Below are 111,394 nucleotides of genomic sequence, written 5' to 3'. Positions count from 1 at the left end.
CCGCATCCACCGCCGTCATTCCCGCCAAGCCATCCGGCGTGAGCATAATATGTCGGGAATCCAGATGGGACTATCGGCACACCTCATCATAAAGGTCATTCCAATTCGGATTGCCTTTTTCAATGAGGTTCAACTTCCACTTGCGGTTCCACTTCTTCAGCGCCTTCTCACGGGTGATGGCGCTTTCGAAATTGTCGTGTTGCTCGTAGTGGACGAGCATTTTCACACCATGCTGCTTTGTGAAGCCATCCACTTGACCTTGGCGATGCTCCCACACGCGCCGCACCAGATCATTGGTCACGCCCACATATAATGTGCCGTTTCTCTGGCTGGCCATGATGTACACAAACGCGCTCATGCCTTGATTTGCGCTTAACTGGATCCCCGGGTCAAGCCCGAGGATGACGGGGAGGGTAAGGGGGCCCGCAACCACTAACCCCGCAACCACTAACACTGCCTGTAAGGCACTATCGTCGCAACGGCCATGCGCACCAATTGCTTTCCTCAGCCCCCACGCCACCCACCACCGTCATTCCCGCGAAGGCGGGAATCCAGATGAGGCCGAACACGACAGGGATGACCACGGCGGCGATGTGGTTGATGGTGGAGGCGACTTGCCGGAACTGGTAGTTTTGGTTGTGTCTGAAACTTATGGTTGCTAATATCTAATCCTATATTTTGGCGGTATAATTAGGTGATTTCTTGCTTGGTATCAGAGATATTGTCTTGATAATCGGGGCCTTTTTGGTGTTCGTCCCGTTTGTATATCTTATCTTTTTCGATAGATATTGGACAAATATGTATAAGTACAGATATCCCTTTACAAAGATATTCTTCGATCAAAGTAGGGCTGATGAGGAGTTGGGTAAGGAGGAAGAGTACTCAAAAAAGAGAGCTAAGGCTGACTATCTCGCGTTCTTTTGTGTTGGCATTGGTTTTTGTATTGTGTTTTTTCTCTGAACCGAAATCTAGCAAATGAAGTAATTAAATCTCCGCTAGAAATTGTAATTTGAGTTTTAGTCTCCAAATCGAAGACAGGGGCTATGAAGACTCAGCTCGTCTCTACTCCCCCACAACAACTGCCTTCTTTCCCAAAACCGTCTCATGCCCTTCCATCGGATGACGCGGGATGAGCCGGGCCAGCAAAAGCGAGATAAACGCAAAGCCTGCGCCAGCGAGGAACACCGCTGCTGGGTTGGTGATCCAGATGAGGCCGAAGACGACCGGGATGACCACGGCGGCGATGTGGTTGATGGTGAAGGCGACGGAGGCGGTGGGGGCCATGTCGCGGGGGTCGGCGATTTTTTGGAAATAGGTTTTCAGCGCAATGGCCAGTGCGAAGAAGAAATGGTCGATCACATAAAGGCTGGCGCCAAGGATCGGGTCATTCACGAACGCATAGGCGGTGAACACCAAAATCAGGCCGATATATTCAATGGTGAGGGCGGTGCGTTCGCCAAAGCGGATGATGGCCGCGCCGATTTTGGGGGCGAAATACATGTTGAACGCCACATTGATGAGGAAGAGGATGGAGACCTCGTGTACCTCAAAGCCGAATTTTTCCACCATCATCCAGGCGGCAAACACCACAAAGATTTGGCGGCGGGCGCCGGACATGAAGGTGAGCGCGTAATAAAGCCAATAGCGTTTGCGCAGCACGATCTTGTTGATCTGCGGCACTTCTTCCTTAAATTGCGGGAACCAGAACACCATAAAGGCCACCAGCGCCAGCGTGAGGCCGCCAAAAATGGCGAACAGGGTCGTATATGGCAGTTCGGCCCATTGATAGAGCCAGATGATCAGGCCAAACACCATCAATTGCCCGAACGAACCGACCGCGAGAATAACGCCCAATTGGCGCGGGGCGGTTTCTTTGGGCAGCCATTGCAGCTGCAAAGACTGGTTCATGGTCTCATAATAATGAAAGCCGACGGACATGATGAAGGTGGTGATCAACAGGCCCGTGAGGCTGGGGAAATAGCCGGTGACGGCAACGCCCAGGCCCAGAAGGGCCAGCGAGATCAGGGCAAAGGTTTGTTCGCGCAAAAGGAGCAACACAAACACCGCGGTGAAGGCGAGGAAGCCCGGAATTTCCCGAATGGATTGCAACAGGCCCATATCGGCGCCGGTGAAGGCGGCCCTGTCGTGGGCGAAATTGTTGAGGAAATTTTGCCAGGAGGCAAAGCTGAGCTGCATGGCGATGGCCATGAGGATCAGCATAAAATAGGGCGAGCGCAGGAAGGCGCGATGCTTGACAAAGATGCTCATTGATTTGGAGTAGGCGCACTGGTCCAACCAGTCAAGCGCAAAAGCGGGCAAAAGGGTTCTGCGCCTATTGGCCTTTGGTCTGATCCTGCTCTTTGGCCAGCTTGGTGAGGGCGGGGAGGAAATCGCTGACCGCGGGGCCTTTTTTCAGCATATAGGGCAGCGGGCGGATCACCGCGATGGCGGCAATGCCGACGCGCACGGTCATCAAGCCATTGATCACCCCTTCGCCCAGCTTTGCGGACAGGCGGGCGGCGAGGCCGTGGCCCAGCAGTTGCTGCACCACGCTGTCGCCCAAGGCAATGCCGCCGGTGAGCGCCAGATGGGCCATGACCGATTTCGACATTTCAATAAAGCCGAAAAAGGAAGGCCGGGCGCCATACAGCTGGGCAATGCGGCGCGTGAGGCGCGCGGCCTCATAGAGCACGAACATAATGTCAAAAAAGGCGCGGGGGCTGACCGCGGTGACCAGCGATATGCGCTGGGCCGAATTGGCGATGATGGCTTTGGCCTTTTCATCGAGCGGGACGAGCAGGGTGCGTTCGGCAAATTCCAGCAATTGGTCGCCATCCAGAATGTCTTTGGCGTGGCGGTCAAAATCGGCCAGTTGCCGGGCCATGGCCGGGTTGCCCTCATAAATGGTGCGGAGCTGCTGCACTGCCTTTTGCGCCTCGGGCAGGTTTTTGCCAGTGTGGGCGGCGCTGGCCTCATGTTTCAGCTTGGCAAGGGTTTTAAGGCGGCGGAGGCCGAGAAACTCGCGGATGATGAGGGCCAATAAGGCGACCACCATCAGCGCCACGAGGCCAAGGCCGACATAGCCGAGGGCCGGATAGGCGCTGAACAGATCACGCACCAGTCGCTCGAGCGCCAGGCCGATGCCGAGGGTGACCAGCAAGGTAAGGCTGCCCCAGAACAGGCGCGGCCAAAAGGAGCGCTTTGGCGCGGTGGCGAGGTCTGCTTCCGGCTCAATCTCAGTGCTGACATTGATGGCCTGATCGACCTCAAAGGCAAGCGGGCCAAGCTCGTCTTGTTCGGGCTTTTTCTTCTCGTCCTTGGGGGAGAGATCGACGGCAAAAGGATCGGTCATTGCAATTTATCTCCCAAGAGGAAATTCAGCGCGCGGTCTAGCCGGATATGCGGCAGGCCGGATTTTTGCCGGGTGGCATTGTCGAGTACAGGTGGGCGGAAGCGCAGGAATTTCAGCTTGCCCTTATAGCTTTGCTCATCCTCAAAAATTGAGTCCGGGTTTTCCGGTAAGTTGCCGGGATATAGAGCGATTTCGCTGGTGCCGTCATAATTTTTGTCGCCCAGGCTTTCGCCTTTTTGCGGCGTGCCGATGATGGTTTTGAGCATTTTGCCTTCATGCTCCACCTCGCCCTCGTGGGTGGCGCGGATGGCAGCGAGGGCCATGGATTGGGTTTCGGCCCCCTGATAATGGGCGCGTTGGCGCGCACCTTTGACCAGCAGGCCGAGCACATCGCCCAACCGATCATGATTGGTGTGGGGCATATGGTCTGCCTTGGTGGCGGCGAACAGGATCTTGTCGATATGGGTGGAGAAAAAGCGGGTCCAAAGCGGATTGTTGCCGGTTTTAAAACAGGTCAAAATTTCGCTGAGGGCCTTTTCCAAATCTTTGACCGCATCGCTGCCGGCATTGAGCGCGGTGAGGGCGTCGACCAGAATGATTTGGCGGTCCAGCCGGGCGAAATGATCACGGAAGAAGGGGCGCACGACGATGTTTTTATACGCCTCATAGCGGCGCTCCATCTGCGCATAAAGGCTGTCGCTTTTCGGCGTCGCGTCGGGCGCGGGCAATGGCGCAAAGGTGAGGGCGGGCGAGCCGTCCATATCGCCGGGCATCAGAAAGCGGCCGGGCGGCAGGGCGCTCAAGGCATGTTCATCAGCGCGGCAGGCTTGCAAATAGGCTTTAAAGGCGTTGGAGAGGCGCGTGGCCATCTCTTCATCCAGCGGGGCGGTGGCGTCTGCCTTCAGGGTCAGATTGAGCCAGTCTTCCGCGATATTGGCGCGGGCGGGGGCGTGGGCTTTCTGCAACGCATCGTCGGACCATTCGCGATAGTTTTTGTCGAGCAGGGGCAAATCGAGTAGCCACTCGCCGGGGTAATCGACAATATCCAGATGCACTTCGCGCGGTCCGGCCCAGGCGGTGGCCCAATGGTCGGGCTGGAATTTGAGCATCAGCCGCACTTGCGAAATCTGCCGGGTGGATTGCGGCCAGTGGCGATCTTCACCTTTGAGGGCTTTCAAATGCTCCTCATAAGCAAAGCGCGGCATGGCGGCGTTTGGGTGCGGACTGAGCTGCGCGCCAATCAGCCGCCCCTCGGCCAGCGGTGCAAACAGCGAGAGATTGTCGCCCTCGATCAGATTTTGAATCATCGAGGTGATGAACACGGTTTTGCCCGCGCGGGATAGACCAGTCACCCCTAGCCTGATTGTGGGCACAAACAGGCCGGTGACGCTGTCGCGCATATTATCCAGGGCGATGCGGGTCTCATCGGTCCAATTGGCCATCAGGCAGGATTCCTCAACTTAAGTGCTGCCTTTAAGGTAGGGATTTTATTTTATGGGGCAAGGGGTTGGGGGCGCAATTGAATGTTCCCTATTTTCGTTTTCCGTTTCCAGAGCTGACTAACTTCGATTTACCCAACTCCTTATGATGCTGCCAACAAATATTGTTGGAACCACTAAGGTAGACCAAAGACCGATTACGGCGAATAGATACATCAATATTGTCGGCATGGGTCCCTTTGGATTATGTCTAAAATCGTCAACTCTACCTTCTGCGCTAACTGGGTCTACCGAATAAAAAAGTATCCAAATGCACATAAATGATATTGGCACAAAGATGTATAACAAATGGATTTTCTTAAACTTCGCGACGTTTATCAAAATTGCTCGAATGTTTATCATAATAATCGGGCTAAAGCTGACTATGCCGATTAAAAATAAATATTGATATATTGCACGAATTTGTGACATTTCCCGCGCAAGTTCGTACCCCAAAAGTTTAGTGTAAAGTTGCTCAGTGCTTGTGCCCACACTCAAAGAATGAGAGGGGACAACTATTTTAATGGAGGGCTCAAAGAAGTCGTGGATGGGATCAATGAAGCTCGGGAATAGGAGTTGGACAATAAATATTGGGAAAAGATAGGCTAGGATCAGGAAATATATAACGTTCCAGATTGGATGCATTGTCTCTTCGAGTTTCATTTTTATAGCTATACTTCTTGTAAATATGTACTCAGATTACAGTAAGAAGTAATGTGATGACAATGATTTGCGCCCTAGGTTTCGTGATTTGATTCACTTGTTTTGCGCCAATGTTTGCGCTAGCATTGCCCATGGTTGGCAGAATGCCAAGGCGTCGCTGCTCCGGGTTTGGAGTGCTAAATCTGCTTTAATTCACGCAATGCATTTGGGTTTTATATTCAATGCCGCGTCGTTAAGTCAGCGACCAACGACATTCGATGCGGCAGCTAGGAATGTAAAATGATAAAGCAATCTATTCCGCTTTATGCAGCGGATATTTCTCAATTTTCTCGCAGTTTAGCCAAGCAATTGAGCCAGGATGTGGCGGTGCCGAGCCATCTCAGCTTGATGAATATGCTGGCGCGTGCGGCGGGGTTTCGTAATTTCCAACATATGCGGGCGGCGCATAAGTCCGGCCAGAAAATGGCGGATAGCGCAGAAACCGCGCAGATGGATCATGCGTTGGTGTCGCGCTGTTTGCAGCATATTGATGCCGCTGGGGAGATGCACCGCTGGCCCTCGCGCCGACGGGTGCAGGAGAATTGCATTTGGCTGTTTTGGGCAGCTTTGCCTAAAGGCGAGCATTTGCATGAGCGCGAGGTGAATGCGCTTCTGGATCAGGTACACAGCTTTGGCGATGCAGCGCTGTTGCGGCGGATGATGGTTGGGCTGGGTTTGCTGACCCGCAATCGGGATGGATCGGATTATTTGCGGGTGGAGCAGAAGCCGCCTGCGGAGGCGGTGGAGTTGATCCGGCGGGTTAAGGCGCGGCGGGGGGCTCAGCGGTAGTGCTTGGGTACTGGCGGTGATTTGGCCGCGGATCTAGTCCGGGGCGGTCGCGGGGTAGGCTTATTGCCCCACCCCACCCCACCCCACCCTTTATCCCTCCCCATCGAGGGGAGGGAATTCTATTCTCTGCATTGAGGGCCTGCGTTCTGTTATTCTCAGCGTCATTGTCGGGCTTGACCCGACAATCCATGCCGCTGCTCCGCTTGTCGCAGTGGGCGTGCACTTGGCGCGTGCTTCCCATGTTGCCAACTCTTCATGGACCCTCGGGTCAGGCCCTAGGGTGACGTTGGGGGAGGCGGCGCTGGCGTTGAATAGGCTCTTTCGTGCCGTGGGTTGTCGTGAAATGGATTGCAAGATTACGTCTTGCAATGACGGTGGGAGATGTCTTCCTACAAAACTGCTGCATGAGGAAGCTCTAGGGCAATACTGCCATAACTGCCGTTGCTGCTCGGGCCATCCCGGCCTTGAGCCGGGATCAAATTGCCAAGGAATGGTGGAGTTGGCCCCGGATCAGGTCCGGAGCGGCCAAAAGCATAATCTGGAGATTAGCGTCTACTCAAACCCCTGCGCCTTATAATCCTCCAGCAATTGCTCATACCAGCCTTTGCTGAATTTGATCACGTCGAGGCCGTAGCGCATAGTGGCGAATTGGAAGAAGGCCATTTTTTGGAACTCGGTGGGGACCTTTGAGAGGTCTTGGGTGCGGAGTAGGGTTTCCAGCGCGGCGATCCAATTGTTCGCTTCGTCGATATAGAGTTGGATGTGTGGGGCGACGTCGCCTTCGATGTGGCCGAAATAGAAGAGGCGCAGCATGCTTTCGTCTTTGGTTTTGAAGACGGCGACGGGCTCGCTAATCCAGTCTTGAAAGGTTTTCGCGCCTTTGGCTGTGCGCGAATAGATTTTGCGCACGCGCTTGCCGTTGGCCTCCTGCCGCACAGTGACCAGATTTTCCCGCTCCAGCTTTTGCAGGGCCGGGTGGATGGAGCCAAACGATGTGTTGTAAAACATCGTGGTGGACCGCTCCATCGTCTTTTTCAGATCGTATAATGTGGCGTCTTGAAAGGCCAACAGGCCAAGAATGATCTTATCTTGAATTGGATTTAACCCTTCAAATCGTGCTGAACGAGTGTGGTACCTTCAACTTCGGTCATTTCTCCTTGGTTGCGCAAGGTGGAATTGAAGAACTCAACAAGGGATTGATTGAGGCTGTTACGCATCACGTGATGATCAACTGGCCCCAACATGCCGAAGAATTTCAGGAATGAGATTTCATTCAAATCGCTGAAATTCATGTGGGCTGCGCCATCAAACACCAGTTCGCAGCCATTGGTGGCTTTTGCGATTTGCTGGTTGACCCACGACATATCTGACTTGATGCCCGCCTGGTTGTTGGCATTGCCATAGGCGAAACAGAACGCACCGTTGGGGGCGTCCGCGATTGACCAGGTGAAGGCGGGGCCGTCTAAGCTATAAGAGGCGCTGACGCGGTCATCTTGCATGTTCATGTGCGTTGCGACTGCGCCGCCGAAGGAGTGGCCGAAATAGCCGATTTTATCGAGGTCCAGGGTGCCTGCTATGGCGGTGGTGACGGTGCCAGCTTGCAGCGCAGGGAGTTGATCCAGCAATAGAGTGTTGTTGTCGATCCAGTCTTGGAATTGGCCGCTGATTTGGCCAAAGGCTTCGGTTTCGAGGGCGGCCATGGCGGTGGTCCATTCGTCCATTGTGGCGGCTTCGCGCAGTTGGTCATAGCCTTCGGCTTGGCGGGTGAGCAGAGCCTTTGCGACTTCCGGCGGATAGTTGGCCACATCTTCGGATTTCAGCGTTGGCTCTACCCCTTTGAATGCAACAAGGCTGTGGCCCGGGTGGCTGATGGCCATGACGACATAGCCGTGGCTGGCCAATTCGATCACCTGGTGGCTGTTTTGCCCTGCATACATACCATGGCCATGGTTGAAGATGATCACCGGATGAGGCCCGGCAACGGCTTCGGCACCGATATAGACGGGCAGCGGTCGGTCATCTTGCATTGCTGCCTCTGGCGCACCAAAGCTTTTCGCCATTTGGGCAGCGAGCACGGGGGGCATGGCCGCAGGTTGCTGGTCGGTCTTTTCTGTCGCGGGGTAGAAGATTTGTATGTCCACCCAACGGTCGCCCTGTTCGAGATTGGTGCGCTGGTAGCCGACGAGGTTCGGGCCGGAAGGGTTCGGCAGCGCGGGCTGCAGCATATTGAGGATTAGGACGACGCCGCCGACGAGCAAAATTAGGGGGGGCGCGATAAACCAAAACCGTTTCATGAGGGGACTCCAAAAAGCAAAACTGCGTCTTATATATATCTAGTAGATATATTTGCAATAGGGGTGTGTGGTTTTGTCTTGATCATCGGAACTTTATTTTGCGCTCGCGCGCCGCAGGCTGGGGATGGCTGTGGGTGAATGATTTAACTAGGTGCCGTGTGGCTGGTTGCAAATGGATTGCAAGATCAAGTCTTGCAATGACGCGGTGGGTGGGGAGATGTAGGTGCAAACATTTCGGGTGCTGCATGGATTACCGGGGCAAGCCCGGTAATGACGTCGGGAGAACGCGGATTGTCCTAACGTCAACTTGGGGTGCCAATGGCGGGGGTGCCGGGGTAGCGAACGTAGTGAGCGACGGCGGCAAGAAAAAGAGCCGGGGGTGCCGGGGACGGGGGCGACAGCGACCGGTGGCGGCGAGAAAAGTGGCGGGGGTGCCGGGGAAGGGAGCGACAAGCGGCCGGTGGCGGCAAGAAAAGTGGCGGGGGTGCCGGGGACGGGAGCGACAGCGACCGGTGGCGGCGAGAAAAGTGGCGCGGGTGCCGGGGACGGGAGCGAAAGCGACCGGTGGCGGCAGGAAAAGTGGCGCGGGTGCCGGGGACGGGAGCGGAAGCGACCGGTGGCGGCGGGAAAAGTGGCGGGGGTGCCGGGGACGGGAGGCTGCCTGCGTGGCGTGAGCGCTGCAAATGAGCGACCGGTGGCGGCTAAAAAGAGAGCCAAGCGAATGCTGTTAAAACAATTGCTTGGCTCATGTGTTTCGCGAGTTGATCCAGCTTATTTGGTGCCGATTTTATTCAGATCATATTCGGTATTTTGATACATCTGGTTGATCCAATTGCCGAATAGCAAATAGGCGTGGGAGCGCCAGCGGTTGAGGGGTTCCTGGGTGATGTCGTCATTGGGGAAGGTGTTGACCGGGGGTGGCGTGTCGAGGCCAGCCTCCTTGTCCCGCAAATATTCTTCCACCAGTGATTTGTGATCATATTCCAGATGGTTCAGCATGAAGAGCTGGCGGTGTTTTGGCTCGTTGAGCAGGCAAAGACCCACTTCCTTGGAGTTGATCAGCACTTCCAGATCGTTTGGCACCGAGGCGTGGTCGATATCGTTGATGCGCGAAACGGGAATGGCGAAATCGTCTGAAAAGCCCAGCAGATAGGGCGAGGCGTGGGTGGCCGCCTGGTGGCGGTAGACGCCGAAGGCTTTCTTCGGGCGACGGAAGCGCTGCACATTGTAGAAATGGTGCAGTGCGGCCTGCGCCCCCCAGCACACAAACATGGTGGTGTGCACATTGGTGCGGGTCCAGTTCATGATATCCACCATTTCGTCCCAATAGCCGACGTCGGTGAATTCAAGATGGGCGATGGGGGCGCCAGTGACGATAAAGCCGTCGAACTTGCGGTCCTTCACCTCGTCCCAGGTCTGATAAAAGGCTTCCAGATGGTCCTGCGCCACATTCTTAGACTGATGGTTTGAAATGCGCACGAGTGTCAAATCCACCTGCAGCGGGGTGGCACCGATCAGACGGGCGAACTGGGTTTCCGTGCGCTCCTTGTTGGGCATCAGATTGAGCAGGCCGATTTGCAGCGGGCGAATATCCTGGGTGGCGGCGCGGGTCTCGTCCATCACCATAATGCCCTCATCTTCCAAAATTTGACGCGCGGGCAAATGGTTAGGAATCTTGATGGGCATTAGAGTTCTCCAATGGATTTTAGATGGTGGTTTGGTTTAGGCGGTAATGAGAGATTGTTCAAGCTTTGTTGCGACGGGCGATGGCATCCGCCATCATCGCGTCGAAATCAGCTTCGTCTCGCATGGTCGCCAAATCCGCGGCTTCAATGATGTAGCCGTGTTGATCAGCGATTTGCTGATAAAGGGGAAGGCGGTGGCGCAAGAGAGAGGAAAAGCCCCACACCATAAAGGCGTCTGGGTCAACGTCTTTATCGTGGGTAATCTTATTCTCTTGCTTGAATTGGGCCCATTTCCGGTCGAGCAGATCGGGGGCATAATACATTGGCTTGGGCGCTTTTTTAAACCGGGCGATGAGCTTTTCCTCATCTTCTTCCGTGCCGCGAATATAGAGCACTGCCGATGACCCGGTTACCGCTTCCAAAACCGGGTCATTTGGATTTTCGAGGTCAACTACCTCACAGAATGAGCCTGAGCTGTCAGCAATAAAATGATCATAATCATAGATACGCTTGGCGCGGTCGATGAAATAGGGGGTGTCCAGCATGGCCGAGATTTCGGCCTGACGGTGCTGGGCCTGACGGCGCTTATATTCTTCAAACGGGATGCCGCCCAGTTCAGGATTGCCCGGCTTGCCCAAATAGGTGGAGAGCGGCGAGAGATTGTTGAAGGTGATGTTTGAGCCAATATAGATGCTGTCTGTGCGCAGCAATTTGGCCAGAAACGGGTCCTTCATCGCGATCTGTTTGAAATTGTCGACAATATGCTCGCCCATATAGCGGGTGCCAATGCGATAATCGACGGAGTAGTGGAACCAGTTCTGATCGCGCAAATTGTTGGCGAAATGGGTTTTGCCCACGCCAGACATGCCAAATGCAGTGATGCACTTGCGCGGCATTTTCAAAAACTCTTCTGGCGTTTCAAAAATCATGGCTCGGTTCCTGTGTTCCAAAGGCGTCTTAGCGGGTTTCGCGCTGTCTCTCAAGTCACCGATGGCTTTGACAGTTCGGCAATTTTGGCGTGGATGGGCAAAAATTGCCCCTATGCTGGCAAAAGATTCCGTGTCTTGGTCTTATAGTGAGGGTGGTTCGTATAAAAGATTAATGAAGTCAAGGGCTTAAAAGTTGGCACTCCTTTTGCATTACTTTGGGTGGATTTCGGTGTCCGCATCGACAGTAAGGAGAAACAAATGGGTATCTATGGGGCGCTTTCGACGGCTGTAACTGGGCTTCAGGCTCAGTCTTTCGCGTTGGAACATATCTCTGGCAATATCGCCAACTCGCAAACAACGGCCTATAAACGGATTGAAACGGACTTTGTGGATTTGATCCCGGATGCACCAGTGCCGCGTCAAGTTGCTGGGGCGGTGATGGCACAATCCCGTGCAACCAACGATATACAGGGCGATGTGACCACCGCGGGTCGCAACACTTATATGGCGATCAATGGCGACGGCTTCTTCGTGGTGGAGCAAAAGATCGGCACCAATGATGGCAACGCAGTTTTTGGCGGTACAGACTTTTACACAAGACGCGGCGATTTTGACGTCGATAAAGAGGGCTATCTGGTTAATGGATCAAACGCTTTTCTGAAAGGCTTGCCCATTGATACAGTGACCGGCAACGTTGCTGGTTCCGTGCCTGAAGTGATCCAGTTGGACAATGCGTTTTTGCCCGCGCAACGGACCGGGGTGTTCAACTATCAATTGAACTTGCCGCAATTGCCCAAGAATGCTGGTTATGATCCGGTAAACGTCAACTCTGAGCTATTGGACTCGGCTGATTACACCGCCGACCCAACCACTGGCGGTGGCGGCGTTGTTACTGCCAACGAGAGCGATAAGTTTTTGCAAGACTCAATCGCAGGTGGCGCAATAACTGTTTATGCGGAAAATGGTGCTCCGGCCAACGTGCAGTTGCGCTGGGCGAAAACCGACAGTTATGCCAATGGCGGCGCTGACACGTGGAACCTGTTCTACCAAGTGGATGGAGATGCCACAGGCACTGACCCACAATGGCAGAATGTGGGCACGGATTATGTGTTTGGCACAAACGGCTCACTTTCGCCTTCCATTTCCTCAGTGAACCTAACTGGCCTGACGATTGATGGGATCTCTATTGGCGATGTGATCTTGCAGCATGGCAGCAATGGCGTGACCCAGTTTGCGGATGCGAACGGCACGACCGAAGTAACCAAATTGTCGCAAAATGGTTATCCTGCCGGTGAATTTGTCTCTGTTGAGGTGAGCCGGGAAGGCCGGATTGTGGCCAACTATTCTAACGGCAAAAAGGTGGAAATCGCGCAGGTGGTAACCGCCAACTTCAACTCGGTCAATGAACTCAAGCGCTATGATGGCGGGCTTTATTCGGCAACTTCAGAATCGGGCACGCCCATTTTGGATATTGACGGGCAGGTCACCGGCGCAGCGCTGGAACAGTCAAATACTGACATATCAGAAGAATTCACCAAGTTGATTGTGACGCAGCAGGCTTATGCGGCGGGGACACGGATCGTGACCAGTTCGGATGAGATGTTGCAAGAAGCGCTGAACATGGTTCGGTAGTTGGACTTTTGGGGCGGTTTTGCGCCGCCCCTTATTTTGATGCACTAAAGGGTGACCTATGGGCCTTTCTGTTACATTGAGTAATGCTTTATCGGGGATGGATGTTAACCAGCGCAGCCTGGACATCGTTTCGCGTAACGTTGCCAATGCGGGCACGCCTGGCTATCACCGACAAAGTGTTGAACTGGTTGACGGCTTTCGCGGATCAAGTGCCAGCGTGCATGTCGCCAAAATTCAACGGGCCTATGTGCAGGCGTTGGAAACCCAGACCCAACGCGAAACCAGCCTTATGGGTGCGTTGGATGTACGTGCCGAATATATGGGGCGATTAGAGTTGCTGTTGGGAAAGCCGGGTGACATCAACTCGATGGACACACAGCTGTCCAATTTAAAGAGTGCGCTGGAAACGCTAGCCACCAGCCCGGAAGATTTTGTGGGTCGTGCCGATGTGGTGGATCGCGCCCAGACCATGGCAGAGTCATTGAACTTTCTCTCCCGCTCCGTGCAGGGCATGCGGCAGGAAACAGAAAGCCAGATGACAGTTCATGTGGCCAACCTCAACCAGGATCTGGCAACTCTGGCCAAGATCAACCAAGAGTTGATGGACACCACCAAGGTCGACGACACACGGCTGGGCATTTTGGATGAACGGGATCGATTGCTTGCTGAGATGAGCGAGTTGGTCGATATTCATGTCCAATATAACGATAATGGCACAATCAATGTTGCCACAAAGACAGGCATTGGCCTGTTGGATGGCGAGAAGTTTTCCACCTTCCAGTTTGAAAATGCCGGCAGTCTGTCGCCAACCTCGCTATATAATGTCGATCCAGTTGAAAGCGGTGTCGGCAGCTTAAAAATTGTTACCCCGGCCAACCTTGGGATTGACGTGGTTGCGCATGATGTTTTGACCTCGGGGCGGCTTTCCGCCCTGTTGGACCTGCGCGACAACCGGTTGGTGACCGCACAGGACCAGCTGGATGAAATTGCGGCAGGGCTAGCGCAAGCCATGTCCACGATTGATACAGATGGAACAGCTGTGTCAGCGGCTGGCGCCGAGGGGCTTGAGGCCGATCTAAGCAATATGTTGCCGGGCAACAGCTTTACTGTGACTTATGAGGTGGGCGGCGCGCAACAAAAGGTCCGGGTTGTGAGGGTGGATGATGCCTCCAAGCTGCCAATGGACTCTACCGATGAAAACGGTTTGCGCACCATTGGGCTGGATTTTTCAGGTGGCATTGGCGCGGTTGCGTCTAGTCTCGACAGCGCTTTGGGGGCGGCGGTAACCGTTTCAAATCCGTCAGGCAGCGTGTTGCGCATTATGGATGATGGGGCGTCAAACACCTCTGATATCCACTCCATGCTGGTTCAAACCACGGCGACCGGCACCCAGAACCAGGGGCTGGGGATGTCACTGTTTGTTGATAGTTCAGGCGCGTTCACCAACTCGCTTGACGGCACGCCGCAAAAGCGCGGCTTTGCTCTGCGCATTGGTGTCAATCAAGATGTGGTGGCCGATAATACATTGTTGGTGAAGCACTCTACCTCACCGGCCACGCCAATTGGTGATGCGGATCGACCCAATTATTTGATCGACCGGCTCGGCTCCATGACCTTCCGGGCTGAAAGTGCCGCGCAAGGGCAAGGGGCGTTTCGTCTGAATGGCAATGTGGAGGAGATTGTCCGCCAAACACTCAACTATCAGGGCAATGAGATTTCCACGACCAAACAAGCGCATGCGCATCAGGGCAAGTTGATTGAGACGCTGGAAATGCGGGCAGAAGATGCCTACGGCGTAGATATCGACAAGGAAATGGGCAAGCTTTTGCAACTGCAAAATGCCTATTCGGCAAATGCGCGGGTGATGACCATCGTGCAAGAGCTGCTCGACCGTTTGATGCAAGCCTTTTAAGGGATTGAGAGATGATCGTAAATAACTCGCTATTCCCCGCAAAATTCAGCTTCCGCGCCATTTCAGATATGCGCGATCAGCTGGACAAGCTAAACCAGCAATTGGCCACCGGCCAGCGGGCGCAATCACTTTCCGAGTTGGGCGCTGATCGCGTTGTGGATATGACGTTACGTGCCCGTATAGCATCGTTGGGAACCTATCAGCAAAATCTGGACAATGTGGATGTTCGACTGAACTATCTAGATGATGTGATGAAGCGGATCGACGAGATTGAGGACAACACACGCTCATCTGCACAACAGGGATCGTTTGAGATCAATGGCGTGAACATGACCGCCGCACAATATTTGGCAGAAAACCGGATGAAAGAGGTGGTCGACCTGCTCAACGCAGATTTGAACGGGCGACATCTTTTGGCCGGCAATGCGACGGAAAATGATCCGGTGCCCAGTTATGATGCCCTGATGAATGGCGCTGATGGCAAAGACGGGTTTCGCACGATAATGTCCCAGCGTCGTGATGCGGACTTGGGTGCATCCGGACAAGGACGGATGACCAATGGCGTTGTCGGGTCCACTGTTTCCATTGCCGAAGATGGTGCCCATCCGTTCGGGTTTAAGCTAGACAGTTTGTCGTCGGATGGCAGTTCGACCACTCTAACCGGTCCTAGCGGCGCACCGGGCAGCGCCAGCATAGAATTCACCAGCCAGCCAGCAGATAATGAGCGGATTATGATCGGGCTGGATTTGCCCGATGGGACCACATTTACACTTGAACTTAAAGCCGTAGCGGGCGCGCCTCAAAGTCCAAACGAGTTTCAGATTGGCGGCTCAACAGCCGATACAGCGGCCTATATGCAGGCGGCGCTAAACGAGCGCCTTGGTTATTACGCAGATACAAAACTGTCGGCAGCTTCGGCCTATGCGGCGGCGGAGGACTTTTTCAATTCCAATGGCGAGCCAGCCATGCGGGTGGATGGGCCTCCCTATGACAGCGCAACCGCACTAGTAGCTGCTACAGATGCAGATACGGTGATCTGGTATCAGGGCGAAAGTGCCACAAACCCGCGTCTGACATCGCGGGCGCGTGTGGATGAAAGTACGCGGGTGAATTATGGCGTACAGGCCAACGAAAAGGGATTTGCGACATTAATGCAATCACTTGCAGTTTTCGCGGCCGAAGGATTTCCAGCATCTGACCCGAATTCAAGCGCGCGTTATGAGGCGATGAACAGTGTGGTGCGGCAGAGATTGGCGGAGACCAATAATTCTCAGAAGGGGTCTATTGAGGTTGTGCAAATGGAGTTAGGCCTGGCCAAGACCTCAGCGGCCCGCGTCGCAGAGCGGCATGGTCAGCAAAAGGCGACACTGGAATCGATGCTCAGTGAAATTGAATCGGTTTCAATGGAAGAGGTCGCCGTGCAGATCATGCAGCTTAAAACCCGCATGGAAGCGAGCTATCAGACCACTTCGATCGTCAACCAGCTCTCCATGGTCAACTATATGCGATAAGTCGCGTATCGACGGTATCTAGGGAGAAATTCAATAGGATAGGGCGCCGCTGGCGCCCATTTTTATTGTGCGGGAGTAGGTTGCGCTTCGTTTTCTTTCGCCTGCTGTGTCCGCAGACCAGCAGCCAATTCTTTGTTGATATTGATCAAAACATCCAACTTGCGGGCTTCCGGGTTCGCAAGGGTGGCAATTGTGTGGTTCATGACAAAAATGCCCAGATTGGCCACATTCTGTTTGATCAATGTGGGCAAAGGATTGTCATCACCGGTGACCGACGTCATAAACACCGTCCACAATTTGCGATTATAGGTGAGGGCACCATCCAGCTCGGACTTTTTGCCCTCCCAATCATCACGAATGCGCTGCAATTGCGCTGCGGATTTGGACAGCAAAGAAGCTTCCAGTTCGCGTGGACTAGCTGTTTTCTTGGCTGTTTGTTGGTACGCCAAAGCCGCCTGTTGTTGCATCGCCGATCAGCTCCCGTTCGTATTCGATCAGTTTTTTAGCCTTCTTCAGAGCTTTATAAAGTGAACCGGTTAATATCTCATTATTAATTTCATCGACAATTGGAGTCATAGAAGGAGCGGCTTTTACTAAATCATTGACAAGACTGAAATATTCCTCTTGCACTTTATCAACGTCATCATCCAGATACATTAATTGCACAGCAAAATAGACTCGCTTTGCGGGCGAGGATGCATCCTCGATGCGCATAATGTCTTTTTCGCGCAGAATCGGTGATCTGCCAGAGACATAGAGCCGGGTGCGTTGATCGGAATTGGTGATGACACAATCACCGACGATCAGCCGTTCCTTCGGCTTTAGTTCAACTTTTAGGGCCATGTCGTCCTCATGATGTTACGCAGAACTATGCTCTGCCAAACCTATTGGAAGAGTCTCAATACGTTCTGGTCTGCCTGGGATGCCATGGACAGGGCTGTCGATGACAATTGCTGCCGTGTTTGCAAGGCCAGCAGGTTTGCGCCCTCTTCGTTGGTATCCGCCAGTGTCAGTTTATCCGCACCCGTCGCCAATGTCGAAATCATTTGTTTGGTGAAATTGGTGCGGTTTTCGACCACGGTCATGTTGGTGCCAAAAGTGGACGCCTGGTCGCGCAGCAGATTTAAGGCTTCCGTTATGCTGTTCAGCACCGCATTGACGGAGGTTTCTGTATCAAAGCTACCTTGGACATAGCCGTTGCCGGTGACCGTGGCCATATCAGAAGTTGTGTCCGTGTCATCCAGGGTGAAGTTGCCGGCTGCGGTCGTGATGGTGACCGTTGTACCGTCTGTTGAGGCCGATACATCTGGAATTGCATCCAGGGCGTTGATGATGTCAGTCGCCGTAGTGGTGGCACCATAGTCTATTGTGTAGGTGTCAGTGCCGATTGTAAGGGTCAACTGATCTCCAGCCTCGCGCCCGGCAATCAAATTGGCCTCGGTAACTGTGGCGGTGGAGGATGAGCCCACGGTGACGTCATCCAAGCCAAGGAAGCCGGAAGTGTCTGTTAAATCAACAGCTTGAATGATGAGTTTTGAGGTGCTGTCTTCGTTGAAGGTGACTTGTAGATCATTGCCAGCGCCGGCCAACAGGTTCTTGCCATTATAGCCTGAATCTTTGGCGAGATCCTCGATCTGCTGCAATAGGCTATTATATTCGCTGGCAAACACGCGACGATCGGCGATTTTGTTCGTTTGATTGGCCTGATTGGCCTTGGCTTTTGCCGCTTCCACTAAATTTACAATATTGGTGATGCCGTTGTCGGCGGCTTTGAGGGTTTGTACGCCTTGGCCCATTGAATCAAGCAGGCTGCCTAAGTCGTTGGCGCGGCTGTTTAATCCCTGCGCGGTGAAAAATGAATTTGGATTGTCCAGTGCCGAATTGACCTTCAGGCCCGTGGCCAGACGGTTTTGCGTGCGGCCCATCATGTCAGCAGTACGCTGCAGCGATAAGAGATTTTGGCGAACTGATTGTGAAAGTGTGATGTCGGTCATCGCAAACCATCCTTCCTGGAAGTGTTAATAAAGTTTTGCCACGATTCTTCGTGACAATGAATTGTTAACCTTACTGAAAGGTTAACGCGGATTAACAGAATGGTTCAAATCGGGTCATTATGGGCGATTATCCACAAAACGGGCGGAAAAAATTGCCGACTGGATTTAGACATAAAAAAAGACGTCGAGAATATCGACGCCTTTTTTTGAAGAAATAGCTCTATGAGCCAGGGCGTGTTGAGTCTTATCCGAAGAGACGCAACACTGCTTGGTCGGCCTGAGAGGCGAAGGAGAGGGAGGTTGAAGCCAATTGCTGCCGCGTCTGCAAGGCCAGCAAGTTTGCACCTTCCTCGTTGGTGTCGGCCAAGGTCAATTTGCCCGCGCCTTCTTCCAGCGTATTGATCAAACGCTTGGTAAAATTCTGACGGTTTTCAACCACTGTCAGATTTGTACCAAATGTTGAGGCCTGAGAACGCAGGGTGTTCAATGCTGTATTCAGCGATGCAAGTGACGTGTTCACGCTGGTGTCAGTGTCGAACGAACCTTGCGCATAGCCTGAACCGGTTTGTGTGGCCAAGTCAGCGGTTGTGTTACTGTCGTCGATAACGATGTCGCCGTTCTCGGACGTGATACTGATGGTCGTGCCATCAGTAGAGGCGGTCACACCGTCAATCGCGTTCAGCGCGGTGATGACATCTTCAGCTGTAGTGCCTGCGCCGTAGTCGATTGTTGCTACGGTAGAGCCGCCGACCTGCACATCCAATGTATCGCCCGCTTCATCGCCTGCTTCCAGCGCAGATTCCGTGATGCTCAAGGTGCCGCTGGTGCCCACAGTCAAGTCTGCCAACCCAAGAGCGCCAGAAGTGTCGGTGTAATCGACCGCGCTGATTGTGACGGATGATGTGCCGTCCTCATTGAACGTAACTTGCAGATCATTCCCGGCGCCTGCCAAAAGGTTTTTACCTTTGTAGCCCGCGTCTTTGGCGAGATCTTCGATTTGGCCCAGCAGATCGTTATATTCCTGTGCGAAGCGACGACGATCAGCAACTTTGTTGGATTGTAGCGCCTGGTTGGCTTTACCTTTGGCGGCTTCAACAAGCTTGGTGATCGCCTGGATACCGTCATCGGCAGCTTTAAGGGTTTGAACGCCTTGTCCCATATCATCCAACAACCCACCTAGATCTGAAGCGCGGTTGTTCAACGCAGAGGCGGTGAAGAAAGAGTTTGGGTTATCAAGGGCTGAGTTTACTTTAAGACCTGTTGCCAAACGATTCTGCGTTTTTGACATCAAGTCTGCTGTGCCTTGCAGTGAAAGGAGGTTTTGCCGCACTGCAGCGGACAAGTGGATCATTGTCAAAGTTCTATTCCTTCATGGTTTCTAAGGCCCGATTCTGGGGCACTTTCAATCATGCTGGAACATGGTTAATTGAAACTTAATGGCCGTTGCAAAATGCGGTTTTTGTTGCAAAGTGCGAAAAATCATTTGGGCATTAAAAAAGGCGAACCGAAGTCCGCCTTGTGAATAGCATATATATTTCAGTATTTTAGAAGAGTCGGAGAACGTTCTGATCCGCTTGGGAGGCGAAGGAGAGGGAGGTTGACGACAATTGCTGGCGCGTTTGCAAGGCCAACAGATTTGCACCTTCCTCGTTGGTGTCTGCCAATGTCAGCTTGCCTGCACCTTCTTCCAACGTGTTGATCAAGGATTTTGTGAAGCTTTGGCGATTCTCAACGACGGTAAGATTGGTGCCAAATGTGGAGGCTTGTGAGCGCAATGTGTTGAGGGCGGTGTTCAGCTTATCTAATGCTGCGTTGATTTGCGCATCAGTTTCGAAGCCACTTGTGCTTCCTGCGACGAAGTTTGAAGATGTCGTCTTTGGCAGATCATCCGTCGTAACAGAATCGTCTATTGAGACGTTGCCCTCGGTGTAGGACACCGTTAGTGAGCCTGTCATCATGCCGGGTGTAAAAGTAGCAGACAAGCCGGGGACACCTGCTGTATTGATCTCATTTGCAATATATTCAGAGAAACTGGTGCCACCGGGACCGGGGTCACCAGCCGCAATCAAGGTGTTTCCATCACCATCCTCAATAATAAAGGTGTCACCGGTATTCATATTATTGGCTAGATCGGCATCACTGATGGTAAATGAGCCGGGGGTGTTGGCAGATACGCCTTCGATATCAGCCAGCCCTAAAGATGATGCCACATCGGTATAGTCAACTGCCCCAATGCCAAGCTTGCTCGTCCCGTCCTCATTGAACACAACGTCCAAATCATTGCCAGTGCCCGCAAGCAAATTCTTGCCGTTATAGCCTGCATCTTTGGCGAGTTGTTCTATTTGGCCGAGCAATTCGTTATATTCAGTCGCAAATTTTGCCCGGTCGGCTGTGCTGGATGATTGCAGCGCCTGATTGGCTTTGCCTTTGGCTGCCTCGACCAGTTTGGTGATCGTTTTGATGCCCTCATCGGCCGCTTTGAGCGTTTGGATCGACTGGCCCATATCATCAAGCAGATTGCCCAGATCGCTCGAGCGATCATTGAGCGCGGATGCCGTGAAGAACGAGCTAGGATTGTCCATAGCAGAATTCACCTTCAAGCCGGTGGCGAGGCGATTTTGCGTTTTGGACATCATGTCTGCGGTGGATTGGAGCGACAGGAGATTTTGCCGGACCGCCGAGGAAAGCTGGATGTTCATAAACTAACTTCTGGTTTGCACAATTGTCCATCCTGGACAAATTACCATTAGCAAATGGGCGGTTAATCAAAAGTTAATGCTGCGGTAAGGGGTTGAAAAATTTCAAAAAAATGGGCGGTGCATGATCCGCACACCGCCCATTGCGATAAAGTACGCAATACTAAATTCTTTATCCTTAGAACAAACGCAACACGTTCTGATCGGCCTGTGAGGCGAAGGAAAGTGAAGTCGAGGAGAGCTGTTGACGTGTTTGCAACGCCAGCAAGTTCGCGCCTTCTTCGTTGGTGTCTGCAAGGGTGAGCTTGCCTGCACCTTCTTCCAAAGTGTTGATCAAACGAGTGGTAAAATTCTGGCGGTTTTCAACAACAGTCAGGTTTGTACCGAATGTTGAAGCTTGAGACCGCAAGGTGTTCAACGCTGTGTTCAACGATGTTAGTGAATCGTTGATGCTTGAATCTGTGTCAAACGAACCTTGAGCATAGCCTGAACCAGTTTGGGTAGCCAGGTCAGCAGTTGTGTTGCTGTCGTCGATGGTGATGTCACCATTTTCGGATGTGATGCTGACTGTGGTGCCGTCGGTTGAAGCTGTTACGCCGTCAATCGCGTTCAACGCTGTTACAACGTCTTCTGTTGTTGTGCCCGTGCCATAGTCAATGGTTGCTACGGTCGAGCCGCCAACCTGAACATCCAATGTGTCACCGGCTTCGTCACCGCCTTCCAGAGCGGATTCGGTGATCGACAATGTGCCGTTTGTGCCCACAGTCAAATCTGATAGGCCAAGCGCACCAGAGGTGTCGGTATAGTCTACAGCTGATACACTCAGGTTTGAGGTGCCATCTTCATTGAACACGACTGACAAATCGTTGCCCGTGCCCGCCAAAAGGTTCTTGCCAGAATAGCCAGCATCTTTTGCCAAATCTTCAATTTGCGACAGGAGTTCGTTGTACTCGCCCGCAAATTTACGACGGTCGGCAGTCGATGATGATTGCAAGGCCTGATTGGCTTTACCTTTAGCAGCTTCCACCAATTTGGTGATGGACTGAATACCTTCGTCCGCCGCTTTGAGGGTCTGCACAGACTGCCCCATATCGTCCAACAGGTTGGTGAGGTCACCAGCGCGGTTGTTCAAGGATGAGGCGGTGAAGAAAGAACCGGGATTGTCAAGGGCCGAGTTAACCTTGAGACCAGTGGCAAGACGGTTCTGCGTTTTAGACATGAGATCAGCAGTGTTTTGCAATGACAGTAGGTTCTGCCGCACGGCTGAAGAGAGTTGAATACTCATATAACTTCCTTTTCTAGGTACTGATATTCCTTCCTGGAACAGCTAGAAAATGAATGAATATGCCTAATGAACCATTAATGCTGAAAATCGAATATAAAAAAGGCGGGCCGAAGCCCGCCTTTCCAAATGATAAGTGTTGGCCTTGACTACAGCAAGCGCAATACGTTCTGGTCGGCCTGCGATGCAAAAGACAATGATGTTGATGCAAGTGTCTGACGTGTTTGCAATGCCAGCAAGTTCGCGCCTTCTTCGTTCGTGTCAGCCAATGTCAGCTTGCCTGAACCTTCTTGCAATGTATTGATCATTGACTTGGTGAAATCCTGGCGGTTTTCAACAACGGTCAAATTTGTACCGAATGTTGAAGCTTGCGACCGCAAGGTGCCCAGCGCGCTGGTCAAGCTGTCCAAAGTGGAGTTGATGGATGCATCAGTGTCAAATGAACCTTGAGCATATCCTGAACCAGTTTGGGTGGCCAAATCAGCAGTTGTGTTGCTGTCGTCGATGGTGATGTCACCATTTTCGGATGTGATGCTAACTGTGGTGCCGTCGGTTGAAGCTGTTACGCCGTCAATCGCGTTCAATGCCGTTACAACGTCTTCTGTTGTTGTGCCCGTGCCATAGTCAATGGTTGCTACGGTCGAGCCGCCAACCTGAACATCCAATGTGTCACCGGCTTCGTCACCGCCTTCCAGAGCGGATTCGGTGATTGACAATGTGCCGTTTGTGCCTACGGTCAAATCTGAAAGACCAAGAGAGCCGGATGTGTCGGTATAGTCTACCGCAGAGATGTCCAACTTAGATGTACCATCTTCGTTAAACACCACTGACAAATCGTTGCCTGTACCCGCCAACAGGTTCTTACCTGAGTAGCCAGAGTCTTTGGCCAATGTTTCGATTTGGTTGAGCAGTTCGTTATATTCGCCGGCAAATTTACGACGGTCAGCTGTAGAAGATGACTGCAGCGCTTGGTTCGCCTTCGCCTTTGCCGCTTCTGCGAGCTTGGTGATGGCTTGGATACCTTCATCCGCGGCTTTCAATGTTTGAACGGCCTGGCCTTGGTCATCCAACAAAGATGACAGGTCTGATGCACGAGAGTTCAAGGATTGAGCGGTGAAGAATGAACCTGGGTTGTCCAACGCAGAGTTCACTTTCAAGCCAGTTGAAAGGCGGTTCTGCGTTTTGCTGAGCATGTCAGCCGTGCCCTGAAGGGCGGTAAGGTTCTGACGGACAGCTGATGATAGTTGAATAGCCATGATACTAAATACTCCATTCTGGCTTTACCAACGGGCCTTTCTGGCCCGCGCTTTCGATTGAAAAGTTTCAGTCAATTCTTTGACCGCCACTTCCCGCGATATCCCTCTTAAACCATCGATCAAGTGAACTAACTCTTAATCGCACAGGGCGAGGAACTCCTATGGTAAATCGCTGTTTAACTGGCATGGTTAACAGCGATTTTACAGATACTTAGCCCTTAATTGATTGCAACTGACGCAACAGATCGGGAGAGGGGACCCATCGGCGATTGATCATTCGGGGAAAATCAATATGACCCGGTTCTCCTTCTTCCGCATTTGCGGCCAGGGAGGCTTCAAATAAAAGGCTTGCTGGTGCTGCCGGTCCCACCAATTTGGGGATGTCTGGCAGCCCGTCGTCGGCGACTGGATTGACACGCTGGGGGTTTGCAGGTGGCGCTGCTTGGGCGCTGCCTACCTGTGGCTTCGTCGAGGCCGCATCCTGCGGTTTGTAATCCTGTTGAGGGCGTGCGTTCCCGCTTTGAGCGGCGCCACCTTGAAAACCGGCGGCAGAGTCTATTCTGACGGTCACGGCTCTTCTCCATGAAAATTTCGGCACTTCTTGCCTGGGTGCATCTTGGAGAAAAGAGATTGCGTATGTGTAATGTGGTGAGTTGTTATTTAAATAAAAATTGAATAAATAGCAGGCGACACTTCTGCCGCCTGCGAAGCAATTCTAATTAGCTGGTTTTGTTGATGGAAACGCCTTGCAGGCTTTCGCTTTTTTGCGCTGTTACGCCGTTGCCGCCATAAGTTTTTGGCTTTTGGGCGCGTCCCAATTGCGCCGCAACATCGCCTACAATTTCCTCAGACAGGGATTTTGCAGTGGCCAGCACCCTCATATTCTCAGCCATTTGGGTGGCGAGGGCAGTTTGGCTCTTTTGCAGCTCTTCCAGCAAATGCGGGGCTGTTTGTTTTAAGCTGTCCACATTGTGTTGGATGGCCCGGGCCAACCCCACATATTTTTGCGCCAGTTCCGCCTTGGGGGCGGCGAGTTCGCTTGCCTGCAGCAGACGCCCGGCGCGTAAAAGGGTGGTTTCATTATTCATGATATCCACCAATCGGGTCAGCGTGTCCCGCGCCGCAATGCAAACCTCTTCTGGCTCACCCGGCAGGGGAATCGGAGGCTTTTTGGCCAGCGTCTGGGCTCTTAACTGATGTGGGGTCATTGTTGGTACGCTCCTGATACATAAGCAGGGTTAGGCTGCGCCGCTGGTCGCGGTGCATTGATTGATTGTTGTGACAAGATAAGATCGCGCAAAATATCGTCGGCCAGGCCAATGCCGCCATTGCCGGCCATGTTTTTGGCATATTCCTCACCAAGCATGCCGCGCCATGTTTCTTCGGCATAGCCGCCGCCAAACATGCCTTCGGAATCGCTGGCTTTGGTCATTTCGCTCATCAAGGTGTTCAAAAACACGCCTTCAAGCTCAACCGATTTTTCCTTGAGGGAGGCAAATTGTGCCTCTGTCATATTGAATGGTTTTTGAACCGGGTAATAAACGTTTGCCATCGACATCAGATCACCTCGATTTCAGCTTGCAAGGCGCCAGCGGCCTTGATTGCCTGCAGAATGGAGATCAGATCGCGCGGCGAAATACCCAGCGAGTTCAGCCCATCAACCAGTTCTTGAAGGGTAACGGTTTCATTGAGTGTCGCGAGATTGCTGTCAACCTGATCAACTTGAATCTCTGTGCGCGGCACGACTACGGTTTGTCCGTTTGCCAGCGGGTTGGGCTGTTCAACCTGGGGATCTTCGGTGATGGTGACGGTCAAGTTGGACTGCGCAATGGCGACGGTGGAGACACGCACGTCGCGCCCCATCACCACAATGCCGGAATTTTCGTCAATCACAATCTTCGCCGGCAGGTCCGGGGTGATGACCAATTGTTCAATATCGGTGATCAGATCGACAATATTGCCGTTAAACCCGCGGGGCAGGGTTAGGTTGACCGTCGCATTGTCCAGCGGCACGGCTGTCGGCATGCCAATCAGATTATTGATGGCCAGTGCAATACGGCGGGCGGTGGTGAAATCTGGGTTACGCAAGGCCAAACGGACGGCGCGGCGGGCCCCCAGATCGAAATCAACTTCGCGTTCAATCAAGGCGCCATCGGAAATGCGACCAGTGGTGGGGACACCTGAAACGATCGTGGCGCCGTCACCTTCAGCCTGAAAACCATTGATGGCGATTGGGCCTTGCGCGATCGCATAGACTTCGCCATCGGCGCCCATCAGCGGGGTCACCAACAAGGTGCCGCCCTGCAGGCTTTTGGCGTCTCCCAATGCCGACACAGCGACGTCAAGCCGGGAGCCTTGGGTGGCAAAGGCGGGCAAATTGGCCGTGACCATGACGGCGGCCACATTGGCGGTGCGCATATTGGTGCCGCGGGTATTGACCCCCATGCGCTCCAGCATGGCCACGAGGCTTTGCCGGGTGAATGGCGCGTTGTTGAGGCCATCGCCCGTGCCGTTAAGGCCGACCACAAGGCCGTACCCGACCAATTGGTTTTCGCGCACACCTTCAATGGTGACAATATCTTTGATGCGCGCGGCATTGGCCTCGGCCGCCAGCAGCGCAATGGCCATTATGGCCATCATCCATTTTGTCGTTCTTGCAAAAACAGTTCTCATCATTTTCCCCATTTAACTTGCCGACCTCATTCCCCAATCAGGTGCGGCGTGTCCTCATAAAAGCGAAAACCGTGCCAGTTGATGAGTAAAGTGATTAAAGTGCTGAGTTATTTGAATAAAATTGAGTTTGCGTGGCTTTTGCTTTTGTTTTTGGTTTGAAAATGCTAGTTTCTCTAGGTAAATAATGCCCATTGTCAGGAATTGGCAAAAGGGGCTGGGCATAAATTGCCGGTCGCAAAAAACGGAATTTTTAATGCGCATCACAGATACCAATAGAACCAGCCGAACCGCGCCTAACAAAACGGCGAAAGGGCGTGGCCAAGGTGAGACATTTTCGGTGGAACAGGAAAAGAGCGCCGGGCAAGCGCGGCACTCTGCCGGTGTGGAGCATGTGGGCAGTGTTGATGCGCTTTTGGCGCTACAAAGCGTTGAAGATCCAACTCTGGCCAAAAAGAAAAGCGTAAAGCGAGGTCACCAGTTGCTGGATGGTCTTGAGCGGTTGAAAACCGATCTACTGGTTGGGCGGGTGAGTGAAGCCCGACTGCAAAACATGCATAAAATTTTGAAAAATGCGCCCACCACTGACGATCCCGCGCTAAAAGCAGTGATAGATGATATCGAATTGCGCGTGCAGGTGGAGCTGGCCAAGCTTGGCCGTCTTTGACCGAAACTCCCCAAATTTTGTGGATAAGTCTTCGTCATTTTACCGTCATGAATAACGCTTAGACCGCAATGAAATTAGCGGCTTGTCGCAACGGCGTTTGGCGATTATATATGGCCCACATTAGTTGAGGGAGTAAGACTCAATGTCGATGGACTTGGAAAGCGAAATTACTGCACCCGAGTTGGATAAGCAGGAAATTGATAACTATCGTCCCAGCGAGGACGAAGAGTTTATGAATCCAAAGCAATTGGCCTATTTCCGCCGCAAGTTGCTGGCGTGGAAAAATGATATTTTGCGTGAAAGCAAGGAAACATTGGATGCCTTGCAGGAAGAAAGCCAGAACCACCCGGACATTGCTGACCGGGCGTCTTCTGAGAGTGATCGGGCGTTGGAACTGCGGACACGGGACCGTCAACGCAAGCTGATTTCAAAAATTGATGCGGCGCTGAAGCGCGTGGATGATGGCACCTATGGCTATTGCGAAGAAACTGGCGAGCCGATTGGTCTTGCGCGTCTCGATGCGCGGCCGATTGCAACCCTATCTCTTGAAGCGCAGGAAAAACACGAGCGGCGCGAGAAGGTTTATCGCGACGACTAGATGTGCCTTTTAATGGTTTGATTTGACTTATAGTTATAAGTTGGGACAAACTATGTTTGTGTCTTGGCGGCGGGCGAGAGTTGGCACATCTGGTTGAATGAGGGCGTTGTTTCAAGGGTGGGCGCTATGACAGCACAGGCTGGGCGAGAGATGGAGGTGGAACGGCCGACGGCCGGGAAGCCGCAACGAGTTTCGCCCGAAAGCTGGCCCGTATCCCAACCTTATGATGTGGTTTTTTATCGCTCACGCGGTCCAAAATCTCGTGTAAATGTCACCTTTCAGCACGCCTTTGATCTGGATGCTTTCAAGTCCTCGCGGAAATTCACCCATTGTGCTCTTGTGGGGTCTGAACTGACGGCTGTTGAGGCCTATCCGAGGGCGGTCAAGGGCTATTATACCGACATGCTGCATCCGGGCGGGGTGCGGTTCGTGCCGGTGATTGACCTTTGCTATGACAGCAAAAAACGATATCGCGATTTTTTGGTATTGCGTTGTCCGGACTTGCGCTCGCCGGATACTTTTTTCGGGGCCGAGAGCATGATGCGTGCGTGGCGCTATATTGAATCAAAATATAGTTTGCGGCGCTTTATCGGCTTTGGTCGCGGGCCCAAGGACAATCAGAACGCCAAGCAGATCAAGGAATGGCTATCCTGTTCGGATCTGGTGATCAAGATTCTGGCCGATTCTGAACGTTTTGGCATTAAATTTCGCGAGCGCACAACCCCTTCGGGCCTGGTGGCTCAGCTGAAAATGCGGGGCTGGCAGGATGTGACGGCTGATTATGCGCCGGAACGGTTTGAAATCAAATCCCGCCAATATATGCAGCGCTTTGGCCTTTCTGGTGCAAACAGGGCAGGCGTAGACATTTTCGCCCTGAAAATGGCCTGGAATCTGGGCACCTTTGGTCAATCCATTCAGCGCCAGCAATATCTGGTGGAAGAATATATCAATCGCCGCCTGTCTAATTTGTGGCACCACGACGCTGACGCCAAGAGCTTTTTAGAGCGGTTTACCGCGGATCACGCCATGGGCGTGCTCAAGCAAATCCGACAGATGCGCGCGGATGATTTTGGCGATCATATCGATCCACTTCTCGCTGAGTTGTCGCAAAAACGGCATTTCCTGAAATAGTCTATTTTCAGATTTTCCTCTTTACATGCAACTTTATTGGGGGTGTTCGCGTTATACCTTCAAATCAAAGCCCTATGGCCCTTGCGCTGCTGTCACGCTATGGCAGCGTGCGGGCCACAGAGCAGAAATGGAGGCAATCATGTCCGATAAAGATATTTATATCCAGAAAACTCAAGCCAAACTTGACCAATGGGATGCCGAAATTAAAAAAATGAAGGCCAAAGTTGAAGAGGCCGACGCTGACGCCAAGATGGAATATCAAAAAGAGCTGGATGAAATGCGCGCCCAGCGCGAAGATGCGCAAGAGCGGTTGGAAGAGCTCCGCAACGCAAGCGATGATGCTTGGAAGGACATGAAGGGCGGCTTTGAACAGGCTTGGACAAACATCACCAGTGCATTTGATCGGGCCCGCGATCGGTTTAATTAAGCGCTCGTTTATCGTTCGCTATCATCCAAAACGGCGCCATTTTTGGCGCCGTTTTTTGTGGTGGTTGCAGCGGGGGCAGTGCGCCTTGCCGCTGCTTCGGTATGAGAAATTGTCAAAAGGTATGTCGGCCGATTGCTTGAGATGGTGAGTCGGATTTATCTGCTAGCGCGTTGATGTATAAAAAGGTTTCTATTTCTGGAGCGGCGGGGGAGAGGGGCCGCCCATATTGATTGGCTCAAATGACATGATTGTATGCGCCAGGTACGGACGACGCCTTTCGTGACTGGGCTGATCCGCGGTTTGGCGGATATCGCTATTGGGACCCCTCATTTTGTTCGAGCTGATCAAGGTGGACTAACAGTTTTCGGGTCAAGTGATTGAGCTGGGTGATTTCATCAGCACTGAGGGCCGCGAGCAAACTGGCTTCGTTGGCGACATGTTCTGGCACCATTTCATCGATTTTGGCGCGGCCTGCGGCGGTGAGCGCCACCAGATTTGAGCGGCGATCATTGGGGTTGGGGCGGCGTTCGATCAGCCCGGCTTTTTCCAGCTTGTCGATGCGGTTGGTCATGCCGCCGGAGGAGACCATGGTGGCTTCATAAAGCGCGGTTGGCGACAGGGCAAAGGGCGCCCCGGCGCGGCGCAGTGTGGCCAGCACATCAAATTCGCCTGGTTGCAATCCGTAGCGTGCAAAGAGTGGCTCGATGTGATCGCGCTGGGCCCGCAAGGATAATTCGGCGATGCGCCCCAGGGTTTCCATGGGGACGGGGTCCAGTTCCGGACGTTCTTTTTGCCATTGTTTGGCGGCCAACGCTGCGCGATCCATATTTTTTCCTTTATCTTAATGTCAAGATACTTTATGGTAAGATAAATTGAAGTCCAAACAGAATATGAGTATGACCAACCTGTCACAAAATCCAACCATCAATCTTGGCGCGTCCCCAATGCGGCGCTTTTGGCATCAATTTGATTTCGGCATGTTGCTCTTGTTGCTGATTGTGGGGTTCTTTCTGGGCGTCACCGCCGTTTTGGGCAAAGTGGCAATCAATACGGGCTGGACGCCGACCATTTATCTGGCCCACACCACGCTGGGGGGCGGGCTGTTGATGCTCGCGGGAACCAGCCTTTTTGGTCAGCGAGCCCGATTTGATGCAGGTGTTTGGCGCTATAATTTTATGTCCGGCCTGTTGTTTGTGGTGCCCAATCTGATGTTCTTTTTTGCCGTGCGGTATGTGGGGGCGGGCTTTATTGCTTTTGCCACCGCTTTTGCGCCGGTGCTGACCTTTTTTGTTGCTGTGGCGATTGGTGATGACCGCTTTTCGTTAGGCAAAATCTTTGGCGTCGCCATGGCGCTGTTGGGGGCGATGTTGCTGGCGTTTGGCAAATTGACGGACACCAGCATTGCGCCGCTCTGGATCATTGTCAGTCTGATGGGGCCAGTGTTTTTGGCGTTGGGTAATATTTTCCGCTCGCGCTTTTGGCCCAAAGATGCGGCACCCTTGGCGCTGGCGCCCTGGATGCTGATCATGGCCGGGCTCTATAGCTATTTATTTGCGCTGCTCACTGGTGAGTTGAGCCATGAAACAGTCAGCAAGGCGGGCCTTGTGGTGATGGGCGCGCAAATGCTGTGTTTTGCTGCCGGGTTCGGCTTCTATTTTGTGCTGCAAAAGCGCGGCGGGCCCGTCTATTTGAGCCAGATCGGACCGGTTATTGCGCTGGTTGGCGCAATTTTGGCCGCGACCTTTTTGCGCGAAGACCTGACCTTGATGGTGGTGCTGGGCGGTGCGGCTGTGATCGCCGGGGTGGTGATTTTCAATGGGGCCAATTTTGGCCGGAAAGGCTAGGTCCTGACCGTAGCGCTTTAAAAACAAAAAGGGCGCGACCAATTGGGGAAAGTCGCGCCCTTTGGGGAAGGGCTGATCACAAATTGGGGAAAGCGATCAGCCAATATATGGACACCTTAGAAGGGGAGAATGGCGTCCATAAATTGCTGGCCATAACGTGGCTGTTGTACATCGGTGATCTGGCCGCGGCCGCCATATGAGATGCGGGCCTGGGCAATCTTTTCTGACGGGATGGTGTTGTTGGCGCCGATATCTTCGGGCCGGACCACACCAGCGATGATCAGGTCGCGGACTTCAAAGTTTACCCGCACTTCCTGACGTCCTTCGATTACCAGGTTGCCATTGGGCAGTACCTGTACCACCACGGCTGCAACAGATGTGTCTAGGGTTTCAGAGCGGTTCACCGAACCATCGCCTGTGTCGGCAGAACCAGAGCTGAGTTCGATCGCGCCATTTGCTGAAACGTCGGGCACGACGGAGTTAAAGATGGAGCCGACCACCCCACCAGCGCCTGCATCATTTGTGCTGGTGCGGGAGCGTGATGTTTTGTTGGCAATCTGGGCTTTGTCAGCAATGGTCACATCCACGGTGAGAATATCGCCCACCTTGCTGGCGCGTTGGTCTTTGAAGAAGCCACGCTTGCCAGAGATAAACAATGAGTTTGGCTGATAGGAGACCTTTTCAGGCTCCGGCATCGGCATCGACACTGGCTTGTAGCCTGCTCTGGCCTGCGGGTTTTCGATGGCGGTCAAGGACGGTGCCTTGCCGATGCTGGCAATCCGGTTGGCGGTGGTGCAGGCAGTCAATGAGATGCCCATGGCGATCAATATGACGAGTTGAATAAGTTTCATCTTCGCGCTCCTAATTCGCTGTCGCGATTTTGGCGGGACCGGTTGGGATGGCCACGGCGCCTGCGCCAGTAACGATGCCCTGAATTGGTTTGTTGGACATCAGATTGAGAACAGTGACCGGCTCATCGATGGCAGCTGATTGCAATGCCTTGGCCTTCACGGTGAGGGTGAGGGCACCCTTTTTGAAATAAAGCGTAACCAGATCATTGCGGTTGATCACATCGGGCTCGGTTACATCGGACATCCGGATTGGGCTGCCACCTCGCAGGGAGCGGGTGAGGCTTTTGCCCACCAGATCTTCGATTTGAACTGAACCTTGTGCACGCACCACTTGCTCTGAGGCGGGCCGCATTTCAATATCGCTCAGTTTCAAGATTTCGCCCTTAGCTTTGGATGTGGCCACAAAAGGCGCCTCGATCAAAATGTCGATCCGGCCGTTAATTTGCAGCGGTTGTCTATGGCCGGCGAGGGCCAGGCGCGCCGTGAAGGTGCGCGTTTGAGGGCCAACTTCAAAATCAAGTACCATGACCGGATTGTCCGAAGCGCTATCGGCAAACAGCTTGTTCAAACCGGTGTTCAAACGCACCTGGGCGGTTTCCCCCGCCAGCAACAATTGCCGGGCCGCCAGTTCTTCATTGACCAATTGTGCAACAAAATTGTTGTCGATTTTGATGCCAGCGCGCTCAACCCGCACTTGGGACAGGCCCGCCGTATCGTAGTTTTCCAGTCCGGCCCGCTGGGCAGCCAATTGTACAGATGCAAGTGGGACCGCGCCGACAGTCCCCGGCGCAGGGCTGCGAAAAAGGGCGGTTTCGGCGTGAATACCGGCATTGTCGAACATGTCTCCGACGGTGACGATTTTGGTGTCCACAATGATGGACGGCTTGAGCACAGGGGTGGCCCACGCATTTTGCGCCAGAAGGGAAGTGGCAAGCACCAGTGCAGTTTTTGTGAGTGTTTTAAACATGTTCTCAACCTACCCCTAGCGGATCTGCGATGTAGCTTGCAGCATCTGGTCAGCCCCAGAAATGACACGTGCGTTCATTTCATAGGCACGCTGCGCAGCAATCAGATCTGCAATTTCTGTTACCGCATTGACGTTGGCGAGTTCCAAATGTTTTTGCAGCATATTGCCGAACCCATCCTGATTGGCGACGCCGTTTTGCGCTGGCCCGGAAGCGGCGGTTTCCACATAGGCGTTGTCGCCAATGCTTTCGAGGCCCGCCTTGTTGGCAAAACGACTGAGCTGGATTTGCCCGAGGGCGGTTGGCGTTGATTCATTGTCCAGAAACGCTTCGACTGTGCCGTCGGCTGAGATCGATACTGCGCGGGCATTTGCAGGAATGTTGATGCCCGGCTGCACGATGTAGCCCTCGATGGTCACCAGATCGCCGTTGGAATCACGTTCAAATGAGCCGTCGCGGGTGTACCCTGTGCGGCCATCCGGCAGGTTGATCGAGAAAAAGCCTTCGCCGCGAATGGCGATATCTAGCTCTTTTTCTGTCGGCTGGATATTGCCTTGGCTCATCACGCGAGGTGTGGCACCGGTTTTTACACCTGAGCCAATTTCAACGCCTGTAGGCAACTGGGTGCCAGCGGCGGAAGTTTGCGAGCCGGCGCGTCGATAGACTTGATAGAGCAAATCCTGAAAGTCGGCACGTTGGCGTTTGAAGCCGGTGGTGCGCATGTTGGCGATGTTGTTGGAGATAATCTCCACATTGCGTTCCTGCGCTGACATGCCTGTGGAAGCGATATAGAGTGCCTTCATAATTCTGTTCCTTTCGCTTTCACTTAAGCTTTGGTGTCGCCAAGTTTGCGGATCGCTGTGCGGCGCAATTCGTCCTGGCGTTGTTGCATGCCCGAAATGGATTCATAGGCCTTTGTGACGCGGATCATCTCGGTCATTTCAGAAACGCCAGAGACATTGGAGCGCTCAATAGCCATTTGCACAAAGCGGGATGGGTTGTCGTAAATTGGGTTTTCGCCTGAGAACATGGTGTCGCCCTCGCGCCGCAAGCTTTGCGGATTATCAAACTCGGCAACACGCAGAATACCTTTGTCGCCAGCGGAGGAGGTCACGCGGCCCTCTGCGGTGATGGTTATGCCGGTTTCTTCCGGGCCGAAAGTTACAAAGCCACCATCGGCCAACACGTTATAGCCCTCGGATGTGACCAGTTCGCCCCGCTCGTTCAACTGAAATGAACCGTTGCGGGTGTAACGCTCGCCGCCCGGCGTATCAATAACAAAGAAGCCCTTGCCCTGGATGGCGACATCCAGCGGGTTGCCTGTTTGCGTGATGCTGCCGGAAGAAAAGTCGTGAACTGTCGCCCAATCCTGTGTGTAAGAAAGCGGCTGGTCCAGCATTTCAAAATCTTTATGACGGGCGACCGGCATGACATATTCTTCGAAAAGAATGTCCATATTTTTGTAACCGACAGTGTTCAAGTTAGCCATATTGTTGGCCACGACATCCATTTGCCGCCGCAGTGCGATTTGTCTTGATAAGCCGATGAGCTGTGCGTTTTCCATGGCACCTGTCTCCCCAATTTAATGTTTGACCGTTCGACTTCCCCAAGTCGGCGGGTCTGCCATCAGTAATGCGAGGATCGTGCCAGTTTTTTAAGTGTATGATTTTATTCAATTTTTATGAAAATGCGAACCGAATAGTGCAATGGCATATCTGCAGGGTGGAAAAATTTACCGGGCAAAAATTGCCGCAAAATGCAAAAAGTAACCCTTCGTTAACCTTCTCGACCTTACCACTAGTATGTATAGGCAATGTGCGCGCAGCGCCTATGATTCTAAGGACTATTGAGGACCGGCATGGCCAACGAAGATGCAAATATCGACCCCATCGATGGGGAAGAAGGTGAAGCCAAAAAGAAAAAGCCGCCCATGATGATCATCATCGGGGGGGCTGTGTTGCTTTTGGCGGCGATCGGCGCGGCTGTCTACTTCTTTATGTTTGCCAATGCGGAACAGGACAATGCCGAGCTGCAAGATGTGCGCGCGGCCATTTTTTATGACCTGCCCACCATCACGGTCAATCTGAACGATGATGCGGACAATGATGAAGTGTTTTTGAAGCTTGCGATTGCGCTTGAGCTCTCTGATGAGTCCCTTATTGAGATTGTTGAGCCGCGTATGCCTCGGGTGTTGGACACGTTCCAAGTCTATCTACGCGAACTTCGGCGATCTGATTTGGAAGGTTCTGCCGGGATTTATCGGTTGAAGGAGGAATTGCGTCGCCGGGTCAATCTTGCAGTGTTTCCCGCGCAGGTGGACAGCATTCTGTTTAAAGAAATTCTGGTTCAATAGGTTTACATCATGGCTGATGAAAAAGACGATCTGATGAGTGCTCTGGACGAAGAACAGTCCAAAAATGACGACGATATGGCGTCTGAATGGGCCTCGATGATCGAAGGTGCGGACGATGGTGATAATGAATCCCAAGCCGACCGCATCCTTAATCAGGATGAGATTGATAATCTGCTTGGTTTTGACCAGGCGGACTTGAATGAAGGCGAGATGTCCGGGGTGCAGGCGCTGATCAATTCGGCTCTTGTCTCCTATGAACGTTTGCCGATGTTGGAGATTGTATTTGACCGTCTGGTGCGGTTAACAACAACCTCCTTGCGCAATTTCACTTCGGACAATGTGGAAGTGTCCCTCGACAGCATCACCTCGGTGCGGTTTGGCGACTATTTGAACTCGGTGCCTTTGCCAGCAATACTGACCGTGCTTAAAGCTGAAGAGTGGGACAATTTTGGCCTGATGACGGTCGAGAGTAATCTGATTTACTCCATGATCGATGTGTTGTTGGGCGGGCGTCGCGGCAACAATACGATCCGGGTGGAAGGGCGGCCCTATACCACCATCGAGATGAGCCTGACCAAGCGTATGATCGAGTTGATCCTCGATGATATGATGAAGGCCTTTGAGCCGCTGACACCTGTCACGTTCAATGTGGAGCGCATGGAAACCAATCCGCGCTTTGCCGCGATTGCGCGGCCTGCCAACGCGGCGATTTTGATCGAGTTGCGCATTGATATGGATGACCGGGGCGGTAAGGTCGAGATCCTGTTGCCCTATGCGACGATTGAACCGATCCGTGAACAATTGCTGCAAATGTTCATGGGGGAAAAGTTCGGCCGTGACCCGATTTGGGAAGGGCACTTGGCCTCGGAAATTTACGCCGCGGAAACGGAGCTGGAAGCGGTGCTGCACGAATGGGAAATTCCACTCTCGCAAGCGATGAATATCGAACAGGGCGATACGCTGATGTTTGAGCGCACGCCTAATGATCCGGTGTCCCTGCGTTGTGGCGATGTGAAATTGACCGAAGCCCAGATGGGTCATATCGGCAAATATGTTTCTGTAAGGGTAACCCGTCCGCTCAACCCACCGAAAGTGAATATGTCGGTGTTTGAGGCGATGGACGAGCAGGGGAGTGATTAATATGGGCGGACTGGCATTTGGATTGATCGTTGAAGGGGCTGTGGCCATCTTGTTGATGCTGACCATTGGCTATTGCTATGTGCTCAATGTGCGCCTGAAACGGCTACACGCCGATCGCGATGCCCTGCGGGCCATGATCACCGATTTGGTGCGGGCCACGGATATGGCCAATGGCGCTATTCAGGGTATGAAGCAGACCGCCGCTGAGAGCGACGCGCAGTTGCGGGCGCGGCTTCAACAGGCTGAGGGCTTCTCCCGCGAAATGAATGAACAAGTACAAGCGGGGCAAGAGCTGCTGCATAAGATTGGTCAGATCGCAAAGACGGCACGTGACGCTGAAGCGCAAAAAGGAGGTGCGGGCTATCGGCCAGTGCCGCCTGCTGCGGAACGGCCTGTTGAACCAAGCACGCCCCGGGCGCGCAATGCCTTGTCGCAGCTCGATAAATACACCCGTTCTAAAGGTGAAGCCGCATGAATTCAGTTCGCTTGTTGCCGGTGGTCATGGTGGCTGCAGGAGCGCTGTTCTTGTTTAAAGTACTCGGAATCGTATCTGGCGAGGGCTACAGCCTGAGCGGGGCACAAATGGTGAGTGCGCAAGAGGCACCAGCCAAGCCGCAGGACGCGCAGGTGCAAGTCGACAATACCCCAAAGCCAACCGGCAACAGCCTTGCGGATAGTGCGACAAAATCTGAAGGCGACATGGCTGCTGAGGAATCAAATACTGACGCCTCGCCGATTAAACTCACCAAGAGTGGCGAGATTGTTGGGCTTGATGAGGGCCAGCTGGCAGATACCGAACGGGCGATTTTGGCGCGGCTGAGTGAACGGCGGAAAGAACTGGACGCGCTGGAAGAGCAGCTCAGAGTACAGGAGGACATTGTGCGGGCGGCGGAAAAGCGGCTGGAAACCCGCGCAGCCGAATTGCAGCAGATTGAAGCGCGTATTCAAGAGCTGGTAGATCGCAAGCAGGGCCTGGAAGATGAGCAGTTCAAATCACTTGTGTCCATGTATGAGAATATGAAATCCCAAGATGCCGCTCGCATCTTTGATCGGCTTGATATGATGGTTCTGGTGCGTATGGTGGAGCAAATGAATCCGCGCAAGATGGCGGCGATTCTGGCGGATATGAATGCTGAAAAAGCAGAAGCCTTGACCATCAATCTGGCCAACCCAAACTTGCAGAACAATGAGAACGCTGACGAGCAGACACAAGACGGCCTGCCGCAAATTGTTGGGCAGTAAGCGGCTTTGCGGCTTGTGGTAAGTAAAGTGTTAATTGCTAGGCGTTAGATTGATCCCAACGATTGATCGCAAAGAGGCCCACCCATAAATGGTGTTGTTTAAAGCCCTGCAAAAAGGATTGTGCCGCACGCTGGTTATGGCAGCGTGCGCGGCTGGCTTTGCGATGTCCACAATACCGCAAGTGGCAGTGGCCCAAAATCAGACCGAGCGTCAGCGCCTGGAGGTGGTGGCTCAGGGGCAAGAAGGTTTTGGCCGGATCATCCTGACATTTGTCGACCGGTTGAATCTGCCATCCTATTCCATTTCCACCAGCGGCGGGGTTATGAGCATTGAGTTTTCTCAGCCGATAGACGTTCAGTTGCCGGATGTGACCGAGCAGTTGGGCGAGTATGTGGCGGTCGCGCGGGTTGACCCTGACTATAAAGGCATCCGTTTCGGGTTGAAACGCGACTACCGCATCAATCGAATTGAGGCCGGTGAACGGCTGTTTGTTGATTTTATTCCCCGAGACTGGCAGGGGCTGGACCCTGCTTTGCCCGAAGATGTGGTGGCTGAATTGGCATTGCGCGCTGAGCGGGCGGCAAAGCTGGCTGAACAAAGGCGAAAAGAGCGAATCGCCCGGGAATCCAAGCCAAACGCTATTGTACGCGTGGGCCGTCACCCCACCTTCACGCGGGTTAAGTTTCAATGGACTATTGATACAGAGGCCAGTTGGACAGAGACGCCAAAAGGCGGCACGTTGCGATTTGAATGGCCGATCGATGTTGATCTTTACGCCATCCAGTCTGAGTTGCCCGAGGAGATTGAAAAGGTTGAGAAAGAGGTGACACCAGACGGGTTGATGGTGCGCTTTGAATTGAGTGAGAATGTTGAGCCGCGCTTTTTCAAGGAAGACAAGCGCAACTATACACTGGATCTCGACTTTTCTACGCGAGAAGATGTGGGCGTGCCCATTACCGAGATTGCCCCGGAGCAATTGCCTGAGGAGATTGCCGATCGCGAAGTGGTTGAGGATGTCGTCGAAGAAATTGATCCGTTGTTGCGCAAAACGCCTGCCTTATCGCGACAAACGCGGATCACACCCTTTGTGAATAAAATCGGCGGAACGGTTCGCCTGATTTTTCCGTTTGAGCAAGACACACCGGCCGCTGTGTTCAAGCGCGGTGAAACCGTGTGGATGGTCTTCGATACCCATGTAGCGATCGATTCCCCTGCTGATATGGACTTGCTGGGCGGCATCACCAGCGACATCAAGGTCAACCGGGCGGGCGAGACCCAGATTGTCGAGATGAAAATGAATGCGGACCGACTTGCTACGTTAGGGTCTGAGGGGCGATCCTGGGTGCTGTCTTTGGGCGATATTCTGATCGCACCGACTGAGCCTATGACTTTGACCCAGCAAGCTCAAAGCGATGGGCGCACGGTTTTGGTGGCGGACATTCTGCGTCCGGCCCGCGTCCATCAAATGCGTGACCCAAATGTGGGGGATTTGCTTCAGGTGGTAACGGCCTATCCGCCCTCTCGCGCCATTGTGCGGGATTTGGAATATGTGGATTTCAAAGCACTGCGGGCGGTTCACGGTCTCGTCGTACAGCCGCACCATTCTGACCTCGAATTGCGGATTGAAGGGGCAGAAGTGGTCATTGATGCCAAAGACGGTCTGTTGCTGTCCTCTTCTACCGATATCAACCGCGATGAGCCAGTGGAGGTGGGTGAGCGCGTGGGCTATTTGGACCTGTCGGGGGCCAGCCTTTCTCGCCCGAATGAATTTGTCGCCGAACGTGAAGAGATTATGGTGCGTGCTGCAGAGGCTGAAGGCAAGGCCCGCGAGAGCGCGCGGGTGGAGTTGGCACGCTATTATCTGGCCAACAAGTTGATGCACGAAGCCTTGGGTGTTCTGCGCGTTTGGGAAGAGGACACCAAGCGACCGCAATTGGCTGATGAGGGCAATATGCTCAAGGCAGCGGCCAGTGTGTTGGCCAACCGCCATGATGATGCGTTGGAAATATTGCTGGAAGAACCGTTTGTGGAGGCGGCAGATGCAATTATCTGGCGCACAATTTCCCGGTCGCGGCGCGGTGAGTATGAAATTGCGCGCAACGATGCATTATTAGCTGAAGAGGCTGTGGAGGTTTACCCTCTTTGGGTTGCCAATGAATTCTATTTTGCGGCTGCACGCGCAGCGGTGGAGACGGGCGATTCCGCGGCAGCAATTCGCTATTTGGGCGGGATCGATTTTGGGTCGCTCAACAAAGAAGATCTCAGCCGGTATGACCTGCTCGCCGGACGCGTGGACGAGGTGGACGAGCAATATGATGAAGCGCTGGAAACATATGGCAGCGTGCTGAACATGGATGTGCGCCCAACCTATGCCGAGGCGGTTTATCGGACGCTTCTGGTTCTAGAAAAGAAGGGCAATATCGATCTCGACAAAGCGGTGGACACGTTGTCGATCCAATCCTTGACTTGGCGGGGCGGCGAACTTGGTGCCAACATCCAGGAACTCTATGGCCGCCTACAATTTAAGAATCATGACTATCGCGGCGGATTTGAGACATTGCAGCGTATGCAAGTTGCGCATCAGGATACACCACAAGAAACAAGACATTACGAATTGGCTCGTAAAATTTTCGAAGACTTGTTCCTGAATGGCGAGGCAGACCGGCTGGAGCCGGTGCGGGCACTTGGGCTTTACTACGACTTCCGCAAATTGACACCTTCAGGCGCTAAGGGCGATGAGATGATCCGCAATCTGGCGCGCCGTTTGGTGCGGGTAGATTTGTTGGATCAAGCCGCAGAATTGTTGGACTATCAGATTGAAAATCGCTTGGAAGGGGTCGCGCGTTCGAAGATTGCTGCCGATCTTGCAGTGATTCAGATTGCCAATCGTCGGCCTGACCTTGCGCTGAAAACGCTCTATAAGTCGCGGTTGGCCAATTTGGTGCCGCAACTGGAGCGGCAGCGGCGCATTCTGGAGGCCAAAGCGTTGATTGATGCAGGGCGTGACGAGCTGGCCGTGGACATTTTGCGCAACATTGAAGGGTTTGATGCCCGGTTGTTGGAAGTGGATGCGCATTGGTCTGGTCGCCGCTATCGCGAGGCTGGAGAGCTGATTGAACGCATTTATGCCGATCAATATACCGGGGGTGAATCATTGCCCACCAGCGTGCGCAACGATCTGGTGAAAGCTGCGGTTGCGTACACGTTGGGCAATGATGAGATTGGACTGACCCGGTTGCGGGCGAAATTTTCGAACCGCATGGCATCGACACCGGAATGGCCCGTCTTTGAATTTGTGACGAGCAAAACGGCCTTCGGTACAAAAGAGTTTAAGGCGCTTGCCCGGCAAATTGCTGACGTGGATTCACTCAATTCATTCTTGGCCGCCTATCGGGAGCGCTATGGCACCCAAGGCGCATTGTCGCCAGATCAGGATATCTTATAGGTCGCCTGTTTATCCGATGTAACTTCGGATCAGTGAGCCAGCCACCAGGTTCCACCCGTCAACCAGCACAAAAAAGATCAGTTTAAACGGCAGTGAAATCACGATGGGCGGTAGCATCATCATGCCCATCGACATAAGGACCGAGGCGACCACCATATCGATGACAATGAACGGTACAAACAGCAAAAAGCCAATTTCAAAGGCGCGCCGTAATTCCGAGATCATAAAGGCCGGAACAAGGATTGTGATGTCCAGCTCTTCGGGATTCTCCGGGATCGGGGTTTCAGTTAGATCGAGAAACAGTTGAACATCTTTGTCGCGCACATGGGCGCGCATAAATTCGTGTAAGGGCGCGATGGCTTGTGGCACAGCCTCTTCGATTTGCAAGTCGCCTGCGACAAGCGGCGCAATGCCCTGATCGTAGGAATCTTGCAAGGTCGGGGCCATGATAAAGGCGGTGAGAAACAGGGCCAACGAAATCATGACCGAGTTTGGGGGCGCGGTTTGCAAGCCAATGGCTGTGCGCAGCAATGAGAGCACCACAACGATGCGCGTGAACGAAGTCACCATCACCAGAATCGAGGGGGCGAGCGACAGGATCGTGATGATCCCGATCAACTGCACCGCCCGCTCTGTCAAAGTGGTTTGGTCTTCAAAATCAATTGAAATATCTTGCGCAAAGCCGGGAAAGGCGAGTAACGCCCCCGCCATCAGGATTACAAAGCAAAAGCTAAATGATTTGACGCTGAACCAGGCAACTGATTTTAGCCGATCAGAGGTAAACCGGGGCACTGACGGCGACGCCGCCAGCGCATGGCGCAAACTAATCCTGTTTGGCTTTGTCTTTCCCATGTGCGGTCGTGTCAGCTCCTTGATGCTCAACTTCTGGAGCATTCTTGCCCGCCAATTTATCTGAGTCGGCATTCGCTTCCTCGTTTTTGTTGGCAGAAACAGGGCTATCCACGTCTTTTTGCTTATTGCCGCCGCGCAACAGGCCCGGATATTTCAAGGTTTGGGCCTGAGAATCGGGTCTGGACCGAGCCAGTTCCTGAAGTTTTTCCATCGGGGCAAGATTTGGCATCGGGGTGACGTTGCTTTCCGATTTATGGTTGCTCTCACCCAATTTGGGTTCAACCCTCTCTTCCAGAGGGGACACTGGAGTGGTGCGTGATGGGCCCGCGGGGCGGGGTTTGGCCACCAGCGGTGCAGAAGGTTTGGCGCCCTCCGTCGGTTCCATTTTGGCCTGCATGGATTCGGATTGTGGCGGTTCAGTTTTGGCAGCGGGGACCTGCTGATAGGGCTCTTGCGGGTTTTGGAACCCGGTTTCGATCACCACATCATTGGGGCCACCGATCATAAGCAAATGTTCCTGATTGTCTCGACGTATAATCACGAGCTGGCGTTTGTTATCTACCGGTGCGGACTGTAAAACGGCGAGGCGACGCATGCGATTACGCACCCCATCGCGGCTGGCCCGAAACGCAATTTTGATAAGCCAGACCACCAGAATGATGGCCAAAATCGTGATGAATAGCCCGCCAATTACAATGGCAATATTGCCCAGATCGTCGCCCAATAGTTCAGTTAAAAAACCCATTATCGCCTCTATGTTCGTCTCTTACTTCGGTGTGGCATATGCAATATATCTGGTCAAAATGTGGTGAACGCGTTTTGCCATCGCAAAATGATGATGGCAAAAAATGCCTAGTGCAAGTCCGCAGTTTCAAATTGGTGCTTTTTGGAACACCAACTGATGGCATTTATTGAAAATTGCAAAGATTATTAACGCCGCATTAACCATTTGCCCGGCAATATCTGCCTACTGAAGCTATGAGGTTGGTATGACGATTGCGAAGTTGCCGCTTTTTGACGCGTTAACGCAAAAAATGAAGTGGCACCAGACACGGCAAACCTTGCTGGCGGAGAATATCGCCAACGCTGATACCCCAGACTATCGCGGGCGGGATTTGAAGCAGTTCGACTTTGCCCAGCATCAAAGAGATTTGAAAATGAGCACCGTTTCGACTCGGGTGACGAACGCTCGGCACATCTCGGTGGTCGGTCAGGGCGCGGACGGATTCGGGCCGCGCCAAATGAACAATTTCGAAATTACGCCAGAAGGCAATGGTGTGGTGCTGGAAGATGAAATGATGAAGGTCTCCAGCAACCAGATGGACTACCAAGCGGCGACAGCCGTTTACAAACGCTCCCTGCGGTTGATCAGGACCGCTTTGGGCAAACAGTAATTTGACGAGGTGAGTGATGTCTTCTGACTTTATGAATTCGCTGAAAATTGCGGCAACCGGCCTGCACGCGCAATCAGCGCGGATGCGGATCATTGCCGAAAACATGGCGAACTCCAGTTCAGCTGCGAAAGAGCCAGGGGCCGACCCATATCGGCGGAAAGTGCCGACATTTGAGGCGGTCTATAACAATGAGCTGATGGCCAATGAAGTGAAGATTGGCCGCGTCGCCTATGACCAGAGCGATTTTCAATCACGCTATGAGCCGGGTCACCCGGCAGCGGATGAGCGCGGCTATGTGCTTTATCCCAACGTAAATAGCCTAGTGGAAACCATGGATATGCGCGAAGCCCAGCGCACTTATGAAGCGAACTTGAATGTGGTGACCGTGACCCGGCAGATGCTGGGCGGCACGCTGGACATTCTACGCGGATAGATCGGGAAGGGCTGTGCAGCGCAAAATTGGGGAATGGCGCGCTGGACTAGGCCAAAATTAATTGGGGAATTTTTATGAGCGTACCATTTGCAGCTGCGTCCAATGCCTATGCCAGCGCTGCCCAGTTGGGCAATGTTGGCCAACAAGGAGCACAATTGGCCCAAAAGCCAACCGCTGGTCCAGATTTTGGTGAGATGCTGACCCAAAGTCTGACTGATGTGGTGGAAACAGGTCGTGTCGCCGATCAGAAGGCGATGGATCTTGTGAATGGCGAGTCGAACGTGGTTGATGTTGTGACCGCGATCTCGGAAACTGAGATTGCGATGGAAACGGTGGTGACGATTCGTGACCGGGTGATCACCGCCTATGAATCAATCATGCAGATGCCGATCTAACAAACGGCACAACTAGGAGGCGTTGTTGACCGGCGCACAAGTTCTCGACGTAGCTCAGGATGGTATTTGGACGCTGATTTATATATCCGCGCCGTTGATGATTGTTGGGCTTGTGGTCGGCGTTGTGATTGCGCTGTTTCAGGCCCTGACCCAAATTCAGGAAATGACTTTGGTGTTTGTGCCCAAGATTTTGGCGATCTTTATCACCATGCTGCTGACACTGCCGTTTATGGGCGCGCAAATGGCTGGCTATATGGACCGGATGGTTGATCTGATCATCACCGGCGGCTAGCCATGAACTTAAGCATCAATTGGCTGCCACAAACGGTGTTGCTCTATTTCCTGATCTTTGCCCGTTTGGGCACGCTGATCATGTTGATGCCGGGGTTCTCGTCCAGCCGATTGTCGGTGCGCATGCGTTTGGCGCTGGCACTCACCTTCACCTTCATCATGTACCCGCTGATCTCGCAGACTTACCCGCAGGGCAATCTGGCCTTTTATCCGGTGATTGCCTTGTTGGCCTCTGAGCTGGCGGTGGGCTTTGTGTTGGGCGGCACGGCAAGGTTGTTGACATCGGCGGCGCAGGTGGCCGGTTCGACCATCGCGTTTCAGACCGGTTTGTCCTTTGCGCAAACCTCTGACCCGACACAGGGCGGTTTGCAGGGGGCGATTTTCGGCAACTTTATTGCGGTGCTTGGGGTGACGTTGATCTTCTCGATGGATCTGCATCATCTGGTGCTGGCGGGGATTTATCACAGCTATGAGATTTTCACCCCCGGTGCGCCGATTATGTTGGAAGATGCGGGCACCATGGCGCTGGAGGTAATTTCCTCGAGCTTTGTGGTGGGCGTGCAAATGGCAGCACCCTTTATTGTGTTTGGTCTGGTGTTTTATTTTGGCTTGGGCCTCTTGGCCCGCCTGATGCCGCAATTGCAGGTGTTCTTTATCGCCATGCCGGCCAATATTGCTTTGGGGCTATTGCTGTTTGCCTTGTTGCTGAGCGTAATGATGGCACTTTATGTCGGCCATCTTGAAGCATTCTTTATGGCGCTTGTTGGAGTGAGATAATGGCTGACGAACCGGATAAGTCCGAGAAAACCGAGGACCCCTCCGAGAAAAAGCTGCAGGATGCGCACAAAAGAGGGGACGTGGCCAAAAGCCAGGAACTGACCACCTGGTTTATGATGCTGGGCACGGCGCTGATTTTCTCATTGATGGCGCCAATTACGGCCGGGTCACTGACCGACATGTTGAAAAATGTGATGGCCAATGCTGACCAATATGAAATTGGTGAATCCGGCTTTGCCGGTTTCTGGTATGAATTGGCGGGCACGGTGCTGCTGGTGGCGCTGGTGCCCTTGCTGATTTTGGCCGGGTTTGCTTTGGCGGCCAATTTGGTGCAGCACAAGCCGGTTTGGTCGCTGGATCCGCTAAAGCCAAAATGGTCAAAAGTGTCGCCGCTGAGCGGTGCGAAGCGCTTGTTTTCCAAAGATGCGCTGGTGAACTTTGCCAAGGGTTTGGCCAAGCTTTCGATCGTGTCGATCATCATGTTTCTGGTGATGTGGCCCGAACGTGACCGACTGGACACGTTGGTGACCGCTGATCCCACCACCCTGATGCTGACCTTTCAGGAAATGGGCATCAAGATCATTCTCGCAACTTTGGCGGTTGTGACCGTGGTGGCAGGGCTTGATTTTATGTATCAGCGCAACAAATGGTTTGAAAAACAAAAAATGACCATCAAGGAAGTGCGCGACGAATATAAGCAGATGGAGGGTGACCCGAAGGTCAAAGCCAAATTGCGGCAAATCCGATCGGAACGCGGCCGCCAGCGCATGATGCAAAATGTGCCTGATGCCAGTGTGATCATCACCAACCCGACCCACTATGCGGTGGCGCTGAAATATGAAGCGGGCATGTCTGCCCCGGTTTGCCTGGCCAAGGGCGTTGACAAGGTGGCGCTTAAAATTCGTGAAATGGCGAATGAACACGAAATTCCGATTGTGGAAAATCCGCCCCTGGCCCGGGCACTTTATGCTACAGTGGAGCTTGAAGAGCCGATACCGCCGACCCACTTCAAAGCGGTGGCTGAGGTGATTGGCTATGTGATGCGGTTGCGTCGTGTCCGCTCCTGGAGTGCAAAATCCTCATAGGCTGTTGGCGACCGGGCAAAAAGAGAAAATAATTCCCCCTTTCCCTTGTGGTTGGACGTAATTGGCGCAAAGATTTATGAAGGGTTAATTTTGGTGATTCTCAACGCCAATCAAGAGTAGTGTGAGAGGGCATAGACTATGGCGGTGACCCCGCTTCAAGAGGACACATATCCGCAACCTGCCGTGAAAAAGTCTCTGGGCAATCCCGGGCTTTGGCGCGTGGTGGTGCTGACTTTATTTTTCGTTGGCCTTGCGGTGGTTTATGCCTTTTATGGCGATCAGATTTCCGCTGATATATTGATGCTTGTGCTCGGCTTGCTGGCTGTTTTGGGCGTTTTCAGCCTATTCGGCATGGCAGCGGGGCTGTTTCGATTGGCCCATAGTGATGATGGCCCAGCACTGCAAAACGCAATTGTTGACAGTCTTGATTATGGCGCTGTGGTTGCCGATCGGGATGGGCGTATCGTTTATGCCAATGCCGCTTATGGCGAGCTGGTGGCGGGGTTGGACCGAACGGCGTTGGCCAGTGTGCCGCGCTTGTTCGCGAGCGCGCCTGAAGCGGCCGAGCCGATTTATCGCTTGTCGCGGGCGGCGCAGGAAGGTCGTCGCGGGGTCGAGGATATTCGCCTGACCACATCTTTGACCGGCGAAACGCCGGATATGCCGATCTGGTATCGGGTGCGGGTGCAACCTTTACCTGCTGTGGAGCAAGCCGGGGGCAAACCGTTGGTGATGTGGAGCGTGGAAGATATTTCGCGCGATCGGGCCAAGCAGGAAAATATCTTTTTGGAGCTTCAGCGCGCGATCGACTATCTCGATCATGCACCCGCCGGTTTCTTTTCCACCAATGGCAGTGGGCAGATCCAATATCTCAACGCCACATTGGCCAATTGGTTGGGATATGATTTGGCAGAATTTGAAACCGGGTCGATCCATCTTTCAGAAATTGTGCGCGGTGATGGGTCTGGCCTGTTGCTAGGCGGTTCAGCCGATGGGCAGATCAAAACCGAAATCATCGATATTGATTTTGTGAAACGTGACGGCACCAATTTGCCAGTGCGCTTGTTGCATCGGGCAGCGCGGCTGGCCGAAGGCGATTTGGGCGAGACGCGCACACTGGTGTTGGACCGCTCAAAAGGCGCAGACTTGTCTGAAGAATTACGCACGGCAGAGGTCAAATTCTCCCGCTTCTTTAATGATACGCCGTTTGCGATAGCGGCGGTGGATTCTGAGGGCCGGATTTTGCGTACCAACGCGCCCTTTATGCGCACTTTTGATAATGAGCGCGGCGAGCGGGCCACTGATCACTTGCCGCTAGCCGATTTTGTGGCTGATGACGCCAAGGGCAAATTGCTGACTGCGCTGGAACAGGCCAATGCCAACCAATCCTCGATTGATCCGGTGGATGCGGTGCTTAAGAGCGATAATGAGCGCAGTGTGCGGCTCTATGTGTCTGGCATTGAGGACCCTGATGAACAGGGTGAAAGTGCCATTGTTTACGCGCTGGACACGACGCAGCAGCGGATTTTGGAACAGCAATTTGCGCAGAGCCAGAAAATGCAGGCCGTGGGGCAATTGGCCGGCGGCATTGCCCATGATTTGAACAATATTTTGACGGCGGTCATCGGTTTTTCTGATCTGTTGCTGCTCAATTTGCGGCCCAACGACCCGTCCTTTAAGGACACGATGGAGATCAAGCAGAACGCCAACCGCGCTGCCGGTTTGGTGCGGCAATTGCTGGCTTTCTCTCGGCGGCAGACTTTGCGGCTGGAAGTGTTGGAAGTCTCTTTGCTTGTGGATGATCTGACTGTTCTGTTCAAGCGGCTGATTGGTGACAGCATCAGTTTGAGTGTGGAACATGCGGCCGAGCTCTGGCCGGTGCGGGCCGACCATGTGCAGCTTGAGCAGGTGGTGATCAATCTGGTGGTGAATGCGCGCGATGCGATGCCGGACGGCGGGTCAGTGAATATTCGTACCCGCAATGTGGGTGAAGCCGAAGCCGCTACCTTCAATTATCGCGGTATGCCAGCGGCAGATTATGTGCTGATCGAGGTGGAGGACACCGGCACGGGCATGACCCAAGAGGTGATGGAGAAAATCTTTGAACCCTTCTTTACCACCAAAGATATTGGCAAGGGCACTGGGCTGGGGCTCTCTACAGTATATGGGATTGTGAAACAAACGGGCGGCTTCATTTATGCCGATAGCGAGTTGGGCAAAGGCACTACTTTCCGGATATTCCTGCCGCGTTATGCCCAGGTGACAAAAGAGGTGACGGAGCGTGCGGCCCACCAGCGGCGCGATTTGACGGGCAAGGAGCGCATTCTGATTGTTGAGGATGAGGATAGCGTACGGGCCTTCTCTGCCCGGGCGCTCGCCTCTGCCGGTTATGAGGTGCATGAAGCGGATAGTGGCGTGGAAGCTCTTGAGGTGCTCGAGGATATTGACGGCGAGATCGATTTGCTGATCTCCGACGTGGTGATGCCGGAAATGGACGGCCCGACCTTGTTGGGCGAAATGCGTGAAAAATATCCAGACATTAAGGTGATCTTTGTTTCCGGCTATGCGGAAGAAAATGTCCGTAAAGGTCTAGAAGACGATGTCAGTGTTGAATTTTTGCCCAAGCCGTTCTCGCTAAAACAGTTGGCAGCGAAGGTGAAAAATGTGCTGTCTGGGGAAACTGACGGCGAGGATGACCAGGACTAGGCGACGCGCCTGATTCTCTTCAACTGGCCCCTTGGCGTGACAATCCTAAGTTGCGCGGGGACAGGACGCTGAACTTGGTTAATTTGCATGTGTTTTGGATCAAAAAAAGAACAAATTTAAATTTCGCATATATTTCAGATGTTTATTTGGATTGACATATGGGTGAAAATATGAGAACAAATATAGTACAAATTATATATCACCCCGGGTCCGAATAAATTTGCAAGGGCCCTTGGACTTTGGAATAAGGAGAGGGCATATGGCAAATTCACAGCTTCGCGTGGTCGAAGGGGGATCTATGGATAAGAATAAAGCTCTTGAAGCTGCGCTCTCCCAGATTGAGCGCAATTTCGGCAAGGGCTCTGTGATGCGGTTGGGCGAGAACTCCGCCGTAGAAGTTGAAACTGTGCCGACAGGGTCTTTGGGCCTGGACATTGCGCTGGGTATCGGTGGCTTGCCACGGGGACGGATCGTGGAAGTGTTTGGACCTGAAAGTTCCGGTAAAACCACGCTGACGCTGCACGCGATTGCGGAAGCGCAAAAAGCAGGTGGTATTTGTGCCTTTGTGGATGCTGAACACGCGCTGGATCCGGTCTACGCCCGCAAACTTGGCGTGAATATTGATGATTTACTCATTTCACAGCCGGACACAGGCGAGCAGGCGCTGGAAATTGCGGATACGCTGGTGCGTTCCGGGGCGATTGATTTGCTTGTGGTGGACTCGGTGGCGGCATTGACGCCGAAGGCCGAACTGGAAGGTGAGATGGGCGACAGTCTGCCTGGCTTGCAAGCCCGCTTGATGAGCCAAGCTATGCGCAAGCTGACCGCCTCTATTTCCCGCTCCAAAACAATGGTGATTTTCATCAACCAGATCCGGATGAAGATTGGTGTGATGTTTGGTTCGCCTGAGACCACAACCGGTGGTAATGCGCTCAAATTCTACTCGTCTGTGCGCTTGGACATTCGCCGGATTGGATCCATCAAGGACCGTGATGAGGTGGTGGGCAACCAGACGCGGGTGAAGGTGGTGAAGAACAAGCTTGCCCCACCATTCCGTCAGGTTGAATTTGATATTATGTATGGCGAAGGCATTTCCAAAACCGGTGAATTGCTGGATCTTGGGGTGAAGGCCGGGCTGGTTGAGAAATCAGGCTCCTGGTTCTCTTACGACAGCCAGCGTTTGGGGCAGGGGCGTGAGAATGCGCGTCAGTTCCTTAAAGATAACCCACAAATCGCCTATGAGATTGAAAGTGGTGTGCGCGAGAGTGCCGGGCTTTTGACCGACAATATGATTGCGCCGCCGCAAGAAGAGAAGGCGGAGCTTGACGATAAGTCGGACAAGTAGATCCTCACCATGGTCTGATTTTAGACTTTATCCTTGCTGACCATTTGGGCGCTGATTTGATCGGCGCCCTTTTTGTTGTCAGGACGGGCTTTGCGCCCGATTGAAGCGCTAGACAGGGCGGGTTGTGGCGTGTAAAACCGCCTCAAGTTCTGACCATTTGTGCAAGGCCAATAGAGATTTATGACCAGCGTAAACGATATTCGTTCCAAGTTTCTTGATTATTTCAGCTCGCATGATCACGAATTGGTCGAAAGCGCGCCTTTGGTGCCGCGCAATGATCCAACCCTGATGTTTGTGAATTCGGGCATGGTGCCATTCAAAAATGTGTTCACCGGTGTGGAAAAACGCGACTATAGCCGCGCCACCAGTGCCCAAAAATGTGTGCGCGCCGGGGGCAAGCACAATGATTTGGACAATGTAGGTTTCACAGCGCGTCACCACACATTTTTTGAAATGTTGGGCAATTTCTCGTTCGGCGACTATTTCAAGGAGCAGGCGATCGAACATGCCTGGGAGATGGTCAATAAGGAGCTTGGCCTGCCCAAAGACAAGCTGCTGGTCACTGTCTATCACGAGGATGATGAGGCGTTTGACCTTTGGAAAAAGATCGCTGGCTTGAACGATGACAAAATCATCCGTATCGCCACCAATGACAATTTCTGGATGATGGGCGATACCGGCCCGTGCGGTCCGTCGTCTGAAATCTTTTACGATCATGGGGAGCATATTTGGGGTGGGCCTCCAGGCAGTCCCGAAGAAGATGGCGATCGTTTCATTGAGATTTGGAACCTGGTGTTCATGCAATATGAACAGCACGCCAATGGTGACCGTACAAATCTGCCCCGTCCGTCCATCGATACGGGCATGGGTTTGGAGCGCATCGCCGCGGTGTTGCAAGGCACCCATGACAATTATGAAACCGACATGTTCAAATCACTGTTGGCCGGCGTCGCCGATGTCACCAACACCGATATTGGCGATAAGGGCGACCAGAGCCGCCGTGTGATTGCCGACCATTTGAGGTCTATGTCTTTCCTGATTTCTGAGGGCGTGCTGCCCTCCAATGAGGGCCGGGGCTATGTGCTGCGCCGGATCATGCGCCGCGCCATGCGTCACGCGACTTTGCTGGGCACTAATGAGCCGGTGATCAACAAGCTGGTGGGCAGCTTGGTGCGAGAGATGGGCCAAGCCTATCCGGAACTGTCGCGCGGTGAAGCGATGATCAAGGAAACCATCAAGCTTGAGGAAGAGCGCTTCCTTAAAACCTTGAGCCGCGGCTTGCAGATCCTTGAGGACGAAACCGAAAATTTGAGCAAAGGGGCGACGCTGGACGGTGCCACCGCATTCAAGCTTTATGATACCTATGGTTTCCCGCTTGATTTAACCCAGGATGCATTGCGCCAGCGGGGCATTGAGGTCGACCAGAAGGGCTTTGATGAAGCCATGGCGGCCCAAAAGGCCGAAGCCCGCAAAAACTGGTCCGGGTCTGGCGACGCTGCATCTGAAGCCATCTGGTTCAAGATTGCCGATGAGAAGGGCACGACAGAGTTTTTAGGCTATGAAACCGAGCAGGCGGATGGCGAGTTGGTGGCCATTGTCAAAGATGGCGCCGAAGTCGATCAGCTGAGCGCGGGTGAGAGCGGCATTCTGGTGTTCAACCAGACCCCGTTTTATGGGGAAAGCGGCGGCCAGGTGGGTGATACTGGTCGGGCACATGAAGAAGATGTGGCTGTGGAGATTTCCAATACCACCAAAATGGCTGGTGTTTTTGCCCATCATGCGAAAGTGGCAAATGGCACCGTGAAGGTGGGCGATGCGCTGCATTTGAGCGTGGATGCCTCCCGTCGGCAAGCCATTCGGGCCAACCACTCTGCAACGCACCTTCTGCACGAAGCGCTGCGCGAGACATTGGGCGACCATGTGGCACAAAAAGGCTCGCTGGTGGCGCCGGATCGGTTGCGCTTTGACTTTTCCCACACCAAAGCGGTGGGGCAGGCTGAAATGCAAAAAATTGAGCAAATGGCCAATGCAGTGGTGCTGCAGAACAGCCCAGTTGAGACCCGCCTGATGGAAGTGGATGACGCCATTGAGGCCGGGGCCATGGCGCTGTTTGGCGAAAAATATGGCGACGAAGTGCGCGTGGTTTCCATGGGCAAGCCGCTGAACGACAATAAGGGCAACAAGCCTTATTCTATGGAATTGTGTGGTGGCACCCATGTGAAAGCCACTGGCGAAATTGGCGTGGTGGCCGTTGTGGGCGAAAGTGCCGTGGCCTCCGGTGTGCGCCGGATTGAGGCGCTGACCGGTGACGCGGCGCGCGCTTATTTTGCCGAGCAGGAAGCCCGGGTGCGGCAGCTGGCCGACCGGCTGAAAGTGTCGCCCAAAGATGTGGTGAGCCGCGTGGACGCGCTGATTGAAGAGCGCAAGCAGCTTGAAAAACAATTGGCCGATGCGCGGCAAAAATTGGCCATGGGCGGCGGTGCCGGGGGCGGCAGCGAAGTGGAAAAAGTCGGCGAGATCAGTTTTATGGGTCGCGTGGCCGAGGGCCTGCCGAGCAAGGAATTACGCGGGCTGGTGGATCAGGGCAAAGACCAGATCAAATCCGGCGTGGTGGCCATTGTGGGCATTGGCGATGATGGCAAAGTTGGCGTTGCTGTCGGGGTCACCGATGATTTGACCGACAAGCTGAGCGCTGTGGACTTTGTGAAGCTCGCCGTTGAAAAGCTGGGCGGCAAGGGCGGCGGTGGCCGGCCCGATATGGCGCAAGGCGGCGGCCCGAATGCGGACAAGGCACAAGACGCGATTGACGCTGTGCGGGCGAAACTCGCGGAGTAACGCGCGTTTATCATTGATTGAGAAAGGCCGCCTTGTGGGCGGCCTTTTTTATGTGCTGTTTAACTGGTGCAGCCAGGGCATCAGATGGCTTTCGAGCGGTGCGAGCTGCGCCCGATAGCGCTTGAATTTGCCATCGCTTTCCACAGTCAGCAATTCCGCGCTGACCAGCACACTGATATGTTTCATAATCGCGAAGCGCGACATGGGGAAAAAGCTGCAAAGATCGGTGAGATTGATCTCAGGCTGATCCACTACAGCTTGCAAAATCATGCGGCGGTTATAGTCGGCCAATGCCTTGAACAGCAAGTCGCATTTCAGCTCCTCTGGGGACAGATTGGCGGCGTCAAATCTAGGTGAAGACACTGAGAATGCCTCCGGCCAGCAGAAACGCGGCCAATTCTTGGCCTTCACTGATCAAGAAAATGGGCAGCGTCCGTCCTTCAAACAGGCTGGTCTTGGTTTTAACGCTAAGCGCAAAGGCAAGCCACGTGCCCGCAGCCCACAGGAGCGCCATGATCAGCCCAGCAGGGGACACAAGAGCAAACAGAACCGCCAGGCCGATGGCGATCAGCAGGTTCGCGTTAAACGCTCCCGCATAGGCCAATCCGGTGGGCACACCGCTGAGCGACAGATCATGCTGGGTGACACCCATGGCCCGCATCCATGGCTTGCCGAACATAAAGGGCATCCACCACAAGGCGCCCAATATCTGCATGCCGATGGCAGCGCCGATAATCGCAATCCAGTTCAAATCCATTATCATCTCCTTGACCTGTAATTTAACATGTGACTAAATAGTAACGTGATCATATCGTCACATACATGAGTTGGCAAGGAGCGAATGATGGGACAGACAGGGCGTATCCTGACGCAGCACCCGGAAGGGCGCGCGGGGGGAAACATTGAGCAGCACAAATATGAGGCCATGCGCACCGCTATTCTCGAGACTTTGCGGGCGCGGGGGCCGCTGCGGTTTAAAGAGTTGACAGTGGCGGTGAAGGACCAGTTGCAGGGCAAATTTGACGGGTCAGTAAGCTGGTATCTCACTACAGTCAAGCTGGATTTGGAAGCGCGCGGGGAGGTGATTTGTAACCGCAAAGCGGGTGGGCAGATGGTTGAGTTAGTTTCGTAGGCAGGCAGAGTGGTGCGACGAAAATATCTGCAATTGGGCAATCATTGCAGCTTTTTTAGCCGCGCCAAAAGGTCCTGCTTTTCGTCATTCAATAACGATCCGGCTTCAATATAGTCAATATGTTTGCGAATAAGCGGTTGAAGCGGCTCAAAGAACAAATGTTTGTTGGCCGCCAATAAATCTTCGATGCAGCGCACGATGGTGGCCTGGACCTCAAATACTTCAGCACCATCGCGCATGATTGCGGTAAAAAGCGATTTCAATATCTTTTCCAAGGGCACCGGAGAAATCCAGAGATGTTCGTAGTCAGGCGAATCAAAGCCCTCGGGCTCAAATTGAAGCAAAATACGCTGACCACGATTGAGGCAATCAATTGCGGTCCCTGGGTCATTGATCGCAGCTGAAAGGGCGCGGGCACCTGTCTCTGCTAAGATGATGAACCCCAACTCTGGGTCCTGTGCAAATGTGCGTTCATTGGCCAAATGAAAACGGCTCAGGATCTTATCGACCTCGTCGTTTTCCAGCTTTTTTGAACTCCAAGCAAGCGGCATTGTGGGGCAAGCAAAGGCACCGGGCTGGGCGGCAACCAGAATGCGTGCATTATGTTCTTGGGCGAATTCATTCAACGCCTTGAGATCGACATGCTGCACAAATTGGGAGTTGGGTGCGTGAATTGGAGTCCAATCCGCGGTTTTCAGTTCACCTTCGCGATAAGGATTGCACCCCAAATGAGGATCGACTTGCCAATTTTCCAGGGTTGTAAGCGTGGCTTTTTCCACCCGGTCGAGCGTATCCGGAATTCGGCCAAATACACGTAGCAAGTCAATCCAACGAATAAACGAGGCCAAAATAATCACCAAAATGATGATCGTGGTGACCAGCAGGACCATACGGCCCCCTTCGTCATAAACGCCCATATGCAAAGCGATAATACCGACCAAAGCAAATATAAAAGCCCCAAGAAACGTAGTGAGTACGTTTTGCGAGGTTTTGTCGCCCAGTAGTAGCTGGGTAGCTCGTGGCGTGGTCGATTGGGCTGCGCCAGTCATTGCGTTTGCCATTATGCCCAATGAAAAGGTTGAAACCGCCAGCATTGAGGATGCGATAATGTTCAAGATGGTTTCCACCGATTGGCCACTGAGTCCCCACAACCACGATTCAGGCAGAAAGGGCCGCAAAGCGATGGCGGCCAGCGCGGTCATGACGGCCAATAATGAGAAGGCTGTCAGACGCACCCAAATTTCAGACAAGAGTTGTTTTAGCAGAAAGAAAAACTTGGATACGAACATGATTTGCCGCCACGTGAGAAAACAGGCTTATCATAGCTCGCAACGTCGCATGTGCAAATATGATATTTTTAATCTGCTGAACTGCCTAGTGAGCAGGGTATCCCATACTTATGGATATCGATCGTCTTGCGTCACAAACCCATCAATTGACTCCGAAATTTCGATTTTAGTGAAGCCGGAGAAATCATAAACCTGACTCTCGTCAGCCCAGCCCGGATTAGCGCTGACCAATATGGCACCGAGCGCCAGTCCAACAGCGCTGAATTTTGCAAATTGCGTCAAGCTGGTGGTCTGTTTCACAGCCGCGACGGCTTTGGCGGGGTAATTCGCATAAAGTCACCATTTGTTGTTGCTAAGACACATATTGGTGATGAAATAAGCGATGCAGGGGGCGTTGCAAAGTTATGATTGTTCAATCAGTGTGCTTCAAACAGAAAAAGCCGCGAAGACAATATCTTCGCGGCTTTTCTTGACTCAAACTCTTAGCTTATTTGCTCAGGGCTTTTTGCAGGTTCTGGTCAATCGCTTCCAAGAAGCCGATGGTGGAGAGCCATTCCTGATCCGGGCCAACCAACAGCGCCAAATCTTTGGTCATTTGGCCGCCTTCGATGGTGTCGATGACGGTTTTTTCCAAAGTGGCAGCGAAATTGGCCAGTTCTTCATTGTCGTCCAGCTTGGCGCGGTGGGCAAGACCACGTGACCAAGCAAAGATTGACGCTGTAGAGTTGGTTGATGTGGCTTCGCCTTTTTGGTGTTGACGGTAGTGGCGTGTCACAGTGCCGTGCGCCGCTTCGGCTTCAACAGTCTTGCCATCAGGTGACATCAACACAGAGGTCATCAGGCCGAGTGAGCCAAAGCCCTGGGCCACGGTGTCAGACTGCACGTCGCCATCATAGTTTTTACAGGCCCAAACATAGCCGCCTGACCATTTAAGGGCAGAGGCCACCATATCGTCGATCAAGCGGTGCTCGTACCAGATTTTGGCTTCTTCGAACTTGTCTTTAAACTCAGCTTCATAGACTTCCTGGAAGAGGTCTTTGAAGCGGCCATCATAAGCTTTCAAAATGGTGTTTTTGGTGGACAAGTAGCACGGCACTTTGCGGTTCAGCGCATAGTTCATGCTGGCGCGGGCGAAATCACGGATGGAATCGTCCAGATTGTACATGGCCATCGCCACGCCTGAACTTGGCGCATCGTACACTTCGTGCTCGATTTCCTGGCCATCTTCACCAACAAATTTGATGGACAATTTGCCTTTGCCGGGGAATTTGAAGTCTGTCGCGCGATATTGGTCACCAAAAGCGTGACGGCCAACGATGATCGGCTGGGTCCAGCCGGGAACCAAGCGCGGCACGTTGCGACAAATGATGGGCTCGCGGAAAATAACGCCGCCCAAAATGTTGCGGATGGTGCCGTTTGGCGAGCGATACATGCGCTTCAAGCCAAACTCTTCAACGCGGTCTTCATCCGGGGTGATTGTGGCACATTTAACGCCTACGCCGTGTTTTTTGATGGCGTTTGCTGCGTCTACAGTGATCTGGTCATCGGTCGCGTCCCGCGCCTCAATGCCCAAGTCGTAATATTCAAGATCAATATCGAGATAGGGGTGGATCAGCTTATCTTTAATGAATTGCCAGATGATCCGTGTCATCTCGTCGCCATCGAGTTCGACGACCGGATTGGTAACCTTAATTTTGCTCATGAGAACTCCGCAAAGCTAAAATGTTGGGAGGCCCGCCATAAGTGAGGCGGGAGTTCGTCCGCCCCTATAGCATTTGTGGCGAAAAAGGCAAAGGCTGATTGGTGCACAAATGACATGATCAAATGCGCTTGACGTATGTGTAAATACACGGCAAAAGGGCGGTATGAATAAAAACGTCAAAAATTGGGATGCGCAAAGCCAGGAAGCGCAAAAAGAATTGGAAAGATGCGTGTTGCGCAACACGCGCGCGGCATCGCGCATGATGACACGCAGCTTTGCCAAGCGGTTGGGCCGATTTGAGATCACGACAGAGCAGTTCTCGCTGATCGCCTCGCTGGCCGGGGCGGAGCATGATTCCGTGTCGGCGCTGGCGGACTATCTGGCGATTGAGCGTTCCACCCTGTCGCGCAATTTGGCGTTGCTGGAGCGGAAAGGCGTGGTGCAGAAGCGCCGGGCCGACAAGGGCAATGGCGTGGTTTATAGCCTGACGCCGAAAGGGCAGGCGCTGTTTGAAGAGATGGTGCCCCATTGGCGGGCAGCGCAGGAGGCGATTTTGCAGGTGGTGAGCCGGGAAGAACTGGATGCGGCGCTGAATGTGCTGCGGCGGGTGGCCAAATGCTGAGCCTATTATTTGCCTAATTTTGTGTATATACACAAAGAGTGGAATATGTTGTCTTAGGGGCGTGATGGCACGTTGTATTCGGTGATTGGCAATGGATTTGGTTATTGGCCATGTATTCAGCAGCTTGGTGCGATGAGTGTCAGTGAGCTGTAGCGCCCGGTGAGTATGGAATGATGTAGACGCGAAGGCGTTTGGTGAATGCGGTTGACCTGAGGGGCAGCCCGGGATGGTGCGCCTTAATGGGTGTAACTTAGTGTATATACACGAGAATGGAGAGCGATATGCGACCAAAATTTGAAGATCCGATTGTGGTGACCGGCATGGGTGCTGTGTCGCCGCTGGGTGTGGGTGTTGAGACCAACTGGACGCGATTGTTGGCGGGGCAGAGCGGCATTGTGAAAAATGACCGGTTTGACGTGAGCGACTATAGCGCAAAAGTGGCCGGGCTGGTGCCCAGCAAAGAAAATGATCCACAAGGGTTTGATGCCAATGATTTTATTGATCCCAAAGATCAAAAGAAGATGGATTTGTTTATTCAATATGCCATGGCCGCAACGGTTGAAGCGTTGAAACAGGCGAACTGGGTGGCCGAAACCGTGGAACAGCAAGAGCGCACCGCCACGGTGATCGCCACCGGGGTTGGCGGTTTTCCGGCCATTACAAAAGCCACCGAAGTGATCCGCGAGAAGGGGCCGCGCCGCCTGTCACCGTTCACGGTACCGTCCTTCTTGGGCAACATGGCGGCAGGTCATATTTCCATCCGCTATGGGTTTAAAGGCACGATTGGTTCGCCGATCACGGCGTGCGCTGCCTCGGCCCAGGCGATTGGTGACGGGGTGCGCCTGTTGCGATCCGGTGAGGCGGATGTGGCTGTGTGCGGTGGTTCGGATGCCTGCGTTGATCCTGTCTCGATTGGCGGGTTTGGCGCGGCGCGGGCGCTTTGCACCAAATATAATGATGAGCCAGCGAAAGCCTCACGGCCCTTTGATGAGGACCATGCGGGGTTTGTGCTTTCGGAAGGGGCAGCCACGCTGGTTTTGGAGCGCGAGAGCCATGCGCGGGCGCGTGGGGCGAAGATTCTGGGTACGGTGTTGGGTTATGGCACTTGTGCTGATGCCTATCATTTGACGGCGTTGGCCCCCGGCGGCGCGGGCGGCGTGCGGGCCATGAAACTGGCCTTTGAGGATGCTGGCATGGTGCCGGACCAGATCGATTATGTGAACGCCCACAGCACGTCCACGCCAGTGGGAGATGAGGCCGAGATTGCGGCGATCAATACGGTGTTTGGCGATCGCGGAACCTCATTGGCGGTGAACTCGACCAAAGCGTCTGTGGGCCATTTGTTGGGCGCCGCCGGGGCAATTGAGGCTGTCTATTCGCTGCTGGCCCTGCGGGAGCAAACGGTGCCGCCCGGCATCAATATCGACAATCCGATTGAGCCCGCGGCGCAATATGAGCTGGCCAAGGATAGGCCGGTGAAAAGGGATATTGATTATGTGTTGTCGAACGGGTTTGGCTTTGGTGGGGTGAATGCCACGCTTATTTTCGGGCGTGCATAGCACTTAAGTCTTTGGCCACCTGATCGAAATGCTGAATGGCGGTGAGGTGGCCAGCCTGTTCAAATATATACAGTTTGCTCTCCGGTATTTGCGTGTGCAGCGTTTGGACAAAGGCAAGGGGCACAAACTTGTCCTGCTCGGCGGCATAAAGGTGCACCGGGCAGGCGATGTCTGACAGTTCAAAGCCCCACGGTTGATAGCGTAAATAAGCGTCTTGCGCGGGGCCCTTTGCCCCTTGTGCGAAGGCGAGGCGGAGGTCTTCTAAAAAGAAGTCGCTGAATTCGGCGGTATTGAGCGCTTCCTTATCCGTTGCGCTAAGCGAGCCTGCTATGAGCTTGAGAATAGACTCTTTATCACGTTGAAGGTGGTGCCCGAGATAGGCACAGCCGAAGCGGAACAGCCACGGCATATAGCGGGCTAGACGCAGAAAGAGGCGGTCTGCCGGCGCGAGGTGTTGGTGCAATTGCGGATTGTCATGAACGGGAGCCCAGCCTACCATGCTGGCGCAAAAGTGCAGCCGTTTTGGCATATGAAATGCCGTGGCGAGCGCGGTGGCCCCACCACCGGACAGGCCGATAATGCTGAACTTTTTCAGTTGCAACCTGTTGGCCAATGCTTCAACCAGTCCCGCTTCACTGTGCACATTCGTCAATTTTTGGAACGGGCTTTTACCCAGACCGGGCCGATCAAAGGCGATAATGCGTATTTTGTGATCGAGGGCTGTTTGGTGCAGCCAACGGGCTTCCAGATGGCTGCCGGGGCTGCCATGGCAATAGATCAGCGGGTACCCGCTGGGTCGCCATAGGCTTCATAATATAGACTGTCCATCGTCATTGCTGCCTCCTAAACTTAAACAATCTATAACTGACGAGTAAGTTATTTTAATGTGGGGTGAGCAGTTTGTTGTTTTGAAGGGGGAGGTCTTGATGGGTGCGGGGATAGAGATTTGCTTGCGGTAAAACTTCTACGTGGGAGGAACACTGCTTGAGGGGCGCCAATGTTTAGACGATCAGATTGATCGGTTCGGCCAGTCTTTTGGGAGCCAGATTCGGGGTGCTTAGAACGCTATTTAGGCAAGCGGCCGGTGAGAACGGCCATGAGCGTGCCCCAACCGGTGAAGGATTTTTGCCCTTTGTCCGCAAGGGCATAGTGATCTGGTTGATCGTCGGCGCAGATTTCGCGGGTGAGTGTCCAGCCATTCTGGTCGTCAAACAAGCCTTGGCCGAAAGTGAACTTTTCCGATTGTTTCGGCTTGTGCCAGACGGACGCGCCGCATTGAGCGCAAAAGGCGCGGCTGGCGATGTTAGAGGAGTTCCATTCCTGTACCGGGCCATTGAGTTCGACAATCTCATCGCACACCAGGCCCATCCAAAGGCCGCCACACCAGCGGCGGCACATTTCACAATGGCAGGCCCCATAGGTGTAGGGTGCCTTGACTTTAAAGGTGACGGCGCCGCAGGCGCATTTTCCGGCTTTAATGTGTTGATCTCTCATTTTGGTCTCTTTGCAACTCTTTGAGCAGATTAGCCAAATCTGATGTCCGCACAAGCTAAGTTGATGCGGCAGATGGTGTTCAGCTTGTGGATCAGCGTAATGTGTAGATGACAGGGGCGTTCCGCCTGTTTAAATTGCGCCTGAAGGTGAGGGCTTATGGACCATTCTAACTATGTGATCGACCAGATGATTTCCGCCAAATCCATTGCGGCGCGGGTGGAAGCGCTGGCGGAAGAGATTTCGGCCAATTTTGCAGACACCAATAAGCTGATTGTGGTCGGCCTGTTGCGCGGCTCTTTTGTGTTTATTTCCGATCTGGTGCGTGAGCTTGATCTGCCGGTGGAAGTGGATTTTCTGGAAACGTCCTCCTATGGCGACAGCATGCATTCCTCGCGCGAAGTGCGGATATTAAAGGATTTGCGCGGCGAGATTGAAGGGCGTGATGTTTTGGTGGTGGAAGATATTGTGGATACGGGCCACACGCTCAACCATGTGCTGCATATGCTACAATCGCGCGAGCCCAAGCGGCTTGAGGTGTGCGCACTTCTGGATAAGCCATCGCGGCGCGAAGTGGACATCAGCGCCACCTGGACCGGGTTTGAAATTCCGGATGAGTTTGTGGTGGGTTATGGCATCGATTATGCTCAACGCAACCGCAATCTGCCCTATATCGGCAAGGTGCGGTTTATCGAGTAGCTTCAAGAGACGCTTTTTTCGGACGCTGGCCATATTCCTTAAGATAGGCACGAGAGAAGGCGTCCGGCGCCTTATATCCATATTTTCTCGAGATTTTGTCGACCCGTTCCCCACTCTCGATGTCCGCTTTGGCCAGCATCAACCGCCAGCGGCGTAGATAAGTGCCTGGAGATTCACCGACCAAATCGGCAAAAAGAGTTTTAAAACGGCTCTGTGAAAGCCCCGCGACATCTGCCAGATCAGCCGTGCGCCAAAATTGCTCCGGTTGTTCGTGGATGGACACAAGCGCGCGGCTAATCCGATCATCCGACAAGCCTGCCAATAGGCCTGGTGTCGCAACACCCTTGTCCAGTTGCATGCGCAAAATGCGCACAATCAAAATCTCGCCTAGTCGCTCAATCACGGCTTTTGCGCCACATCTTTGTTGGTTCGTCTCGGCGGTGATCAATTCAACAAGCATCGCCAGATCGCTGTTGGGTTTGACGGTTTCCTGCAAGCCGTTTGGCAGCGCAGAGGCGAGGGAACGGGTTAATTGCCCAAAGTCCACATAGAGGGTGAAGAGCGGTTTGGCGCCACCAATTTCTGAAATACATTGGCCGGGTTGAAACACCAACTGCGTTGAGCTGTTGCCTTGATAAGCCACCAAATTTGCGTCGCAAATGTATGTTGAACGCACTGAAAAGCGAAATCTGTCAAAGAGCGCTGTTAAACGATCATGTTTTGCCATTAGTCCAAAAAGTCGGAAAATTGATACCAATACAATCAAAAGTACTGCTATATGTGGGGTTAGTCAATTGATAGGAGCTCAAATGCTATTTCCACGACAAAAAACACCAGATCTTGAACTGGCCACATTGGATCATGGCGAGTTTAAACTCTCGAACGAACAGTCACAACGCGGCACCTTGATTTGCTTTTATCGCGGCTATCACTGTCCACTTTGTATTAAGTATTTGACGGAACTTGATCGCTTGGTACCCGAGTTTGAAAAGCGCGGCATAAATGTGATCGCGGTCAGCTCTGATGCCAAGGATAGAGCTGAACTGATGCGGGACAAAGTCGACGCAAAAAATCTGCGCTTTGGTTATGGCCTTCCGCTGACGGAAGCGCGGGATTGGGGACTTTTTATTTCGACATCGAACGGAAAAACTTCAGTGGGTGTTGAAGAACCGGACCTTTTTGCCGAACCCGGCTTGTTTTTGATCTCGCCCGATCGAAGCCTTTATTTCAGCTCAGTGCAGACCATGCCATTTGTACGCCCCAGCTTTAGAGAGATGTTGGGTGCTCTGGACTTTGTTATTGAGAAAAATTACCCCGCCCGTGGCGAATATCGCGGCGAAGTTTAGCTATTTCGGGGGCAATGCGCCGACAAATTCTGTGGCCAGGGCGATCCATGTGCGTAAGGCCTTGTCGTCGGTAATTTTGTCTGGGTGCACATGAATGAAGCCCTTCATCGTTTTGCCCGTAAAATCCATTACCTTGGCGCCGGGGCGGGAGAGGGCTTCTTCATAAAGCTCTGGCCCGACCCGCGCCATCAGCGTGCCATCTTTATGGGTGCCCACCAGCATGTTGCCGTTGAGCATAAAGGCGATGCCGCCGAACATTTTCTTTTCTTCAATGTTAGGATCATCGCCGATGATGTTGCGGATGCGATTTGCCAATGTTTCGCGTTCTTCACTCATGTCATGTGGTCCGCTTTTTTCAAATCGGGGTCCATATAGTCCCAGGCTGGACGCTCGGCCGTATAAAGGGCAACTTGTGGCTTGAACCAGTCAGAATTGTCAAATGTACCTACCGCGATGCCAACGGTGTCGGGCCGTTTGTCATGTTCTGCAAATAGGCGAGAGCCGCAATTGGGGCAGAAATGACGGGTGCGCATCTCTCCTGAATCCGCGGCCGAGCGATAGGTTTTTGTTTCGCCCCTAATGTCCACTTGATCCTTTTTATAAAAGGCTTGCGACATATGCCCGGTGCCCGAGAGACGGCGGCAGGCGCCGCAGTGGCAAGAGGCCATCCGCAATGGCTCACCGGTGACGGTAAATGTGACCTGGCCGCAATGGCATTGCCCTTTTTGCTGCATTCTTTCCCCCCAAATGAAAATTAGCTGTCGCGATAGGTGGCATATTGCGCCAACCCATCGCTGGTGTGGTCCCATTCATATTTGGAACGGGCGAAAATCATTGATTTTGGCGCGAATTGGTTTGCTGCCTCGCCCAACAGGCCAAGCGGAATCAACCGGTGCCCCTTCAGGCGCGTGGAGATGCCATAGACAGGCGTGCCGCAGCGGGTGCAGCGGTGGCGATGCACCGTGGCGCCACTATCTGCCGTGGTATCAAAATGAGTCGTTTCGCCTTCAAACTGCAACCGATCCTCTGGCCAAATGGCCAGCGCTGCATGGTCGGTGCCGGTGGATTTTTGGCAATCCTTACAGGCGCACAGCATCGTTGTTTTGGGCGGACCTGAAAGTGTCAACTTTGCTTGACCGCATGCACATTCCGCGCGAATATCTGCTTCTTTCATCATTCGAGTTTTGCGCGTTTCCCGCGTTGAATCAATTCACTAAATTGCGAGTATCGACCTTTACCAATGAAAATCTTTGATTTGCCGATTGAAACGGACCGGCTGCGATTGCGCCGGGTGCGCCATGATGATTTTGATGCGCTGTTTCCCATCCATTCCGACCCGGATGTATGCCGCTATCTGCCCTATGAACCGAGGGACGAGGCAGGCATGAAAGAGGCGCTGAACAAGCGGGTGGCGCTGGCGGAGCTGGAGCCCGGCGGCGATGCACTGTTTCTGGCCGTGGAGCTGAAAGAGACGGGCGAAGTGATTGGCGAGGTGCTGCTGTTTTATCTCAATGAAGAAGCGCGGCAGGGTGAAGTTGGCTATGTGTTTTCGCCCGAATTTCAGGGCAAAGGCTATGCTTATGAAGCGACCAACGCCTTTATGGATGTCTGTTTTGACGCGTTTAATCTGCACCGCATTTGCGCGCGCTGCTCTGCCGCCAATGATGCGTCCTGGCGGTTGATGGAAAAGCTGAATATGCGGCGAGAGGCGGATTTAAGAGAGCATGGGCTTTTCAAGGGCGAGTGGGATCATATGTATATCTATGCCATTTTGGAAGATGAGTGGCGGGCGCATAGGTCTTGATTTTTGTAGGCCTTCCGCTCTATGTGTCTGCGACTTATGTGAAGGACGATGACCATGGCAGGCACGGATAGCTCCAAAGGGTTTGAGCTGAAACCCACCCCGGCGGTGATTTTGTGTGAACCTCAATTGGGGGAAAATATCGGCACGGCCGCGCGGGCCATGGCCAATTTTGGTCTGTGGGATCTGCGCATCGTCAATCCGCGGGATGGGTGGCCAAGCGAGCGGGCGCGGGGCGCTGCGGCCAAGGCGGATCATGTGATTGACCGGGTGCAGGTGTTTGATCGGGTGGAAGACGCCATCGCCGATCTCAATCTCGTCTATGCCACCACGGCACGGTCGCGCGATATGTTTAAGCCGGTGATCGGGCCGGACGAGGCGGCAAACCAGATGGTGCCGCATATTCATTCCGGCCAGAAGGCGGGCGTCTTGTTTGGTCGTGAGCGCTGGGGGTTGAACAATGAAGAAGTGGCGCTTTGCGACTCCATCGTAACCCTGCCGGTGGAACCTGCCTTTGCCTCGCTCAACATCGCACAGGCGGTGCTGGTGCTGGCTTATGAATGGCGGCGGGCGGTGAATGGGGCCAAGGATTTGCCCTTTGCCGGCGATTTGGGCGAACCTGCGCCGCGCGAACAGCTGGTGGGGCTTTACGAACATTTGGAAGATGCGCTGGATCGGTCGAACTATTTCAAGGTGGCGCACAAGCGCCCCTCCATGGTGAATAATATTCGCTCGATGCTGGGGCGGGCCAAGTTCAATGTGCAGGAGGTGCGGACCTTTCGTGGTATTGTCGCCGCACTTGACCGGCGGCATGAGCGGCCGAACCCTCACCGGGAAAAACAGCGCCAGCAACAAAAAAAGGACGCCGAATAGGCGTCCTTTCAGTTTTGAAGGTATTTTTGCAGGCCTGAGCCTAGGCTTCGATCAGGCGGCGACGATATTCGCTTGCGCCATAAACAAAACCTGCGGTGATCGCCAAGCCGATGAACATGTGAAACCAGTTATATTGGTTGAGCATCGTAAAGATAAAAGTGGCGGCGTTGAAGCCTTCTTGAATGACCGTTTCTTCCAGCAAATTTTCATTGGCGAACATGCTTTCCAGTCGATAGGAAATGAAATTGCCGATCCGGCTCTCAAAATTGTCCACGCTGAAATAAAAGATGCGTTCGGCCAAAACCAGCAACCCCGGCACCACGAACGCCAACGGAATGCTCCAGCGCTTAAATACGGTGGACAGCAGCGCCACCCAGGCAAAGAAGGGAGCGTACCACAACAGGGCAAGCAAAACCATGACAGCGGCTGAGATGCTCATCTGAATATAGGTGCTGACAAAGCTGATTGGATCTGCGGTGCTGACACCAGGCACAAGGCTTGAAATCCAGATGGAGAACAAATAGGCCATCACACCGGCAATCAAAATCCATACGCCAATGGCCAGCGGGAAGACCGTTCCGCCTGCCAACACTTTTGAGCCCAGAATTTTCAGGTCTGATTGCGGCATGCTTTTCCAGAACAATAGCCCGTTATTCTTCCGGTCGGCACTGAAGGAATCCGCATAATAGAAGAACAGTGCGATCATCAAATAGATGGTCCATAGCACAATGGAAATGCCATAAAAGGCGGTGAACAAAGTTGCTTTGGAATCCATGGTCGTGAATTCCGCCCGGATTTCGCTTTCAATTTCGCTGTGGCCCAGCAAGATGGCCGAGGCAAACACAGTGATAATGATGAGCGTGATAACGGCCGGTGCAATCAAAAACGCACCGCGATGTTCCAAAAATTCCCGTTTTACGAGCGCGATATAGGGTTTCATATTATCTCTCCCTGACGGGTATCTTCACGCTGCATCAGCGCGACAAACAAATCTGAAATGGTTGGGGTGCTGACCTTGCCAAATGGTGCCAATTGATCGGCAGCCACGCCATCGAACACCATAATGGTCTGGCCGAATTTCTGCTCGACATAGATGGGCTTGAGCGCGTGCAGGGCGTCCAGTTCCTTCTCATCGGTGACAAGCTGGTGATAGCGGGTGCCCACATCTTCCATCGGGCAATCCAGAACCAATTCGCCATCTTTGATGAACATAATGTCGGAAAGCATAAATTCGATCTCATCCACCTGATGGGTGGTGATCAGCAGGGTGCGCTCTTCATGCATATAATCTTCCAACAATCGCTTATAGAAGCGCTTGCGGTAGGTAATGTCCAAGCCAAGGGTTGGCTCGTCCAAAACTAGAAGCGAAGCATCGATCGCCATGACGATAGCAAGGTGCAGCTGAGCGACCATACCTTTTGATAAAGCTTTGATCTTTGCATTAGCGCGGATGTCTGTGCCCTCAAGAAATCCATTTGCCTTCTCCCTGGAAAAGTTGGGGTGTATATCTTCAATCAAATCAAACAGTTCACGCACCTTGAGAAAGCGCGGCAAGCTGGCGACGTCGGAGATGAATGCAATGTCATTCATCAAGTTTGCGCGGTGTTGATATGGATTCTGGCCGAGGACGGTTATGTCGCCCTCGCAGTCGGTCAGGCCCAAAATCGCATTCAAAGTGGTGGTTTTGCCGGCACCATTGTGCCCCACCAGGCCCACAATGCGCCCCTTGGGAATGGTGAAATTCAGCCCGTGCAAAATCTCTTTTTTGTTGAAGCTCTTGCGCAAATTGCGGGCTTCAATCAGGGGCTTAGCTGTCTCGTTCATAACTCGCCTCTATTTTTCAGCGTGGCGCATCAGCTCGTTCATATCGAGATCTAATGCTTTGATTTGTTTCACAATGCGCGGCCATTCATTTTTCAAAAATGCCTCGCGTTCATGCGCCAAAAGCTCCTTGCGCGCGCCTTCAGCAACAAACATGCCTAAGCCTCTTCTTTTTTCGATGACGCCCAGATCAACAAGTGACTGGTAGGCTTTGGTGACCGTGAGCGGGTTGACTGACAAGTCTGTCGCAATATGCCGCACCGAGGGTAACGCTTCGCCTTCATTAACCGAACCTGTGATAATCATGTCGGTCAATCGCTCTCTGATCTGAACAAATATCGGCTGTGTTTCATTCCAATTGTTCATTGTGTCTCACTCATCTAGTGTATTAGAGTTGTAACACACTAAATGGGAGATGCAAGTGCTTTTTAAAGAGGCAGGGGCAAAAAACTTACAGTTAATCGTCAGAAGCCCGGAATTTGGCGGGTTTTGCGGTTGACTTTTTGTAAGGGCTGATCTAATTCAGCGCGATCAATTGGTTGTTTCAATCAATTGTGCACCCGGGATCTTCGGTTTTCATGCGCGGTTTACCCGCAGCAAGCGTGTTTTTCGCAAGATCTGTCGGTTTCGACTCTATTTATAGAGGCGGAGCAGAGGAGGGCGCAGTCATTCATTACGATTTAAGAAGGACGAGCGATGTCTAAACGCCATTCTGAGAAATATAAAATTGACCGCCGCTTGGGCGAAAATATCTGGGGCCGTCCGAAAAGCCCTGTAAACCGTCGTGAATATGGCCCAGGCCAGCACGGCCAGCGTCGTCGCGGCAAGCTTTCTGACTTTGGTTTGCAGTTGCGCGCCAAGCAAAAGCTTAAAGGCTATTACGGCAACCTGACTGAGAAATCATTCAAGCGCGTATATAATGAAGCGACACGTCAAAAAGGCGACACCGGTGAATTGTTGATCGGTTTGCTTGAGCAACGTTTGGACGCTGTTGTTTACCGCGCCAAGTTTGTGCCGACCGTTTTTGCGGCCCGTCAGTTCGTCAACCACGGCCATGTGTTGGTGAACGGCCAGCGCGTGAACATTCCATCCTACCGCCTCAATGTTGGCGATGTGGTTGAGATCCGTGAAAAATCAAAGCAGCTGGCATTGGTTCTGGAAGCGACACAATTGGCCGAGCGCGATGTGCCTGACTATGTAGACGTTGATCATTCTAAAATGACAGCTTCATTGACCCGCATCCCCCAGTTGTCCGATGTGCCATATCCGGTTCAAATGGAACCAAACTTGGTTGTTGAATTTTACTCTCGTTAAGTCGAGACGAAGATCAAAGAAAAGGCCGCCCGTTTGGGCGGCCTTTTTTGTTTGGGAAAACGCCTGTCCGATCAAACAGGAGATTCGGGCAATGGTGAGCCTTCAGGAATTTCTGCCTCAAATTTGCGCAAACGTTTATAGACCGACATCAGCTTGATGATGGCCGGCCATGAATCCACCAGATATTGCAAGGAACTTTCCACGCGACCAAAGGCGTTGGCCACCTGTTGGTAAACGCCAAGCGTGATGGCTCCAGCCAGAATCGAAGGGCCAAGCGCAATAAGCGGGATAAAGTTTGACGCCTGATTGTAAGCAGAGCGAACCAGATTGAAATAGAGGTAGTGGAAGAACAGGCGAAAATAGTTTTTCTGCACATCCAAATAGAGCTCTTTCACCGTTTGGGGCTGTGCCCGCTCTTCATGATCTTCCGCATACACCAATTCCTTGCGATATGCCGCTTCTACTTTTTGGTTGTTAAACTCCAAGCCCGGCAGCTTAATACCCACAGCGGCCAACACCACTGTACCGAATGCGGCAGAGAGCAGCGCAACCCAGATTAGCGAGCCGGGTACTTCGCCGATCAATGGAAGGGCTGTGATTTGCTGAGAGAGGCCCCACAAAATTGGCAGGAACACAGCCAAGGTCATCAAGGCGTAAACAAAATTCACGCCCAATGATTCCAAGCCATCAGCAAATCGCATCGCATCTTCCTGAATACGCTGGGAGGCACCCTCTACATGTCGCAAATGTGGCCAAAAACTCATATAATAGAAGTTCATCGCCGTTCTCCAGCGGAAGACATAATGGCTGGTGAAGAAGTTAATCAGTACGATAAGCAGGATATTGGGCGCAGCAACATAGGCCACAAAAATCAAATTGCCCCAATAGTCTTCCGGCGCGATGCTGCCAGGGTTGGTCAGTGCGGTTTGAACAATATTGAAGAAATCGCCATACCAGTCGTTCAACCAAGCCTGCACCTGTACGTTTGCAAACAGCATCAGAATGATCGTTGCGGAACCCACAACGGACCACCAATACCAGCGATGACGTTGGACAAAATACCAAGGCACACAAAACAAATAAACGCCCATGATCACAAATTGATAGAGCCAGACCTTCTGGTTGGTGAGGAAGGGGGTTGGATCATCACCGGGATTTGGCGTAAGTATTGGATCAAGACTGATGACGCTTTGAAGTGCCGGACCAATGGTGAACCAGATCAAGAAGCAAAGGGCGGCCCACACCACGGCGCTGCCGAAGAACAGCTTTGGTGCCGGAAAGAACGAACGAAACATATAAATGCCTCCCAAGATTTTCAATCAATAGATGCAAAATTTGGAAGGTGTGTAAATCAAATTTCTTCAAGACATCAATTTATTAACGGCATTTGTGTAATCTTTGGCTAAATAGTGTATTATTAACACCATATTTTCGTTTTTTTGTCATTTTAGGCGAAAGCCTTTTCGCTTTAGCATATTTATGGGTGGACTATGCGTGTCAGATTTGACGACTTGCTGGAAAAACTTCCTGGACCGGCCACGCGCAAGTGGCCGAATGGGGTTTGGTTTGCGCCTGCGTTCTCCTCAGACACCCTTTCCGTGCAACTCTATACGCCCAAGACGGGCACCTATCCGACCCCGCCAGGTGTAAATATCATTTATATGGCCATTCGTGGACGCGCTGATATCTCGATTGCGGGCCAAAGACACGATATGCAGATTGGGGATGTGGTGCCCGTAGAGGCAGATGTGCCACACGAGTTTGTCAGCTTTACCAGCGATTTTGCGGTTTATGTGGTGTTTTGGCGCTCGTTGGCGCAGATTAAGGAACGCGAAAAGGCCAAAGCGGCAGCCCGGCGCAAAGCGCAGGAAAACGCGTAAATCCCTTTATTGTTGATGCAAAAACCGTTATGCCGGGGCCTTGATTAATCAATGAGTGCGCCCATGGATCGAGCCGTTTTGCCCATTCAGAACCTTTTTGCCGACATGCCCAAATCAGTGGAGTTCGGCAAGTTGCGCAAGCGCCTGCTGCGGCAGGTGGAAACAGCGCTGAACACCTATCATATGCATCAAGTAGAGGGCCGTTGGCTGGTGGCGCTCTCGGGCGGCAAGGATTCTTATGGTTTGCTGGCGCTGCTGCTGGAACTGCAATCGCGTGGTGTGCTGAAACAGGATATTCTCGCTTGCAATCTGGATCAGGGCCAGCCTCATTTCCCTAAAGAGGTGCTGCCGAACTATCTGGACAGTCTTGGCATCGCCCATCGCATTGAATATCGCGACACCTATTCCATCGTGAAAGACAAGGTGCCGGAGGGAAATACCTATTGCTCGCTTTGCTCACGGTTGCGGCGCGGGCACCTCTATCGCATCGCCCGGGAAGAAGGATGTTCCGCCGTGGTGTTGGGGCACCATCGCGACGATATGCTGGAGACTTTTTTGCTCAACATGTTCTTTGGCGGCAAAATGGCCACCATGCCGCCCAAACTCACCAATGATGAGGGGGACTTGGCGGTGTTGCGCCCACTGGCCCTGTGTGAAGAGCAGGATTTGCAAAAATTTGCCGACGGAATGCAATTCCCGATCATACCGTGCGACCTTTGCGGGTCTCAGGATGGATTGCAACGGCAAATGATGAAGCAGATGCTGGCGGATATGGAGCGCAAATCACCGGGACGCAAGGACCGCATGTTTGCGGCCCTGCAGAATGTCAAAGCCAGCCATTTGCTGGACCCCGAGCTATTTGATTTTGGTGGTGACGCGCCCGCCTGATTATTCGCCCGGCGCGACCACGGCAAAGTGAGGTGCACGGTTTTGCTTGATGGGCAAATGCAGTGCTGCAGAAAGCAGGCCGATCATCATGCCCAGATACCACACCAGATCATAATTGCCGGTCAGATCAAAGCTGACGCCGCCCAACCAGACGCCGAAGAAGGAGCCGATCTGGTGGGACAGGAACGCAAAGCCATAAAGCATGCCCATATATTTGGGGCCAAAGAAGTCTGTGACCAGCGCGGCGGTGGGCGGCACAGTGGCCAGCCACAGTAGGCCGGTGATGGCGGCAAAGATATAGGTGGTCCATTCTGAAATCGGCAGCAGCAGGAACAGGCCGGTGATCACCACACGGCTGAGATAGATGCTGGCCAGCAGGAACTGTTTGGGCAAGCGTCCGGCCAGATAGCCCGCACCCAACGATCCGACAATGTTGAACAGACCGATCAGTGCCAACGCCCAGCTGCCCACGGTGGGGCTGAGCCCACACTGCACCAGATAGGCGGGCATATGCACGGTAACGAAGGCCAAATGGAAACCACAGACGAAAAAGCCAATCACCAGCAGTACATAGGAGCGGTGTTTGAAGGCCTCGCGCAGGGTTTCAAACACTGGCATGTCGCGGCCATCGTCGGCCTGGTGTTCGGATTTGCCGCGCAAAAAGAAGGAAAGCGGGATAATCGCCAGCAAGGTGATGGCAAAAATCAGCAACGCGTTTTGCCAGCCAAAGCCATTGATCAATTGTTGACCCACCGGCGCAAATACAAACTGACCGGCAGAAGAGGCGGCGGTGGCGATGCCAAAAACAAAGCTGCGCTTTTCCGCCGGAACGGCACGGCCGAAGGCGGCCATCACCACGGCGAACGACGCGGTGCCGATGCCTAAGCCCATCAACAGGCCTGCGCCCAAAAATAGCGTCCATTCTGTGCCCCCATAGGCGAGCAGCAGCACGCCCAACGCATAGACGATGGTGCCGATGACAAGGGTTTTGGCGGTGCCATGCTTATCGGCAAAGCCACCTGCGATCGGCTGGATCAGGCCCCAGATCAGGTTTTGGACAGCAAACGCGAGGCCCCATGTTTCGCGTGACCAGCCAAATTCAGCCGTGACGGGCACAGTAAACAGCCCCGCGGTGGAGCGCACGCCAAAGGACATCATCGCGATTAAACAACCAGCAATGATGATGAAGGTCAACGGAACGCGCACGGGCGCGAGTGGGGTGGTTGCGGTGGTGCTCATAGGCTCTCGCAAGGTTCAGGCACATAAATTGCCCTGATCACTTCAAATGGGCAAATCAAATTTTTTGATCAACAATACTGCAATCGAGTTTAGCCCGGCCAAAACTCAGGATATTGGATCAAATTGCGGTTTGAACAATCTACCGTTTTCGGCAATCAACACGAAGCACATGCTGACGCTGCCCAATACCACATAGCCCAGGGCAATGGGCAGCACAGAGCCATTATAAGCCTGGCCAATAAACGTGCCGAGCAGGGCACCGCCGACGGTTTGCATAAAACCAAAAACGGAGGCAGCGGTGCCGGCCACGCGGCCCAATGGCTCCATCGAGAGTGAGTTGAAATTGGTGCCCATGAGGCCGAACAGGAACATGACCGGGGCTTGGATCGCCATAAAGGCCCATAAAGGTAAGGCGCCCAAATAAGCGAGGATAGACCACAACAGGCTTAGAGAAATAAAGCCGATCAGGGCGCTATGGGATAATTTGCGCATGCCGAACCGGCCCACAAGTCGCGAATTGATGAAGGAGGCCAGCGACATAACCGTGGCGATAAAGGCAAAGGCGGCGGGGAACCAGGGGCCAAGGCCATACAATTCGCCATAGATTTGCTGCGATGGGGCCAGAAAGCCGAACAGCGCGCCCAAGGCGACCATATTGGCCAAGCCGTAGGACAGCGCCATGCGGTTTGAGAACACAATGGCAAAGCCCTCTATAATGATTTTGGGGCGGAAGGCGCGCCGGTTTTCGGGTGCCAGTGTTTCGGGCAGGCGCGTGATGGTCCAGATGGCGGCAAAAATGGCAATTAGCGCCATGGCATAATAGATAAACTGCCAGGGACCGAACAGAATGATCAACTGCCCAAAGGTGGGGGCCAGCACGGGCATGATCATAAAGACCATCATGATCAGTGACATCACTTCAGCCATGGCGCGGCCGCCAAAGCAATCGCGCACCATAGACAGCGCCACCACGCGGGATGCGCCAGCGCCCAAGCCCTGAATGACGCGCATCACCAGCATGGCGTTTAAGTCTGTGGTCATGGCCCCACCTACAGCGGCAAGGATGTAAATGGTGACCCCGATCAGAAAAGTGTTTCGGCGCCCAATGGCATCGCAAAGCGGGCCGAAGAACAGCTGGGAGAAGCCAAAGCCGATCAAAAAGAAGGTGACGATGAATTGCCGGTGATTTTCCGCTTCCACCTGCATGGCCTCGCCAATCATGGGCAGGGCAGGCAGCATCACATCAATGGCCAAAGCATTGAGCGCCATAATCAGCGCAGCCAGTCCGATAAACTCAATCCGGTTTACGGACGGATTCAATTTTGCAATTTTCATGGGTCACCTGAGTGAGGTTGTCGACTAACCCCCAGGCTGCGCGAAGATCTGGGAGGAATCGCGAAACAGCCAGGTCGATATGTCAGACAATCATGCCAGCTAAGGCAAAAAAGCGCAATAGGTTTGACCAATTGGTTGACCGGGGGCAGAAACCGGCCTAGGTGACGTGCAGTTGATGGCCCCATGCGGGGTGAAGGAGTGCCTATGCTGGGTGTGTTTGAGAGTATTTTGCCGGTCTTTGCCATTATTGTGCTGGGCTTTTTGCTGCGGCGCTTTAACTTTGTGGAGGCCAGCAAATGGCAGGTGGTGGATGAGCTGTGCTTTTGGATATTGTTTCCCGCGCTCTTGGCCAGCACGCTGATCAACACCGATTTGGGCACCATCGAGTTTGACAAAATCCTGTTGGTGTTGATGGGCATGATCACCACCATGGCGGTGATCTTTCTGGCGCTCTATCCCTTCTTTCGCAAGGTGATGCAATTGCGGCGCCCGCAATATACAACTTTGTTTCAATCCGTGACGCGCTGGCATGGTTTTATTGCTATGGCGCTGGTGCTGAAATTTTTCGGCGATCCGGGGCTGGCGGTGATTGCCGTTGCGTTTGTGGCGCTGGTGCCGGTTTTGCAATTGCTGAATGTGACAGTGCTGTCCGTATTTTCGGAAGAGCATAAATTTAGCTATTTCAATGTGTTAAAGCAGATTTCTCGCAATCCGATTCTGTGGGGCTGTATTGTGGGCATTGTGGTCAACTTCACAGGTATGCCCGTTTGGGACCCGGTGTTGACCTTTCTTGATTTGCTGGGCCGGGCAGCACTTGGCATTTCGCTGCTGGCGCTGGGGGCGGGGTTGAGCTTGCGCGCGGCGCTGAAGCCTAGTCCGGTGGTCGGCGTGGCCGTCGTCAGCAAGCTGATCCTTGTGCCGATTGTGATGTTCGGCTTTTCGGTGCTGTTCGGCGTCACCGGTGATGCCTTTATCATTTTGATGATTAGTGCCGGGGTGCCCACCGCCATGAATGGCTATGTGTTGGCCAAGAAGATGGGCGGTGATGCTGAGCTTTATGCCTCTATCGCGACCATCCAGACTGCACTTTCCTTCTTCACCCTGCCGGTGATTATTTTGCTGGCGCGCTGGTGGGTAGGGGCATAGTGGGCTGCAAGCGCGCACCGAGCAAGCTGGCACAGCAGGACAAAATGCCCACCACCATAAAGCCTGCGGCGATGGGGGCAATCGTATCATTATAGAAGCTGCCAATAATGGCACCGACCACGGCGCCGCCGGCGCTGGAAATGAAGCCGAGCACGGATGCCGCTGTGCCAGCCACCCGCTTCATGGGGATCATGGCGAGGCTATTCTGATTAACCCCGGCCAGCCCGAAGCAGAAATTGAGCGGTTGGTGCAGCAACACCAGCAGCCAGAGCGGCAGCACGCCCATGACGAGCGAGAAGGTCAGCCAAATTGCGCCCAACAGGGCAAAGGTGGCGCTGGCCACGAAGGCGACCTTTTCAACTGAAAATCGATCCACCAGACGAGAATTGATAAAGGAAGCGACCGCTAGATTGGACGCTGTAAGGGCAATCATCAAAGGATAGATGGGGCCAAGGTCATAAATCTCAAGATATATTTGGGGGGAGGTGCCCAAAAAGCCGATAATGGCGCCCAGCAGCAGCGCCTGGGCCCAGCCGAATAAGAGCGATGACGGCGTGGTGAAAACGATGCGAAAGCCTTCCAATATGATTTTGGGGCGAAAGGCTCGGGTGTTTTCGATAGACAATGTTTCCGGCAGGCGCAGAAACACCCAGACCAGTGCGATCACCGCCATGATGGCCATAAAGGCAAAAGTGCTTTGCCAGGGCAAAAAGGTGATCAGCAATTGGCCCAGGCTGGGCGCGATGATGGGCATGGCCATAAACACCATCACAATCAGTGACATGGTTTTGGCCAGCTTTTTACCCTCAAACACATCGCGCACCACGGCAAAAGCGATCACGCGGGACGCGCCCGCGCCGAGGCCTTGCACCAGCCGCAGCACGAGCAGGGAGTTGAAATCGGTGACGAACGCGGCAAGGGCGACGGGCACAAAGAAAATCAAAATGCCGATAAAGGCTGTGTTGCGACGGCCGATGGCGTCAGATAGCGGGCCGTAGAAAAGTTGGCTCAGGCCAAACCCCACCAAGTAATAGGTGATCACCAATTGCTGCTGATTGTCGCCGATTGCGCCCAGGGAGGTCGCGATTTCCGGCAGGGCGGGCAACATTATATCAATGGCCACCGCATTGAGCGCCATCAGGGTGGCGGCCAGCAGCACGAATTCGATATAGTTGGTGTTGGGATTAAGCTTTAAACGCATCGGATTAGTCGCAAAAAAATGAAGTGCGCTATTGATGCGGGAGGTTTGACCAATTGGCAAGCCCTGACAGAAGGTTTCCGTCAGGGCTAAAGTTTTCTATCCGGGCAGTTTACCGTTGATCACATATTCAAGGATGTGCACCACCTGCTCCGGTGTTTCGATCACCGCGAGGGCTGAGGCATCCACTTCCTTGAGCGCGTGTTGATGGTCAGCGCCATGCATCACGATCAATGGTAAGCCAAGGGCCGCAGCGAATCCGGCGTCGAAAGCGGCGTTCCACTGCTTATATTTGTCGCCAAAACGCACCACCACAATGTCGGCTTCGCCCAAGAGGGTGCGGGTGCGGATGGCGTTCAACTTGGCGCCCTTATGGTCGTGCCAGAACTTGTTTGGCTCTTCGCCCATAATGGCGACGCCGCAATCATCGGACGCGCCATGATCGGTGACGGGTGCGGAAAATTCGACCGGCAAGCCTGCAGCTTCACAGCCCTTTTCGATTTCCTCGCGCCAATCGGTGTGGATTTCGCCAGAAAGATAGACGTTCCAAATGCGGGTCATTAGCTGGCCTGTTTGGCTTTGATGCCTTTATCAGCAAAAAGCTGCTGCAATTCGCCTTCTTGCGCCATCTCGCGGATAATGTCGCAACCGCCAACAAATTCGCCCTTCACATAAAGCTGGGGAATGGTGGGCCAGTTTGAATATTGCTTGATGCCTTCGCGCAGCTCGTTGCTTTCCAGCACATTGGCGCTGGCATATTCGACTTCAAGATAGTTCAAGATCTGAGCCACTTGGCCGGAGAAACCGCACTGGGGGAAATCCGGCGTGCCTTTCATAAACAGAAACACGTCATTGTTTTTTACTTGTTCGTCGATAAATGCGTTGATGTCGCTCATAATGCTTTCCTTTATATTCGGGGTTAAGGCCCGACAAGGTGACCAATTAGGCCCTAAATAGGATAGACAGACCTAAATGTCGAGGATGATGCTCATCAATTTTGTCGCATGGCGCGCATGCGCTCGAGGAAGGCCTTGACCGCATAGGAGGGATAGCCGAGCAACTCGCTCATTTCCAACTCCTCGCGCAGATCATGCTCACCTTCAATCATATGCTTGCGCAAAAGGGTGACGAGCCGGTCTTTTTCTGCTTCATATTGTGGCAGATAATAGATCACGGGAGCCACGGGCACGATGTCCAATTGGCCGCTTTCCTTGAACAATTGCTGCAAATAGTCGGCACGTTCCTGCCAGACATAGCGCTTGATCTGTTCGGAGATCACATATGGACGGAAAGTCTCTTCTGGATCATTGTCGCCGAAATAAGCGATTTTTTTGCGTCCACCCAGCATCAAATCAAGTTCGCGGCCCTCATGGGGCGGGCGATTGACTGGCGCTTCCATATCGAACACAAGGATGAACGCGCCGCCGCGTGTGATCTCTTCGCGTTCTTGCACGGCAATAAAGCCCTGTTTCTCATAAAAACCGAGGGCCGGATGGGATGAGGTGAGGACGATCTTTTCCGGGCGGCCCTTTAATATTTCGCTGATCGTGCGGTTATAAAGCGCTGTGGCAACGCCTTTGTGCTGATGCTCGGGCGCAACGAACAGCGCAGTCATTTCATAGCCGCGGTGGCCGCTAAAGCCGATCGGGCAATCGTTTTCATCTAAGGCCACAAAAAAGACCTCGCCATCCTGTGCAGACTGTTTATAGCCTTCGGGAATGAGGCCATGTGCCCAGCTTTCGCGGGCGGTACGATCATGAAACTTGTTCGGCACAGCCAGAATGGCCGCCCTGTGAATGTCAGGGAGTTGGTCCCAATGCTCATCGGCGATGGGGACGATTTTTACCTTTGTGGCTCCAATTGGTTTTTCACCCATAGGCGCTCGAAAAAATCTTCTCTTTCAAATTTTGCAGCAGCTTGTCGCCCTCGCGTCTGTTCAGCATCTACTTTTTTTTGCCCAGCGTCAAAGGATAATGGGGCTGGCATCGATTGTGCAGCTTACCCATGTTTTTCTTCCAGTCGTTGCCGTCGCCGTTCAATGTAATAATTAATCGCTTCGTCGGGATAATCCAAGAGTTTGCCAACGCGGCGGTGTAATTGGAAAAACCGCTCTCGGGTATTTCTTTGGGTTAGTTCGAGTAGGGCAGCTTTTAGCTCTAACATGCGCGCTTCTTCGCCGGGCAAATAGTAAAGAGCGGCGGTGTCGAATGACATCAGTTGTGATTCACGAATTTTGATGAGGTCATAAAGGTCTTGCGAAATTTCCGGAAAGTTGTGGCAGCAAATTTTACCTTCACTTATGTGAGGTTCGAAAGCCTCAACCGGATTGAGCTCGTCAAAAAATGCCACCCGTTTTTGCCCTGCCAGCATTAATGAAAGTTCGCGACCATTGTGTGGACCCAATTGATCGGAATATTTAATTTGGTCAGTTTCCATGTCGTAGACATTTATGCCAATGCCGCCACGGGTTTTGTAGGTGCGTTCGCCAACTGATTTGTATCCATATTTCTCATAAAATGTTTTGGCCGGAGCGCTTGCCGACAGAGTGATTTTATCTGGTTTTATTTGAGAAATATTTATAAACGCGCGAAACAAAAGTCGCCGTCCGATATCTCGGCCCTGGTGTGCCGGATCGACATAGAGGCCGCATATCTCACTATTCTTGTAGCCGCAAAAGGCGATAGGGGTGTCAGTCTCGTCGACGGCGACTATGTAGACTTCGCCATCTTTTGCGCATTCTGTATAGCCATTTGCAGTTAAGCCGTGGGCCCAACTCTCTTGTTGCTCTTTGGTGTAATGGTCCTCACCAGATGCAAAAATGGACCGGCGGTGCAGATCGGCCATTGCATGGCTATCTTCTTCACGCCAGGATCGCAGAGTAAAGCCGCGGTCCCAGGGGTATAAAGTATGTTTCATTTCAAAAATTTATTCACCCAAGGGTGCTCAAAAAAATCATTTTTAGTGACAAACAGGGCCGAATCCCAGCCTTGCTGGTTCCCAGCATCCACGTTTCTTTGGCCATCGTCAAAAAATAGTGGCGCCTCGCTTTGAGGACCAAGCAGTTGATCTACTTTTTGGAAAAAGGATGGGTCAGGTTTCGCAACGCCGAGGCGAGCGGCGTAAAACATATCATCGAAAATATGGCTGAGCTTTAAATCATGCCACATATAAAAGGCGCGGAGGTGCTCCTGATTGGTGGCGAGGTAGATTTTGACGTCTGCTTTTTGCTTGAGTTTTTTGATGCCGTCGAGCAATTGACGGTTTATGGCCATGTCGTTTTTGAACCAATATTCAAGCAGGTCGAGGCTGTTGATATGGTCTGCGCCGATGCTTGGCAAAAATTCATCAAGGGCAGAAACAATCGATCGTTCGCCTGTCACGACCCCACTGTAATGATCGCGGAAGAAGGATTTGAAGGTTTCCACTTCAATTCCGAAATCCATGTGAAGGTGCTGCTTCCAGCTGCGAATCCGCCCGGGGTCTTGATGAAAAATGGAGTGGATGACCACGCCATCCACATCAAAAAGAATGGACCGCACCGGAATTATTCCGGTGCGTTTGTTTTCAGGGCAAGGGCGTGAAGTTCGCCGCTATCGAGCACTTGTTTCAGTGCAGCATTGACCATTTGGTGCTGTTGCACGCGGGATTTGCCGCGGAAGGCTTCTGCCACAACAACAGCGGTATAGTGATGGCCGTCATCTGTATCCGCATTCACTTCTGCGCCGGGAATGGCTTCGGTGATCAAACGTTCGATTTCAGCGGTACCAATAGACATAAACAACAATCTCCAATCAGGCGGCTATTGCGCCGCTTCTGCTGCCATATAGTCTGGGAACCAACTTTCATGGAAATCGCTGAGTTCCGCAACCGATACGGCAAATATATCTTTTGCTTCCAGCTTATCGCCACCTACGGTGCCCAATTGGGTCACCGGCACATTTTGTACCTTGGCAGCGGCCAGAACCGACTCAAGATTATCAGATTTTACCGTCACGATATAGCGGGCTTGATCTTCACCGAACAATTCACCCAGATCATTTGAAAGCTCTAGCTGCGCGCCGATTTTGCCCTTCATCGCCATCTCTGCCAATGCCACCACTAGGCCGCCATCCGAGAGATCGTGGCAGGCGGTGAGCTGTTGCTGATCAATGAGATCACGGATCAGTGCGCCATGCTTGGCTTCTTTTTCCAGATCAACCGTTGGCGCATCGCCTTCAATGCGGTTGAAGCAATCGCGCAGTAGGGCGGATTGGCCAAGGTGGGTGCCTTTTTCGCCAATCAAAAGAATCACTTCGCCTTCTTCTTTGAAGGAAAGAGTCATCATTTTTGCCCAGTCTTTCAGCAGGCCAACGCCGCCAATGGCTGGAGTTGGTAAAATGCCAATACCGTTGGTTTCGTTGTAAAGCGACACGTTGCCAGAGACGATTGGGAACTCAAGCGCGCGGCAGGCATCGCCAATGCCGAGAATGGCTTGTGAGAACTGCTCCATGATTTCTGGCTTTTCGGGATTGCCGAAATTCAAATTGTCAGTTGCGGCCAAGGGCAGTGCGCCAACAGCAGAGAGGTTGCGCCAGCATTCGGCGACAGCCTGCTTGCCACCTTCTCGCGGGTTGGCTTCGCAATAGCGTGGGGTTACGTCGACGGAGAAGGCGAGGGCTTTTTTGCCGTCTGCCCCTTCCACACGCACCACACCGGCGTCACCGCCCGGCACTTGCACAGAATTGCCTTGAATCAGCGTATCATATTGCTCCCAAACCCAGCGGCGTGACGCGCCGTTTGCATTGCCCACAAGAGTCAGCAACGCTTGGGCGATATCGATATTGCTGTCGATTTCGCCAAGTGTTGAGGGGGCGGGATAGGCTGCACGCGGCCGATCATATTCGGGGGCTTCGTCGCCCAAATCTTTAATCGGCAAGTTGGCGACTTCGGCGCCTTCATGGATCACGCGGAAACGCAGATCGTCGGTGGTTTTGCCAACGATGGCGAAGTCGAGATCCCATTTGTGGAAGATGGCCTTGGCCACATCTTCTTTTTCAGGATCAAGCACCATGAGCATGCGCTCTTGGCTTTCAGACAACATCATTTCATAGGCTGTCATCGCTTCTTCGCGGGTGGGGACATCATCCAGATAAAGCTCAACGCCGAGATTGCCTTGCGCGCCCATTTCCACAGCAGAACAGGTGAGGCCAGCGGCACCCATATCTTGAATGGCGATCACCGCACCCGTTTGCATCAGCTCCAAGCAGGCTTCGAGCAGGCATTTTTCGGTGAACGGGTCACCCACCTGTACGGTGGGGCGCTTTTCATCAATGTCATCGCCGAATTCGGCAGACGCCATCGTCGCGCCACCAACGCCATCGCGTCCGGTTTTGGCGCCAAGATAAACGATGGGCAGGCCAACACCTTTGGCGGCGCAAAGGAAGATTTTATCGGCATCGGCAAGGCCCGCGGCGAACGCATTGACCAAGATGTTGCCATTGTAGCGTGGGTCGAACTCAACCTCGCCACCAACGGTGGGTACGCCGAAGGAGTTGCCATAGCCGCCAACGCCAGCCACAACGCCCGACACAAGGTGACGGGTTTTTTCGTGATCGGGTGCGCCAAAGCGTAGGGCGTTCATCGCTGCGATCGGGCGGGCGCCCATGGTGAACACATCACGCAAAATGCCGCCAACGCCTGTGGCTGCGCCTTGATAAGGCTCAATGTATGACGGGTGGTTGTGGCTTTCCATTTTGAACACCACGGCCTGGCCATCATCAATATCCACAACGCCCGCATTTTCGCCCGGCCCGTGGATTACACGGTCGCCTGTTGTTGGCAGGGTTTTCAGCCATTTCTTTGAGGATTTGTAAGAGCAGTGCTCGTTCCACATGGCTGAGAAAATGCCCAACTCAGTGTAAGTGGGTTCGCGGCCAATCAGCTCAAGGATTTTGGCGTATTCTTCTTCATTGAGGCCATGGCTGGCGATCAATTCAGGGGTGATTTCGATATTCTGATTTTTCAACATTTACGCCACCGCTGCCACTAGGCTGTCAAAGATGTAGCGGCCTTCAATGCCGCCATGAGCTGCTTCGATAAGGTTTTCCGGGTGGGGCATCATGCCCAACACATTGCCCTGCTTGTTGGTGATGCCGGCGATGTTTTCAATGGAGCCATTCGGGTTGGCTTCAAGGGTGACATTGCCGTTTTCATCGCAATAGCGGAAAGCGATCTGGTTGTTGTCTTCAAGGGCTTTCAGGCCGTCCGGATCGATGAAATAATTGCCATCATGGTGAGCGATGGGGCATGGGAATGCCTCGTGGCCCTTATAGGCTGAGGTGAACGGTGAAGTTGTGTTTTCTGCTTTTAAATGAATCACTTTGCACAAAAACTTCAAATCCCGATTCCGCATCAATGCGCCGGGCAGGAGGCCTGTTTCAGTGAGGATTTGGAAGCCGTTGCACACGCCCAAGGTCAGCCCGCCGCGATCTGCATGTTCCTTCACCCGCTTCAGCATGGGCGAGCGCGCGGCAATGGCGCCAGCACGCAAATAGTCGCCATAGGAGAAACCGCCGGGGACCACAACCAAATCAACGTCTGGCAGGTCGCTATCGCCGTGCCAAGCTAGATGTGGTTTTTCTCCCGTCACTTTTTCAAGTGCGGCGATCATGTCTCTGTCGCGGTTGAGGCCGGGGAAGACAATCACTGCAGACTTCATGAGCGTGATTCCTTTTCGGTGTGCAAAGGCACAATTTGCATCCGCGCTCTGGGCGCTGAAAAGATGCGGTTGGGTTTGGCTCTTAATGGTTCAAAAAGCCCCCAAAAAGCAAGAGGCGCGAGAGGTCTCGCGCCGCTTTTTTCAAAGAAATCCGAGTTTTTTTGGAAAACTATTCAGCCGGGGTGCCGTTTTTGACTCGTTGGTCAGGTTTTTCCCGCGCGGCTTCAAGTTTTGCCCATTCAGGGCGTTCATACAAAAACTTGCCATAGCCGACCTTTTGGATGATCTCGTAAACGATCAAAGAAGCGGTTGCGGCGACGATCATCACCAACAGGCTGATGGCACCTACATCTGTGATGATGCCAAGTTTGAACATGACGGTACGGAAGATTGCCATGGGAATAACGAACGCCACATAAACGGCCAGTGAGCGTTCGCCGATATAGGCCAACGGGCCTGAGAGGTTAAACCGCGCCAAAAGGGCAGAGAACACGCAGATGGCCGTGGCGCCAGCAAAGGCCAGGATCAAGTGAACACCAGGCAAAGAGGCGTAGCCGGTTGAAACGTGATCGGGTTGCATGTCGACACTCGGCCAAAATACTAAACCGACATTGACGCCAGCCCACACCAACAAGCCGAGAACAGCCAGGATAATGTTTTCTTGTGCCCATCGGGTGATCTTGAAAATCTGGGGTGCAAAGGCATAACCGGCATAGAAGAACACGAAATAGTCAGCGAAATAGCCGATAAGTGTGCCGCCGCTTGCCGAGGGCAGCATTTGTAAGATTGCGGTGACCGACAAAACCAACCAGTGCGGCACATGATTGTTGTGCAGCAGCTTTGTGGCGGCTGAGAAAAATGCCAGCATGTAGATGAACCACAAGATGGAATAGGGTTCGAAGACGGCAAAGAAAATACCGGACACAAAGCTGGCCACATCGCCAGAGGCGATCACTGTTTTAAAGAACAACAAAATGATGGCCCACAGCGCGTAGAAGTACAAATAATGCACCACCCGACGGTCGGCATAGCGGCCCCAGCTGCGTCCTATGACATAAGATAGGAAAAGCCCGGAAATCAAAAAGAATTCAGGCATGCGGAAGGGCGCAGAGTAAGTTACGGCATAATGCATAAAGCCGATATCACCTGCATCCTGACCCACACCAAGAGTTGAATGCATCATCACTACAAGGAGTATTGAGATCCCCTTGGCAGCGTCTACCCAGTCCAAACGTTTTGCATTCGCCATTTGTCCACCCTCGCAAAGTAAGATGGCCGTTTATATCGCGAAACTGTGAATATAAGAATGCACTAACGTTGTTTTTGCTGGGAAAATTACCAGTGAGGTTAATGCTTTTGTTTAAATCGTAAAATTTTACTTAATTTTGAAACGGATGAAAATCATCAATTGTGCAGCGGTTTCAGCAAGCCGATGAGGTGCCTAGGCCAGAGGCACAGTGCTGTACGCACCGGCCATAATGGCCAAAGCAAGGAAAAATGCTGCGGTGAGCGAGAGCCGTTTAATCATACTGGTTACCCATCCGGTGATAAATCACTTATCACCATCCCTATCATGTGGTTGTGACGATTTTATTAGAATTCAGCGCGCCCCACATGTTCCACGCGAACAAAGTGGCGACAACTGGTAAACAAATTATGGATGCTTAGTCGACGATCTCGATCGAATAATTCTCGATCACTGTGTTGGCCAACAGCTTTTCACACATTTGGGCCAGTTTTTCCTTGGCCACTTCATGATCGGTCTCATCGAGCTTCACATCAAAGATTTTGCCCTGGCGAACCGCGTCCACGCCTTCAAAACCCAAGCTGGAGAGGGAGCCTTCGATAGCCTGACCTTGAGGGTCCAGAACGCCGTTTTTCAGTGTCACAAATATGCGTGCGTGCATTTATCCAAGTCTCAATCTTTGATTATTGTACCAGACGCGGGCCGGTGGCCAGCGCGTTATCTGCTTCTGACAAAATGCCCAGGCGCTGGGCCACTTCGCGATAAGCGTCAACCAGTCCGCCCAAATCCTGGCGGAACCGGTCTTTATCCAGTTTGTTTTGGGTTTTTACATCCCATAGTCGGCAACTGTCCGGTGAAATCTCGTCTGCCAAAACGATGCGCATCGTGTCGTCTTCATAAAGACGGCCGAGCTCAATCTTGAAATCCACCAACTGAATGCCGGCGCCCAAAAACATGCCGCACAAGAAGTCGTTGATGCGGACGGCCATCGACATGATGTCGTCCAGCTCTTGCGGGTTGGCCCAGCCAAAAGCCGTGATATGCTCTTCGGCCACAATGGGATCGCCCAGCTTGTCGTCCTTGTAATAGAACTCGATGATCGACCGAGGCAGGCGGGTGCCGCTTTCCAAACCCAATCGTTTGCAAATAGAACCGGCCGCTACGTTGCGCACCACCACTTCCAGCGGGATGATTTCAACTTCGCGGATCAGTTGCTCGCGCATATTGAGGCGTTTGATAAAGTGGGTCGGGATGCCCAGATCGTTCAGCTGTGTGAAGATGAATTCTGAAATGCGATTGTTGAGCACGCCTTTGCCGTCAATCACTTCGTGCTTCTCGCCATTGCCGGCGGTGGCATCATCTTTGAAATGCTGCACCAATGTGCCGGGTTCGGGACCTTCATAGAGAACTTTCGCTTTGCCTTCATAGAGGCGACGCCGACGGCTCATGTTCAAATCCTGCGATTCCTGAAATGTCTGTATGGCAGCTTCATGTCCCCTTTTGGGGGCAAAATGCAAGTGTTTAATCAATTTTCACTGCATTCTTTGTGGGTTTTAACCGATGTTGTCAACTTTGGATGCCCAATTGCCGCGAATCTGAACTTTCCGACGGCTTCAGGACGCAGAATCGTTGATTTTCTTTGTGTTTGGCATTATCTCCAAGCGTGAGTTACGTAATAGGGCGAACCCTATCTTTATGCACGGAGAAAAAAATGGCCGGATTTGACGATCGCGAAAAGGCGGAAGAAGCTAAATATGCGCATGATCAGGCGTTGAAGTTCAAAATTGAAGCGCGGCGCAATAAATTGTTGGGCCTTTGGGCGGCTGGCCTTTTGGGCAAAACAGATGAAGCAGACGTAAACACCTATGTAACTGAAGTGGTGGCATCTGACTTTGAAGAGGCTGGTGATGAAGATGTGTATCGCAAAGTAAGCGGCGACTTCAAAGCCGCTGGCGTGAATGTCTCGGAAGAAGAATTGCGCGAAAAAATGCGCACGCTTTATTTGAAAGCTGAAATGCAGGTGCAAGAAGCCAAATAAGCTTTGCGCATTGTTCGATTAAAGGGCCCGTGCTTTGCGCGGGCCTTTTCTTTTGCGGGGGAACATGAAAATCTGAATCCTTGGAGGGTTTATGCAATTTTCATTTGGCGTGCTCAAGCATCCGGACTATCGAAAGCTTTACGCGGCTCAAGTGATCGCGCTGGCCGGGACCGGGCTGACCACAATCGCATTGGCACTTTTGGCCTTTGAGTTGGCCGGCGAGGCGGCGGGGCAAGTGCTGGGCATAGCGCTGACGCTGAAAATGATCGCATATATTTTCATCGCGCCTGTGATCAGCGCCATCATTCCGGGCGATAAGCGCAAACAGGTATTGATTGCGCTGGATGGGGTGCGGGCGCTGTGCGTGTTGGCGCTGCCCTTCGTGACTGAGATCTGGCAGATTTATGTGCTGATGTTTGTGCTTAATGCTGCTTCGGCCGGGTTCACTCCCACCTTTCAATCCATCATTCCGCAATTGTTTGAACAGGATGCTGACTATACCAAGGCGCTCAGCCTGTCGCGGGTGGCCTATGATCTGGAGAACTTGCTCAGTCCGACCATCGCGGCCCTTTTGTTGCTGTTTGTGAGCTTTGAGAGCTTTTTTATCGCCAATGGCATTGCCTTTCTGATTTCGGCCGGGTTGGTGGCGCGGGCGCATGTGCCGCATTTGGCGCTGGACAATGTGGCGGATCCGCTGAAACGCAAATTGACACAAGGTTTTCAGATTTACGCCAAGACGCCGCGCTTGCGTGGCGTGTTCGCCCTTTATTTTCTGGTGGCCTTTGCCGGAGCGATGGTGATTGTGAATAGCGTTGTGCTGGTGCGGGAGAAATTGAGCCTGGGCGAAAGCGCTTTGGCTTGGGCTATGGCCGCTTTTGGCAGCGGATCGCTGCTGGCCGCCATTTTGGTGCCGAAATTGACGGCGCGGTGGGGCGACCGGGCCGTAATGGTTTCTGGCGCATTGGTGTTGTTGACCGGTGTCGCGTTGCTGGCCCTGCTGGTCGAAAGCCTTACCTACATAGCCCTGATACTGATCTGGCCTCTCTTGGGGCTGGGGTCCAGCCTGGTGCAGACGCCTGCCGGGCGTGTATTTAGGCGTTCAGCCAACGAAGAGGATCTACCCAAACTGCTGTCAGCACAGTTTGCGCTTTCCCATTCGTGTTGGTTGTTGGCTTATCCTATGGCTGGCTTTTTGCCTGAGCTGGTCGGCATGGGGACGACATTAATGCTGATCGCCACTTTTTGTTCGCTGGCATTGTTGGCGGCCTTGCGGCTATGGACGCGCGAAAGCGAGGTGCCGCTGACCCATAAGCATGAAGCGATTTATCATGACCATGTGCATTTCCATGGCGACCATCACCAGCATGACCATGAGGGATGGGAAGGGCCAGAGCCACATGCCCATCCGCATAAGCACGAGGAAATTGTACATCGGCACAAGATCAGGATTGATCGGCACCACCCGGTGTGGCCGACTTCCAAGGCGGGATAGTCGGCGGTTAAATCCGGCGCATCAAATTGGCAAACGCCATTAAGCCTTCGGGCCAGGGACCAAAGCCTGCTTTTGGATTGACGTGGCCGATCTCGCCTGCATTGTTGAAGTTAGCGCCCCAGGCGGCCGCCATTTGTGCCGCAGCTTCCACATCACAAAATGGATCGTTGCTGGACCCGATCATGATTGAGGGGAACGGCAGCGGCTCTTGCACAATCGGGGCAAAGCGTTTCGATTTTTTTGAAACATTTTTATTGTTTTCAACGTCCGGCGGGGTCACCAGAAATGCGCCAGCCACCTTGCTATCGGTCAGCTTTTGGGCGGTGCGCGAGATCGTGTGCACGCCCAGTGAATGGCCCACAAGCACCACCGGTCGGGTACACATCATGATGGCATGATGCAGCTTGTTTGCCCATTTCTCGGGGTCCGGATTCGTCCAATTTTCCTGCTCCACCAATCGGGCGGTGGGCATTTTGTTAACCCAGTTGGTTTGCCAATGATCCGCACTGGCGCCGCCCAAACCGGGTACAATCAATATGTCTGCTTCGGCGATTTTCATAGGACTTTGATGCCCGATTTTTACATCGGGACGCAAGGGAAAACTCTTGCTGCGCTCAAATCTGACTGTCCGTTGTTGGCCATCTAGCCACCAATCGGCCGCCAAATACGTTGAGCAGCAATCCGAGTAGAATGATGGTGCCGCCAATAATGGCAGCCCTGCTCATGCCTTCGCCCAATACGATCGCCCCGGAAAGTACGCCAAATACCGGCACCATAAGCGAGAACGGGGCAACCAAACTCGCTGGATGCTTTTTCAACAATTGGTTCCAGATGCCAAATCCCAGAATAGTTGAGGGATAGGCCAGATAGAGAGCTGCGCCCATTGCAGTGAGCTTAGGTTCGTTGAAGGTGGCCCAGATCGCCGCATGATCCTCTAGGATAAAGGACAAGATGAACAGCGGGATGGGCGGCACGAGGCTGCCCCAGATCACGAAATTCAGCATGTCTACTTGTCCTGCTTTTTTGGTCATGATGTTGGCCAAACCCCATGACGCGGCAGCTGCAACGCACATCAGGAAGGGCACCAGGGCACCGCCATTATACCGCTCGGCGGCAATAATGCCGATGCCGGAAAAGGCGATAAAGGCTCCCATGATCTGCCAACTTTTGGGTTTTTCGCCCAACAGCAGAAATGCAAACAGGATTGTGAAAAATGCCTGCAACTGCAGCACAATAGAGGCCAGCGACGCGCTGACGCCCCATTTCATAGCGGTGAACAACAATCCGAACTGGATCACGCCGAGGAACATGCCAAACCCGATAATCAGCGGCCAGCTTACGTTGGGCTTCTTGAAGATAAATATCCAGGGCAGTACCACGAGCGAGAATCGAATGCCATTCAATAGCAGTGGAGGCACATCCTCGACCCCGACTTTGATCACCACAAAGTTGAAGCCCCATATGGCGACGACCAGTAGGGCGAGAAATAAATCTTTCAAGGGCATTGGGGCAGATCCAGTGATCGAGTTAGCAAGTCGGGGCGATTAGGACAGGACTGCTGACTTTGGTCAAGCTGGCGTTTATTTCCAAACCTGCAAGATGTCCGACCATTTCACGTTTCTGAATGTGTATAGAAGCTGAAATATACTATATTTCAGATGTTTAGATTTATGCGTGAAGCGCATATCATTATTTGAGATGGCAAGATCAAAAGTGCTGATCAACAAAAAGCCCGGCAGAAATGCCGGGCTTTTTTAAGGGGCTTATTCGCCAAAGACGCGGGCGAAAATGGTGTCCACATGTTTGAGGTGGTAGCCGTCGTCAAACATGTCGTCGATTTGGGCATCACTCAGGGCGTTGGATACTTCTTCGTCTGCTTTCAAGAAGGCCTCAAACTCGCCTTCGCCGCGCCAAACCTTCATGGCGTTGCGCTGAACGGCGCGGTAGCTATCTTCACGGGACAGACCAGCTTGGGTGAGGGCCAGCAACACACGTTGCGAATTGTGCAGGCCGCCCAGCTTATCCATATTGGCTTTCATGTTCTCGGGATAGACCACCAGATTTTCCACCACATTGGTCAAACGTGCCAAAGCGAAATCGAGGGTCACGGTGGCGTCTGGGCCGATCATGCGCTCAACAGAAGAGTGCGAGATATCGCGCTCGTGCCACAGGGCAACGTTTTCCAGCGCTGGCGTGACCATGCCGCGCACGATGCGGGCGAGACCGGTGAGGTTTTCCGTCAGCACAGGATTGCGTTTGTGCGGCATGGCGGAGGAGCCTTTTTGGCCCTTGGAGAAGAATTCTTCGGCTTCCAGCACTTCGGTGCGCTGCAAATGGCGGACTTCGGTGGCCAAACGCTCGATGGATGACGCCACCACGCCCAAAACAGCAAAGAACATCGCATGACGGTCGCGTGGGATGACCTGCGTGGATACAGGCTCTACAGCCAAGCCGAGTTTTTCCGCCACATATTGCTCAACGGAAGGGTCGATATTGGCGAAGGTGCCCACGGCGCCGGAAATAGCACAAGTGGCGATTTCTTCGCGAGCGATTTCAAGGCGCTTTTTGCAGCGGTCGAACTCGGCATAGGCCTGAGCCAACTTGACGCCGAAAGTGGTTGGCTCAGCGTGAATGCCGTGGGAACGGCCAATGGTGATGGTGTCCTTGTGCTCGAGCGCACGCTTTTTGAGGGCGGCGAGCAGCTTGTCCATATCAGCCAGCAGCAGATCTGCTGCGCGGGTCAATTGCACATTCAGGCAAGTGTCCAACACATCTGACGAGGTCATGCCCTGGTGCACGAAACGGGCTTCGGGGCCAACGATTTCGGCCAAATGGGTGAGAAATGCGATCACATCATGTTTTACTTCGCGCTCGATTTCATCGATCCGATCCACATCGAACTGGGCGTTTTCGCCTTTTTCCCAAACGATTTTAGCAGCCTCTTCGGGCACAATCCCGAGTTTGGCCTGGGCTGAGGCGGCGTGGGCTTCGATTTCGAACCAGATGCGAAATTTGGATTCTGGTGACCAGATGGACACCATTTCATCGCGTGAATAACGGGGGATCATGTGGTTTGACTTTCGTGGGTTTCAAGTTGGTTGGATTTGGGTTTAAGCGTGCTGGCGAGCACGGCACTAATCACCAACATCGGCGTGATGATCATCAAGCCGATCTTAATGTTGGTGGCTTCAGCGACAAAGCCGATGGAAATCGGGCCGACCAAAAAGCCGCTGAGGGCTAAGAAGGTGAGGACAGCCACGTTGCTGGCTGAGCTTTTACCGGGGGCATTTGCGGCGGCGGTGACCGCCAGCGGGAAGCCAAGCGCGATGCCGCAGCCCAGTAAGGCAAAGCCGAATAAGGCGACAAAGGCGTTGGGTGCGAAATAAATCACCCCCAGTCCAATGACACCCACAATGGCAAGGGTGCGGGCCAAATCGGATGTGGCAAAATGCTCGCGCAATTTGTCGCCCGTTAGTCGGGTGAGCGCGGCGGCCATGGTGAAGACGGTGAGCGACAGGCCGGCAAAGCCGGGCTCGGCGCTATGCACATCACGCATAAAGATGGCCGCCCAATCGGCGACAGCGCCTTCGGTCAATGTGGTGCCGAACGTGAACAAGCAAATGCCGAGCAGCAGCATATGGGGCATGGTGAAGCCTGACTTGCCAGACGTAATGGTGGATGGCTCAAGCACCGGTTGATCAAGTTTGACCTGTTTGACCGCGTATAGGCTGGGCAGGATCAGCACTGCAAAAATGGCCACTTCCATCAGGAATGCATCGAAACGGATGGCCGCTGCGGCAGAACCGACGATTGTGCCGGTCATCAAGCCAAGACTCCAAAGGCCGTGTGCGCGGCTCATGACCAGTTTTTTACGCTGTTTCTCATAAAGGTCAGCCGATACATTCATGCCGAGTTCCAGCAGGGACAAGGTGGACCCCATTACGGCCAAAGAAAGCATCAGGGTGAGCTGAGAATTGGCCAAGAAAGGCAGCGTCATCGCCAAAAAGAACAATGGATAGAAAATCATCATTGTTTTTTGCGCGCCGAGCCAATCGCCAATGCGACCGGCCACCAACAGGGACGACAACGTGCCGATGGGCGCGCCGATAAGGGCGATTGCAAGTTCAGCAGGGCTGAGGGCAAGTTTTTCTTGCACCTCAGGAATGCGGGGTAGCCAGGCGCCAAGCGCGACCGGCTGAGAGAAGAAAACAAAGAAGAGCCAATTGCGCATAGACATAAATAGGGACCTTTATGATGTGCAGTTAAGTTCGGCGGGTTTACTGCCCCCTTTCGGCGGCCTTTCGAATATCGCTTATGCGGGGGGCATAGGTGGCAGGATCGTTACCTTTATAAATTGCTGACCCAGCAACCAGCGCGTTTGCCCCGGCGCGTGCAATGTCCTCAGCATTGTTTGCTGTAACCCCGCCATCAACCTCAAGGTCGATGGGGCGATCGCCGATCAATGCTTTGGCTTGTTTAATTTTTTCAATGGCTTGGGGGATAAAACTCTGTCCTCCAAAGCCCGGGTTTACGCTCATAATCAGAATGAGGTCTAACCGGTCAATCACATTCTCAATCGCAGAGACAGGGGTGGATGGATTGAGCGAGACACCGGCTTTTTTGCCCATGGACTTGATGGCCTGAAGGGAACGATCAAGATGCGGGCCAGCTTCGGCATGCACCGTGATAATGTCAGACCCAGCCTTGGCAAAAGCTTCAAGAAACGGATCAGCTGGCGCGATCATCAGATGAACATCCAAGATTTTCTTGGTGACGGGGCGAATGGCCTCCACAATCATAGGGCCAATGGTGATGTTAGGTACAAAGTGACCGTCCATCACATCCACATGCACCCATTCGGCGCCGCCTTCATCAATGGCGCGGACTTCGTCGCCCAAGCGGGCAAAATCAGCAGAAAGAATTGAAGGTGCAATTTTAATTGGCAATTGGCTCATTTGGGGGCTCCCCTGGGTAGATGCAGCCTTGATTTTGGGAATGTGCGCACCTGTTACCATGAAGGTTGACAAATGCCAATTGCCCAAAGGGTGAATCTTCACCTCTTGTCACAATCCCGTTAGGGCGACATTCGGTCGCTTGCATTCATGATATAACAGGTTCAAAAGGTGATAGTTTTAGATCTCGCCAAAGGATTTTGCGATGATTTCGGTCAGCCTCCCCGTTGTGTTTGGTGCGGGCATTTTGAGTTTCCTGTCGCCCTGCGTTTTGCCGTTGGTACCGCCCTATCTCTCTTATATGGCCGGCACCACCTTTGAGCAGTTGCAGGATGAGGGCAATACCGGCACCAAAGTCTGGTGGCGTACGGTCATCACGTCGCTGTTCTTTATCCTTGGCTTTTCGACCATCTTTGTTCTGATGGGCGCATCTGCAACCTTTTTGGGCAGTGCCTTGCGCTCGGCGCTGGATTGGCTGGTGCCCTTGGCGGGGATTGTGATCATCGTGATGGGCCTGCATTTTTTGGGGCTGTTGCGGATCAACTTGCTTTATCGTCAAGCGCGCATGAGCGGGCCAACAACGGCCACCGGGCCGCTGGGTGGCTATGGGTTGGGCCTGGCCTTCGCGCTGGGCTGGACCCCATGTATCGGCCCCATTCTGGCGGCGATTTTACCGATTGCCGGGACGTCGGAGACAGCCTGGCAGGGCGCGGGGCTTTTGGCGGTTTATTCTGCGGGGCTCGGCCTGCCGTTTTTGGCGGCAGCGCTGGCCATTCGGCCCTTTATGAACTTCTTCCAGAATTTCAAAAAACACCTTGGCACCGTTGAGAAGGTGATGGGCGTGTTCCTGATCATCACCGGCATTTTGTTCCTGACCGGCGATTTCACGCGGATCAGTTTCTGGTTGTTGGAGACGTTCCCCGTCCTCCAAAACTTCGGCTAATTTAGTCAAAAATGCGCTGCGCACTGCGGCGTTGATGGCCTTGCCCCTATATTGAATAGGGGCTGCGCCCATCGCCTAGCATTGCTTTGCGCATTGGTGACTAACGAACAGAGGCCAACGCGCTCTAAAGTCGTCATCCCCGCGCAGGCGGGGATCCAGTTGTGATTGAGCGAGTTGTAATCCGCCGGTGATGTGCGGGTTGACGCTCCGACCTGGATTCCCGTCTGCGCGGGAATGACGGGTGGGTTTTATTGGTTGTTTGCCGTTACGTGGCCGCCCCGGACGTGATCCGGGGCCGGTTTGATCCCGGCTCAGGGCCGGGATGGCCACGAGGAGTGGGGCGAGTTGCGATGTATCCTAAAACAGTTTCAGCGCGCGTAGGGAGCTGTGGCCGTCTTTGGCGATGATGATGTGGTCATGCAAGGTGATGCCGAGGGGTTTGGCGATGTCGGCGATGGCGCGGGTCATCTGAATGTCGGCATTGGACGGGGTTGGATCGCCAGAGGGGTGGTTGTGCACCAAAATCATGGCAGTGGCGGAGAGTTCCAGGCAGCGTTTGATGACTTCGCGGGGATAGACCGGGGTGTGGTCCACCGTGCCGATTTGCTGCACTTCGTCGGCGATCAGCTTGTTGCGCTTGTCTAGGAAGAGCAGGCGGAATTGTTCTTTATCCTCAAACGCCATTTCCGACTTGCAATAATCCAGCAGCGCATCCCATGAGTTGAGGATGGGGCGTTCGGGCAGCGCATCTTTCGCATAGCGCTTGGCGGCGGCGTGCATGATCTTGAGATCCATTGCCGCTGTGGGGCCGATGCCATCAATCTCTTGCAGCAGGTGGGCCGGGGCCGCGAGGGCTTGCGAGAAGCTGCCGAACCGGGCGATCATTTGCTTGGCGATGGGCTTGGTGTCGCGGCGCGGCAGGAGGCGGAACAGCAACAGCTCCAGCAATTCATAATCTTCAAACGATGCGCCGAGATCACGTTCAAAACGCTGGCGCAGACGGTCGCGGTGGCCGTGATAATGCAGCTTGGGCTTTTTGCCCGGAGCTGGCTGATCGGCTTGGGACTCGTCCGCGTCGCTCATGTGCCGTGCTTACCGCCGCGCTTCAAGAGGGTTGAACAATCCGTTGGGCGATTGGGTGAAAATTTCGCAGCCATGTTCGGTAATGCCGATGGAGTGTTCGCACTGGGCTGAAAGGGTGCGGTCACGGGTGACCGCGGTCCAGCCGTCGCCTAACACCTTTACATCCGGGCGACCCAAATTGATCATCGGCTCGATGGTGAAAATCATGCCCTGTTTCAGCTCCGGGCCGGTGCCAGGATCCCCAAAGTGCAAGATGTTCGGCTCGTCGTGGAACAGACGCCCCAGACCGTGGCCGACAAAATCGCGCACCACGCCGCAGCGCTCGCTTTCGGCAAAGCTTTGGATGGCGTGGCCAATATCGCCGGTGGTGTTGCCCGGTTTGGCCACTTCAATGGCGCGCGCCAGGCTTTCATAGGTCACTTCTATCAGTCGCTCGGCCTTCCGGGAAATGTCACCAATGGGGAACATGCGCGAGGTGTCGCCATGCCAGCCATCCACGATCAGCGTGATATCGATATTGACGATGTCGCCATTTTTTAGTGGCTTTTCGTTTGGAATACCGTGGCACACCACATGGTTGATGCTGGTGCAGATTGAGTGGCGATAGCCGCGATAGTTGAGCGTGGCGGGCACCGCATTATTATCCAGAGCAAATTCCAAGGCGCGCCGGTCCAGCTCGGCTGTGGTGACACCCGGTTGGGCAAATTCATAAAGCATGTCGAGGGCCTGTGCGGCCAAAGCACCGGCTTTTCGCATGCCTTCAAAGCCTTCTTCCCCGTGCAGGGGAATGATGCCGGGGGTGCGTTTTTGGTTGGGTTTGGCTTGGGTATAGGTGACCATGAAGTGCTCTTAAATGTTCGTTTTGCGCTGAACCTACCGCTTCACCGGCAAAATGGGAAGGGGATGGTTGAGGCATATTTGGTTCTGATCAATGGTGCAATCATAACATAGAAATTCAACCCCCGCATTCAAGGCCAATTCTGCCGCCTCGGCATAGGTGGGGTCGAGGTCTGCCGCGAAGCTGAAATGGCTGCAATCGGTGCGCTGCACCAGATAGAGATTTACAGCGCGATGGCCCGCGGCGACCATATTGCTCAGCTCGGCCAGATGTTTGGCGCCGCGGGCGGTTTTGCTGTCCGGGAATTCGGCGAGAGCATCGCCGCGCAGAAGGTGCACATTTTTCACCTCGAGATAGCAATCCGGCAAGCCGTCGCCGGTAAGGAGAAAATCAATCCGGGATTTTTCACCATATTTGACCTCCGGCCGGATGTGTTCGTAGGCGGCGAGTTCTTTGATTTGCTTGTTTAGCAGCGCTTCGGCCACGATCCGGTTGGGCAGGGCGGTGTTGATGCCCACCAGATGCCCATCCACTTCGGTGAGCTCCCATGAATATTGCAATTTGCGCTTGGGATTGTCGGATTTAGAGAGCCAGACGGGCAGGCCGGGCTCTTTCAACCCCAGCATGGCACCGGGATTGGCGCAATGGGCGGTGATAATCTCACCATCATCCAGGCGAATATCAGCCAGAAAGCGTTTGTAGCGTTTGATCAAAGTGCCGCGCAGCAGCGGCGAAGGGAAATCCATTCAGGCGGTCCAAACGTTGAAATAGGTTGCAATTCAAAACCGATCCTTTATTTCAAAGTGATGATGACAAAACAAGACCAATCCCAAGCTGTAACAGCTGCCATGCTGGTGGTGGGCGATGAAATTCTCTCCGGCCGCACCAAGGACAAGAATATTGGCACCATCGCCGATTTTTGCGCAGATCTGAGCATTGATCTCAGCGAAGCGCGGATCGTGGCCGATGAGATCGACGAGATCGTTGACGCGCTTAATGCACTGCGGGCGAAATATGATTATGTGTTCACCAGCGGCGGGATTGGCCCCACCCATGATGACATCACAGCCGACGCAGTGGCCAAGGCTTTCGGCGTGGAGCTGAATGTAGACCAGCGCGCCATTGAGGCGATGCAAGCGCGGTTTGTAAATTATGAAATGACCGAAGGACGGCTGCGCATGGCGCGGATTCCTGAAGGCGGGGAATTGATCGACAATCCTGTTTCCGGCGCGCCGGGCATTCACATTGAAAATGTGTTTGTGATGGCGGGGGTGCCTAAAATATTGCAAGCCATGCTGGAGAGCATTGCGCCTAAATTGAAGACCGGAGTGCCGCAATATTCGGTGTTTGTGAACTCACAAGTTGGGGAAGGCGTGCTTTCTGCCCCCCTTGCGGCATTGCAATCTTCATACCAAACGGTAAAAATCGGGTCTTATCCGCAATTGGGGTCGGATGAATATATGACCCAGATTGTGATGCGCTCAAGCGATGAGAAAATATTGGAACAGGTGCGCCATGAAGCCCAGGCCATTGTGGACGACCTGTTTGAAAAAGCGAAAAAGGGACAGGGATCCACAATATGACCGCTCCGCAGAACAAATCCTTTCCGGTATCCTGGGATCAATTCCACCGCGACAGCCGCGCTTTGGCCTGGCGCCTGATGAATGAAGAGCCGTTTGACGCCATTGTGTGCATCACACGGGGCGGGCTGGTGCCGGCTGCGATCATCGCCCGCGAGCTGGGCATTCGCGTGATTGAGAGCGTGTCGATCAGCTCCTACCATGACTACCAAAAGCAAGGTGAGCTGAATGTGGTAAAGCCTATCTGTCAAGATATTATTGATCTCGACAAAAATGGTCGCATTCTGATTATCGATGATCTGGTGGATACGGGCAAAACCGGTCGTGCCGTGCGCGCCATGTTGCCCAATGCGCATTTCTCTACCGTCTACGCCAAACCCTTAGCCCGCGATCTGGTGAACAGTTTTGTCACTGAGGTTTCGCAAGACACCTGGATCTATTTCCCATGGGATATGGATGTGTCCTACGCACCGCCGATCCGCGACGGGGCGCAAGATTAAGCAGAAAAAGGCGGTGCACGATGGAAAGTATTTTATCAACTTCGAGCATTGCCGAAGAAATTCAGCTTTCTGTAGCCCCGGTCTTTTTGCTCACCGCCATTGGTGGTTTGCTCAATGTGTTGGCTGGGCGACTCAATAGAATCGTTGATCGTCTGGATGAGCATGAAGGCGGCACAAAGGAGCGCATCCGCAATCTGCGGCGCATCGCCTATATTCTATGGTCCAGCCGCCTCAGCGTGGCCGCGGGCATTTTGATTTGCCTGGTGGTGGTGTTTATTTTCCTCGGCGACTATGTGGCCCCGGACCTGTCCGGCCTGATCGCCTTCAGCTTCATTCTTGCCATGCTGTTGCTTACCGTGTCGCTGGCGCTGTTCCTGCTGGAACTAACAGCGGCGAGCGAGCGCAACAATCTGCTCAAGGCGCGGAAGTGAGCGTTGCCGGTATAATGAGGTGAAGCTGAAGATTTTTGGTGCGGACGACGGGACTTGAACCCGTAAGCCGGTTAGGGCGAGGGATTTTAAGTCCCTTGTGTTTACCAATTTCACCACGTCCGCACTGAAGAGTGTGGTTTTCATAATCAAAATTTTAGCGCATTGCAAATGGGAATCGGCCCGATAGTGGAATTGGTCATGTTGGCAGGGTTGGACGGGTACGCATATGTGATAGGACTTTGAGATTATTCGAAAATAATCATCTTAGTCGTCACTAACAGGCATTGAATTGATCACCGTTTCCTGCGGTCGGCCCACGCACTGATAGTCAAATCCCACGGCCTTTAAGCTCTGCCCATCATAGAGGTTACGCAGGTCTACAAGGACCGGTTTCCGCATCCTGGTTTTGATCTCAGCAAAGGGCAGGGTGCGGAATTCATCCCATTCGGTGACGATCACTGCGGCATCGGCGCTGTCAACGCAGGCGAGGGCGCTGTCGCAATAGGTGATGTTGTTGAGATAGCGCTTTGCGTTCTCCATGCCTTCCGGATCGTAGGCGTGGATGGTGGTGCCCATATCCTGCAGACCTTGTATGATCGCGATGGAGGGGGCTTCGCGCATATCGTCGGTGTTGGGTTTGAAGGTGAGGCCCAATATGGCGATTTTTTTGCCTTTGACCTCATTCTCACACATTTGTGCGATTTTGCGGGACATGGCGCGTTTGCGATATTCGTTGATGGAGACGATCATTTCGATCAGGCGTAGCGGGCGCTCATGGTCCTGCGCTGTGCGCACCAGCGCCAGCGTGTCTTTTGGAAAGCAGGAGCCGCCATAGCCGGGACCGGCATTGAGGAACTTTTCACCAATGCGTGGGTCCAGACCGATGCCCTTTGAGACGCCTTTAATGTCGGCGCCAACCACTTCGCACAGCTCGGCGACTTCGTTGATGTAAGCAAGTTTGAGCGCCAGAAAGGAATTGGCGGCATATTTGGTGAGTTCGCTTGTGCGGCGGTTGACGTAAAGGATCGGGTAGCCTTGCGCAGCGAATGGCGCATAGATTTCGGCCATCACCTTTCTGGCATGGTCGGTTTCCACGCCGATCACGATTCGATCCGGGGCCATAAAGTCCTCGATGGCCGCGCCTTCGCGCAAAAATTCCGGGTTGGAGACAATGTCGAATTGCAGATCGGGCCGCGTTGTTTTGACGATGTTTTCCACCTCATCGCCAGTGCCCACAGGAACTGTGGATTTGTTGATGATCACCAATGGGTCGGTGGCCTGTTCGGCAATGTTTTTGGCGGCGGCATAGATATAGCTCAAATCGGCGTGACCGTCGCTTTCACGCGACGGGGTACCCACGGCGATAAAGGCCGCTTCGGCATCTTTAAGCGCGGCGGCCAGGTCGGTCGTGAAATGCAGATGACCGGCGGCTCGGTTTGCGGCGACCATGTCTTCAAGCCCACGCTCATAGATGGGGACGTGATTTTGGTTCAGTTTATCGATCTTTGCCTGATCCAGATCCACACAGGTGATCTCATGACCCACCTCAGCGAGGCAAACCCCGGACACCAGACCCACATATCCCACGCCAATAACTGCGATTTTCATAGGTGCACTCCATTTGCTGGGCCAGACTAAGCCGTTTTTCCATGTCGTTTCTACGACATTCGTCGGCAAATGGTCGAAAATCGATTTATCGGCTTTGAAATGGTGCGCGCAATTTTGCACTATGGCGCAAAAAAGGGGATCAACATGTCTATTCCATTTATCGGACGTGAAGAAATCGAAGACCAGTTACGTTGGGGCAAAGTGGCTGATGCGATTTTTGACGGCCATAAGCGCAGCAAGGCGCGGTTGGGCGATTTGTTTTTAAACCGTGCGGAAGACCAATCTACCATGCTGAACCGCGCCGCCTGGATTGATGATCTGGGCCTAGCCATGAAAGCGGTGACGGTTTACCCGAAAAATGCCCAACGTGAGCCTGCGATCCCCACCATTCATGGGGTGGTGATTCTGTTTGATGATGAGAGCGGACAGGTGAAAGCGCTGGTGGATGGGCAGTTGGTGACCAAATGGAAAACCGCGGCTGATTCCGTTTTGGGCGCGCGGCTGCTGGCGCGGAAGGACGCGCGCAAATTGCTGGTGGTCGGCTCCGGCGTGGTCGCCGAATCACTGGTGGATGCCTATCGTGAGATTTTCCCCGATCTGGACCGCATTCAAATTTGGAGCCGCACCCATGCTAATGCGCAGGAGCTGGCGGCACAAAAACAATGTGAGGCGGTTGAGGATTTGGCCAAAGCCGTGAGCGAGGCGGATATTGTGACCAGCGCGACGATGGCGCGTGAGCCCTTTATTCAAGGCGCATGGGCGACACCCGGCACGCATTTCGATCTGATAGGGGCGTTTAAAGACGGGATGCGCGAAGCAGATGATGGCTTGATGCAAAAGGCAAAACTGTTTGTTGATAGCCGCGAGACGACCATCGAGCATATTGGCGAGCTTAAGGACCCGATTGCCCGCGGTGTGATCAGCGAAGCCGATGTGTTGGCAGACTATTACGATATGGTGCAGCCGGAATGTTCGCTGCGCACCCACGAAGACGATATCACGCTGTTTAAGAATGGCGGTGGGGCACATCTCGATTTGATGGTGGCCAATGCCATCTACGATATTTGGGCCGCAAAAAAGTAAAGCACTATTCGTCTGGTTCTTTTGGGACGGCGGATTGGCCAAAATGGGCTTTGCGCCGCAACAGAAGGCCTGCGCGTATGGCTGTGGTGACGAACCATGCCGCGCCAAGCGTCACCGCAATACCTGCGGCGAAGAATGGCACCCCCGGAAAATAAGTGAACGCTTTTGGCGAGGTGGTAAAAAAGGAAAAGAGCTGGGTGGCCGCCAGTGGACCAACAATAGAGGTGATTGAGTTGACGGCATTGATGCCGCCCTGCAGTTCGCCTTGTGCATTGTCGGCAACGCGGTTGGCCATCAGTCCGGTAAGGCCGGGCACGACCAGGCCGCCCATGGCGCCCATCGCCAGGAAGGTATAAAGGCCGAGTGGGGTGTCGATAAAAGCCATGCCGAAAAAGGCGATCACGGCAAAGGTGAGGCCGATCAAAACAGTTTTGACCTCACCAAACCATCGCATGGAGGGGCGAATTACCAGTGCTTGCACGATCGCGAACATGATGCCGAAGGCGCCCAAAGAGTAGCCCACTTGTGAAGGCGACCAGTCAAACCGCTCAATGGTGAAAAAGTTCCAGATGCTGGGATAGGTCTGCGCGGCCAATGAGAAAAAGAACAAAACGGCGATGAAGGACAATACATAGGGATATTTACGCAAGGACATCAGCGTGCCCAGCGGGTTCGCGCGCTTGATCTCAAAACGCCGGCGCTTGCGCATGGTCAGGCTTTCGGGCAGCACGAAATAGCCAAAGATCAGATTGACAAAGGCCAGCGCTGCGGCGGCGAAAAAGGGTACGCGCGCCCCGAATTCGCCCAGTTGGCCGCCAACCACCGGCCCGATGATAAAGCCTGCACCAAAGGCCGCGCCGATCAGGCCGAAATTCTGTGCTCGTTTTTCGCGGGTGGAAATATCAGCGATATAGGCGGTGGCGGTGGAGACCGCAGCGCCCATAATGCCCGAAAGCACCCGCCCAACGAATAGCCAGGCCAATGTGGGCGCGAACCCCATTAAAATATAGTCGAGCGTCAGCCCCAACAGCGAGAGCAGCAGCACAGGACGCCGCCCGAAACGGTCGCTCAAATTGCCCAAAATCGGCGAAAAAATAAACTGCATCAAGGCATAGACAAACAGCAGAAAACCGCCATAAACCGCCGCTTCAGCCACGGTGCCACCGGTCAACTCCTCAATCAGATGTGGCAGCACCGGAATAATGATCCCCAGCCCGATAATGTCGATCAGAACCGTGATCAAAATGAAGGCGAGCGCCAGCTTTGAGTTCTTTGCTGCGGTCATGGGTTTCCTTTAGGCGGGTATTTTCGTCAATAGACATGCTGCATATAGGGTGCGCAAGTCAATTTTGCACCACCCGATGGCGGATTTCTATTTATTAGGGTTGATTATGTGAACAATCATTTGATGTTTCCGCTATTTTTGTAAATCAAAATGCGCCTATTTTTGCTGCACAAACCAATGGAGGCGATTATGACTGCCAAATTGAAACATGCTGCGAAAATGAGTCGTGGCCATCATGTCCAAGAAGGTGAAGGAATTATGGTGCATCGCTATATCGGGACGCCCGATATTGATGTGATCAATCCCTTCTTGATGCTGGACTGGTTCAAAGTTGAAAGCCCCAAGGGCGCAATTCCGGGGTTTCCGCCGCATCCCCACCGCGGGTTTGAAACCATTACACTGATGTTGAGTGGTCATATGGGCCACCGCGACAATATTGGCAACACAGCAGAAGTGGGGCCAGGCGGCGTGCAATGGATGAAAGCGGCCAATGGCATTATCCACTCAGAAATGCCCCGCGTGGAAGGCGATGAGGATTTGTCAGGCCTGCAATTTTGGCTGAACCTGCCTGCGGCGCAAAAGGCGGATGCGCCAGAATATACCAACCTCGATATCTCCAAGCTGGCGGTTGAAAAACGCGAGAAGGCTAGCCTGCGGGTCATCGCGGGTGAGACCAGCCAGGGCACCAAGGGCCACTTTCTGGACCGGGACACGCGCCCCTTTATTTTGGATGTGACACTTCAGGCGGGGGGTACGCTTGCGGAACCGCTAGATGGGCGTCAAGGGTTTATACTGGTGGTCGAGGGCACAATTAGCCTTTTGGATTCGGATGAAACCACAGCGCTTTATGGCGAAGGCAGCCTTATCGAGCTGAGTAAAGCGGGCGACGCTATTGAAGTGCATAGTGACACAGGTGGGCGGTTTGTGCTGGCCACGGGCGAGGCGTTGAATGAGCCGATCGCAAAGGGTGGGCCGTTTGTGATGAACACAAAGAGCGAAATCTATCACGCCTTTCAAGATTATGCCGCCGGCAAATTCGGGCCAGCGTTGGATTAAGCTAGGCTGTGTTTGATTTGTCTAGCATCCCTTCAAAGGGGTCATGGGCATAAATCCAATCCAGCCTTTTGAGTTGCGCGTCGGGCGACTGGCGCGCAACCACAAAATCTCGCGCCCAAGCCTTGGGTGGGCGCATATGGAAGATCTTTCCGTTTTTAGCAGATTGCTGTTGCACCTTGTCCACGCGTGGTTTGCGCAGCTTTTGGTATTGCGCAAATGCTTTGGCATTGTTCGCTTCGCCAGCCAGCAGCACGGCGAGCAACCCCGCATCCTCCATGCCCATAGCGGCCCCCTGTGCTTGAAAAGGCAACATGGCGTGGGCTGCATCACCGATCAGCGCGATATTGCCTTTATACCAGGTTTCACAATTTACGCCGAACAGTGGCCAGAGGGTGAATTGGTCATAAAATGAGTCGAGAAATGCAGATAAGATATTGTTTTTCTTGATCGAAATTCGGTTTGGATCAAGTGCAATCTCATCTTCGCGAGACACATTTTTCCGGCTATGTCGGGTGAAGAGCGCAACATTGGCGCGTTGCTGGTGTGGGAGGGGATAGACCACCACATGATAGTCAGGTCCCCAAAACAGACTGGTGTGGATGGTGGATAAATGCGCGTCCAAATGCGTTAAGGGCATGAGCGTGCGCCAGGCAATATAGCCAGTGAACTTTGGGGCTTGGCCGTTTACATGATTGATCCGCGTGGGTGAGCGCACGCCATCCGCGCCAATCAGCGCCCGGGCTGTGACCGGATATGGTGTGCCGCGCTGGTCCTTTAATATGATCGAGACGCCGTTGGCAGCTGGGGTCGTGTCAATGTCCTCAACACCAAAATGCATGTCAATATTGGCGAATTTCTTCGCGGCGCGATAGAGGCAATTGAGGAGGTCGGCCCGGTGCGCGACGGCATAGGGTATGCCATTATAGCGTTGACTGGCGAATGCCCCCAGCTGCACCGAATTGATTGGTTTTTCAGCGTTATGCGGGTAAATATCGATTGCTTCAGGCGCAAAGCTGTTGGCGGCGAAATTTTCATCAAGCCCCAACATGTTCAGCACGCGCCGGGCATTTGGACTGATTTGCAGACCGGCGCCATATTCGCTCGGCACCGTTTGTTTTTCCGCCACCACCACGCGAAAGCCAAATTTGGCCAAAGCGATCGCGAGCGTCAGGCCGGCAATGCCCGCGCCTGCAATAGCAATGGTTTTATCGCTGTTGGCCATGCGGCGCTCCAGCTGTGCTGTAAAACTTAAGCAGACTGTTTGTTGTAGGCGGCTTCAGCCGGGGACGCGGCGGCCGGCTTCAAATCGGCATTGTGCACAAAATGAGTCGAGCAATAGGGGCAGACAATTTCATTTTCGTCGCCCATATCCAGGTAAACATGTGGATGGTCATAGGGCGGCAGCGCACCGATGCACTTAAACTCTTTGGTGCCGATCTCGATTTTTGCGACGCCCATGCTGTTCTGAAAATGTGGTGTGATTTGATTTGCCATTGTCTAATCGACTCATTGCCCAATTGAATGCGAGAGGTTAAGTGTGGCGGACATTAACGAACTCGATTGAAAAAAACCAGAGCAAACACCACTTGAAAATGCAAAGTTTTGAGGTTTGCTCGGCCATATGAGGATAGATGCGGTATGCCGACTTTTATGTCTGAAGGCTATGAGATTGCCTTTTCGATTTATGGTGAGGGGCCAACGGTGTTGTTGGTGCATGGCTTTGCCTCAAACGGCAAGGTGAATTGGGTGGAAACCAATTGGGTGGATGAACTGGTTGAGGCCGGTTATCGCGTGGTGACCATCGACAATCGCGGTCATGGCAAATCAGAAAAAATCTATGACACGGCTGCCTATCCCTCCAGCGAAATGGCCAAGGATTCGATCAACCTGATTGATTATCTCGGCGTGAAACAAGTCGCGATAATGGGCTATTCCATGGGCGCGCGTATTTCTGCCTATGTGGCCATGAGTGCACCAGAAAAAGTCGCTTGTGCCGTTTTTGGCGGGCTAGGCGAGCGCATGACGGTGGGCATGAGCAATTCCACCACAATTGTGGATGCGCTTTTGGCCCCAAGTTTGGAAGAGGTGAAGGATCGCACGGGCCGCACCTTCCGCATTTTTGCTGAACATACCAAGAGCGACCTCAAGGCACTGGCCGCCTGTATGGGGTCGTCACGGCAAAAGATTTCCAAAGAAGATGTGTCCAAGATCGAGGTGCCTGTGCTCGTTGCGGTCGGCAGTGAAGATGATGTGGGCGGACGCCCGGAGCCGTTGGCGGAGCTGATGGATCGCGGCGAAAGCCTGGTGATCGAAGGTCGTGATCACATGCGCGCGACTGGGGATAAACAGTTTAAAGAAGGTGTGCTAGACTTCTTTTCTCGGGTTTATCCCGCTGGATAAAGCAACGACGTGAAAAACGAATTGGATATAGCTATGGTTGGCAATATTAATCGCGACAAAAAGCCCAGAATTGTTGATCCGGTGTGGCACGATGTGTGCGCTGAAGCGCGACAGATTATGGCTGACGAACCGGCTTTTTCCAATTTCGTGATTTCCAACGTGCTCAACCACAACAGCTTGGAAGAGGCGATGGCCTATCGCTTGTCCGAATTGTTGGAGCATGCGGACATGTCTGCGGCGATTATCCGCCGGGCCTTCGACGATATGTTGCAAACCAAGCCGGAACTGGCCAATTATTTCCGTACAGATTTAGCGGCCACGCTGGAACGTGACCCGGCCACCAACCGGGCAATTGAGCCATTGCTCTATTTTAAAGGGTTCCAAGCTATTCAGACTTACCGGTTTTTCCACGAATTGTGGAATGCAGGCCGCAAAGATTTTGCGAAATATTTGCAGAGCCGCGTTTCGCAGGTGTTTCAGGTGGATATCCACCCGGCGGCGCGGATTGGTGCGGGGATCATGGTGGACCATGCCACTGGTCTGGTTATTGGCGAAACAGCAGTCGTTGGTGATAATGTCTCGATCCTGCACGCGGTGACGCTGGGTGGCACTGGCAAGGAAGATGGAGATCGCCACCCGAAAATCGGATCGGGCGTTATGATTGGTGCTGGCGCAAAGATTTTGGGCAACATCAAAATTGGCAATTGCGCCCGCGTGGCGGCCGGTTCAGTGGTGCTCAAAGATGTGCCGGAATGCATGACCGTGGCCGGTGTGCCCGCCAAAGTGGTGGGCGAGGCTGGATGTGCCGAACCGGCGCTGCGCATGGACCAGATGCTGCTCGACGAGCCCAATTAAGGATTTCGACTCCATGGAAGCGGCTGAAGAACTGGACGCGGCAGATATGCTCTGGGCGCGTGAGCAAGAAGTTTTGGCGCAACGCGCTCAAGCAGCGGAGGTTTTCGCCGCAGATTTTGTGAGTTTTACACCCGATGGACGGACGCTGACCAAGGAACAATTTGCGGCGCAGCTCCGTTCTGGTTCTTTGGCCGCGGATCGGGCGCGATTATTGTGGCGCGAACAGGGCCAAAAGGACAGCTGTTGTCTAGCGTTTCGTGTGCCTGAAGCGGATGGGCGATTGACCACACACCTGTCCCTTTGGCGCTTCACGGATCGGCAATGGCGTAAACAATTCCATATTTTTGTGGAAGGTGAGGATAGTTTTTAAAAAAGTCCCACCAAAACTTGAGACGCGCGGAAATCTGACTATCGTGCGCAACCAAACAAACAGATGCGGAGTGCATAATGAGAAAAGACGAACTGGTGAATCTGCAAAAATATCTGCAGGCCAAATTTGGCAATCCGCAATTGCTGGTGAAGGCGCGGCCAAAAAAAGATGATTCCGCCGAAGTATATCTTGGTGAAGAATTTATTGGCGTGCTCTATCTGGACGAAGATGAGGGCGAGCGCTCTTTCAACTTCCAAATGGCGATTTTGGACATTGATTTGGACGAAGTTGCCGGTTAATCGGGCTTTGTCATTAAATTGAGTTTGGCGCGCATTTGTGCGTCAAACATTTTCCACTGGGGCAGATATTGCGCCGGGAACTTTATCATGGCGGCGACCCGCCGGGTCACCAACTTGGTTTCCAGACAGTTTGGCACTTCTACCGATTCATCAACCGGCTCAACGCACTTGGCCACAAAGGGCTGAGGGCGCAGCGGGTCGTACCACACGCTTTCATTTTGATAGCCTTCGCCATCTTTAAGTTTGCGACCCACCAATCCGTTTTCATAGCGCGCCGGCTCGGAAGCGAAGCGGTGGATATAAAGGGCGTCCAGCAAATAGGCACTTGGCGTGGTGCGGCTTGCGGGTACCAGGTCTACAGGCACTTCCACCACTTTGGTTTCCAATTGGATCGGAATGAGCAATTGCAGTGTTTCGACGGCGTGTTGTCCTTCGCCCATTGGCGCGACTAGCCAATTGTTTGGCACAAAAACTTCGCCAAACCCCAGCGCGACTTGTTGTTTCTCGCCTACAAAGTCGGGATCAATTTCAGTTTTTTCGGGCTCCAGCGCTTCGAGCCCATAGATTATCCCCAACCCGACGATCGACAATAAGGCCATCAGGAACAGGCTGTTCATGATAACGCTTTGTTTTGTGTTGCTTTTTTTCTTTTTTGTACGGGCCAACTTCCAACTTTCGGCATTAACCATGCGCATCAATGGGACGTGACTTTTGATGTAGGCGGAAATATGTTTAATAAAACGTTAAGAAATTGCCAAGTTGCGAGCGGGGAAGCGATGTCCATCGAATTTTTAATTGCGCTATATATTGTTGCCGTTGGGCTGGCCGTGGCTGGTGTGGGCACCTATTTTTATCAGATGGTGTTCAAACAGGAGGCGATGTTGCGCTTTGACGGGCGAACCTATCTTGGCTCCCTCGGGCATTTATTGATGAGCTTCATGTGTGGCCCCATGATCATGTTACATCTGGGATGGCGCAGCGACGGACAAAACTCTCTATCGATGAGTAGTGTCTTGCTGTCTGCCTTTATCGCTTTTGGTTGGAGCTTTATCACCGGTCTTTTGGCCCTCAGCGTCTTTTTGGCCGTAATCGGCGCGTAGGCCGATGTCGCCGCTTTACCAACTCGGGGCGGATCGCCCCCAGATTGAGGCCATGTTCGTGGCACCTAATGCTTCGGTTGTCGGCAAGGTGAGAGCGGCATCCATGACGAGCATCTGGTTCGGTGCTGTGTTGCGCGGTGATGCGGACATAATTTCCATCGGCAAAGGCAGCAATGTGCAAGACAATGCTGTTGTGCACTGCGATCCCGGATTTCCTGCATTGATTGGTGATTATTGCACGATCGGCCACAGCGCCATCGTGCATGGCTGCACGCTCGAGCGGGGCGTACTGGTGGGCATGGGCGCGATTGTGATGAACGGCGCGGTGATTGGCGAGGGCAGCATTATTGGCGCCGGGGCGATCGTGACCGAGGGGACCAAAGTGCCGCCATTCTCAGTGGTGTTGGGGCAGCCGGGGCGGGTGAAGAAAACGTTGGAAGTTGATTCAATCGAGGCGCGACTTGATCAAGCACAGCGCTATATTGAACGGGCTCAACTGTTCGCCGCGGGGTTGTGCAAAGATCCTGACTGAAAGGGCGAAGGGCCAGCTCGGGGAAGCTGACCCTTCTATTCGGCCGAGAGTGTCAGGGGTTGGAAGGGTGGCCGAATTATCGTGACGCGAGGATCACCTCGCGATTGTCCGCAAGTTCCATCCAGCGACCTTGATGCTGCTGAGATTGGCGCTTGATATAGGTGTAGTTGGTTTCGCTCCAGACTTTGATCAGACCTTCCTGATTGTCCAAGATCAGGTCGCCTCTGTCCGTGCGCACAGTTAGCACAGCATGCCCCTCGCCATTGGCTTGTTTGACCACGGTGATCAGCAAGGTGCTCGGCGCCCAGCCGCGCTCGATCAGGCTGCGGCGTTTGGCCAGAACATAGTCCTCACAGTCCCCATATTGGCGGGGATAGGTCCAGAATTCTTCGGTCTGATACAGATCGATATCGTTGATTGGGCGAACGGCTCTATTCCAATGGGCATTCACTTGCAGGAGTTCATCCCATTTGGCTTGGGTGAGCGTTTCATATGTGATGAGATCATTGTTTTGCCCGCACTCTGCCGGGCGAGATTGGCAAAACTGTGCATGACCAATGGGAATAGATGTTTCGCGCACATCCAATACAAAGGCCTGGTTTTCGGTAATGGCCAGCGCTGGTGCCGACCAAAGGGCGGGCAATGCGGCAACGGCCATGGCTAATTTGCGTACTTTCGCGTTTAAAATCTTCATTTCAAATCTCCCTGACAGAGACCAGAATGAAGAAGAGACTTTTCCCCCTAACGAAAAAAAATGGTGGGGTTTAAATCAAGCTTGAGCCAAAAGATTCAACACCCGTTAAGCATGAAAAAGCCCCGATCGGCGGGGCCGCGGGGCTTGTAATGTCCAATTGGATTGGGGGGGGGCGCTAGTAGCCGGTGTGCAAATTGCGCTGTACGACTGAGAAGACTTCTTGAACAGAAGAGAATTCCACCGCAATGCCATCATCAAAATGGCGCACGACCCGGGCGCGCATCCGGCCCAGCGTGACAGGTGTGCCCATTTGGGGGCGCACATCAATTTCCACCGCCGCGCCCGACAATGAGATATCGATGATCTTGCAATTATATTTGCGGCCATCATCCAGAATGATGCTGGAATGGCGGATATCTGGGACCTGTCGGTCATGGCGGCGATCTTCGGGCAGGTTCAAGATATCTTTGTTGGCAAACCAAGTGAGCTGAGCAGCAATGCTGTCTCGTTTGCGCGGCGACACACAGACTTCCATATGGAAACCACCATCGATCAGATCGAGAATTTTGCCCTCAATGCGACCCACATGGTCAATATAGGCAATGATTTTTTCGCCTAATTTACCGCTGGCCGGGGCAATCACATGTGCGTCGCCCGGTGACATCTCAATAATCTGGCAGGGGAATTCGCGACGATCCTCAAGCATGTAGCGCCCGAGAAGCGACACCTTTACGCTTTGAAAGCGAGAGGGGTCGAAGCTGGGCGCCACGGAAGAACCATATTTCTGAGCGGTCACGTTCAACATACCAACAAGATTATCCACAAAAGAAAGATCGTGGATAAACCTTATCGGCTTTTGGTTAACCGAATGTAAGTGTTGAGGATTTGTTTCGGCCTTATTGTTTGCCGCCGTCAATCACTGCCAAGTGCTGGTAGCGTCGGGCAGAACGCCCAAAAACAGACACCTGACCGCCGTAATTTTCTTGCAGATCTACCAAATCATTTTCTGGTGGCACTTCTGCCTGCATGTCGCGCCCAGACAAGTCTGTGGGATGATCGTCAGGCCAGATCAGGCGCAGACCTGTGATTTTCTGGTCCATAATCGGGTGGGTGCCGAACCAATAGGGCTCTTCAATGGCGGTAATTGCGCCAATGATGCGGGTGTTGGTGGCCCCATTGTGGCGCAAGGGGAGCAAGATGCTTTCAAAAGACAGTGGATGATTGTGCTGGCTGGTGCCGGTAAAAGTCACCAATGCGGCGGCATGGTCGTCGGTAACCGCCTTGATCAGCGTTTCAATCGCGTCACGATCTTTGCGGCGCCACAGATCAAGAAAGGGGCGTGTTTTCAGTTCACGATTGTAGGCAGAACAAATATGAGAGCCCGCCAGGCGGAAGTTAAAACCTGTGCCCAAATTGTCCGCTTCAAGAATAAAGGTATTGGCCAGCGCATGACGAATCTTTGTAGGGTCTACATCGCGACGCTCTGGTGCGCTGCGTGTGCCCCGAAGGTTGTTCCAATAATTATATAGTGTGCGCGTGCTTAGCTTTTGCATGGTCTCGTTTCGCCCCACTGGTTCGTCAATTCTGTTGTGAATTTCGACGCCGCATTTTTTGATTTGTCGTTGGGGCCAATGTGACTCAAACGATCAGAAAAATCGCCCTTAAACCTTTATTAAGGTTAACGCGGTGGGCAAGGTGTGGAAAAATTCGAAAATAGCGGGCATAAACGGGTACTTACCCACTTTGGAGTCGACATGAATAATCCCCAGAATGAGCAAAACCCCCAGAATTCGGGTAAAAATCCGCCTGCGATCAATCTGCCGCCGGTGGTGACTGCGCTGGTGCTGTTTATGGTGTTGTTGCATTTTAGCGCGAATCTTATTCTGACCGATCAGTCACTTTACCGCTTTTTCTTAACTTTTGGCTTTGCACCTGTGCGGTTGCAATATGCACCGGAAATGCCTGGCGGGGTGGGGGCCTTATTCTGGACGCCGTTTACCCATGGGTTCTTGCATGCGG

At 53.2% G+C, this 111,394-nt stretch carries 119 protein-coding genes and 1 tRNA gene (1 of these 120 running past the window's edge); 49 read left to right on the top strand and 71 right to left on the bottom strand.

Annotated elements, in window-relative coordinates; all coding sequences use genetic code 11:
* Positions 1-70: 70 nt before the first annotated feature.
* The 4 genes from L1I42_RS10140 to L1I42_RS10125 form a co-directional block, all read right to left on the bottom strand.
* Complete coding sequence (locus L1I42_RS10140) at positions 71-358, bottom strand: GIY-YIG nuclease family protein (protein ID WP_236114411.1); 288 nt, start codon at positions 356-358, stop codon at positions 71-73.
* 704 nt (positions 359-1,062) lie between these two features.
* Entirely contained in the window at positions 1,063-2,268 is a 1,206-nt protein-coding gene (locus L1I42_RS10135) for an MFS transporter (RefSeq protein WP_236114410.1), read from the bottom strand.
* 64 nt (positions 2,269-2,332) lie between these two features.
* Positions 2,333-3,352, bottom strand: a complete 1,020-nt coding sequence (locus tag L1I42_RS10130; protein WP_236114409.1) for a YcjF family protein — start codon at positions 3,350-3,352, stop codon at positions 2,333-2,335.
* Positions 3,349-4,794, bottom strand: a complete 1,446-nt coding sequence (locus L1I42_RS10125) for a YcjX family GTP-binding protein (RefSeq protein ID WP_236114408.1) — start codon at positions 4,792-4,794, stop codon at positions 3,349-3,351. The genes L1I42_RS10130 and L1I42_RS10125 overlap by 4 nt, the downstream gene beginning before the upstream one ends.
* 978 nt (positions 4,795-5,772) lie before the next feature.
* Here L1I42_RS10125 and L1I42_RS10120 point away from each other — a divergent pair.
* Positions 5,773-6,321, top strand: coding sequence for a DUF2087 domain-containing protein (locus L1I42_RS10120; RefSeq protein WP_236114407.1), 549 nt, complete (start codon positions 5,773-5,775; stop codon positions 6,319-6,321).
* Between the two features lie 552 nt (positions 6,322-6,873).
* Here L1I42_RS10120 and L1I42_RS10115 read toward each other — a convergent pair.
* The 4 genes from L1I42_RS10115 to L1I42_RS10100 all read right to left on the bottom strand — a co-directional run bounded on the left by L1I42_RS10115 (position 6,874) and on the right by L1I42_RS10100 (position 11,229).
* A complete protein-coding gene (locus tag L1I42_RS10115; RefSeq protein ID WP_255769088.1) occupies positions 6,874-7,389 on the bottom strand; it encodes a PadR family transcriptional regulator in 516 nt (171 codons plus the stop codon).
* 32 nt (positions 7,390-7,421) lie between these two features.
* Positions 7,422-8,615 carry an alpha/beta hydrolase family protein gene (locus L1I42_RS10110; RefSeq protein WP_236114405.1) on the bottom strand — a complete coding sequence of 398 codons (1,194 nt, stop codon included), beginning with the start codon at positions 8,613-8,615 and terminating at the stop codon, positions 7,422-7,424.
* A gap of 771 nt (positions 8,616-9,386) precedes the next feature.
* Positions 9,387-10,301: a homoserine O-succinyltransferase gene (locus L1I42_RS10105; protein ID WP_236114404.1), complete on the bottom strand. Its 915-nt coding sequence runs from the start codon at positions 10,299-10,301 to the stop codon at positions 9,387-9,389.
* Between the two features lie 58 nt (positions 10,302-10,359).
* Positions 10,360-11,229, bottom strand: coding sequence for an ATPase (locus tag L1I42_RS10100; RefSeq protein WP_236114403.1), 870 nt, complete (start codon positions 11,227-11,229; stop codon positions 10,360-10,362).
* A gap of 258 nt (positions 11,230-11,487) precedes the next feature.
* On the opposite strand from L1I42_RS10100, the gene L1I42_RS10095 reads away from it, so the two are divergent.
* Genes L1I42_RS10095 through L1I42_RS10085 form a run of 3 tightly spaced genes read left to right on the top strand, consistent with a single transcriptional unit; the run spans position 11,488 to position 16,284 of the window.
* Entirely contained in the window at positions 11,488-12,861 is a 1,374-nt protein-coding gene (locus L1I42_RS10095; RefSeq protein ID WP_236114402.1) for a flagellar hook protein FlgE, read from the top strand.
* Positions 12,862-12,919: 58 nt separating this feature from the next.
* On the top strand, positions 12,920-14,773 hold the full coding sequence (gene flgK, locus L1I42_RS10090; RefSeq protein WP_236114401.1) for a flagellar hook-associated protein FlgK: 1,854 nt from the start codon (positions 12,920-12,922) through the stop codon (positions 14,771-14,773).
* 11 nt (positions 14,774-14,784) lie between these two features.
* Complete coding sequence (locus L1I42_RS10085) at positions 14,785-16,284, top strand: flagellin N-terminal helical domain-containing protein (RefSeq protein ID WP_236114400.1); 1,500 nt, start codon at positions 14,785-14,787, stop codon at positions 16,282-16,284.
* Between the two features lie 62 nt (positions 16,285-16,346).
* Here L1I42_RS10085 and flaF read toward each other — a convergent pair whose 3' ends face one another.
* From flaF to L1I42_RS10035, 10 genes are all read right to left on the bottom strand, one after another.
* Positions 16,347-16,733, bottom strand: coding sequence for a flagellar biosynthesis regulator FlaF (flaF, locus tag L1I42_RS10080; RefSeq protein ID WP_236114399.1), 387 nt, complete (start codon positions 16,731-16,733; stop codon positions 16,347-16,349).
* A complete protein-coding gene (gene flbT / locus L1I42_RS10075) occupies positions 16,699-17,127 on the bottom strand; it encodes a flagellar biosynthesis repressor FlbT (RefSeq protein ID WP_236114398.1) in 429 nt (142 codons plus the stop codon). Before flbT ends, flaF begins: the two co-directional genes overlap by 35 nt.
* Before the next feature lie 41 nt (positions 17,128-17,168).
* Complete coding sequence (locus L1I42_RS10070) at positions 17,169-18,278, bottom strand: flagellin N-terminal helical domain-containing protein (protein ID WP_236114397.1); 1,110 nt, start codon at positions 18,276-18,278, stop codon at positions 17,169-17,171.
* A 244-nt stretch (positions 18,279-18,522) separates the two neighbouring features.
* On the bottom strand, positions 18,523-19,629 hold the full coding sequence (locus L1I42_RS10065; RefSeq protein WP_439651492.1) for a flagellin N-terminal helical domain-containing protein: 1,107 nt from the start codon (positions 19,627-19,629) through the stop codon (positions 18,523-18,525).
* A 193-nt stretch (positions 19,630-19,822) separates the two neighbouring features.
* Entirely contained in the window at positions 19,823-20,977 is a 1,155-nt protein-coding gene (locus tag L1I42_RS10060) for a flagellin (RefSeq protein WP_236114395.1), read from the bottom strand.
* Positions 20,978-21,152: 175 nt separating this feature from the next.
* A complete protein-coding gene (locus L1I42_RS10055; RefSeq protein WP_236114394.1) occupies positions 21,153-22,259 on the bottom strand; it encodes a flagellin N-terminal helical domain-containing protein in 1,107 nt (368 codons plus the stop codon).
* Positions 22,260-22,405: 146 nt separating this feature from the next.
* Complete coding sequence (locus L1I42_RS10050; protein WP_236115040.1) at positions 22,406-23,515, bottom strand: flagellin N-terminal helical domain-containing protein; 1,110 nt, start codon at positions 23,513-23,515, stop codon at positions 22,406-22,408.
* Positions 23,516-24,231: 716 nt separating this feature from the next.
* Positions 24,232-24,720, bottom strand: a complete 489-nt coding sequence (locus tag L1I42_RS10045) for a hypothetical protein (protein WP_236114393.1) — start codon at positions 24,718-24,720, stop codon at positions 24,232-24,234.
* Complete coding sequence (locus tag L1I42_RS10040) at positions 24,717-25,070, bottom strand: rod-binding protein (protein ID WP_236114392.1); 354 nt, start codon at positions 25,068-25,070, stop codon at positions 24,717-24,719. Before L1I42_RS10040 ends, L1I42_RS10045 begins: the two co-directional genes overlap by 4 nt.
* Positions 25,070-26,149: a flagellar basal body P-ring protein FlgI gene (locus L1I42_RS10035; protein WP_439651500.1), complete on the bottom strand. Its 1,080-nt coding sequence runs from the start codon at positions 26,147-26,149 to the stop codon at positions 25,070-25,072. Before L1I42_RS10035 ends, L1I42_RS10040 begins: the two co-directional genes overlap by 1 nt.
* A gap of 289 nt (positions 26,150-26,438) precedes the next feature.
* Between L1I42_RS10035 and L1I42_RS10030 the strand changes: the two genes are divergently transcribed.
* The 4 genes from L1I42_RS10030 (at position 26,439) to L1I42_RS10015 (ending at position 29,005) form a co-directional block, all read left to right on the top strand.
* On the top strand, positions 26,439-26,849 hold the full coding sequence (locus tag L1I42_RS10030; RefSeq protein WP_236114390.1) for a flagellar assembly protein FliX: 411 nt from the start codon (positions 26,439-26,441) through the stop codon (positions 26,847-26,849).
* Between the two features lie 148 nt (positions 26,850-26,997).
* The gene (gene dksA / locus L1I42_RS10025) at positions 26,998-27,447 is read left to right on the top strand and encodes an RNA polymerase-binding protein DksA (protein WP_236115038.1); all 450 of its coding nucleotides are present in this window, start codon (positions 26,998-27,000) and stop codon (positions 27,445-27,447) included.
* Positions 27,448-27,573: 126 nt separating this feature from the next.
* Positions 27,574-28,578 (top strand): hypothetical protein, encoded by a 1,005-nt coding sequence (locus tag L1I42_RS10020; protein ID WP_236114389.1) that lies wholly within the window; start codon positions 27,574-27,576, stop codon positions 28,576-28,578.
* Positions 28,579-28,717: 139 nt separating this feature from the next.
* On the top strand, positions 28,718-29,005 hold the full coding sequence (locus tag L1I42_RS10015; RefSeq protein WP_236114388.1) for a sll1863 family stress response protein: 288 nt from the start codon (positions 28,718-28,720) through the stop codon (positions 29,003-29,005).
* Positions 29,006-29,318: 313 nt separating this feature from the next.
* On the opposite strand, the gene L1I42_RS10010 is transcribed toward L1I42_RS10015, so the two are convergent.
* Entirely contained in the window at positions 29,319-29,831 is a 513-nt protein-coding gene (locus L1I42_RS10010) for a MarR family winged helix-turn-helix transcriptional regulator (RefSeq protein ID WP_236114387.1), read from the bottom strand.
* A 70-nt stretch (positions 29,832-29,901) separates the two neighbouring features.
* Between L1I42_RS10010 and L1I42_RS10005 the strand changes: the two genes are divergently transcribed.
* Positions 29,902-30,849 carry a DMT family transporter gene (locus L1I42_RS10005; protein ID WP_236114386.1) on the top strand — a complete coding sequence of 316 codons (948 nt, stop codon included), beginning with the start codon at positions 29,902-29,904 and terminating at the stop codon, positions 30,847-30,849.
* 116 nt (positions 30,850-30,965) lie between these two features.
* Here L1I42_RS10005 and flgH read toward each other — a convergent pair whose 3' ends face one another.
* The 4 genes from flgH to flgF are packed head-to-tail and all read right to left on the bottom strand — an operon-like array spanning position 30,966 to position 34,229.
* On the bottom strand, positions 30,966-31,667 hold the full coding sequence (flgH, locus tag L1I42_RS10000) for a flagellar basal body L-ring protein FlgH (protein WP_439651499.1): 702 nt from the start codon (positions 31,665-31,667) through the stop codon (positions 30,966-30,968).
* Between the two features lie 43 nt (positions 31,668-31,710).
* Positions 31,711-32,667: a flagellar basal body P-ring formation chaperone FlgA gene (gene flgA / locus L1I42_RS09995; protein WP_236114384.1), complete on the bottom strand. Its 957-nt coding sequence runs from the start codon at positions 32,665-32,667 to the stop codon at positions 31,711-31,713.
* A 15-nt stretch (positions 32,668-32,682) separates the two neighbouring features.
* The gene (gene flgG / locus L1I42_RS09990; RefSeq protein WP_236114383.1) at positions 32,683-33,468 is read right to left on the bottom strand and encodes a flagellar basal-body rod protein FlgG; all 786 of its coding nucleotides are present in this window, start codon (positions 33,466-33,468) and stop codon (positions 32,683-32,685) included.
* Between the two features lie 23 nt (positions 33,469-33,491).
* Positions 33,492-34,229: a flagellar basal-body rod protein FlgF gene (gene flgF / locus L1I42_RS09985; RefSeq protein ID WP_236114382.1), complete on the bottom strand. Its 738-nt coding sequence runs from the start codon at positions 34,227-34,229 to the stop codon at positions 33,492-33,494.
* Positions 34,230-34,523: 294 nt separating this feature from the next.
* On the opposite strand from flgF, the gene L1I42_RS09980 reads away from it, so the two are divergent.
* The 5 genes from L1I42_RS09980 (at position 34,524) to L1I42_RS09960 (ending at position 40,845) form a co-directional block, all read left to right on the top strand.
* Entirely contained in the window at positions 34,524-35,018 is a 495-nt protein-coding gene (locus L1I42_RS09980) for a flagellar basal body-associated FliL family protein (RefSeq protein WP_236114381.1), read from the top strand.
* A 9-nt stretch (positions 35,019-35,027) separates the two neighbouring features.
* Positions 35,028-36,158: a flagellar motor switch protein FliM gene (gene fliM, locus L1I42_RS09975; RefSeq protein ID WP_236114380.1), complete on the top strand. Its 1,131-nt coding sequence runs from the start codon at positions 35,028-35,030 to the stop codon at positions 36,156-36,158.
* A 1-nt stretch (position 36,159) separates the two neighbouring features.
* Positions 36,160-36,633, top strand: a complete 474-nt coding sequence (locus L1I42_RS09970; RefSeq protein WP_236114379.1) for a DUF6468 domain-containing protein — start codon at positions 36,160-36,162, stop codon at positions 36,631-36,633.
* Positions 36,630-37,400, top strand: a complete 771-nt coding sequence (locus L1I42_RS09965) for a MotE family protein (RefSeq protein WP_236114378.1) — start codon at positions 36,630-36,632, stop codon at positions 37,398-37,400. Before L1I42_RS09970 ends, L1I42_RS09965 begins: the two co-directional genes overlap by 4 nt.
* 88 nt (positions 37,401-37,488) lie before the next feature.
* A complete protein-coding gene (locus tag L1I42_RS09960) occupies positions 37,489-40,845 on the top strand; it encodes a tetratricopeptide repeat protein (RefSeq protein WP_236114377.1) in 3,357 nt (1,118 codons plus the stop codon).
* 9 nt (positions 40,846-40,854) lie between these two features.
* Here L1I42_RS09960 and fliP read toward each other — a convergent pair whose 3' ends face one another.
* Both fliP and L1I42_RS09950 read right to left on the bottom strand, forming a co-directional pair.
* Positions 40,855-41,556 carry a flagellar type III secretion system pore protein FliP gene (fliP, locus tag L1I42_RS09955; protein ID WP_236114376.1) on the bottom strand — a complete coding sequence of 234 codons (702 nt, stop codon included), beginning with the start codon at positions 41,554-41,556 and terminating at the stop codon, positions 40,855-40,857.
* 112 nt (positions 41,557-41,668) lie between these two features.
* A complete protein-coding gene (locus tag L1I42_RS09950; protein ID WP_236114375.1) occupies positions 41,669-42,442 on the bottom strand; it encodes a flagellar biosynthetic protein FliO in 774 nt (257 codons plus the stop codon).
* A gap of 244 nt (positions 42,443-42,686) precedes the next feature.
* On the opposite strand from L1I42_RS09950, the gene flgB reads away from it, so the two are divergent.
* From flgB to alaS, 9 genes are all read left to right on the top strand, one after another.
* A complete protein-coding gene (gene flgB / locus L1I42_RS09945) occupies positions 42,687-43,091 on the top strand; it encodes a flagellar basal body rod protein FlgB (protein WP_236114374.1) in 405 nt (134 codons plus the stop codon).
* 16 nt (positions 43,092-43,107) lie between these two features.
* Positions 43,108-43,524: a flagellar basal body rod protein FlgC gene (flgC, locus tag L1I42_RS09940; RefSeq protein ID WP_236114373.1), complete on the top strand. Its 417-nt coding sequence runs from the start codon at positions 43,108-43,110 to the stop codon at positions 43,522-43,524.
* 74 nt (positions 43,525-43,598) lie between these two features.
* Positions 43,599-43,919 carry a flagellar hook-basal body complex protein FliE gene (gene fliE / locus L1I42_RS09935; RefSeq protein WP_236114372.1) on the top strand — a complete coding sequence of 107 codons (321 nt, stop codon included), beginning with the start codon at positions 43,599-43,601 and terminating at the stop codon, positions 43,917-43,919.
* Positions 43,920-43,944: 25 nt separating this feature from the next.
* Positions 43,945-44,211: a flagellar biosynthesis protein FliQ gene (fliQ, locus tag L1I42_RS09930; protein WP_236114371.1), complete on the top strand. Its 267-nt coding sequence runs from the start codon at positions 43,945-43,947 to the stop codon at positions 44,209-44,211.
* 2 nt (positions 44,212-44,213) lie between these two features.
* Positions 44,214-44,987, top strand: a complete 774-nt coding sequence (gene fliR, locus L1I42_RS09925) for a flagellar biosynthetic protein FliR (protein WP_236114370.1) — start codon at positions 44,214-44,216, stop codon at positions 44,985-44,987.
* Positions 44,987-46,072, top strand: coding sequence for a flagellar biosynthesis protein FlhB (flhB, locus tag L1I42_RS09920; RefSeq protein WP_236114369.1), 1,086 nt, complete (start codon positions 44,987-44,989; stop codon positions 46,070-46,072). Before fliR ends, flhB begins: the two co-directional genes overlap by 1 nt.
* A 144-nt stretch (positions 46,073-46,216) precedes the next feature.
* Positions 46,217-48,778 carry a cell cycle histidine kinase CckA gene (cckA, locus tag L1I42_RS09915; RefSeq protein WP_439651498.1) on the top strand — a complete coding sequence of 854 codons (2,562 nt, stop codon included), beginning with the start codon at positions 46,217-46,219 and terminating at the stop codon, positions 48,776-48,778.
* 259 nt (positions 48,779-49,037) lie between these two features.
* Positions 49,038-50,123: a recombinase RecA gene (gene recA / locus L1I42_RS09910; protein WP_236114367.1), complete on the top strand. Its 1,086-nt coding sequence runs from the start codon at positions 49,038-49,040 to the stop codon at positions 50,121-50,123.
* A 180-nt stretch (positions 50,124-50,303) separates the two neighbouring features.
* A complete protein-coding gene (alaS, locus tag L1I42_RS09905) occupies positions 50,304-52,958 on the top strand; it encodes an alanine--tRNA ligase (RefSeq protein WP_236114366.1) in 2,655 nt (884 codons plus the stop codon).
* 48 nt (positions 52,959-53,006) lie between these two features.
* Here alaS and L1I42_RS09900 read toward each other — a convergent pair whose 3' ends face one another.
* Together L1I42_RS09900 and L1I42_RS09895 are read right to left on the bottom strand one after the other, a co-directional pair.
* Positions 53,007-53,321 carry an ArsR/SmtB family transcription factor gene (locus L1I42_RS09900; protein ID WP_236114365.1) on the bottom strand — a complete coding sequence of 105 codons (315 nt, stop codon included), beginning with the start codon at positions 53,319-53,321 and terminating at the stop codon, positions 53,007-53,009.
* A complete protein-coding gene (locus L1I42_RS09895; protein WP_236114364.1) occupies positions 53,308-53,715 on the bottom strand; it encodes a DUF1761 domain-containing protein in 408 nt (135 codons plus the stop codon). The genes L1I42_RS09900 and L1I42_RS09895 overlap by 14 nt, the downstream gene beginning before the upstream one ends.
* A gap of 87 nt (positions 53,716-53,802) precedes the next feature.
* Here L1I42_RS09895 and L1I42_RS09890 point away from each other — a divergent pair, with 87 nt between their 5' ends.
* Positions 53,803-54,090: a DUF6958 family protein gene (locus L1I42_RS09890; RefSeq protein WP_236114363.1), complete on the top strand. Its 288-nt coding sequence runs from the start codon at positions 53,803-53,805 to the stop codon at positions 54,088-54,090.
* 41 nt (positions 54,091-54,131) lie between these two features.
* Here the strand turns inward: L1I42_RS09890 and L1I42_RS09885 are convergent, their stop codons facing one another.
* The 3 genes from L1I42_RS09885 to L1I42_RS09875 all read right to left on the bottom strand — a co-directional run bounded on the left by L1I42_RS09885 (position 54,132) and on the right by L1I42_RS09875 (position 57,081).
* Positions 54,132-55,379, bottom strand: coding sequence for a DUF2254 domain-containing protein (locus tag L1I42_RS09885; RefSeq protein ID WP_236114362.1), 1,248 nt, complete (start codon positions 55,377-55,379; stop codon positions 54,132-54,134).
* Positions 55,380-55,487: 108 nt separating this feature from the next.
* Positions 55,488-55,679 (bottom strand): hypothetical protein, encoded by a 192-nt coding sequence (locus tag L1I42_RS09880; protein ID WP_236114361.1) that lies wholly within the window; start codon positions 55,677-55,679, stop codon positions 55,488-55,490.
* A gap of 187 nt (positions 55,680-55,866) precedes the next feature.
* Positions 55,867-57,081, bottom strand: coding sequence for an NADP-dependent isocitrate dehydrogenase (locus tag L1I42_RS09875; RefSeq protein WP_236114360.1), 1,215 nt, complete (start codon positions 57,079-57,081; stop codon positions 55,867-55,869).
* Between the two features lie 163 nt (positions 57,082-57,244).
* Between L1I42_RS09875 and L1I42_RS09870 the strand changes: the two genes are divergently transcribed.
* Positions 57,245-57,703, top strand: coding sequence for a MarR family winged helix-turn-helix transcriptional regulator (locus tag L1I42_RS09870; protein WP_236114359.1), 459 nt, complete (start codon positions 57,245-57,247; stop codon positions 57,701-57,703).
* Between the two features lie 281 nt (positions 57,704-57,984).
* Positions 57,985-59,262, top strand: a complete 1,278-nt coding sequence (fabF, locus tag L1I42_RS09865) for a beta-ketoacyl-ACP synthase II (protein ID WP_236114358.1) — start codon at positions 57,985-57,987, stop codon at positions 59,260-59,262.
* Here fabF and L1I42_RS09860 read toward each other — a convergent pair.
* Both L1I42_RS09860 and L1I42_RS09855 read right to left on the bottom strand, forming a co-directional pair.
* Positions 59,243-59,995 carry an alpha/beta fold hydrolase gene (locus L1I42_RS09860; protein WP_236115036.1) on the bottom strand — a complete coding sequence of 251 codons (753 nt, stop codon included), beginning with the start codon at positions 59,993-59,995 and terminating at the stop codon, positions 59,243-59,245. The genes fabF and L1I42_RS09860 overlap by 20 nt on opposite strands.
* 332 nt (positions 59,996-60,327) lie before the next feature.
* Positions 60,328-60,756: a GFA family protein gene (locus L1I42_RS09855; protein ID WP_236114357.1), complete on the bottom strand. Its 429-nt coding sequence runs from the start codon at positions 60,754-60,756 to the stop codon at positions 60,328-60,330.
* 156 nt (positions 60,757-60,912) lie between these two features.
* Here L1I42_RS09855 and hpt point away from each other — a divergent pair, with 156 nt between their 5' ends.
* Entirely contained in the window at positions 60,913-61,452 is a 540-nt protein-coding gene (gene hpt / locus L1I42_RS09850; protein ID WP_369413095.1) for a hypoxanthine phosphoribosyltransferase, read from the top strand.
* Here the strand turns inward: hpt and L1I42_RS09845 are convergent.
* Positions 61,442-62,095: an AraC family transcriptional regulator gene (locus L1I42_RS09845; protein WP_236114356.1), complete on the bottom strand. Its 654-nt coding sequence runs from the start codon at positions 62,093-62,095 to the stop codon at positions 61,442-61,444. The two genes, hpt and L1I42_RS09845, sit on opposite strands and share 11 nt — an antisense overlap.
* A 16-nt stretch (positions 62,096-62,111) precedes the next feature.
* Here L1I42_RS09845 and L1I42_RS09840 point away from each other — a divergent pair, with 16 nt between their 5' ends.
* On the top strand, positions 62,112-62,798 hold the full coding sequence (locus L1I42_RS09840; protein ID WP_369413094.1) for a peroxiredoxin-like family protein: 687 nt from the start codon (positions 62,112-62,114) through the stop codon (positions 62,796-62,798).
* Here L1I42_RS09840 and L1I42_RS09835 read toward each other — a convergent pair whose 3' ends face one another.
* The 3 genes from L1I42_RS09835 to L1I42_RS09825 are packed head-to-tail and all read right to left on the bottom strand — an operon-like array spanning position 62,799 to position 63,975.
* A complete protein-coding gene (locus L1I42_RS09835) occupies positions 62,799-63,134 on the bottom strand; it encodes a TfoX/Sxy family protein (RefSeq protein ID WP_236114355.1) in 336 nt (111 codons plus the stop codon). It lies immediately after the preceding gene.
* A complete protein-coding gene (locus tag L1I42_RS09830) occupies positions 63,131-63,532 on the bottom strand; it encodes a GFA family protein (RefSeq protein WP_236114354.1) in 402 nt (133 codons plus the stop codon). Before L1I42_RS09830 ends, L1I42_RS09835 begins: the two co-directional genes overlap by 4 nt.
* Positions 63,533-63,552: 20 nt before the next feature.
* Complete coding sequence (locus L1I42_RS09825) at positions 63,553-63,975, bottom strand: GFA family protein (RefSeq protein WP_236114353.1); 423 nt, start codon at positions 63,973-63,975, stop codon at positions 63,553-63,555.
* 63 nt (positions 63,976-64,038) lie between these two features.
* Here L1I42_RS09825 and L1I42_RS09820 point away from each other — a divergent pair, with 63 nt between their 5' ends.
* Both L1I42_RS09820 and L1I42_RS09815 read left to right on the top strand, forming a co-directional pair.
* Entirely contained in the window at positions 64,039-64,602 is a 564-nt protein-coding gene (locus L1I42_RS09820) for a GNAT family N-acetyltransferase (RefSeq protein ID WP_236114352.1), read from the top strand.
* 54 nt (positions 64,603-64,656) lie between these two features.
* Complete coding sequence (locus L1I42_RS09815) at positions 64,657-65,472, top strand: RNA methyltransferase (RefSeq protein WP_236114351.1); 816 nt, start codon at positions 64,657-64,659, stop codon at positions 65,470-65,472.
* A gap of 40 nt (positions 65,473-65,512) precedes the next feature.
* Here L1I42_RS09815 and L1I42_RS09810 read toward each other — a convergent pair whose 3' ends face one another.
* From L1I42_RS09810 to L1I42_RS09800, 3 genes are read right to left on the bottom strand one after another with little or no spacing between them, the layout of a single operon-like run.
* On the bottom strand, positions 65,513-66,412 hold the full coding sequence (locus tag L1I42_RS09810; RefSeq protein ID WP_236114350.1) for a hypothetical protein: 900 nt from the start codon (positions 66,410-66,412) through the stop codon (positions 65,513-65,515).
* Positions 66,409-67,296, bottom strand: a complete 888-nt coding sequence (locus tag L1I42_RS09805; protein WP_236114349.1) for an ABC transporter ATP-binding protein — start codon at positions 67,294-67,296, stop codon at positions 66,409-66,411. Before L1I42_RS09805 ends, L1I42_RS09810 begins: the two co-directional genes overlap by 4 nt.
* A 9-nt stretch (positions 67,297-67,305) precedes the next feature.
* Positions 67,306-67,659, bottom strand: a complete 354-nt coding sequence (locus L1I42_RS09800; protein WP_236114348.1) for a GntR family transcriptional regulator — start codon at positions 67,657-67,659, stop codon at positions 67,306-67,308.
* A 330-nt stretch (positions 67,660-67,989) separates the two neighbouring features.
* Here L1I42_RS09800 and rpsD point away from each other — a divergent pair, with 330 nt between their 5' ends.
* On the top strand, positions 67,990-68,607 hold the full coding sequence (gene rpsD, locus L1I42_RS09795) for a 30S ribosomal protein S4 (protein WP_236114347.1): 618 nt from the start codon (positions 67,990-67,992) through the stop codon (positions 68,605-68,607).
* A 71-nt stretch (positions 68,608-68,678) separates the two neighbouring features.
* Here rpsD and sbmA read toward each other — a convergent pair whose 3' ends face one another.
* The gene (gene sbmA / locus L1I42_RS09790; protein ID WP_236114346.1) at positions 68,679-69,902 is read right to left on the bottom strand and encodes a peptide antibiotic transporter SbmA; all 1,224 of its coding nucleotides are present in this window, start codon (positions 69,900-69,902) and stop codon (positions 68,679-68,681) included.
* A gap of 195 nt (positions 69,903-70,097) precedes the next feature.
* Here sbmA and L1I42_RS09785 point away from each other — a divergent pair, with 195 nt between their 5' ends.
* Both L1I42_RS09785 and ttcA read left to right on the top strand, forming a co-directional pair.
* A complete protein-coding gene (locus L1I42_RS09785) occupies positions 70,098-70,487 on the top strand; it encodes a cupin domain-containing protein (RefSeq protein WP_236114345.1) in 390 nt (129 codons plus the stop codon).
* Positions 70,488-70,550: 63 nt separating this feature from the next.
* Positions 70,551-71,375: a tRNA 2-thiocytidine(32) synthetase TtcA gene (gene ttcA / locus L1I42_RS09780; protein WP_236114344.1), complete on the top strand. Its 825-nt coding sequence runs from the start codon at positions 70,551-70,553 to the stop codon at positions 71,373-71,375.
* Here ttcA and L1I42_RS09775 read toward each other — a convergent pair whose 3' ends face one another.
* Together L1I42_RS09775 and L1I42_RS09770 are read right to left on the bottom strand one after the other, a co-directional pair.
* On the bottom strand, positions 71,376-72,614 hold the full coding sequence (locus L1I42_RS09775; RefSeq protein ID WP_236114343.1) for an MFS transporter: 1,239 nt from the start codon (positions 72,612-72,614) through the stop codon (positions 71,376-71,378).
* Between the two features lie 105 nt (positions 72,615-72,719).
* Complete coding sequence (locus L1I42_RS09770; protein WP_236114342.1) at positions 72,720-73,949, bottom strand: multidrug effflux MFS transporter; 1,230 nt, start codon at positions 73,947-73,949, stop codon at positions 72,720-72,722.
* Between the two features lie 204 nt (positions 73,950-74,153).
* On the opposite strand from L1I42_RS09770, the gene L1I42_RS09765 reads away from it, so the two are divergent.
* Positions 74,154-75,095, top strand: coding sequence for an AEC family transporter (locus L1I42_RS09765; protein ID WP_236114341.1), 942 nt, complete (start codon positions 74,154-74,156; stop codon positions 75,093-75,095).
* On the opposite strand, the gene L1I42_RS09760 is transcribed toward L1I42_RS09765, so the two are convergent.
* The 12 genes from L1I42_RS09760 to purC all read right to left on the bottom strand — a co-directional run bounded on the left by L1I42_RS09760 (position 75,061) and on the right by purC (position 85,684).
* Positions 75,061-76,296 carry a multidrug effflux MFS transporter gene (locus tag L1I42_RS09760; RefSeq protein WP_236114340.1) on the bottom strand — a complete coding sequence of 412 codons (1,236 nt, stop codon included), beginning with the start codon at positions 76,294-76,296 and terminating at the stop codon, positions 75,061-75,063. The two genes, L1I42_RS09765 and L1I42_RS09760, sit on opposite strands and share 35 nt — an antisense overlap.
* A gap of 96 nt (positions 76,297-76,392) precedes the next feature.
* Complete coding sequence (locus L1I42_RS09755; protein ID WP_236114339.1) at positions 76,393-76,854, bottom strand: YtoQ family protein; 462 nt, start codon at positions 76,852-76,854, stop codon at positions 76,393-76,395.
* Entirely contained in the window at positions 76,854-77,189 is a 336-nt protein-coding gene (grxD, locus tag L1I42_RS09750) for a Grx4 family monothiol glutaredoxin (RefSeq protein ID WP_236114338.1), read from the bottom strand. The genes L1I42_RS09755 and grxD overlap by 1 nt, the downstream gene beginning before the upstream one ends.
* Positions 77,190-77,284: 95 nt before the next feature.
* A complete protein-coding gene (locus tag L1I42_RS09745) occupies positions 77,285-78,169 on the bottom strand; it encodes a GNAT family N-acetyltransferase (RefSeq protein ID WP_236114337.1) in 885 nt (294 codons plus the stop codon).
* A gap of 122 nt (positions 78,170-78,291) precedes the next feature.
* Positions 78,292-79,209, bottom strand: a complete 918-nt coding sequence (locus L1I42_RS09740; protein ID WP_236114336.1) for a GNAT family N-acetyltransferase — start codon at positions 79,207-79,209, stop codon at positions 78,292-78,294.
* On the bottom strand, positions 79,206-79,832 hold the full coding sequence (locus tag L1I42_RS09735) for an HAD-IA family hydrolase (protein ID WP_236114335.1): 627 nt from the start codon (positions 79,830-79,832) through the stop codon (positions 79,206-79,208). The genes L1I42_RS09740 and L1I42_RS09735 overlap by 4 nt, the downstream gene beginning before the upstream one ends.
* Positions 79,833-79,837: 5 nt before the next feature.
* Positions 79,838-80,068, bottom strand: a complete 231-nt coding sequence (locus L1I42_RS09730; RefSeq protein WP_117395507.1) for a BolA family protein — start codon at positions 80,066-80,068, stop codon at positions 79,838-79,840.
* Between the two features lie 24 nt (positions 80,069-80,092).
* Positions 80,093-82,300 (bottom strand): phosphoribosylformylglycinamidine synthase subunit PurL, encoded by a 2,208-nt coding sequence (gene purL / locus L1I42_RS09725; protein ID WP_236114334.1) that lies wholly within the window; start codon positions 82,298-82,300, stop codon positions 80,093-80,095.
* Positions 82,301-82,990 (bottom strand): phosphoribosylformylglycinamidine synthase subunit PurQ, encoded by a 690-nt coding sequence (gene purQ / locus L1I42_RS09720; protein WP_236114333.1) that lies wholly within the window; start codon positions 82,988-82,990, stop codon positions 82,301-82,303.
* A 169-nt stretch (positions 82,991-83,159) separates the two neighbouring features.
* On the bottom strand, positions 83,160-84,239 hold the full coding sequence (locus tag L1I42_RS09715) for an acyltransferase family protein (RefSeq protein ID WP_236114332.1): 1,080 nt from the start codon (positions 84,237-84,239) through the stop codon (positions 83,160-83,162).
* Between the two features lie 415 nt (positions 84,240-84,654).
* Entirely contained in the window at positions 84,655-84,897 is a 243-nt protein-coding gene (gene purS / locus L1I42_RS09710) for a phosphoribosylformylglycinamidine synthase subunit PurS (protein ID WP_236114331.1), read from the bottom strand.
* A gap of 22 nt (positions 84,898-84,919) precedes the next feature.
* A complete protein-coding gene (purC, locus tag L1I42_RS09705) occupies positions 84,920-85,684 on the bottom strand; it encodes a phosphoribosylaminoimidazolesuccinocarboxamide synthase (protein ID WP_236114330.1) in 765 nt (254 codons plus the stop codon).
* Between the two features lie 263 nt (positions 85,685-85,947).
* Here purC and L1I42_RS09700 point away from each other — a divergent pair, with 263 nt between their 5' ends.
* Together L1I42_RS09700 and L1I42_RS09695 are read left to right on the top strand one after the other, a co-directional pair.
* Positions 85,948-86,274, top strand: a complete 327-nt coding sequence (locus L1I42_RS09700; RefSeq protein WP_236114329.1) for a DUF1476 domain-containing protein — start codon at positions 85,948-85,950, stop codon at positions 86,272-86,274.
* 91 nt (positions 86,275-86,365) lie between these two features.
* A complete protein-coding gene (locus L1I42_RS09695) occupies positions 86,366-87,766 on the top strand; it encodes an MFS transporter (RefSeq protein ID WP_236114328.1) in 1,401 nt (466 codons plus the stop codon).
* 7 nt (positions 87,767-87,773) lie between these two features.
* On the opposite strand, the gene L1I42_RS09690 is transcribed toward L1I42_RS09695, so the two are convergent.
* From L1I42_RS09690 to rpe, 5 genes are all read right to left on the bottom strand, one after another.
* On the bottom strand, positions 87,774-88,325 hold the full coding sequence (locus L1I42_RS09690) for an RBBP9/YdeN family alpha/beta hydrolase (protein WP_236114327.1): 552 nt from the start codon (positions 88,323-88,325) through the stop codon (positions 87,774-87,776).
* 55 nt (positions 88,326-88,380) lie between these two features.
* Complete coding sequence (locus tag L1I42_RS09685) at positions 88,381-89,271, bottom strand: EamA family transporter (protein ID WP_236114326.1); 891 nt, start codon at positions 89,269-89,271, stop codon at positions 88,381-88,383.
* 258 nt (positions 89,272-89,529) lie between these two features.
* Positions 89,530-90,834: an adenylosuccinate lyase gene (gene purB / locus L1I42_RS09680; protein WP_236114325.1), complete on the bottom strand. Its 1,305-nt coding sequence runs from the start codon at positions 90,832-90,834 to the stop codon at positions 89,530-89,532.
* Positions 90,831-92,003, bottom strand: coding sequence for an MFS transporter (locus tag L1I42_RS09675; protein WP_236114324.1), 1,173 nt, complete (start codon positions 92,001-92,003; stop codon positions 90,831-90,833). Before L1I42_RS09675 ends, purB begins: the two co-directional genes overlap by 4 nt.
* 40 nt (positions 92,004-92,043) lie before the next feature.
* Positions 92,044-92,721: a ribulose-phosphate 3-epimerase gene (gene rpe, locus L1I42_RS09670; RefSeq protein ID WP_236114323.1), complete on the bottom strand. Its 678-nt coding sequence runs from the start codon at positions 92,719-92,721 to the stop codon at positions 92,044-92,046.
* Between the two features lie 202 nt (positions 92,722-92,923).
* Between rpe and L1I42_RS09665 the strand changes: the two genes are divergently transcribed.
* Positions 92,924-93,661: a cytochrome c biogenesis CcdA family protein gene (locus L1I42_RS09665; protein ID WP_236114322.1), complete on the top strand. Its 738-nt coding sequence runs from the start codon at positions 92,924-92,926 to the stop codon at positions 93,659-93,661.
* 357 nt (positions 93,662-94,018) lie between these two features.
* On the opposite strand, the gene radC is transcribed toward L1I42_RS09665, so the two are convergent.
* From radC to sfsA, 3 genes are read right to left on the bottom strand one after another with little or no spacing between them, the layout of a single operon-like run.
* Positions 94,019-94,744 (bottom strand): RadC family protein, encoded by a 726-nt coding sequence (gene radC / locus L1I42_RS09660; RefSeq protein ID WP_236114321.1) that lies wholly within the window; start codon positions 94,742-94,744, stop codon positions 94,019-94,021.
* A 9-nt stretch (positions 94,745-94,753) separates the two neighbouring features.
* The gene (gene map, locus L1I42_RS09655) at positions 94,754-95,584 is read right to left on the bottom strand and encodes a type I methionyl aminopeptidase (protein WP_236114320.1); all 831 of its coding nucleotides are present in this window, start codon (positions 95,582-95,584) and stop codon (positions 94,754-94,756) included.
* Positions 95,585-95,617: 33 nt separating this feature from the next.
* Positions 95,618-96,328 carry a DNA/RNA nuclease SfsA gene (gene sfsA / locus L1I42_RS09650; protein WP_236114319.1) on the bottom strand — a complete coding sequence of 237 codons (711 nt, stop codon included), beginning with the start codon at positions 96,326-96,328 and terminating at the stop codon, positions 95,618-95,620.
* 63 nt (positions 96,329-96,391) lie between these two features.
* Between sfsA and L1I42_RS09645 the strand changes: the two genes are divergently transcribed.
* The 3 genes from L1I42_RS09645 to L1I42_RS09635 are packed head-to-tail and all read left to right on the top strand — an operon-like array spanning position 96,392 to position 98,093.
* Positions 96,392-97,165: a competence/damage-inducible protein A gene (locus tag L1I42_RS09645; protein WP_236114318.1), complete on the top strand. Its 774-nt coding sequence runs from the start codon at positions 96,392-96,394 to the stop codon at positions 97,163-97,165.
* Entirely contained in the window at positions 97,162-97,662 is a 501-nt protein-coding gene (gpt, locus tag L1I42_RS09640) for a xanthine phosphoribosyltransferase (RefSeq protein WP_236114317.1), read from the top strand. The genes L1I42_RS09645 and gpt overlap by 4 nt, the downstream gene beginning before the upstream one ends.
* Positions 97,663-97,682: 20 nt before the next feature.
* Positions 97,683-98,093 (top strand): DUF2721 domain-containing protein, encoded by a 411-nt coding sequence (locus L1I42_RS09635; RefSeq protein ID WP_236114316.1) that lies wholly within the window; start codon positions 97,683-97,685, stop codon positions 98,091-98,093.
* A 36-nt stretch (positions 98,094-98,129) separates the two neighbouring features.
* Here L1I42_RS09635 and L1I42_RS09630 read toward each other — a convergent pair.
* Together L1I42_RS09630 and L1I42_RS09625 are read right to left on the bottom strand one after the other, a co-directional pair.
* Positions 98,130-98,216, bottom strand: a tRNA-Leu gene (locus tag L1I42_RS09630).
* Positions 98,217-98,357: 141 nt separating this feature from the next.
* Positions 98,358-99,701, bottom strand: a complete 1,344-nt coding sequence (locus L1I42_RS09625) for a UDP-glucose dehydrogenase family protein (RefSeq protein WP_236114315.1) — start codon at positions 99,699-99,701, stop codon at positions 98,358-98,360.
* A 144-nt stretch (positions 99,702-99,845) separates the two neighbouring features.
* Here L1I42_RS09625 and L1I42_RS09620 point away from each other — a divergent pair, with 144 nt between their 5' ends.
* Positions 99,846-100,784 carry an ornithine cyclodeaminase family protein gene (locus L1I42_RS09620; protein WP_236114314.1) on the top strand — a complete coding sequence of 313 codons (939 nt, stop codon included), beginning with the start codon at positions 99,846-99,848 and terminating at the stop codon, positions 100,782-100,784.
* Between the two features lie 4 nt (positions 100,785-100,788).
* Here L1I42_RS09620 and L1I42_RS09615 read toward each other — a convergent pair whose 3' ends face one another.
* Positions 100,789-102,069 carry a TCR/Tet family MFS transporter gene (locus L1I42_RS09615; protein ID WP_236114313.1) on the bottom strand — a complete coding sequence of 427 codons (1,281 nt, stop codon included), beginning with the start codon at positions 102,067-102,069 and terminating at the stop codon, positions 100,789-100,791.
* Between the two features lie 189 nt (positions 102,070-102,258).
* Between L1I42_RS09615 and L1I42_RS09610 the strand changes: the two genes are divergently transcribed.
* Entirely contained in the window at positions 102,259-103,125 is an 867-nt protein-coding gene (locus tag L1I42_RS09610; protein WP_236114312.1) for a pirin family protein, read from the top strand.
* Position 103,126: 1 nt separating this feature from the next.
* On the opposite strand, the gene L1I42_RS09605 is transcribed toward L1I42_RS09610, so the two are convergent.
* Together L1I42_RS09605 and L1I42_RS09600 are read right to left on the bottom strand one after the other, a co-directional pair.
* A complete protein-coding gene (locus L1I42_RS09605) occupies positions 103,127-104,347 on the bottom strand; it encodes an FAD-dependent monooxygenase (RefSeq protein ID WP_236114311.1) in 1,221 nt (406 codons plus the stop codon).
* 26 nt (positions 104,348-104,373) lie between these two features.
* A complete protein-coding gene (locus tag L1I42_RS09600; protein WP_236114310.1) occupies positions 104,374-104,619 on the bottom strand; it encodes a zinc-finger domain-containing protein in 246 nt (81 codons plus the stop codon).
* A 144-nt stretch (positions 104,620-104,763) separates the two neighbouring features.
* Between L1I42_RS09600 and L1I42_RS09595 the strand changes: the two genes are divergently transcribed.
* The 4 genes from L1I42_RS09595 (at position 104,764) to L1I42_RS09580 (ending at position 107,049) form a co-directional block, all read left to right on the top strand.
* The gene (locus L1I42_RS09595; RefSeq protein WP_236114309.1) at positions 104,764-105,525 is read left to right on the top strand and encodes an alpha/beta fold hydrolase; all 762 of its coding nucleotides are present in this window, start codon (positions 104,764-104,766) and stop codon (positions 105,523-105,525) included.
* A 33-nt stretch (positions 105,526-105,558) separates the two neighbouring features.
* Positions 105,559-106,380, top strand: coding sequence for a serine O-acetyltransferase (gene cysE, locus L1I42_RS09590; RefSeq protein WP_236114308.1), 822 nt, complete (start codon positions 105,559-105,561; stop codon positions 106,378-106,380).
* A 13-nt stretch (positions 106,381-106,393) separates the two neighbouring features.
* Positions 106,394-106,750, top strand: a complete 357-nt coding sequence (locus L1I42_RS09585; RefSeq protein WP_236114307.1) for a DUF4440 domain-containing protein — start codon at positions 106,394-106,396, stop codon at positions 106,748-106,750.
* A 77-nt stretch (positions 106,751-106,827) separates the two neighbouring features.
* Positions 106,828-107,049 carry a DUF3126 family protein gene (locus L1I42_RS09580; RefSeq protein WP_236114306.1) on the top strand — a complete coding sequence of 74 codons (222 nt, stop codon included), beginning with the start codon at positions 106,828-106,830 and terminating at the stop codon, positions 107,047-107,049.
* On the opposite strand, the gene L1I42_RS09575 is transcribed toward L1I42_RS09580, so the two are convergent.
* Positions 107,046-107,666 (bottom strand): hypothetical protein, encoded by a 621-nt coding sequence (locus tag L1I42_RS09575; RefSeq protein WP_236114305.1) that lies wholly within the window; start codon positions 107,664-107,666, stop codon positions 107,046-107,048. The two genes, L1I42_RS09580 and L1I42_RS09575, sit on opposite strands and share 4 nt — an antisense overlap.
* 159 nt (positions 107,667-107,825) lie before the next feature.
* Between L1I42_RS09575 and L1I42_RS09570 the strand changes: the two genes are divergently transcribed.
* A complete protein-coding gene (locus L1I42_RS09570; RefSeq protein WP_236114304.1) occupies positions 107,826-108,149 on the top strand; it encodes a DUF6949 family protein in 324 nt (107 codons plus the stop codon).
* Between the two features lie 103 nt (positions 108,150-108,252).
* Entirely contained in the window at positions 108,253-108,681 is a 429-nt protein-coding gene (locus L1I42_RS09565; protein ID WP_305067708.1) for a gamma carbonic anhydrase family protein, read from the top strand.
* A gap of 76 nt (positions 108,682-108,757) precedes the next feature.
* Here L1I42_RS09565 and L1I42_RS09560 read toward each other — a convergent pair whose 3' ends face one another.
* The 3 genes from L1I42_RS09560 to L1I42_RS09550 form a co-directional block, all read right to left on the bottom strand.
* Complete coding sequence (locus L1I42_RS09560) at positions 108,758-109,375, bottom strand: transglutaminase-like cysteine peptidase (RefSeq protein ID WP_236114302.1); 618 nt, start codon at positions 109,373-109,375, stop codon at positions 108,758-108,760.
* Between the two features lie 175 nt (positions 109,376-109,550).
* Positions 109,551-110,180, bottom strand: coding sequence for a PilZ domain-containing protein (locus tag L1I42_RS09555; RefSeq protein ID WP_236115031.1), 630 nt, complete (start codon positions 110,178-110,180; stop codon positions 109,551-109,553).
* A gap of 91 nt (positions 110,181-110,271) precedes the next feature.
* Positions 110,272-110,928, bottom strand: coding sequence for a PAS domain-containing protein (locus L1I42_RS09550; protein WP_236114301.1), 657 nt, complete (start codon positions 110,926-110,928; stop codon positions 110,272-110,274).
* Positions 110,929-111,129: 201 nt separating this feature from the next.
* Here L1I42_RS09550 and L1I42_RS09545 point away from each other — a divergent pair, with 201 nt between their 5' ends.
* Positions 111,130-111,394, top strand: partial view of a rhomboid family intramembrane serine protease gene (locus tag L1I42_RS09545; RefSeq protein ID WP_236114300.1) — the beginning only. It continues 476 nt past the right edge of the window; 265 of the gene's 741 nt are visible here — the first part of the coding sequence; its start codon is at positions 111,130-111,132; its stop codon lies off the right edge, out of view.

It is taken from the genome of Maritalea mediterranea (genome assembly GCF_021568695.1).
Classification (GTDB): Bacteria; Pseudomonadota; Alphaproteobacteria; order Rhizobiales; family Devosiaceae; genus Maritalea; species Maritalea mediterranea.
The sequence above is the reverse complement of the archived record's forward strand: the minus strand, read 5'-3'. Positions and strand labels throughout refer to the sequence as shown.

Excerpts from the sequence above, each read along its gene's own strand:
- L1I42_RS09765 (WP_236114341.1), top strand. The coding sequence starts at position 74,154 with ATGCTGGGTGTGTTTGAGAGTATTTTGCCGGTCTTTGCCATTATTGTG.
- L1I42_RS09685 (WP_236114326.1), bottom strand. The coding sequence starts at position 89,271 with ATGCCCTTGAAAGATTTATTTCTCGCCCTACTGGTCGTCGCCATATGG.
- L1I42_RS10040 (WP_236114392.1), bottom strand. The coding sequence starts at position 25,070 with ATGTCGATGGCAAACGTTTATTACCCGGTTCAAAAACCATTCAATATG.
- L1I42_RS09615 (WP_236114313.1), bottom strand. The coding sequence starts at position 102,069 with ATGACCGCAGCAAAGAACTCAAAGCTGGCGCTCGCCTTCATTTTGATC.
- L1I42_RS10060 (WP_236114395.1), bottom strand. The coding sequence starts at position 20,977 with ATGAACATCCAGCTTTCCTCGGCGGTCCGGCAAAATCTCCTGTCGCTC.
- L1I42_RS09815 (WP_236114351.1), top strand. The coding sequence starts at position 64,657 with ATGGCAGGCACGGATAGCTCCAAAGGGTTTGAGCTGAAACCCACCCCG.
- flgG (WP_236114383.1), bottom strand. The coding sequence starts at position 33,468 with ATGAAGGCACTCTATATCGCTTCCACAGGCATGTCAGCGCAGGAACGC.
- radC (WP_236114321.1), bottom strand. The coding sequence starts at position 94,744 with ATGAGCGACGCGGACGAGTCCCAAGCCGATCAGCCAGCTCCGGGCAAA.
- L1I42_RS10020 (WP_236114389.1), top strand. The coding sequence starts at position 27,574 with ATGACAGCACAGGCTGGGCGAGAGATGGAGGTGGAACGGCCGACGGCC.
- L1I42_RS10130 (WP_236114409.1), bottom strand. The coding sequence starts at position 3,352 with ATGACCGATCCTTTTGCCGTCGATCTCTCCCCCAAGGACGAGAAGAAA.
- alaS (WP_236114366.1), top strand. The coding sequence starts at position 50,304 with ATGACCAGCGTAAACGATATTCGTTCCAAGTTTCTTGATTATTTCAGC.
- L1I42_RS09810 (WP_236114350.1), bottom strand. The coding sequence starts at position 66,412 with ATGAAACCCTATATCGCGCTCGTAAAACGGGAATTTTTGGAACATCGC.
- L1I42_RS09755 (WP_236114339.1), bottom strand. The coding sequence starts at position 76,854 with ATGACCCGCATTTGGAACGTCTATCTTTCTGGCGAAATCCACACCGAT.
- L1I42_RS09970 (WP_236114379.1), top strand. The coding sequence starts at position 36,160 with ATGGGCGGACTGGCATTTGGATTGATCGTTGAAGGGGCTGTGGCCATC.
- dksA (WP_236115038.1), top strand. The coding sequence starts at position 26,998 with ATGGACTTGGAAAGCGAAATTACTGCACCCGAGTTGGATAAGCAGGAA.
- L1I42_RS09645 (WP_236114318.1), top strand. The coding sequence starts at position 96,392 with ATGACAAAACAAGACCAATCCCAAGCTGTAACAGCTGCCATGCTGGTG.
- grxD (WP_236114338.1), bottom strand. The coding sequence starts at position 77,189 with ATGAGCGACATCAACGCATTTATCGACGAACAAGTAAAAAACAATGAC.
- L1I42_RS09700 (WP_236114329.1), top strand. The coding sequence starts at position 85,948 with ATGGCCGGATTTGACGATCGCGAAAAGGCGGAAGAAGCTAAATATGCG.
- L1I42_RS09730 (WP_117395507.1), bottom strand. The coding sequence starts at position 80,068 with ATGTCTATTGGTACCGCTGAAATCGAACGTTTGATCACCGAAGCCATT.
- L1I42_RS09895 (WP_236114364.1), bottom strand. The coding sequence starts at position 53,715 with ATGGATTTGAACTGGATTGCGATTATCGGCGCTGCCATCGGCATGCAG.
- L1I42_RS10105 (WP_236114404.1), bottom strand. The coding sequence starts at position 10,301 with ATGCCCATCAAGATTCCTAACCATTTGCCCGCGCGTCAAATTTTGGAA.
- rpe (WP_236114323.1), bottom strand. The coding sequence starts at position 92,721 with ATGAGCCAATTGCCAATTAAAATTGCACCTTCAATTCTTTCTGCTGAT.
- map (WP_236114320.1), bottom strand. The coding sequence starts at position 95,584 with ATGGTCACCTATACCCAAGCCAAACCCAACCAAAAACGCACCCCCGGC.
- L1I42_RS10030 (WP_236114390.1), top strand. The coding sequence starts at position 26,439 with ATGCGCATCACAGATACCAATAGAACCAGCCGAACCGCGCCTAACAAA.
- L1I42_RS10120 (WP_236114407.1), top strand. The coding sequence starts at position 5,773 with ATGATAAAGCAATCTATTCCGCTTTATGCAGCGGATATTTCTCAATTT.
- L1I42_RS09600 (WP_236114310.1), bottom strand. The coding sequence starts at position 104,619 with ATGGCAAATCAAATCACACCACATTTTCAGAACAGCATGGGCGTCGCA.
- purB (WP_236114325.1), bottom strand. The coding sequence starts at position 90,834 with ATGATCCCCCGTTATTCACGCGATGAAATGGTGTCCATCTGGTCACCA.
- L1I42_RS10135 (WP_236114410.1), bottom strand. The coding sequence starts at position 2,268 with ATGAGCATCTTTGTCAAGCATCGCGCCTTCCTGCGCTCGCCCTATTTT.
- L1I42_RS10095 (WP_236114402.1), top strand. The coding sequence starts at position 11,488 with ATGGGTATCTATGGGGCGCTTTCGACGGCTGTAACTGGGCTTCAGGCT.
- L1I42_RS09585 (WP_236114307.1), top strand. The coding sequence starts at position 106,394 with ATGGAAGCGGCTGAAGAACTGGACGCGGCAGATATGCTCTGGGCGCGT.
- L1I42_RS09575 (WP_236114305.1), bottom strand. The coding sequence starts at position 107,666 with ATGAACAGCCTGTTCCTGATGGCCTTATTGTCGATCGTCGGGTTGGGG.
- gpt (WP_236114317.1), top strand. The coding sequence starts at position 97,162 with ATGACCGCTCCGCAGAACAAATCCTTTCCGGTATCCTGGGATCAATTC.
- L1I42_RS10125 (WP_236114408.1), bottom strand. The coding sequence starts at position 4,794 with ATGGCCAATTGGACCGATGAGACCCGCATCGCCCTGGATAATATGCGC.
- flgC (WP_236114373.1), top strand. The coding sequence starts at position 43,108 with ATGTCTTCTGACTTTATGAATTCGCTGAAAATTGCGGCAACCGGCCTG.
- fliM (WP_236114380.1), top strand. The coding sequence starts at position 35,028 with ATGGCTGATGAAAAAGACGATCTGATGAGTGCTCTGGACGAAGAACAG.
- L1I42_RS09870 (WP_236114359.1), top strand. The coding sequence starts at position 57,245 with ATGAATAAAAACGTCAAAAATTGGGATGCGCAAAGCCAGGAAGCGCAA.
- L1I42_RS10005 (WP_236114386.1), top strand. The coding sequence starts at position 29,902 with ATGACCAACCTGTCACAAAATCCAACCATCAATCTTGGCGCGTCCCCA.
- L1I42_RS09950 (WP_236114375.1), bottom strand. The coding sequence starts at position 42,442 with ATGGGTTTTTTAACTGAACTATTGGGCGACGATCTGGGCAATATTGCC.
- purL (WP_236114334.1), bottom strand. The coding sequence starts at position 82,300 with ATGTTGAAAAATCAGAATATCGAAATCACCCCTGAATTGATCGCCAGC.
- L1I42_RS09560 (WP_236114302.1), bottom strand. The coding sequence starts at position 109,375 with ATGAAGATTTTAAACGCGAAAGTACGCAAATTAGCCATGGCCGTTGCC.
- L1I42_RS09715 (WP_236114332.1), bottom strand. The coding sequence starts at position 84,239 with ATGGCGAATGCAAAACGTTTGGACTGGGTAGACGCTGCCAAGGGGATC.
- L1I42_RS09840 (WP_369413094.1), top strand. The coding sequence starts at position 62,112 with ATGTATGTTGAACGCACTGAAAAGCGAAATCTGTCAAAGAGCGCTGTT.
- sfsA (WP_236114319.1), bottom strand. The coding sequence starts at position 96,328 with ATGGATTTCCCTTCGCCGCTGCTGCGCGGCACTTTGATCAAACGCTAC.
- L1I42_RS09745 (WP_236114337.1), bottom strand. The coding sequence starts at position 78,169 with ATGGGTGAAAAACCAATTGGAGCCACAAAGGTAAAAATCGTCCCCATC.
- L1I42_RS09580 (WP_236114306.1), top strand. The coding sequence starts at position 106,828 with ATGAGAAAAGACGAACTGGTGAATCTGCAAAAATATCTGCAGGCCAAA.
- fliR (WP_236114370.1), top strand. The coding sequence starts at position 44,214 with ATGAACTTAAGCATCAATTGGCTGCCACAAACGGTGTTGCTCTATTTC.
- L1I42_RS09820 (WP_236114352.1), top strand. The coding sequence starts at position 64,039 with ATGAAAATCTTTGATTTGCCGATTGAAACGGACCGGCTGCGATTGCGC.
- L1I42_RS09605 (WP_236114311.1), bottom strand. The coding sequence starts at position 104,347 with ATGGCCAACAGCGATAAAACCATTGCTATTGCAGGCGCGGGCATTGCC.
- L1I42_RS09835 (WP_236114355.1), bottom strand. The coding sequence starts at position 63,134 with ATGAGTGAAGAACGCGAAACATTGGCAAATCGCATCCGCAACATCATC.
- fliP (WP_236114376.1), bottom strand. The coding sequence starts at position 41,556 with ATGGCGGGGGCGTTACTCGCCTTTCCCGGCTTTGCGCAAGATATTTCA.
- L1I42_RS09830 (WP_236114354.1), bottom strand. The coding sequence starts at position 63,532 with ATGCAGCAAAAAGGGCAATGCCATTGCGGCCAGGTCACATTTACCGTC.
- L1I42_RS09890 (WP_236114363.1), top strand. The coding sequence starts at position 53,803 with ATGGGACAGACAGGGCGTATCCTGACGCAGCACCCGGAAGGGCGCGCG.
- L1I42_RS10055 (WP_236114394.1), bottom strand. The coding sequence starts at position 22,259 with ATGAGTATTCAACTCTCTTCAGCCGTGCGGCAGAACCTACTGTCATTG.
- L1I42_RS09610 (WP_236114312.1), top strand. The coding sequence starts at position 102,259 with ATGACTGCCAAATTGAAACATGCTGCGAAAATGAGTCGTGGCCATCAT.
- L1I42_RS09740 (WP_236114336.1), bottom strand. The coding sequence starts at position 79,209 with ATGAAACATACTTTATACCCCTGGGACCGCGGCTTTACTCTGCGATCC.
- purC (WP_236114330.1), bottom strand. The coding sequence starts at position 85,684 with ATGAGCCGTCGGCGTCGCCTCTATGAAGGCAAAGCGAAAGTTCTCTAT.
- L1I42_RS09785 (WP_236114345.1), top strand. The coding sequence starts at position 70,098 with ATGCGTGTCAGATTTGACGACTTGCTGGAAAAACTTCCTGGACCGGCC.
- L1I42_RS10010 (WP_236114387.1), bottom strand. The coding sequence starts at position 29,831 with ATGGATCGCGCAGCGTTGGCCGCCAAACAATGGCAAAAAGAACGTCCG.
- L1I42_RS09635 (WP_236114316.1), top strand. The coding sequence starts at position 97,683 with ATGGAAAGTATTTTATCAACTTCGAGCATTGCCGAAGAAATTCAGCTT.
- L1I42_RS09770 (WP_236114342.1), bottom strand. The coding sequence starts at position 73,949 with ATGAAAATTGCAAAATTGAATCCGTCCGTAAACCGGATTGAGTTTATC.
- L1I42_RS09565 (WP_305067708.1), top strand. The coding sequence starts at position 108,253 with ATGACGAGCATCTGGTTCGGTGCTGTGTTGCGCGGTGATGCGGACATA.
- hpt (WP_369413095.1), top strand. The coding sequence starts at position 60,913 with ATGGACCATTCTAACTATGTGATCGACCAGATGATTTCCGCCAAATCC.
- L1I42_RS10100 (WP_236114403.1), bottom strand. The coding sequence starts at position 11,229 with ATGATTTTTGAAACGCCAGAAGAGTTTTTGAAAATGCCGCGCAAGTGC.
- L1I42_RS09980 (WP_236114381.1), top strand. The coding sequence starts at position 34,524 with ATGGCCAACGAAGATGCAAATATCGACCCCATCGATGGGGAAGAAGGT.
- L1I42_RS09555 (WP_236115031.1), bottom strand. The coding sequence starts at position 110,180 with ATGTTGAACGTGACCGCTCAGAAATATGGTTCTTCCGTGGCGCCCAGC.
- L1I42_RS09690 (WP_236114327.1), bottom strand. The coding sequence starts at position 88,325 with ATGAAAATCGCCGAAGCAGACATATTGATTGTACCCGGTTTGGGCGGC.
- L1I42_RS09960 (WP_236114377.1), top strand. The coding sequence starts at position 37,489 with ATGGTGTTGTTTAAAGCCCTGCAAAAAGGATTGTGCCGCACGCTGGTT.
- L1I42_RS09855 (WP_236114357.1), bottom strand. The coding sequence starts at position 60,756 with ATGAGAGATCAACACATTAAAGCCGGAAAATGCGCCTGCGGCGCCGTC.
- L1I42_RS09825 (WP_236114353.1), bottom strand. The coding sequence starts at position 63,975 with ATGATGAAAGAAGCAGATATTCGCGCGGAATGTGCATGCGGTCAAGCA.
- L1I42_RS10085 (WP_236114400.1), top strand. The coding sequence starts at position 14,785 with ATGATCGTAAATAACTCGCTATTCCCCGCAAAATTCAGCTTCCGCGCC.
- flgF (WP_236114382.1), bottom strand. The coding sequence starts at position 34,229 with ATGGAAAACGCACAGCTCATCGGCTTATCAAGACAAATCGCACTGCGG.
- flgK (WP_236114401.1), top strand. The coding sequence starts at position 12,920 with ATGGGCCTTTCTGTTACATTGAGTAATGCTTTATCGGGGATGGATGTT.
- L1I42_RS09760 (WP_236114340.1), bottom strand. The coding sequence starts at position 76,296 with ATGCGTTTAAAGCTTAATCCCAACACCAACTATATCGAATTCGTGCTG.
- L1I42_RS09625 (WP_236114315.1), bottom strand. The coding sequence starts at position 99,701 with ATGAAAATCGCAGTTATTGGCGTGGGATATGTGGGTCTGGTGTCCGGG.
- L1I42_RS10015 (WP_236114388.1), top strand. The coding sequence starts at position 28,718 with ATGTCCGATAAAGATATTTATATCCAGAAAACTCAAGCCAAACTTGAC.
- flgA (WP_236114384.1), bottom strand. The coding sequence starts at position 32,667 with ATGTTTAAAACACTCACAAAAACTGCACTGGTGCTTGCCACTTCCCTT.
- L1I42_RS09695 (WP_236114328.1), top strand. The coding sequence starts at position 86,366 with ATGCAATTTTCATTTGGCGTGCTCAAGCATCCGGACTATCGAAAGCTT.
- L1I42_RS09800 (WP_236114348.1), bottom strand. The coding sequence starts at position 67,659 with ATGAACAATTGGAATGAAACACAGCCGATATTTGTTCAGATCAGAGAG.
- fabF (WP_236114358.1), top strand. The coding sequence starts at position 57,985 with ATGCGACCAAAATTTGAAGATCCGATTGTGGTGACCGGCATGGGTGCT.
- ttcA (WP_236114344.1), top strand. The coding sequence starts at position 70,551 with ATGGATCGAGCCGTTTTGCCCATTCAGAACCTTTTTGCCGACATGCCC.
- L1I42_RS09875 (WP_236114360.1), bottom strand. The coding sequence starts at position 57,081 with ATGAGCAAAATTAAGGTTACCAATCCGGTCGTCGAACTCGATGGCGAC.
- sbmA (WP_236114346.1), bottom strand. The coding sequence starts at position 69,902 with ATGTTTCGTTCGTTCTTTCCGGCACCAAAGCTGTTCTTCGGCAGCGCC.
- L1I42_RS09965 (WP_236114378.1), top strand. The coding sequence starts at position 36,630 with ATGAATTCAGTTCGCTTGTTGCCGGTGGTCATGGTGGCTGCAGGAGCG.
- purQ (WP_236114333.1), bottom strand. The coding sequence starts at position 82,990 with ATGAAGTCTGCAGTGATTGTCTTCCCCGGCCTCAACCGCGACAGAGAC.
- L1I42_RS09595 (WP_236114309.1), top strand. The coding sequence starts at position 104,764 with ATGCCGACTTTTATGTCTGAAGGCTATGAGATTGCCTTTTCGATTTAT.
- fliE (WP_236114372.1), top strand. The coding sequence starts at position 43,599 with ATGAGCGTACCATTTGCAGCTGCGTCCAATGCCTATGCCAGCGCTGCC.
- flgH (WP_439651499.1), bottom strand. The coding sequence starts at position 31,667 with ATGGGCATCTCATTGACTGCCTGCACCACCGCCAACCGGATTGCCAGC.
- L1I42_RS10110 (WP_236114405.1), bottom strand. The coding sequence starts at position 8,615 with ATGAAACGGTTTTGGTTTATCGCGCCCCCCCTAATTTTGCTCGTCGGC.
- L1I42_RS09775 (WP_236114343.1), bottom strand. The coding sequence starts at position 72,614 with ATGAGCACCACCGCAACCACCCCACTCGCGCCCGTGCGCGTTCCGTTG.
- L1I42_RS09620 (WP_236114314.1), top strand. The coding sequence starts at position 99,846 with ATGTCTATTCCATTTATCGGACGTGAAGAAATCGAAGACCAGTTACGT.
- rpsD (WP_236114347.1), top strand. The coding sequence starts at position 67,990 with ATGTCTAAACGCCATTCTGAGAAATATAAAATTGACCGCCGCTTGGGC.
- L1I42_RS10045 (WP_236114393.1), bottom strand. The coding sequence starts at position 24,720 with ATGACCCCACATCAGTTAAGAGCCCAGACGCTGGCCAAAAAGCCTCCG.
- L1I42_RS09805 (WP_236114349.1), bottom strand. The coding sequence starts at position 67,296 with ATGAACGAGACAGCTAAGCCCCTGATTGAAGCCCGCAATTTGCGCAAG.
- L1I42_RS09570 (WP_236114304.1), top strand. The coding sequence starts at position 107,826 with ATGTCCATCGAATTTTTAATTGCGCTATATATTGTTGCCGTTGGGCTG.
- L1I42_RS09665 (WP_236114322.1), top strand. The coding sequence starts at position 92,924 with ATGATTTCGGTCAGCCTCCCCGTTGTGTTTGGTGCGGGCATTTTGAGT.
- L1I42_RS09550 (WP_236114301.1), bottom strand. The coding sequence starts at position 110,928 with ATGCAAAAGCTAAGCACGCGCACACTATATAATTATTGGAACAACCTT.
- L1I42_RS10070 (WP_236114397.1), bottom strand. The coding sequence starts at position 18,278 with ATGACCGACATCACACTTTCACAATCAGTTCGCCAAAATCTCTTATCG.
- L1I42_RS10035 (WP_439651500.1), bottom strand. The coding sequence starts at position 26,149 with ATGGCCATAATGGCCATTGCGCTGCTGGCGGCCGAGGCCAATGCCGCG.
- purS (WP_236114331.1), bottom strand. The coding sequence starts at position 84,897 with ATGCACGCACGCATATTTGTGACACTGAAAAACGGCGTTCTGGACCCT.
- L1I42_RS09885 (WP_236114362.1), bottom strand. The coding sequence starts at position 55,379 with ATGTTCGTATCCAAGTTTTTCTTTCTGCTAAAACAACTCTTGTCTGAA.
- flgB (WP_236114374.1), top strand. The coding sequence starts at position 42,687 with ATGACGATTGCGAAGTTGCCGCTTTTTGACGCGTTAACGCAAAAAATG.
- L1I42_RS09675 (WP_236114324.1), bottom strand. The coding sequence starts at position 92,003 with ATGTCTATGCGCAATTGGCTCTTCTTTGTTTTCTTCTCTCAGCCGGTC.
- recA (WP_236114367.1), top strand. The coding sequence starts at position 49,038 with ATGGCAAATTCACAGCTTCGCGTGGTCGAAGGGGGATCTATGGATAAG.
- cysE (WP_236114308.1), top strand. The coding sequence starts at position 105,559 with ATGGTTGGCAATATTAATCGCGACAAAAAGCCCAGAATTGTTGATCCG.
- L1I42_RS10065 (WP_439651492.1), bottom strand. The coding sequence starts at position 19,629 with ATGATCCACTTGTCCGCTGCAGTGCGGCAAAACCTCCTTTCACTGCAA.
- flbT (WP_236114398.1), bottom strand. The coding sequence starts at position 17,127 with ATGGCCCTAAAAGTTGAACTAAAGCCGAAGGAACGGCTGATCGTCGGT.
- flhB (WP_236114369.1), top strand. The coding sequence starts at position 44,987 with ATGGCTGACGAACCGGATAAGTCCGAGAAAACCGAGGACCCCTCCGAG.
- L1I42_RS10140 (WP_236114411.1), bottom strand. The coding sequence starts at position 358 with ATGAGCGCGTTTGTGTACATCATGGCCAGCCAGAGAAACGGCACATTA.